We start from the raw sequence: 113,365 nt of genomic DNA, 5'->3' as shown, positions 1-113,365 counted from the left end.
CGGGCCAGCAGGCCCTCCGCGAGGCTATCGCGCGTTTCCTGGATGTCGAGGCGGAGAACGTCGTCGCCGGGACCGGCGCGGATGACCTGCTGGATATCCTCATTCGCCTCGTGATGCCGAAGGCTATCGCCATCCCGACGCCTACCTTCGGCATGTACCGGTTCCTCGCGAAGATCTCGCGGGCAAAGCCGATTGAAGTACCCCGGCGGCCCAACTTCGACCTCGATGTCGTCGCCCTGAAGCACGCCGTCCAGGCTGGCGCAGGGATCGTCTTCCTGACTTCGCCGAACAACCCGACCGGGAACCCCGTCAACCGTGCGGAACTGGAGGCGATCTGCGCGCTCGACACCCTGGTCGTGGTGGACGAGGCGTACATCGAGTTCGGAGGGGAGTCCGTCGTTTCGATGATCGCGAGCCACCCGAATCTCGTGGTGCTGCGGACGTTCAGTAAGTGGGCTGGCCTCGCGGGCCTGCGTGTCGGCTATTCCGTGAGCGACCCCGAGCTCGCCAGCCATATGATGTCGCTGAAGCAGCCGTACAACGTCAACGTGGCCGCCGATGCTGGAGCCCGCGCGGCGCTGGCGCACTTCGCGGAGATCAAAGAGACCATCGCCAGCATCGTGGCAGAGCGCGACCGGATGGCGCGGCTCTGCGCGGAACTCGGCTGGCTGACGCCACTGCCTTCACAGGCCAACTTCGTCCTCTTCGCAGTTGGGGGACGCAGGGCGGTCGATGTCGCGGCTGCGTTGCGCTCAAAGGGTGTACTGGTGCGCTACTACGAGCGGCCGGACCTCGTGAACTACATCCGCATCAGCGCGGGACGCCCTGAAGACACCGACCGCCTGTTGGCGGTGCTGCGCGAAATCTAGCGCACGGGGTCTGCCACCGCGTCTCCGCCGCGCCCCTCGGCGTGTCCCGCATCCTCCAGCGCGTTTCGGATCGTTCCCACGATCAGTTCCGCCGAATGGGCATGCCAGCGTGCGTTGGCATGGAGGCCATCGCCAACCCGATTCCGGGCGAGTTCAGGATCGGTCGCCCAAGCCGGCGTTTCGGAGTTTTCGTACCAGATGTGCTGGGCCGCGCAGAAGTCCCGCATCGCCCTCTGCACTTCGAGTCTGCGCTCCTCGTCTTTTCGCCGCCCACGTTTCGACCTGGAGTAGGCCGTCCGGCCGTCCGCACCCTGGATCGCCAGGACTACGCCCTCGTGCCGGGCCGCCCGGCGGATGACCTCGGAGAGGCGTTCCACGACCTGCCCCGTGGTGAAGTGCGGGTCGCCCCCGATGGTGGCCTGCAGGCCCGACCGCGCCGTCCGGAAGACCGGGTTGTAAGCCCACTTCGGGCTTTCGGCGATGCGAAAGCCGGCGTTGCCTGCGCCCTCGCCGAAGCGCCCAAACAGCCGCTTTGCCCGCAAAGGTACCGAACGGTACTGGAACCAGTAGGCGAGCATGGTGAGATAGATGACGTCAGGATCGTAGCGCGCGATCCATCCGTCGACGGTGTCCGCGAGGTCGGCTCGCGGCCAGATGCTCCTGGCGATGACTTCCACGTCCTCGTCGTAGATCTCACTCAGTCGGTCCTGCACGATCTCGTGGCGCTTCTTGCCGCCTTCGAACCACTCGCCGGAATCGTTGCTGTTGCCGAGGAGAAGAACACGCATCGCCGCAGTTTACACCTGCCTCTGGGGCGCATCATTCGACACAAAGGCCCAACATCCCCGATAACTGCCATATGACCGCACGCACCGCCACTGTTTCGCGCCGCACTGCCGAGACCAGCATTGACATCACGCTGGACCTCGATGGCTCCGGCAAGTTCGTCACCGACACTGGAGTGGGCTTCCTCGACCACATGCTCAGCCACATCGCGAAGCACGGCGTCTTCGACCTGGACGTGCGTTGCAAGGGCGACCTCTGGATCGACCAGCACCACACCGTTGAGGACATCGGTATCGCGCTCGGCGAGGCTTTGGCCCAGGCGCTCGGCGACAAAGCCGGGCTGGTGCGCGCCGGTTCAGCCTACATGCCGCTCGATGAGACGCTCGCCTTCTGTGCGATAGACCTGAGCGGGCGCCCCTTTGCGAAACTCGATCTGAAGCTGCTTGGCCGCGAGATCGGTGGATTGCCGCCGGACCTCTTCAACCACTTCCTCGAATCGTTCGCTTTCGCGGCGAAACTGAACTTGCACGTCCGGGTTCTCGAAGGTGTGAACGACCACCACAAGATCGAAGCCGCCTTCAAGGCCATGGCCCGCGCGCTGGACGCGGCCGTGCGTGTGGACCCGCGGCGAGGCGGGGATATCCCGAGCACCAAGGGCACGATCTAGATTTTGGATTCCGGATTTTGGATTCCGGACTTAAAGCGAGCGCCGCGGGCGGGAATGTCTGCGAGCGTGGTTCGCAACGAGTCGATGTCCATCGCGAGCATGTGCGGGGTCAGCGCGGCGAGCGCCCGCTCGGTATGGACCTCCCCGGTGCCGAGCAAGGAAGAAATTTCAGCCTCGTACACAGCGGCGCGCGAGTTCTCGCCCTGGCGATAGAGCGAGGGGAGGGCGAACAGCTTCAGAATGAGGAGCCCCTGTGCGGTCGCACAGGGCGTGGGGCGCCCATCAATCTCAACGACGCGCGTCTGGTGCCTCCGGAGCGCCACTGTGACCGCGAGTGCCACGACGAACTCGTAGCTCCCGAAAACGTTGAAGGGTGTCGTTTCAGCGCCCAGGACGATGCCCTCCCCGAGCCAATCTCACGGGAGTTGACGCCGGACGCGGGCCATTAGTTCCCCGCGAGTGCCAACTCAGCGACAGGCGCCCGGGTCACCATCCCACTGTCCAGGTCGCGGCATGCTCCAGCGCGGCAGCGCTTGTCGATGATGTGCTCCCGCCATTCATCGGCGAACGCCTTCATTGCCGTCTTGATCGTCGTCATCGCGAACTGGCCGTGGAAGCAATTGGACCAGACGAGCGTGCCAACGAGTTTCTGCAGATTCTGCAGATCGACTTCGCGTCCGCCGCCAGCCTGTATCCGCCGGATGATCTCGACGGCACGCTGGGTGCCGCCGTGGCAGGTGGTGCAGCGCCCGCAGCTCTCATCCTCGCAGAAGCCCAGGAAGAACGAGCACATGTCTACCGTGCAGGTGTGCTGGTCGAAGAAAACGATCCCGCCGCCGCCGAGGAACATACCGAGCTCACGGTAGGGATCGAGTGTTAGCGTCAGGCTGCGGTTCGCGGTGGCGAGGCCAGAGAGCGGCCCCCCGGGCTGGAAGCCCTTGAGCGTCCGGCCTTCGCGCATGCCGCCGCACCATTGATCGATGACATGACCGATGGTGGCGCCGAAGGGGACTTCGACGCAGCCGGCCCAATTCACCGAACCGGAAAAGGTGAACATCTTGGTCCCCTTTTCCTTGGCGTCGGAAACCGAACTCCACCAGTGCGCGCCATTGCGCATGATCATCGGTGCGTTGGCATAGGACTCGACGTTGTTCACGTTCGTCGGCTTGTTCCAGAGCCCTGCCTGCGCCGGGAACGGCGGCTTGATGCGAGGCATGCCGCGATAACCGTCGATGGAGTTGATCAGCCCCGTTTCCTCGCCGCAGACGTACGCGCCGGCGCCGAGGAAGACGATGAGCTCGAAGTCTTTCCCCGTGCCGAGGATATTCTTGCCGAGGAGTCCCCGGGCGTAGGCCTGTTCGACGGCCTTCTGCATGCGCGCGAAGGCGAGCGGGTATTCATAGCGGACGTAGATGTAGCCCTCATCTGCATGACCGGCGAGCGCGGCGATGAGCATGCCTTCCACGATGAGGTGGGGGTCACCTTCCATGACGATGCGGTTCACCCATGCCCCGGGGTCGCCCTCGTCGGCGTTGCAGACGAGGTAGCGAGGCGATGTGGTGGCGCTGCGAAGAAAGTCCCATTTCCGCCCCGCCGGGAACCCACCGCCTGCCCGCCCGCCGAGGCCACTGTCCAGCACTTCTTTGACGATGCCCTCAGCATCAAGTTCGATCGCCTTGCCGAATCCTGCGTAACCATCGTTGGCGAGGTAGTGATCGATGTTCTCGGGGTCGATCTTGCCGATGTTCGCCATGACTCGGCGGACCTGGCCCTGCATGAACGGGTGGTCGCTCAACAGCGGAATGTCGGTAGTCGGGTTGCCCTCTACGACGCCAAGGGCAAGTTCCGGCATGTCCTTGCCCGCCGCGATGGTCTCGATGAACTCGTCGACACGGTCCGGTGTCACGTTTCCGTAGAGGATGGTGTGCGTGCCGGCGGCCGAGCGCACAGTGACACAGGGCTCCATCCAGCAGAAGCCCCACGACCCGGTGATCCCGACATCGGCGACAAGCTTCTTCGAAGCCACGGCCGCGTTGAGCTTCGCGATCGTCTCGTCCGCCCCGCGGGCGAGCGATGACGTGTCGCGGGTGACCATGAATCGGATGCGGCCGGATGCCTGCTCCGCCGCCCAACTCGACTTCGCCGCGGAGATAATGGATTCGAGCTTCGTGTTCATTCAGCGTCGCCTTTGAGGCCGCGCGCCAGCGCCCTGGCCGATTCCGGCGTGAGGTTGCCTTCCACCTTGCCATTTACCCAGATCTGGGGCGCTTCGTGGCAGGTGCCGACGCACTGGCCCACGTGGAGGCCAATCTTGTGGTCGTCCGTTTGCTCGTGGAACCCGATGCCGAGTTCTTCCTGGAGTGCTTCCCGGATGCGGTCACCGCCAAGGACGCGGCAGGCGGGTCCACAGCACCACGCGACTTCGGTCTCAGCTGGCGGGTGCAGCCGGAAATCTGAATAGAACGTCGCCGCGCCGTAGATCAGCGCGGCCGTGCTGTTCAACTGCCGGGCGATGACCTCGAAAGCGGGCCTCGGCACGTAGCCGTACGTGTTTTGCACCTTGTGCAGGGCGGGCAAGACATGCCCGCGGTTGGGCTCAAATTCGGCCACCAATTCGCGCAATTCGCGCAGGTCAGGATCAACGGTCATCGACCGAGCCTCGCTTGTGAAATCGAGCACACTATAGCGGAAGGGTTCGCTATCGGCGCGGGGACTACGGCCGGTCGACGGACGGAGTCAGTCCCGTCAGGGCATAACAGGCATTGAGACGCCCGGTCAGATCCCCGCTCCCCGGGCCCCCGCCACGTGCCTTGCGTCCGCGTCCATCATCTCCGCCACCCGTTCGCCCAGGAGCAGGCTGTAATTCTGTCCACGGTCTTCCGGGTACACCTGAGTGGTGTTCGAGAGGTACAACCCCTGAATGCCCGTCCGCATCTCTGGAATCGAGCGGGAGTAATACGTCGTGATGACTGGTTGTCCGCCCGGGTCCTTAAAGAACCACTTGTCCTTCACCCACGACGGGTCGAACTTCGGGTTCAGCGCCTTGATGCCTTCGAGGTACGACTGGAAGACCTCGTCCGCGCTCATCTCAAGCACCGGGTGGCCCGGCGCCGTGTAGTTCGAAAGGTATACGACGTGGTTGCCGCCATACCGCTCTTTCGGGAGGAAGTTCGTGTGTTCGATGCAGGCAACGAACGGGAGGTCATCGCCGATGGAGAGCCAGTAGTACGGCGTCAGCGGGCGGTCCAGGGCCAGGATGAGGCATGTCGCCCACTGGTATCGCACGCGCTCCAGGATCGCCCGGTAATCGTCCGGGAGGTCCGCGCAGATGCGGCTGGTGATGATGTTCGGCGTCGTCATCAGGACCTGGTCGAACTGGTAGGACACCCCCCCTGCGCGGATCCCGGTGACGGTGCCCTCACTGACTTCGACCTTCTCGACGTCGGTGTTGAGCCGGATTTCGACTCCACGGCGCGTGAGCTCGTCGGCCAAAGCCATGTAATAGCGCCGGAACGAACCGTGTAGATAGCCCAGCGATTCACTGTTGCCCGAGCCCTTCCTGCTGGCGAACCGGAGGTAGATCTTGTTCCAGAGCCAGACCATGCCGACGTTGTCCGCCTGGTCGGCGAATTTACCCTTGAGCAGGGGGCCCCAGAATGCGGCGAACGCCCTCTTGCCCACGGCGCGTTCCATCCACGCGCGTGCCGTGACGCCTTCGTACCGGTCCACGCCATCCTTCTGGCGCCGAAGCCAGACAGCCGCCAGGCCGAGGCGGACGCGGCTCGTGAACGGGATCGCGGTGAACTTCAGCAAGTCCAGCGGCGTGACGAACGGGTACATGTGCCGTTTCACAAAGTGGGCGTTCTTCGGCTTGATCCACTCGAGGTGTTCGCTGAGGCCCAGGTCTTCGATGTAGCGGACGACGGTCGTGTCGTTCGTATAGATGTGGTGGTAGAAGCATTCAAGTGGTTCTCCGCCCACCGGGAACGTGACAACCTGGCCGCCGACTTCGTGCCGGCCCTCGAAAATAGTTACCTGGTGGCCGCGCTCGCTCAGGACTTTCGCGGCTGCCAATCCAGCCACGCCGGCACCCACAATTCCGACGTTCATCGTTGCGTCACCCGTTCTGTTTCAACGTGAGTGATGCGCCGGAAGGAAACACCGAAGCTCCACAGGAGGATGAGACCGAGGATGGTCGTCGGGATCAGGATGACCGCGTGGGCGACGATGGAGTAGGCGCCGGCCACGTTGTCGGAAACATCGGCGCCCACGAGGACCAGCTTCGCAGCCCACTCGAACGGGCCTGTGCCACCGAAGAACGTCGGGATGATGATCGCGAGGTTGGCCGCCGAAAGCAGCAGGCAGTAGTGAGCGAATGTCACGTTCAGGTCGAATCCCTGGCCGATGACGGCGTAGGCGCCGGCTTCGATTGTCCATGCGAGGCCGCTGAACAGTGCGACGAGAAAGAGCGAACGCGGGTCATGGACCGAGCGCAGGCTCGACACCAGGTTGTCGGCAAGGTCAGTGGCGATGTGCTCGAAACGGTCTGGAAGAATGCGGAGAAAGTAGTGAGTCACCCGCTTCGCGCGCTCTTCATCCAGCGTGAGCACATAGAACGCGACGAGCGCGGCGACAAAGAACGCCGTCGATACCCAGGCGATTGCCCGGAGGCGGCTGTCTTCGAAGCCGACCACCGAGCCCGCGATGAGGAGCATGAGCACGAGCGTGCAACCATCGAATAGGCGCTCGACCGCGATGGTGCCGAAGGTGCCCATTCTGGAGACATTCTCGCGGTCACCGAGCACAAAGGCCCGGACTACTTCTCCCGCGCGGGCCGGCAACAGATTGTTTGCCATGTAGCCAATGATTGCGTACGGGAAGAGCCGCTGCGGGCTCATCGGCGCTACCGGGCGCATCAGCACCGACCACCGCACGCACCGGGCGCAGATAGCCACGAACAGGACGGCAGTCCCTGGAATGAGCCAGCGGTAGTCGGCTTCTCCGAAGGCGTCCGCGAGCTCGCTCGGGTGCGTCGCCCGCAGAAAGAGCGCGATGAGCACCGCGCTGATCGCGAAACTCGCCCAGAATCGGACAGAACGAAGCAAGAGGTTGCCGCCTGACGTTAGGGGATCGGGAACTGCCGGACGCGGGCGCTGCCACCCTCGACGATCCAGAGCTTAGCATCGGCCGATTGCACGATCCCATATGGCCGGGACAGCGGTTCGGCCCCCGCTACGACGGACACCGACTGTCCGCCGCTGGAGCTGTACACCCGCACCGCGTTTTGGCCCGGCAGCGAAACCGCGATTCGGCCATCCGTCAGGACGTTGATGTACGGCTTGTCGTTGACTTCCTGGCCGCCCCACCCGTCGACCGTGAACTGGGAGCGGAACGTGCCGTCGGCATTCAGCACCTGGACGCGCCGGTTGTACATATCGGCTACGTAAACCGTCCCGTCTTTGGCGATGTCGATGCCTACGGGCTCATCGAACTGGCCCTCGCCCTTCCCGCTGGATCCGACTGTCCTGACGAACTCGCCCGCGAGCGTGAAGACCTGGATTCGGTCGTTTCCGGTGTCCGTCACCCAGATGTTGCCGTCGCGGTCGATCGCGGCATCGCGCGGCCCGAAGAGGTCGAAAGGTCCCGCCGGTTTGGTCGTATCGGGCGCCGTGCCGAACGTAGCCAGCGACTTCAGGTCCCTGTCAAAAACCCGGATCCGCCAGCCGAATGTGTCTGCAACCACAACCTGACCTGTGGGCGCCACCGCAAGTCCCCATGGCTGCGATTGCTCGTTCACATTGGTCGACTCGAGCCGAATATCGACTGAAGCGAGGAAGTTCCCACCCGGGTCGAACTTCTGGAGCCGCTTGGTCGCCGAGTCGATGACATAGAGGTTCCCCTCGGCGTCTGCCTCGACATCCACCGGCGCGAAGAACTGGCCTGGCAAAGATCCGGCGCCGCCGAAGGTGAGGCGGCCGTCGTTGTCGGTTCCCGGCTTGGGCGGCTCGATGGGCGTGGCTGATAGCTTTCCCGTGGACCGGTTGAAGTTGGCTGGGAAGAAGGCGAAAGCGTCGACGCTTCCATTTGCACGACGCGGGTCGTGGTCTCGCCAGTACTCGAGCCAGGTCGTCGCCCAGCCCTGGTGGGCGAAACCATCCCAGATGTGGCTCCAGGTCTCCGCCCGCAGCGGTCCGCAGTTCCCTTGCAGACCCGTGCAGATGCCCTCAGGCGGGATGGCCATCGCGTACTTGTAGTACTCGTCGAACCACCATCGGTGGGGATATTGTTCGTATGGGCCGTAAGCGATCGGCGAACTGGCGGCATAGTCCTGCACGCGGAAAAGGTTCGACTGGTTCACGAGGATGACCTGGTACTCGCCCGTCGGCATCCCGCTTCCGAAGTCGACGTAGCTGACCGCCTTGAAGTCCCTGAGGTACCACGCCCACGGCCAAGCGAACGAGTCCGTTGAATCGACGGCGATGGGGAGGTCGTAGCCGCGGCCGGAAGCTTCGGCCAGCGCCTCGATTTCCCTCGCGATGCTGGCCAATTCGCCCGAGCTCTGAGTGTAGATGAGCAGGTCTCGTGGGTCGTCGCCGCGGGCGAACGAGGCCATCACCATGCTCCTCACCGAGAAGAATGCGAACGCGCCGATGACGGCCGTTACTGCGATCAGCCCGATCGCCCGCCGCCCGGAAGGTGCGGCAGCGAACCAGATCGAGGTGACCACCCCCAGGGCCACCGCGGCGCGGATGAGGTGGTAAATGGCGCCGCTCGGCATGAACGCGATCACCGCGAGGCCGCCCGCCGAGACCATCGCGACGCTGAACAGCGTGGGGACAAGCTTCCGGAAAGCGGGACGGTCCTTCCACGCTTCCCACGCCTGTTGCACCGAATAGGCGGCCAGCACGCAGGCTGGAAGCGCGAGATGCGAGTTCAGCCAGGGCATCTTCTCGGCGCCCCACGCCAGCGCCGCGAACATCCCGACCAGCCAGAAGGCCAGGAAACGAGAGAACGCGGTGCCCCGCACCACCGTCCACCACGCGCCCCCGATACACAGCGCAAGGGGGAGGAACTCGTAAGCCGGCATCAGCATGTAGTAGTAGAACCACGGTTGGTCGCCGCGGGAGACGTGCTGCTGCGTCTGCCAGTAGTCCAGCGAGCCCCACGGCCCCGAAATCAGCCCGTTCAGGTTCGTCCAGAACGAAGTCATCAGCGTCAGGTACGCCAGGCCGCAGCTGAAGAAGGCGATGCTCCACAGCTTCGGACGCCACTGCAGCCCGGCGAACGCCGCAATACTGGTCGTGACTGAGAACAGGCCGAGGATGGCCACCTGGTCCTGTCGGGGGATCGTGCCTTGCAGCCGCAGCTCCCAGCTGAGGCGGTCTTTTTCGATGATCCCGAAAGGTTCGAGGATGTACGCCCGGCTCACCGGCGTGAGCAACGGCAGCGTAAACGTCCCGAGGAGGATCAACAGGTCGCCCGGGCGCGGGACTTCCTCGCCCCAGTCGAACCGGTCCTTCAAGGCGCCGAGGAACGGCCAGAGCGCGGCCACAATCCACGCGAACGGCGCCAGCCCGAGGGTGAGCGCTGCGCGCCGCCACGGCACGTCCAGGTTCGTCAACTTGCGCCCTTCTGCTTCGAGCGTGGGGTCGCCATCCTCCAATCCGCGAGTAGCCATAATGGCGGTCAGCTCTCGCCGGTATGCGCGTGCCGACCAGTTCTGGAGCGTCCGTCCGGCCAGTTGGGCGGCCAGGTGCAGGTCGAGATAGACGAGAAACACCGCGATCGCAAGGAAGGCCCCTTCCTTCGTAAGCACGTTGCCGGTAAACCCGGCGGCCAGAAGGTAGAGCCAGCGGTCGCGCCCCTCTTCGTTGTAGCGCCACATCGCGGCCACCATCAACATCGTGAAGAACGCCATGTAGATGTCTTCGCGGAAGAATCGGCTGTAGTAGACGAGTGTCGGCGACAACGCGATGAACGCGACGGCGGCGAGGGTTCCCGCGGGTCCCAGCTTTCGTCGCAGGAGCAGAGGCAAGGCGACGAGGGCCGAACCAAAGACCGCCGCCGAGACGCGGCTCGTGTAGTCGTTCGCGCCGAAAAGGAAGAAAACCAGGCCCTGGACGTGGTAGTAGAACGGTCCGTGGAAGACCGGGCTGTGGCGGTAGCTGCCCTGAAGGAGGCTCCACGACCATTGCGCGTGAATGCTTTCGTCGTGGTGGAGCGCGCGCGTCCCAAGGTCGAAGAAGCGAAGGCCGAAGGCAATCCCGAAGATCGCCGCGTACGCAGCGAACTCCCACCGCAACGCGATCCGTCTCGCCAGCAGGCGCTGGACTACTCCCGTGTCGCCCGGCAGAGCTACCTGGCGTGCCGTCATTCCGTCGTCCTCAGGTACACAGCGACAGGCTCGAAGCCGGTCTTCAGGATGTTGCGGTTGCTCAACCATCGCAGGTAGTCGAGAAAGTCGCCGTCAGGACCGTGCCGCGTCACTTCCCACGACCACTGGCCTTCGATGACCGCGAAGCCCTCCGGAGCGGCCTCGGTCACCGGCCAGATGACGACCGTGGCTTCCGCCGGGATCCGCGATGCGTAGATAACCGATCCGGAGTCGCGCATCGGCCAGGTGCTCGCGCGTTCGAACCCGGAGTGGATGACGATCTGTCCCCCGTGCTGTTCGCGCGCGAGGAGGGCGATCTCCCTGATCTCCGCGCCCTGCACGCTGCTCATCGGAGACGGCAACGGTTCGTTCGGGCCGCCGAAAGCCACGCCCGAGGCGCCGGAGAGCAGCAGCATGAACGCTGTCCCGGCCGGGGCGAGCAGAAGGGCGGGAGCGGTTCGCCGGTTGCTGGCGAGCAGCCCGATACAGGCAACGGCGGCGATGACGAGTCCGGTGACGATCAGCTTGTCGCGCCCGTCGCCGATCCGGTCGATGCGGGCCCAGTCGACGACCCACGCTTCAACCACAAGCGCAGCCAACATGGTTGCCGCCAGGGGCACGATGGCGTGCGGCCACGAGATGCGCGAGATGGCCTCGCCCGCCGCCGGCGTGATCTTTCCGATGAGGAGCGCCAATATGACAGCAGCCGCTGCCAGGGGCACCGGATCCGTCGAGCCCGTCGACGCGACGACCCAGGTGAACGCAATCGCTGAAGCCACCAGCAGCCCGAGCGAGTCATCCGGCCACGTTTCGGCGTTCCAGCACTGGTAGGCGTGGTAGAGAGCGGCTGCTCCTCCCAACCCGAGCACGGGGAACCCGTAGAACCCGGCCAGGGCGCCCGTTGAGTCAGTCGACCACGTCGCCTCGAATCCGCGAGCCAGGGCGGCGATCGGCGGCAGGACCGGGTCCTGGAGGCCGAAACCGAAGCTTGTAGCTGCAAGCGCGCCCCCCATGACCGCTCCGCCGGCGGCCCAGCTTGCGCGGCTCCGGGTTGGATATTGTTGTCGCAGGAGCCGCACCGCTGCGAAAGCGAGCACGACCGGGAGCACCACCGCGCCTGACGTCGCGACCAGGAATCCGGCCGCGCCGCACGCCCAGTCCGCGAGTTCCTCCTCGCGCAGCAGGACGAGCAGCCAGAACGTCAGCGCGATGTCCAGGCCGCCATGCCAGGCGGTCGCTCCGAGGAGGATGCTGACCGGGTCGAGCGCAACGACGACCAACGCCGCCAGTGCGCCCGACTCGCCGAGGGAAGGCCGCAGGCGGTAGAGAGCGAAGGGCACGGAACAGGACGCAAGCAACGCGAGGAGACGGGCAGGCACTTCAGAGGTCGTGAAGGCAAAGCTGTATGCGCTGATCGCCTGGAACAGTGTGGGGATGAATCGTTCGTCCGGGGTTCCTGCATGTGCCTGCCACGCCCCTGCCAGGCTGTCCAGTTCGACTCCGCCGACGGGCGCGCTGAGGAACGCGGCGAGGCGGTAGGCGAAGAACGCGGTGCCGGCCACGATCCAGGCCAGCTGCGCCACGGAGACTTCGACCGTTCGTTGGCGCGTGGGCCCGCCCGCCAGCAAGTCGCTCATGAGGTTTGGACCACCGTGTGCTGCGGCAGGCGGTAGATGGTGTAATTCGCGGTTCGGTAAGCGACGTCGAGGAACGTCGAGAAGTCGGGCAGAAGCCCCGGGTAACGGGAGAGTTCGATTCGTCCTACCACAAGGTATTCAGCACCGAACTCCTGCATCACATCCAGCACCGTGTCAGGATCGCCTGAGATGTAGACAGAGTCGACCAGCTGCTGCCGCCGCTGATACTCGGCATGGTTGTCCGCGTTGTTGCCCCGCCATTGGATCTCGTGGAAGTACCAGCCGATCGGCGTTGAACGGCCCGTGCGTGCCGAGATGCGCCCGGCGTCTGAGTAGTCTGAACCACCGTCGACGACTGCGGGGCCGTCCGCACCGGGCGACCACCGACGGCCGGTCGCCTCGATGACGACGGCGTCTCGCGGCGTGTTCTCAGCGATCCATTCGACGAGCGCGTACTCACCCGGATCCGACGCCCTTACCGCCGCGAGGCCATCGATGTGTGTGTCCTGTGTGAACGCCTCGGTGCGGTTGAACGAAGCGAGCAACGGGAATGCCAGCCCAAGCCACACCAGCACGAGGGCGGGTCCCGCCAGCGCCAACACGACCGGCCGCCGCCGGGCTTCGGCGACCACAGCGACGGTGGCCGCGCCGCCACCCAGTGCAAGCAGCATCCACGCCTGATATGAGAGTTTGAAGATCGTGTTCAATCGTGGAGCGCCGCCCGCGAACACGTCTTTCACGTAGAACAGTTCAGAACCGTAGAGCAGGAGGATGCCGAGGGCGGCAAAGGCGGCGGGCGCTGCCCCTGCTCTACGGGCAGACAACATCAGCACCGCCGCGAGCGAAACTGCCCACAGAGCGAAGGCGTAGATCACCAGCGTCCACCAGCCCCCGGCAGTGCGCGATTCGACCGCTGTCGTGAGGTCACCCTTGAGCCACGCGAACACGACCCAGCTAATGAACGGCAGGACCGGCAGCCATGCCGTGCCCAGCGCGGCGTTGACCGCGCCGGCCCGCCGCAGACCGCGGGTCGCCGAAGCGGAAGCGACAATCCCGGCGGCGACGATGGGGCCGAACTGGAGCAACACATGTGCCGGCCGCGTTCCCGCGCCGACATAGGGCTGGATACCTTCGGCCTGCGATGAGAACGTCAGCACCCAGGGCAGGTACAGCACGATCGCCGCGCCGCCCAAAGGCGCGACATAACCGACGGAGGTCACGAGCGCGGTCAACGGCGGCGCCCGGCGCAGGTTGCGCGCGAACACCGCCAGCGAGAAGACGAGGGTGAATGTGAGAACATCCCAGGCGTTCTGAAACGCCAGTGCGCCCAACAGGATCGCGACCGCCAGCCCATGAATTGGGAGCCGCCGATGCACGCGAAAGTCGAGCACCGACCTTCCCCGCCAGGTCGCTAGCGAAAGCGCCAGCACCAGCAGGACCACCGGGATGGAGGTCACATGGGGGTGCAGGTCGCCCAGGAGGAAGCTAAAGAACGGCGACTCCGTGATGGTGTCCGGGATGATGCGCGTGTCGCGGAACCAAAACCAGAACTCGGTCGGGTACCACGCGGTCGTGCGCTGATCCGCCACTCCCGAATAGCAGTAGTCGGTGACCTTCGGGACGGAACAGGCGGCTATCTCTTCCGCGCCGAAGAACGCGTAGATTCCCCGGTCGATGTGGCCATGGGCAGCGGTCCATTCGAAGACGGCGGCCAGCGATCCGACGAAAAGCAGGACAACGATTGCATGTGCGCCGGCAGCGGTCGCCCATGCCCTGCCGCGCGCGCCAAGCATCCACCGTGCCAGTGCGAACCCCAGGGACCCGATGGCCGCGGCAGAGGCCGCGAAAGTGTAGGCGAGCGAGAGGTTGTAACCGGTCGATGCGGGCACGCCGGAGACGGCGGTCAGGACCCCCGACTGAAGATATCCAAAGTAGTAGTAGCTGGCCTTTTCCCCGGCGAGCCACGGGTCTTTGGGCGGAAACTCCTCGGCATTCAGCGTGGCGTTCAGGTACATCAAGTCCATCGGCTGTTCGGTTCCGCCGATTTCGGCGTTGTACGAGCGGAAAGCGACATAACCGAAGAATGCGACCGTGAAAATCCCGAATGCGATGCCCAGACCAGGGATCCCTCGGCGCAAGGTGACCACACTCCAGCGGTCCCGGCCCATAGCGGCTGCCCCCGCGAGCCCAAGCAGGGCGATGGCCCCGAGGTAACCGCCGCGCCCCGGCGGCAGCAGGTCGAGCACGCGGAGGATGAAGTACCCGTAGCTCGCAAGCACCAGCCCCAGCGGGAGGGCGACTCCCGCCCCGCCATCCGGAAGGCGACGAAGAAGCACAGCGCCGATCGGGTATCCGAAGGCGGCGACGACCAGTGCGGCGGCCCAGAAGGCCAGGACATCCGCCATGGAACCTCCTAGGCCAGGAGCGAGTCCACGAAGTCCTCGGCGTCGAAGGGCGCCAGGTCGTGCATCTTCTCACCCGTCCCGATGAAACGGACCGGTATGCCGAGTTCATGGGCAATCGCGAAGGCGATCCCGCCCTTGGCCGTTCCATCGAGCTTCGCGAGGATGATGCCGCTCACTCCGACCGCCGAGGCAAACGTCTTCGCCTGCATCAGTCCGTTCTGGCCCGTGGTCGCGTCGAGGACAAGGAACGTCTCGTGCGGTCCGTCCGGGTGGTTTCGCTGGATGATGCGGTGCATCTTCTTCAGCTCTTCCATCAGGTTCGCCTTCGTGTGTAGCCGCCCGGCCGTATCGACAATGACGAAGTCGGCCTTCGCGCTCTCGCCCGCCGAAAGCGTGTCGAAGACGACTGCGCCGGGGTCGGCCCCCGGCTGGTGAGCGATGACGCGGACGCCGATCCGCTCGCCCCACACCTTGAGTTGGTCGGTGGCCGCGGCGCGGAAGGTGTCGGCAGCTCCAAGGATGACCGTCGCCCCGTCCTTCTTGAGTGCGTGGGAGAGTTTGGCTATCGAGGTCGTCTTGCCGGCCCCGTTCACGCCCACAACAAGGACGATCGTCATTTCCGGTGCGTCCTCGGCCAGCCATGCCAGGGGTTCCGCTGCCGGTTCGACCAGGATCTCGACCAGCTCGTCGCGGAGGAACTCACGCACCCGGGCGCTTTGCTTCACACCCTCGTCCTTCGCTCGTTTCCTGACGGCGGTGATGATCGCCTCGGTGGTTTCGAGGCCCGCGTCTGCGCCGATGAGGATCTCCTCGAGTTCGTCCCACAGGTCGTCGCTAAAGTCCGCGCGTTCGAAGAGCCCGCCGAGCCGCCCGAAAAACCCGCGCCGGGTTCGCTCGACGGCACGTTCGGTCTGTTCGCGGACTTCCGCACGCTCCTCGGGGGTCGGTTCGAGGGGCAGCTCTTCCTCAGCGATCGCGATGGCTTCGCCGCTCTCCTCCGGGACCTCGTGCGAGGGTTTCCTGCGCCAAAATCTCACGCGGCAATCCTGTTCTTGGTCGGCCCATGCTAACCGCGGCCACCTTAAGGGTCAGTTCTGGGGGATGTCCGCCAGCCGCAGTGACAGCACCTTTGAGACACCGTCCCTGCCCATCGATACCCCGTAGATCGCATCGGCGACCTCGATGGTTCGCCGGTTATGCGTGACGACAAGGAACTGCGTCTTCTCGGCCAACTGGCGGAGCGCAGTCGTGAATCGGCCGACGTTCGCTTCATCGAGTGCGGCGTCGACTTCATCGAGAACGCAGAACGGCGCCGGGTTCGCCGCAAGCAGCGCGAAGAGCAGCGCTACCGCCGTCAAAGAGCGTTCGCCTCCCGAGAGAAGACTGAGACTCTTGATCCGTTTGCCGGGTGGTTGCGCCTCGATTTCGACCCCGGCGTCAGCGAGGTTGTGTGGATCGGTCAGCGAGAGGCTCGCGACGCCGCCGCCAAAGAATGCGGCAAAGTACTCCGCGAATTTCGTGTTGACCGTGTGGAACGTCGCCGTGAACCGCGTCCGGATCTCTTCGTTGAGGTCGGCGATCGCCGTCCGAAGCTGATCCGAGGAATCCGTCAGGTCGGCGAGCTGGGTCGTCAGGAATTCGTGGCGCTCCTTGAACTCGCGGAAGTCTTCGGGGGCCTCGGCGTTGATCGTGCCGAGCCGGCGGATCTGGCGGCGCAGTTCCTCGATGCGGGCACGCATTGTCTCGACATCGATTTCCGCCCCGCCCTGCACGCGCGGCGCCTCCAACTCTTCCGCCGAAAACATCGGATCGGTGGCCATCGCATCTTCGAATGGGACGATCTGTCCGGCGCGGTCCGGCGCGAGCCCCTCGCGCTCCATCTCCAGGCGCAGGTGTTCGAGGTGCTCAGTCGTGCGTGCCAGCTCCGACTCCTGGTCCAGCCGCCTCCGTTCGATCGTAAGCAGTGTGGTCTGCGCTTCGTTGAACTCGTCCTGGATGGTCCGTTCGTGGTTCTCAAGGCGGTGGAGTTCGTCTCGGTCCGGGGCGGCGTCCTCGGCGTAGCGTGCCTGTTCCGCTCGAGCGTTTTCGAGTTCGAGTGCGAGCTTACCCAGCCGTTCGTCGATGATGCCGCCTTCGAGCTCGAGGTTCCGGGCCTGCAAACGCTTCGCCTGGATCTGCGAATCCAACCGGTCGATGGACTTCTCGTGCTGTTCTCGAAGGGCGGTCAGTGTCCGGCGCTCGCCCTCCACGGTGGCGAGCCGGGCACTCGCTTCGGACACGGAGCGCAGCGCCGCTTCGCGCCGTTCGGTCGCAAGTTGCAAGTCGGCCTGAAGTGCTTCCATCGCCGCGCGCCGTTCGTCACGACGTTGCTGCAGCTGGATCGCGGCGGTTCGCGCCTGGAGGATTTGGGACTCGCGACCGGCGCGTTCCCGTTCGATGTCGGCGCGCTTGGAGTAGACGGTGTCCATGTCCCGGCGCAGGCGGTGAAGCCGCTCCCGCTCGCGTTCGAGGTCGAAGCGGGCGCCTTCGAGTGACCGACGGGTCATTTCGTATTCCGCTTCGGTTTCGTGCGATCGCTTCGCCACCTGTTCGATGGCCGCGCGGGCGTCGGCGACGCGTTCCGCGCTCACCTCGGTCCTCTTGCGCAGTTCCTCGATCCGTTCCGGCAGCTCTTCGAGCTCTCGCTGGCGGATGAATTCGCCCTCATCGGCCCCGGTCGAGCCGCCGGCCATCACTCCGGTCTGCTCGATGTAGACGCCATCCAGCGTGACCACCGAGCCGAGCGCCCGCTTCACCATGCGCAGCCCCGACTGGACGTCCTCAACGATGATGACGCGGCCTAGCAGCGTATCGACCAACTGCTTCACGCGGTTCTCACACCGGATGAGCTTCGATGCGACGCCGACGACCCCGCGCTCCTTTTGCAGGTTCAACGGGTACACATGGCGGACCGAATCGAGAGGCATGAACTGGGCGCGTCCCTGCTTCCGCCGCTGGAGTGCGCCAATCGCTTCGAGTGCGACCGTCTCGTTTTCGACAACCACCGCGTGGAGGCGTTGTTCCAGAGCTGCGTTGATCGCTACCTCAAGGCCGGCCGGGACCTTGATCTGCCGGGAGAGCAGCCCCACGACGCCCGGTACTTCCGGTGGTTCGCCCATGCTGCCGGGGGCGAACTCGTCCATCAGCGCCTGTCCCATGATCAGCACATTGCGCGTGCCCGCGGCGACTCCGTCGTGTTCGGCCTGCACCCTGCTCAGGGCGTCCAGCCGGCCTTCCAGGTGGTCGAGTTCGCGCAGATCCTGGTTGCCGGAGGATTCGAACTCCCGCACCTCTTCCTGTACCCGCACGAGCTGCTCCCGGGCGGAATCAGCTTCCCTTCGCGCGGCTTCGAGGTTGATCTCCCCTTCAGCCACCGACGCTCGAGCTTCGCAGTAGCGCCGGCCATAGCCGATGAGTTCGACGATGATCTGCTTGCGGCGAGCGACCAGCTGCTCGAGTTCACGTTCCAGGTCGGCGATTCGGCGCTGGGCGGACTCGATGTCCGAGTCCATCGCGTTCGCCCTGCGGTCGTCGCCATCGGCGCCGTCATGCAACTCCTGGCTTCGGCTGCGCAGCGTGGAGTACTCGCGTTCGGCGGCATCCAACTCTTGCCGTGTGCGCTGCATGCCTTCGCGCGCCGTTTCAGCTTCCCCCACGACCTCGATGCCACGCCGTCCGTCATCGACATCGGTTGAGGCGAGCGAGAGCCGCTCGGCCTCGATCGCTTCGAGTTCCATGCGGACCTCTTCGCGCCGCGAGGACACCATGTTGTGGCGTTCCCGGTCGAGCACCAGCGCCTGTTCGGCAGTCGCCAGCCGCTGGTCGATCTCGGAGTTTCGCGTGTCGCGCCGGCCGATCGCTTCACGGCGCTTCCGAATCTCATCGGAAAGCGCGCGCAGCTGTTCGCGCAGCTGGGTAACACGCTGAGCCGCCGCCGTGTTCTCCGCCGTACCCTGGTCGAGTTCAGCTCGTACGCGCACGAGTGCGTTCTGGGCTTCGTTCCATTGGTGTCCGTAGTAGGTCTTCAGGAGGTCAAGGAGTTCAGCCGAAAGCCTCTTGTGTTCGGCTGCCCGTTCCGCCTGGCGGCTGAGGTGGGCGAGTCGCGGCTCTATCTCATCGATGATCAGCGAAACCCGGTCGATGTTGTCTCGCGTCGCCGAGAGTCGATCCTGGGCCTCGCGGATCTTGAGCCGGAACCGTTTCACGTCGGCAGCTTCATCCAGGAAGGATCGCCGCTCGTCGGGCGACATGCTCAGCACCTCGTCGACGAGGCCCTGGCCCATGATCGAGTAGCTGTTCTGTCCGACATCCCCCTTCATCAAGAGGTCGATCACGTCGCGAAGCCGCACGCGCGAACCGTTCAGCAGGTACTCCGAATCGCCGTTTCGGTAGACCCGCCGCGCAATCTCCACCTCTGCGAAGTCAACCGGGAGCCAGCGGCCCTCGTTGTCCAGCGTCAGGGCAACCTCGGCCATGCCCACGGCGGCGCGGTCCTTTGTCCCGGAGAAAATGACGTCTTCCTGCTTCTTCGCTCGGAGCAGCTTCGAACTCTGTTCCCCGAGGACCCATCGGATCGCGTCGGAAACGTTGCTCTTTCCCGAACCGTTTGGGCCGACAACCGCTGTGATCCCACGCCCGTACTCGAACTGCGTCCGATTGGCGAAGCTCTTGAACCCCTGGACGGAGAGGCGTTTCAGGTACACGGGGTCAGCCCTCCATCTTCGGTTGTGAAGTCAACGCCAGCACGGCTTCCTGCGCGGCGGCCTGCTGGGCTTCGCGTTTGCTTCTTCCCTCGCCCCGTCCGAGGGTGGTCCCCGCGACGCGGACTTCCACGATGAACCGGTGCTCCGCACCGGAGGCTTCCTGCACCGTGACATATCCCGGTGGTTCATGCCAGCGCGCCTGGACGAGGTGCTGCAGAGAGCTTTTCGCATCGACGCGGGCGCCTTCGCGATGGATCTGTTCCAGTTCCGGCTTGAGCAGCCGCCGGGTGAGGGCCTTGGCCGCGCGATACCCGTGCGCCTGGTACACCGCCCCGATCACGGCCTCCAGCGCACCGGCAAGATTCCGGTCCCGCGTCCGGCCACCGGCGGTTTCCTCACCCCGTCCGAGGATGATGTGTTCGCCCAGCCCGAGGCGTTCCGCGACGCGTGCGAGGCTGGTGCCCCGCACGATCTCGGCGCGCATTTTCGTCAGGTCGCCCTCGCCCGCATCCGGGAATTGGTCGAAGAGGACGGACGCGAACACCATCCCCAGCACCGAATCGCCGAGGAACTCCAGGCGCTCGTTCGAGGCGGCCGTCGAATCGGCTTCGTTGAGGTAGGACGCGTGGGTCAGGGCTTGCCCGAGCAAACCTTCCGGCAGCGGCTTCACGCCAAGCCGTTCGACTAAACGGTCATAGTCGGTCGAAGTGGCCAGGGCCACGCACCCTCCTGTCCCTCATCTGAGGGACTGGCGGCCACCAGGTTATGGGGCGGCCAAGGAATTGCTAAAGCGCTATGATCATAGGGACGGCTTTCCCTGCGAGTCAAGGTTCCTGTAGTCTCAACACAGGTTCAAAACATGGCTTCCGCTCCAGGTACCTCCGTTTGTGTCGTCTGTTTACTCGTCGTCGAACCCCACATGGAGGCGTTCTGTGGGGTCTGCGGCGCGCTTTACCATCTCAACTCCCGGGCCGACCTTCCCGGTGACGACTGTGGCCAGGTCTGGATCAACGAGGAACACCTCGGTCTCGAGTTCGGCTGCAACACCTGCCTCAACCCGCCCGCGGAACCGCCTGGCGGTAGCCTCGACGACGTCCTCGATCTGGACGAAGCGGCGGCAGCATCCGGTCTGGCAGGCCCAGTCATCGAGCGCGCCGCCCAACTGGGACACGTGAAGCACCGCAAGACTGCGTCCGGCGTACTGCTGTTCACGCGGGCGGATGTACTGGCTTTCGCTGCTACCCACTGAGCCGCATCGACATTCGCCCTTCGAGTCTCGACAATTGCGCCGTGCCCGCCACCTGCTGCGTGGAGTGCAAGGAAGACATCGGCCGCCGGAGCGCGCTCATTTGCGCCGATTGCGGAGGCCTGTTTCATTACCCCGACTCGCGAATTGACGAAGTGGGCCGGGCCTGTGGAGTTCATGTGATCGGATTTCGGAGTCTCCTCGGACGCGATGCTGTCCCGCTCTGCCTGCGCTGCGACATGGCCTTCCGCCTGCGCTTCGGTGTGCCATCGTGAGCGCCCGTACGCGGCGCAAGAAAACGTCATCGCCGGTGCAGGCACCGGGCGGCATGCAGCCCGTCTCCAGACCGGCGTGGGAGTGGCGGACGTTCCCGGTCTACTTCGCCTTCGCGGCCGGCGGTTTCATCGGGCTGTATATGGGCCTCATCGCCGGCCTCGCAGGCGATACGCCTTTCACCTACGTCGCCTTCACGTTCTGGGCGATCCTGCTCGGCTTCGGCTTCTCGCGGATCACCTCTCGCTGGATGATGAACCGTGGATGGGGCCGCCGGATCCAGCGGACCGGCAAGCGCTGACGCGTCTCTGAGGAGAAACGCGGAAGGCCGCCCTGGTGGGACGACCTTCCTGGTGAAAGAGATGCGTGTCAGCCGGGCGGTGGCGCGCGTCCTTCGTCCAGCAGCGTCCCCACGCTTCCTCTGAGGAAACGAAGAAATTCTCCGGGGCGCCTCCGGGCACTTCGTGTCAGGTTGACACGAACTACCAAGGCGTGGCACTGTTAACGCGGACTTAGTGTAGGAGTGACACTAACCAGGAGGTCCCGCATGGCTATTCTGACGCCGAAGGCGCTCGACTATGCCGAGAGGCTGGTGATGTACACCGATCCGGACACCTGTCCGACGGATGCGCTCATCCCGGTCCCCCTTTCCGAGGAACCGGCATTCGTGAGCTGGCAGCAGGACATCCCGCGTGAATACCTCGCGATGACACCCGAGGAGTTGGACCGGCGGATAGCCTACGCAAAGGCCAAACTTGGTACGCGGCTGACGGTGCTCGGACACCACTACCAGCGCGATCAGGTCATCAAGTTCGCTGACTTCACCGGCGATAGCTTCAAGCTGGCCCGCCACGCCGCCGAGAAAGAGGGGCTCGAATACGTCCTCTTTTGCGGCGTCCACTTCATGGCGGAATCGGCCGATATCCTCACGGCCGAAAAGGTGAAGGTCATCCTGCCGAACATGGCCGCCGGCTGCTCGATGGCCGACATGGCCGATCCCGACGACGTGTACCAGGCATGGGACGAAATCCACGAGATGCTCGGTGAGGGTGCCAGCGTCGTGCCCGTCACCTATATGAATAGTGCCGCCACCCTCAAAGCGTTCGTCGGCGAACGCGAAGGCCTCGTCTGCACCTCCAGCAATGCCGCCCGCGCGCTCACGTGGGCGTTTGAACGCGGCGAAAAGGTACTCTTCTTCCCAGACCAGCATCTCGGCCGCAACACCGGCTACGCGATGGGTATCCCGCTCGATGAGATGGTCCTCTGGAACTGGCGAATGCCGCACGGGGGGGTCACCGCCGAGCAGCTCAAGAAGGCGAAGATCATCCTCTGGCAAGGGCACTGCAGCACCCACCAGCGCTTCACTGCCGCGCAGATCGAGAAGGCTCGCAAGGAGCACCCCGGCGTCCGCGTCATCGTCCATCCCGAGTGCCCGTGGGACGTGGTCCAGGCCGCCGATGACAACGGCTCAACCGAAAAGATCGTGAAGGCGATCAGCGAAGCCCCCGCCGGCACGACCTGGGCTGTGGGGACGGAGATCAATCTCGTGAACCGGCTTGCCGCGCAGAACCCGGACAAGACAGTCTTCTGCCTCGACCCCGTGGTCTGCCCTTGCAGCACGATGTACCGAATTCACCCGGCCTACATCGCCTGGGTGCTTGAAGCGCTGCTCCAGGGCGTGGTCGTCAACGAAGTGAAGGTCGACGCCGAGACCCGGAAGTGGTCGCTCGTCGCTCTCGAACGAATGCTCGCACTGCCGTAGTCGCAGGCACGACGGCAACAGCACGAGGAGGGTCCGCGTTCCGCGGATCCTCTTTCATTTCCCTCCGGCCCTTCAATTGCCGGACCCGATCGCCCGGTACTTCGTGCGCCGATGGTCTTCGACTTCCTCTCTCGTGCGGAGCAGCAGGTCGTCCAGCACTTCGGCAAGGTGGGCAACCCGGTCCTGGGCGGCTTCCAGCTCGAGCAGTCGCTGCTTCGGCTCCTCCTCGAGCTGGAGCCACGGGCCGATGAAGTCAACCAGTTCGTGCGGTCGCACGGGTAACTTCAGAGCCTGTGCCCACTGATCCGAAAGCGACAGCGCCAGCCGGAAATAGAGCGGGAAAGTGGTTCGCACTGTTTCCATCGCATGTTGGAGTTGCGGCGTGTTCGCCGGCGATGGTTCATCGATGATCTCGATCTCGCCGTACGGATAGGGTCGCGGCCGCAGCATCCGCTGCAGGCGGAATCGGCGCGTGCCCCGGGTGTCGATGGCGAACCGGCCGCCCGGGAGTTCGGTGGCATCTTCAATGCGAGCCAACGTCCCGACGCGATGAGGCCTTGCCCCACCACCAACCTCTTGCCCCTCACGGATGAGGATGACCCCGAACTCCCGGCCGCTTCTCAGGAGTTCCCGGACCATGGTCTTGTAGCGGTCCTCGAAAATGCGCAGCGGCAACGGCATCCCCGGGAAAAGGACGGTGCGCAGTGGGAACAGCGGCATTTCCACCAGCGTCTCTTACTTCCTGCGCGACTCGATCCAGGCCGTCAGTTCCGCCTGGTGTTCCTCGAAGTGGCCTGTGCCGGCGCCCTGGAGGAGACGGTTCCCAATCAGTGGGCGCCCTCCCTCGGCGGCCAGCCCGAACAACTCCTCGGGCAGCCCTCGGGCTGCCGCGAGATACCCGGCGTAGGCGGCATCGAAGTCCGCAAGTGCCGAGCGTCCCGCCTCCGCCTTTGTCGCGAAGGTGGCATTCCAGGCATCGGCGTCGCTGTAGTCGACCCCGGCCGGTGTCGGGCGCTCTCCACGACTGGTGCGTGCGATGGCAGCCGTCATTTCGCGGTACCAGCCCGCCATGTGGGCGAGGAGCTGGGAGAGGTTCCACTCTCCCAGCCACGTTTCGCCGTAGGCCCCGTCGTCCAGCGCTTCGAGCGGGGCGCGGAACTGCTCGTATCCGCGCATCAGGTCGTGTATCGCCGTCGACTTATCCGCCATTCAGCTACTCCTGGATACCGGCCAGCTTCTTCGCATAGGCGAGTGTTCTGCGGGAATCATAGGCGCGCGAGATCATCAGCTTCTCGGCCTCCAGCGAACCTTCCGCGTGGATCGCGAGGACAGCGTGGTAGCCGCCGAAGTCCCCCGTCGTCAGGTCGCTGACCATATTCATGGCTCGCGTGCGTACCTCCCCGTCGATGCCCGCGCGGCCGCCGAGGTACTTCCTCAGGAGGTCGCCGGTCTCCGGGTTGGCGAAGTCCTCCACGCCAGGTCCCGTGACGAGCATGCCGCCGGCGATGTCCTGGACGTGCTGAAGTGCCTCGTGGTAGTGGTGCGCGAAGTGGTACTTCGCCATGTTGGTGGTCAATGCGTCTGGCGCGAAAATGCCGTCCGCATCGCCGGTGCCGCGGATCGCAGCCATCTCCGTCAGGGCGCGCAGCGTTTCGGCGTAGCTGATGAGCCAGATCATCTTGTCGCGCACGTGGGCGGCCTTCGCAATGCCGTTCATGTCAGCCATCAGGAGGGCGGACCCAATCAACGCGTCGACGAGCGGAAGCTTGTAGCTGACGGCGGTGAACCGGTGGTACTCGACGAAGCCAAGCGCGATCGCAGCCGCGAAATCGTGCTCGCCGGCCATGAACACGCGGTCCCATGGTACGAACACGTCATCGAAGATGGTGATCGTCTCCATCATCTTCCGGTCGGCGCTCAGGGGGGCGTCAAACTCGCTCTTCGGGCTGCCGCCGTACGGGCTCGCGACGAGTTTCACCCCCGGCGTATTCACCGGGATAGCGAACGCCAGCGCGTAATCCTTGTCGGCCTCCGACATCGCCCGGGTCGGGAGCACGATGAGTTCGTTGACGTTGGTCGTGCAGCTCGTGTGGATCTTCGCGCCCCTGACCACAATTCCATCGGCCCGGCGCTCGACGATCCGTGTGTAGTAGTCGGGATGCGGTTGGTTCTGGGGCCCTGCACTCCGGTCGCCCTTAACGTCGGTCTGGGCGACCGAAAGTGCGAGGTCGTTGTCCCGGCAGTGTTTGTAGAAAGCCTGGACTCGCCGCAGGTAGTCGGTCTCGTACTTCTGGTCGACCTGGCGGGAGACGCGATGAAGTGCGAAGAGGGCATCGGTGCCGATCTCCTTCACGAGGACGACCAGAGTCTTGCCAAGGGCGGTCGCAGCTTCGATGAGCTGGCTGCGCTTGAGGAGGTCGTCTGTGCTCGCGGGGATCTTGAAGTAGCGGCTGTACCCGTCGCCGCCCTCCTTCACGACGGCGAGGTCCCGGTACTCGGGGTCCTCCGTCATTTCGAAGTCGAGCGCGGCGTGATGGACTGCCTTCTTGATGATCGGGTGCGTCGTAACGTCGGCGACCTGTTCGCCGCGGTAGAAGACGGTTCGGTCGTCGCGGATGGAGTCGATGTACTGCTGCGGAGTTCGGAGACCCATGTGGCTGAGGTTGTCCTCGCTGGTGGATTGCCGCGGGCCAATACCGTTGGCCGGGATAGTCTAGCTGCCTCTGGAACAGGGTGCCGGGAACAAAGAAACAGGCCTCGCTGGTCACGAGGCCTGTTGTGTGTTTGCTCCGCCCTTCAATCCCGGGTCCGTTCTGAGCATTTCCTCCCGAGGGGAGCGCCGCGGGCACCTTCCGTCAGGGGCAACCGCTAAGCGTTTGCGTAGCTACCTGGTGCTGCCGGGACTGGGGCGCTGTGCCTGGCCCTTGCGAGCCTTATTGCGGACCGAACCACCAGCGATTCTTCGCATGGACTCTGAGTTTCATCTGGACGAACCTCCCATCCTGGTGGGCTACCGGCTGTCTCGCCTTTATCTCTGCACGATCCAGACTCGGTAGAGGGCGTGGAAGCGGAGACCGGTTGTCCTGGTCATTTCCTGTTCCTCCTTTTCCCTCGACCCCCGTCCTGGGTGGTCTTTGTTCCATATAGAGAATAGACCCCCCGCACCGCCGCACCATGGGCCGAAAGACCCAATTGGACTGGGCCTAATGGGCCGAAACGCTGCGTCATACGGCGGTCGCGAAGGGGGATGGTGCGCGCCCGGGACCTGCGCTACATGCTTCGTAGCAGCCGGATGCGCTCTTCCGTCGGTGGATGCGTGCTGAACAGGTTGTTCAGGAAGCTCTGGTGTTCTTTCAGCGGGTTGGAGATGTAGAGGTGAGCGGTCGCTTTGTTCGCGGCCTCAAGCGGTTCCGGGTCGAGCGCAATCTTCTCCAACGCCCGGGCCAGTGCCTCCGGATGCCGGCAGAGGAGCGCGCCGCTCGCATCGGCCAGGTATTCGCGTTGGCGGCTGACCGCGAATTTGATCGCCTGGGCGATGATCGGCGCAAGGATGGCCGCGACGACAGCCAGGATAATGATGATGATTCCCAGCCCGCCGCCACCTTTGTCTTTGCCGCTCTTCCGGCCGCCGGCGCCCATGAAGCTCCACCGGAGGAAGAAGTCGCTCACGAGGGCGATGAGCCCGGCGAGCACGACCGCCAGGGTCATCACGCGGATGTCATAGTTGCCGATGTGGGACAGCTCATGGGCGAGCACGCCTTCGAGTTCGATTGGCTCCAGTTTGTCCAGCAGGCCTCGGGTTACAACCACATGTGAATGGTTCGGGTCCCGGCCCGTCGCGAACGCGTTCGGGGCGGAGTCCTCGATCACCCAGGTGCGCGGCATGGGTAGCCCGGAGCCGATCGATAGGTTCTCCACCCGCCGGACGAATTCCCACTCTTCTTCCTTGGTAACTTCATGCGCCCCCGAAATGGAAAGCACGATGCTGCTCGATGCCCAGTACGAAAACAGCGCGTAAACGATGAGCGCGATCCCGACGAAACCCATCACGCCCAGTCCCAGGCCGAGCGCGTAAGCAGCGAGCCCAATCAACGCCGTCAGGATGACGACGAATCCGATCATCATCAGCCACGTCGTCCGTTTGTTCGCCGAGATCCGGTCGTACACGAGGGTGGAGCCGGGGATGGGAGCGGAGGGCAAGGTCATGGCGAGGCATGCGCCGCGGGACTGGTCGCGTCGATTGCTCGACCGATCGGCGCCGACCCGGCCAGGACGGCGATGTCCCGCTCAAACCGCATCTCAATTCGCTTCGATTCTTCGGCATTCATGGTCGATCGTCGGTCCTGGTGCCAGCGCAAACGGTCGATCTGCGCCGTCACGAAGTTAGTTCGTGCCGAACGAAACCTTGACGTCTTCTCTCGCGGCTTCTTCCGCTTCGTAGAACTCAGCCGGTTCGAAGTGGAACATCCCGGCGATGATCGACGAAGGGACGGTAGCAGTCTTTTCGTTGTAGACGCGGACGTTGCCGTTATAGAACTGGCGCGAATACGCGATCTTATCTTCGGTGTCGGTCAGTTCGCGCTGGAGTTCGAGGAAGTTCGTGTTCGCCTTGAGGTCCGGATAGGCCTCGGCGACGGCGAACAGCGACCGGAGCGCACCGGTCAGCATGTTGTCGGCCTGGGCGGCCTGGCCCGGTGTTGCTGCGCGGTCCAGCATGGCGCGAGCCCGCGTCACATTCTCGAGCACTTCCTTCTCGTGCGCGGCATAGCCCTTCACCGTCTCCACGAGGTTCGGGATCAGGCTGCTGCGGCGCTTCAGCTGGACGTCGATGCCCGACCAGGCTTCCTTGACGCGGATGCGGGCGCGGGCGAGGCCGTTATAGATGCCAATCACCCATGCGACGATGGCGACGACAACAACGGCGATGACGATGAGCGCGATGACGAGGGACACGGTGTCGCTCCTTGGCGGGTTCGCCGCAATCTTAACACAGCGAAAGGCAGGCTCCGGGAACGGTCGTCGGGGGAGCGTCCCGCGGGGCCATCCGGAGGCGCCTACACCAGCACGCCTTCGGCAAGCAGGTCGGCGATCTCATCCATCGTCAGGCCGATGATCCGCTCGCAAACGTCCATTGTGTGTTCGCCCATCAGTGGAGCCGGCCCGGGCACCCAGCCGGGTGTCTCCGAGAGCCTCGCCGCCGGGCTGTCGTGCGCCTCGCGCCCGGCTTCCGCGTGCTCGACGTACTGGTAGTACTCCCGAGCCTTCAGGTGTGGGTCCCGATCCAGCATGTCCTGGGCGTTTTGCACCACGCCTGCGGGTACTCCGGCCGCCTGCAGCGCCGCGCAGAGTTCTTCCGCCTTCCAGCCCGCCGTCCAGGAGTTGATCAGTCCTTCGAGTTCGTCCTCGTTGTCCTTGCGTGCGACAAGCGAGTTGAACCTGCCGTCTTGGGCGATGTCACCGTGCCCCAGCACGCCAGCCACCCGCATCCACTCAGCGTCGTCGCGGCAGGCCACCACCACCCAGCGGTCCGGCGAATTCACCGAACCCGGGTCGTCGGCGCAGCGAAAAGCGCCGTGCGGCGAATACGCCGGGTGGCGATTGCCCGTCCGCGTCGGGTTCGTGCCGTTCGCGAGCCGCTCCGCCACAGCCGTCCCGAGGGCGTTTACGACCGATTCGAGTTGCGGGAGCTCGACGCATTGGCCTTTTCCGGTCTTTAGCCTGTAGCGGTGCGCAGCCAGCATCGCGGTCACCGTGTGTCCGGGGTTGATGACATAATCCGGGTAGTTCGTCCCGATGCCGAAAGGTGGGCGGTTCGGGAAGCCCGACATCTCGCTGATGCCGGTAACAGGAGTCAGCACCGCCCCGAAGCCAAGGAAATCGCGGTGTGGTCCTTCGAGCCCCTGCATCGGCGCGTACGCGGCGATGATGCTCGGGTTCACCTTCGTGATCTGGTCGTACCGGAGGTTCCACTTGTCCACGACTCGAGGCGTGAAGTTCGTGAGGAAGAAGTCGCTCTTCTCGATGATCCGGTAACCGATCTCCTGGCCCTTTTCGGTGTTCAGGTTGAGCGACATCGAAAGCTTGCCGGTGTTGTAGTTGTTGAAGTACCCCGAGACGTTGTAGCCGGACTTGAACGTGCCGTCCGGGTTCATCGCGAAGGGATGGACCATGCGGATGCCATCGACTTTGGTTTCGGATTCGATACGCACGACTTCTGCGCCGAAGTGGCAGAGTGTGTTGGCCGCGATCGGGCCGGCCCCGAACCACGAGAAGTCGGCGACGCGGAGACCTTCGAGGGGTCGCTTGGACATGGTGTGGCTCCTTCTTACAAAGCCGCCAGGACGGCTTCGGTGTGTTCTCCCAGCCGCGGCGGACGGGCGATCAGCGCGGGTGTCTCCGAGAGCCGGTAGGGCGGGCCTGGAAACTCTACAGCTGGCCCGGCGGGTGCTTCCGGGAACGTTACGTACCAGTCGCGGGCCCGCAACTGCGTGTTTTCGGCCAGGTCTTTCGGCGTCGAAACGATTCCGACAAGCAACTGCCGGTTTTGCCCTTCTTCATACGCTTCCTTCGCGGTCTTCGAGGCGAAGAAATTGGCGATTTCCTGGTTCATCGCGCCCAGGTGTTGGAGGACCGTCACCGCCTCCGCGGGGTTGCCCATCAATTGCGTCAGGAACGCCATGTTGAACTTCGCGAGCAATGAAGCATAAGGCTCTTCGTCTAGCTTCCCCGCCTTGCCCTCCTCGCGCATCCACGCGACAAGGTCCGGGAGATCCTTTCCGGCCGGTGCGATGATCAACAGGAGGACGTATCCGTCTTTGGTCTTCAGCGTACCGGAACCCGGGAGTCGTATCGGAAGGGCGCCTAGTTCGCCCGTCCGCGTCCGGTTCTTCTTGTGAAAGTCCCAGGTCTGCATCGCGGTTTCCTGGGAGATAGAGACAGCTTCCTGCGCCGACACGTCGACCAGTTGGCCCTGGCCGGTCGCTTCGGCGTGGAGGAGGGCGATCATGGTGCCCTGGGCCGCGTGGATGCTTGCCGAGACGTCCGCCTGCCGGCCATAGATGAGGTTCGGCGGGTCGCTTTGTTCGCCGGCCAGAGTCATGAGCCCGCCCATCGCCTGGCCGACGATGTCGGCATATGCCCAGCCGGCGTGCGGTCCCGTCTGGCCAAACCCGGTCACGGAGGTGTAGACCAGCGACGGCTTCTGCGAGCGCAACTGTTCATATCCCAGCCCGCGTGCAGAGAGATACCCGACAGGGTAGTCCTCGAGCACGATGTCGGCGCTCAGGGCGAGCTTGCGCGCCGTTTCCTGCGCTCCGGGGAGGTCGAGGTCCAGGACGACCGACTTCTTCGAGGTGTTGTGCACCCAGAAGGCAAGGCTCGCATCCGGCTCGCCTTCGAAGCCTGTGATGAACGGGCCGACGTGGCGTTCGCGGCCGCCGCCAGGCGGTTCCACCTTGATCACCTCAGCACCGAGGTCGCCGAGGAGCCGGCCGCAGTAAGAGCCGATTTCGTCGGTGAATTCGATGACTCGGACTCCTTCGAGGGCGCGGTCCGTCATGCTTCCGGGACCGCGGTGACCCGTGCCGGGAGCGTACGTCCAAGGATCTCGGCGGCTCCGGCAACCATGTCGTGCAGGATGTCGGCAGCGGGCCGGATCCTTGTCAGCATGCCCGAGGCCTGGCCGGCCGCATTCATGAGCAGGTCTTCCCTGCCTGACTGGCGTACCGAGTAGACGAGGTCCTGGATGAGTAATCCCTGGAGCCCCATCGGGAGCGCCTGCAGCCCCGAAGACTCCCAGGCCTCGATGAGCGGGTTGGTGATGTTGCGCATCGTCTTGCCGCTGTAGAGACGGGTGATCTTCGTGTCTTCATCGCCCGCGTCGAGGACGCGTTGTTTCTGCGTCGTTGGCTGGTTCGCTTCTTCGGCCACCAGGAAGGCCGTGCCACACCAGGCGCCCACGGCGCCCAGCGCGAGGGCGGCGGCGAGGCCGCGCCCATCGGCGATTCCGCCCGCCGCGATTACCGGTGTTGGTGCCACTGCATCGATGACCTGCGGGACGAGCGCGAAGGTCGCAATGCGCCCGGTGTGTCCTCCTGCCTCGGTCCCCTGCGCAACCACCGCATCTGCACCGATGCCGGCCACGCGCTTCGCGTTCTTCACGTTACCAACCAGGCAAAGGATCTTCGTCCCGTTCGCCTTAAGCCGGTCGATCCAGGGCGCCGGGCTGCCGAGGCCAGAGGCGAATACCGCGATCTTCTCCTCGATTACGACTTCCATCTGTGCGTCGGACATGCCGCCGCCGCTTGGCCTTGGCGCGGTGGCAGCCGGCCGCGGGGCCTCTTGCCACTGGACGCCGAGGTTCGAGGCGATCGACTTCAATCCCGCGGTTGTCTCCTTAGGGATGAGGTCGCGGGGGTCGCGCGGCATTTCGCCGGCGGCGGCGCCACCCATGAAGTTCGAAGGCAGCAACAGGTCCACGCCGAATGGCTTGTCGGTCATGGTTCGGACCTTGTTGATCTCGGCGCGCAGGCGCTCGGCGCTGAACCCGGCGCCGCCGAGGACGCCAAGGCCACCGGCGTTCGAGACTGCGGCAACGAGGGCAGAGGTCGCAACCGGGCCATCGATTCCGCCGGCAACCGGTCCCATGCCGGCCAGGATGACCGGGTATTCAATTCCGAGCGTGTCGCAAAGCTCAGTGCGCAGGACAGGGCGGGCCATAACACACCTCCAGGGGGCAATCGGCCCGAGTATACGTGAGCCGCCGCAATATTGAAGCGCCGTTCAGCTTCGTCTAGACCCCCGGCCGGTCACCGGCGAAGATTGAACGGTGAACAGCGCCGTAACGCCATGGGTGCTCGCCGGGCGCATTCTCTCCATCATCGGGATGGCGTTCTTCGCGGCCGTCGCCATCCTGCTCTTCATCATCCCGGAGTGGACCCTGGGTTTCGTTTCATTGCTGTTGTTTTTCCCTTTCTTTGGTCTCATCGTGCTGGTGGAGCGCTACCAGGCGAAACACGGGATGATCGGGCCAGAAGCTGACTCGGAACGTGCCGGTTAGGCGCAGTTTCGTCGTATCACTCGTCGTCGCTGCAGCGTCGTTCTCGGCTTGCTCGACTGGCGAGCCCGCCGCCGATGACCTCGATCGGCGCCTCTGCTCCTCCGCTGACCTGCAAGGCGACTACATCGAACTCGCTCGAGGTGAGTTCACCCCCCGGGATCTGGCCGACCTGAGTGACGACGCCGACTTCCGCGAACGCCAGTTCGAAGAAGCCGGCTTGCTCCGAGGAAGGTTCGTATTCTTCAATCAGGTGCTGCCGAAGCCCCCGTTCGATCCACCGTTGAGCGTGGTTTGCCAGGCCGTCGAGTTCGCGACGCCGGAGCAGGCGGCCGCCTATGCAGCTGGCCTCGACACCGACCACCCTGCCCTGCAAGTTTCGGGAATCGCCTGGCTACCGGAAGGAAACAGGACGGTAGAGGACGTGGCGCCCGGCGTGCACCGCATCACTGTCGAGCCATCTGGCCGCCGCATCGCCGTGCTGGTCGCCCACGTGGCGCAGGGAAAATTCTTCACTTCAGTCTACTTCGGCTCGGAGGGATCGCTGCCGGAGATTGACTCGTTGCGGGAGCTCATCGCCCGCGTTGTGGCCCGAGTCGAAGAGGAAAGCCCTCACCGGTGACCGGTGAGGGCTCAGTGCCTTCGATTTGCCGCCCGGGAGTCGCTACTTTTCTTCGATGGTGACGGTCGTGATCGTGATCGGCGGGTTGGGCTTGCTGCCGGCCAGGGTGGCATTGCCGATTGCGTCCACCACATCCATCCCGCTGGTGACTTCGCCAAACGGGTAAAACTTGTCGCCGCTCGTGTTGTTGTAGTCCAGGGCCGCGTTGTCCTTCAGGTTGATGAAGAACTGGCTGCCGAACACGCCGGAACCTGCGACTTTCGCCATCGTGATCGTGCCGCGCTTGTTCGGAATTTCGTTCGGTTCGTCCTTCGTGGTGTAACCAGGGCCGCCGCTTCCGGTGCCCGTCGGGTCACCGGCCTGGATGACGAAGTCCTTCACCACGCGATGAAACGTGATCCCATCGAAATAGCCTTGCTTCGCCAGGAAGACAAAGCTGTTGACCGTGTTCGGGGCTTTGTCTGCGTATAGCTTGATGACGATGTCGCCCTTCGATGTCTTCATCGTGGCGGTGTACTGCTTCGCCGGATCAACCACCTGCTCAGCGGCCGCGAAGGTCTTGGCCGTGACCGATGCGGACGGGCTCGCCGTCGCGGAAGCGTCCACGGTTGCCGTCGGAGTGACGGTCCGCAGGTCGTCGGCTTCCGCATCGCTGTCGTTGCCACGATTGGTCAGTACGGCTGCGATGATCATCGATGCGATCACGGCGACGCCAAACAGGGCGAACAGCTTCACGTTTCCGAGGAGGTTCATCGGGAAGCCCGGCTTGTAAATGTCCTTCGGGCTGGTATTCCCCAGCTGGTACGAACGTCGGCGCGCCGGTTCCTGCCGCAGGTGCTGCAACTCCCGCTTTCGCTTCTTGGCCAAGTGGTCAACCTCTTCTTTGGGGACGGCGGCGTCGGCCGCACAACGGTCATCTCAGTATACGAACGGGGTTCATAGGGGCCATGCACCCTCGAAAGCCAGCGGCTGCGGACCGCGTTTCCGGCTCGTCACTTCACCCGCGTGCCTGCGAAGATGAGCGACACAGTCCCCTTCGGGAAGCCGTCGAGGTTCAGCGCGTCCGGGTCGTCCGCCTCGACGATGGTCCGGATCGTCGCCCGGCCGCTAACCGTGTCGCCCGAAAGGCTCCCATCGCAGATGCGGTCCTGGCCGATGTCGACCGTGTAGATCCCGAAGAACCGGTCATTCTGGAACTGGAGCCAGCGCTGCCCTTCGGGGGCGTCGGCGTCCAACTGAGTTGCGATGATGATGCCGTTCTCGGGCTTCCGGTCGGGGCCCGTGAGGGCAGCCTCGAGCGTGCCCGTCGGTGCGCCCGGGGGCGTGTAGAAGATCAGGTAGCACGACGAAGGGTTCGTCTCACACGCGGTGATCGACTCCGGTGCGAGCGTCCCGTCTCGCCACGCCTGCAGGACGCTCTTCGCACCGTCCGGCCAGGTCGTGACCTCGAACTTGTTGAGCCGGTAGATGTTGCTCCGTGCTCCTGGCGTCGCATCGAAAAGGTGGATCCTTTGTGATTCCGGGTCCTCTTTGTCGCCGATGATGATTCGCCAGGGCGCCGCGGAAAAGTCGACTTCGAACGTGAGGCGCGGCTTCTCGTCGCTGTGTGCCGAAATGCTGCCGGCCAGGCGGGTGCGAAGCACGCCGCCATCGACGGTCTGCCCATCGCCTCGGTACACCTCTGGGAGGCCCTCGCCCGGGTCTTCCGCCGGGTTTACTCCGTTGCGCGCGAGCCGGACTGCGACAAACGCCGTGTCCTTGTCATCTGACTTGAGCCGTGCGCCTTCTTTCTCGAGGACGAAGCTGTTGCGTTTGCCGTCCGGTGTTTCGAGGCGGAGGACCAGCCCGTAATCCTCGAATTCCGGGCTCGGCCCTAACTCGTAGTCGATTGCGATGGAATTCAAGACGTCCTTCGGGATCGCGATGCGGATCGCCTGGCCGTGCGGCTGGGTGGCGACAATGCCGTCGGGCCACTTGTCCTGGACATACTCCTCCCACCCCAGGTCGCGCATGCTCGTCTTCCCCGCCGTCAACCCGGCCTCGGGGGCCCGCCCGTCCACGAAGTCCCGGTGCAGGTTCGGCGCGCCGGCGTAGGTCATGAACTGCTGGAGGTTCCAGACCATGATCCGGCTTCGGGTCGCGGGATATGCCGCGTCGACCTGCTTCGCCGGGCCGCGTACAGCGGCGACGACCTGCAGCGGCGGGATCTGCTGGGCGTAGAACCAGTTGCACGAACCGCGGACGCAGTAAGCCTGGCTCCCCGCCGTCACCTGGCGGACATCTTTCAACATGTACCAGTCCGTATTGGCGACGGCGTAGGAGAGGGCCGCGCTATACACGAACTGCGCGATGCCAAACGCCTGGTTCTTGATGTTGAACTCGCCCACGAAGGTGGTGCGGACGGCTTCTTCCGTCGCATCCAGGTAGAGCTGGGTCGCTTCGAGCCCCGTCCCGGCGTACTCGATGCCGGCATAGACGTACGGGTCGCCGGCTGTTTCCTCGGCGTTCTGATACCAGTCCAGCACCTGGTCGGCGATCGTCGCCGCGATCAGCAGCGGTCCGCCCGAGGTCACTCCGGCCGCCCAGAGTGCGGCGGGAAGGTAGCGCAAGAAGGCTTCCGTCTTCCAGTCCTTCAAGTAGTCGATGAGCGACCAGTCCTCGATCGCCCGCGTGGAGTAGAGCCGAAGCGCCCGCATTTCGGTCTTCTCGCCGGCGCCCATCTGCACCTTGTCGATGGCCTGATCCACAAAAGTGAGCGTCTTTCGTTCGAATGGTATGTCCGTGAAGTAGGCCTCGCCGTAGGGGGCGAGCACTCGCAGGTCCATGCCGTCCAGGTTCCCGCCCTTGAGTAGCCCGAGGGTGAGGTCGATCCCCCACGGCGTGTAGAGCGCACATGCCGTCTCGATCGCCTGGTCCATGGTCATGTCGTCGCTGAAGGTCATCCAGGACCAGTCCCCGGGCGTCCCGGCCGCTTCCGCCCACCTTGCCCGGTAGGTCACCCACTCCTTGCGGACGGCCGCCAGCCGGGAGACGGCCGCGCGGTACTGCTCGAAGGCGACGGCGCCGGATGCGCCGCCCGGGAGGAGTGCCCCGCCCGCTTCGAGCGTGGCGCGGGCGCCCAGGAGGATGCGCAGCGCCCAGTCCAGGTCTTTCTGCGTGTCGAGCCAGGACCTTGCGGGCGCCAGAGTCGGATCGAGAGAGACGGTCAGGCGCGCCGTTGGATCGGCTGCCGATTCGGTCACCGTGAGGTCCTGCATCGCCAGCCAGGCGAGCTCCTGTTCTCGCCAGGCGTCGCGGTCGTTCCAGTACAGCGCGTCCGCTTGGGATGCTTCGGAGGGAGGCTGGTCGGAGTTGGGAGTGACCGCCACTGGGCGAGCGACGGCGATCAGCCACGGCGCCGGCACGTTCGTCATCGCGACGCTGAGTGTCTCGCCGCTGCGCTCGGCAGGGACTGCGACCCACCGTCCCGTGGCGGAAAGCGCGATCACACGGGCATCTTCACCCGCGCCTGCGGCCGGAAGCCGGATCGACACGGTGTCTTCGATCACCATGCCGGCGCTGGAGGTGAACTGCCAGGCTTTGCCGTCCCCTTGCCAACCTGGCCCGTAATCCGGGACGGAGACCCGTCGCAAGTCAACATAATCGCTGAATACGACTTCGCCACCGGGCACGTCGGCCGTGGCTCCCGCAGGGTGAGCGAGGTGAAGCCCGGGCCGCTGGGGCAGGCCATTCGGACCCGGCTCAGAGACCTGGTCGGTCACGGTCAGCACGCTCTCCCGGGCTGCTCCCCCGGGGCCGTTATCGGCCCCGTCACCGTCGCTGCCCCCACGTAACAGCAAGAACGCTCCCGCGCCGACGGCAAGCGTGATCGCCGCGACCGCCCCCGCGAGCATCGGCCCGCGCGACCGCCCCGGTCGCACGGATGCCCTCCGCACGTCCGGCGTCGACCCTGCCTTCAGTCCACATCGGCGGCAAAAGCGAGCGCTGGACGGGAGTGGTGCGCCGCAGGCACCGCAGATGAGCGCAGGCGGAGGCGCTGTGGACGCGCCGCAGGCGGCGCAGAACTTGGCCGTTGCGCTCACTCCCGCCCCACACTGTGCGCACCGTACGCCCTGGTTCCTTCCCGGCATCACCACCTCCGCTGGTCGATCAGCCTCGCCGCCGGCGGCCTTGTGCCGAAGTGACGAGTGGGCGGAATGCGCGGTCCGTCAGGGCCGATTTAGGCTGCTAACCCGCGTGCCCGAGCCGTCCCAACTCTTCGCGGGTTACATCCCGGTCATCCCAGGGGACCGATTGAAGGCCGTAGATCATCGATTTCTCATGCCCCTTGCCGAGAATCACCACGATGTCTCCTGCTCGGGCACGCTCGAGGGCGGCTGCAATGGCTTCGCGCCGGTCCTCGACTTCGATGAAGTCGCTCCCACGCGTCTTGCCGGCCCCTTCTGCGTGCCGGCCGATTTCGCGCACGATGGCGGTGGGGTCCTCCGAGCGAGGATCCTCATTGGTAAAGACCGAGAAATCCGCCCCTTCGGCGGCCGCCCGGCCAACTCCGAAGCGGCGCCCGGGGTCACGTTCACCGGCCGCGCCGACGACCACGATCAGCTGACCCTTGCACACGGCACGCAGCACCTCAAGTACCTTCCGGACGGCGTCGCCGGTGTGCGCATAGTCGACGATGACCTCGAAGGGCTGCCCGGCGACGATCCGCTCCATTCGCCCCGGCACGCCCGGTGCCTCGGTAAGTCCGCGGGCGATCTCCTGGACGGACGCGCCACAGGCGACTCCGGCCCCGGCCGCTGCCAGCGCGTTCATCACGTTGAACAGAGCGGGCAGGGCAATCGATGCGTCCGCTCGCCCCTGCGGCGTTTCGAGGCGGAAGTCGCTCCCATCCGCGCGCAGGACGATGTTCCGCGCCGTGACCTCAGCCTCCCGCGATTCGAGCCCGAAGCGAATCGGCAAGGCCGATGTACGCCAGAGCATGGCGTTGGCCGATGGGTCGTCGGCATTCACCACTGCCGCCTTCGCCACGCCCTTATCCGTCGCCGAATCAAGCGCAGCGAAGAGCAGGCCTTTGGCTTCGCGATAGGCGTCAAACGTCTTATGGAAGTCCAGGTGGTCGCCCGTGATGTTCGTAAAGACGGCGACGTCGTACTCGACATGGTCCATCCGGTGGAGCGCCAGCCCGTGGCTCGTGCTTTCGACGATCGCGAACTCGCAGCCTGCGTCGGCAAACCGGCGAAGGAGGCGCTGGACTTCGGGCGCCTCCGGACTCGTCATCCGGTCCGTGACTTTGCCGGACTCGCCCGGGAAGTAGGTATCGACTGTCCCGAGACGCCCGACCCGCCCCCCCGCAGCTTCAAGGACCGAGGTCAGGAGGTGCGAGGTGGTGGTCTTGCCGTCGGTTCCGGTCACCCCGATGACGACCATCTCCCGTCCGGGATGGCCGTAGAACCATGCGGCCGCACTCGCCTGCGCCGGCCGCGTCGCCGGCACTGAAACGAGAGCCAGCGTCTCAGGCAGCACGAGGAGGGAGTCGACATGGTCCGCTTGCACGATGGCCGCAGCGGCCCCGGCAGCGGCCACCTGAGGCAGGTAGGTATGCCCGTCCGTGACAAAGCCAGGGACGGCGATGAACAGTGATCCTTGCTTCGCCTGCCGCGAGTCGTATTCGAGCGCCTGGACGACCGTATCCGGGGATCCGCGCACGAGGCGCGCCCCCGGGACCTCGGCTACCAGAGAGCCCAGCGTTCGATCGGCGGGTTTGGTCATGGCCAAATCGTAAACGTCCGCCGTTTCAGTGTCAGAGCCCCTGGAGGATATCGAGGAAGTTGCCGAGCATCCGCGCCGTGGCGCCCCAAATCAGGTCTTCGCCGAACTGGTAGCTCTGGAACTCGTATTCGCGGCCGTTGATTACCCGGCGATCCGGGATGAGGTTCCTGGGATCGCGGAGGTGATCGAGTGGCACCTCGAGCAGGTAGGCGACTTCGTGGTGGCTGAATTGCCAGTCATATGGGTAACGGTCCAACCACGCGACGTAAGGCGTGACCTTGAAGTTCGAGACGGTCACCATGTCGTCGAGTTGGCCGAGGACTTCGACGTGCTCCGGTTCCACGCCGATCTCCTCGTGGGTCTCCCGCAGAGCTGTGTGCAACACCGAACCGTCTTCGGGGTCGGTCGCCCCGCCGGGAAAGCTTATCTGGCCCTTGTGATCGCGCACCGAGTCGGTCCGCTTCTGAAAGATGATATGGGGCCCCGTCGGCCGTTCGTGGAGGATCAGCAACACTCCCGCGGGTGGCAGCGGAGGATCGGGTTCCTGCGTAATCGGCTCGTATCCAGCGAGCAATCTGCGGATGTCTTCTCTCATCCAATCCTTGCCTGGAACTGGCGGCGGCGCGTGGACTCGATCAGTTCGGCCCAGATGCGCTCGTTCATCGATTGTGCATCGGCCGAGGGGTTGCTTTCCACCGCCGCGTGCAGGGCGATGAGTCCCCTGCGCAGGCTGTCGTTTTCGCTCTGAAGCGAAGAGATCCTGAAGTTCGGCGCGGCTGGCGTTGCGGCGGCGGCTTCAACCGCCGCGCGTGCCGTTCCTGCGAGTGCCAGGCCATCAGCCAGGATCTCCCGCGTCACCCCGTTTTCCACGACGAGGCGGTCAGCTCCCCGCTCCGTCTCCTCGGCGATCCACATCGCCAAACTGGCGGCAATTCCCACCGTCTGCTGGCCGAATGGGGTCTTCACTTCGGCGATCACATTCGTCAGCAGGTTGATCGCGATCCCCTGGAGCGTGCGCGATGTATCCGGCCTCATGCGATCCTCCCCAGCGTGCGCAGGAGCGCCTGGTCCTGCGCGTTTATCAGACTGTAGGCCACCATCGGCAGGATGAGTTCGTTCGTCCGTCCCTCCTGGAACGAACGTGCCCCCGTAATCCAGATGCCCTGGCATTTCACGTGGCTGAAGACTTCCCACCACAGGACCGCCGCCGGATCGGCCCGCAGGCCGCTGGCCCGTTCCCAGAGGGTGATCGCCGTCTCGCGGTCCACGATTCCCCCGGGACGCCCGTCTTTCGCCCATTGCCACGATTCGTTCAGTGACCAGGCAAGGTCTTCCACCGGGTCACCGAGGTGCGCCATCTCCCAGTCGACGATTCCGTGGATCGAGCCGTCTTCCCGGTAGAGGAAGTTGCCAACCCGGTAGTCGCCGTGGACGACACCGACGCGCTGGGCGGGCGGCGGCGGGTTGGCCCGAAGCCAGCGTATGGCCGCCCGCATCAACGGTTGGGGGCTCAACTCCTGGACGTTGATGATCCCCTCCCAATGAGCGAGTTCCTTCTCCCACGCCGTTTCCGCTGCCGGCGGCTCCGCCACTCTCTCGATGGCCGTGCCACGCCACTCGAAGTTCGCGATGATGCCAAGGATGTCGTACATATTCCGCGCAATCTCGGGCTGGACCGCGAGATAGGGAGGCGCCTGTGGGGCCCGGGTGTTCGATTCGCACCCCAGGATCCGGTCCATGATGAAGAACGGTCCGCCGATGATGCTGGCGTCGGGTTCGAGCCAGCGCATGCGCGGGACCGGTACGCCCGAGTTCCAGAACGCCGAATAGAATCCGTATTCGGCTTCCCGGTCCGTTTCGAGGAGGCTGGCAGGAGGATCCTTCCGGACGACGAAGGCCTGCGAGTGCTCCTCGCCGTCCCCACTCCAGGTGGCGTCAAACATCCAGGTCTCGCGGGATGCGCCGCCCGGGATGCGGAAGAGGTTCGTGACCCGGACGTTTTCGGCCGGGAGTTTGGCTTCTAGGTACCTTGCGAGTGGGGCTTCCATTGCGGCCGAATCGTGGAGTCGTGTTATCGCGACTGTCAATCGCCGCCGTCATACCACCCGCGAGAAATGCAGAGCCCCGTTCGAGCGTCAGAGGGAGCTCTGGCGGATCGGGCCTGAAGTTCCGGCGGCGCGCCGCTGCGGCTCCCGCGGGCCGGCGTCTTGGTCGTCAGGCCGGACGATTCACCGGTTCTCGTACGCCAGCACGCGCGCGAACGCCGCGGCCGCCCGTTCGAAGCTCTGGAAGAGCGGAATGTTCGCCGCATGAAACTTCGGCTGGATGCTCGCGACGTACTCTGCTTCATGGGCCGGGTGAAGGATGACCAGGAATGGCTTCTTCGAGCGTTCCTTGTGCAGCGCAATCTCCTCGATGGTCTTGTCCAGCGTCTCTGGCTTCCCCTTCCACTGGCGCGCCGCGAACATCGCGGAGAGTTCCATCGCCATGGCGTCTACGTTGGGGTCCGCATCGAGGATCCGGAGGATGCGGTCGAGCGTGTCCATCGAGCCCTGGATCGTCCCCGCCATGTCGAGCGGGTTCTGGAAACTGCCGCCCACGATGTTGAAGAACTCGCCGAGCTCTGTGTACGTCCCGTCGCTAAAACGCGGGACCCGGAGGCCGGCTTTGGAGAAGGCGTCGGTGATCGAAACCGACTGGCCGCCCGTCTGGGCGAGCAGCGCCATGCCGGTGCCGGTCGGCCGCTTCGCGTTGAGCAGCAGCTTCATCACGTCGATGGTTTCATCGAGGTTGTTCGTCGTAATGGCGCCGCACTGGCGCATCATCCCGTCCCAGACCGCCTGGGGCGCCGCCAGCGAGCCGGTGTGCGACATCGTCGCTCGCGCTCCTGCCTCGGTTTGCCCCCCTTTCCAGACGATCACCGGCTTCCGCTTGCATGCCTCGCGCAGTGTTTCGAAGAAGCGCCGGCCGTTCTTCACGCCCTCGACGTACATGCCGATGACCTCGGTTTCGTCGTCGAGCATGAGGTACTCGAGATAATCAGAAACATCGAGGACGACGGCGTTGCCGAAGCTGGCACAGCGGCTAACGTGCATGCCGTTCGCCGCGGAAACGAGACTGAACATAATACCGTGCGTACCCGACTGGGATAGGAAGCCGATCTTCCCGTCATCCGCCACCGGGGCGTCGGCATTGAAGCGCACACCGACCTTCGGCAGGTAGAGGCCCATGCAGTTAGGGCCAACAAGGTTGAAGCTCGCCTCGCGCGCCATCTCTGTGAGCTGCGTCTGCAACTTCACGCCGAGTTCCTCGCCGGTCTCGGCGAATCCGCTTGTGAAGAACCCCGCGCCGTTCGCCTTGTTCGCGATGAGGTCTTTCAAAACGTATGGCGAGACCTGCCGTGGCACCGCAACCAGCGCGTAGTCGATCGGCTCGGGGATATCCGCCATCGACTTGAAATTCTGGATACCGAGCGCTTCGATGCCCGGGATCTCCTTCTCATCGAGCTGGACGGAGTAGAGCCGGCCGCCCTTCTCCTTAAACGGCAAGTTGTTGCGAAGCCACATATAGCCGGGGCCCTTGTCGCCGACGACCGCGACGACCTCGGGGTTGAACATGCGGTCGAGCTTGTGACCGGGGACTGCCATGGGAGCACCTTCTTCTACGAACGGGCGAAACGCGGAGACGCGGACCGTCAGACGAGGATGTCAGCCTTCCGAGACGACGATCCGGGCATCAACTGCCAGGGCCCCATCCGGATAGGCGAAGACCGGGTTCAGGTCGAGTTCGCGCACTTCCGGGTGCTTCTGGACGAACTCAGAGACCTTGAGAATCGTGGTCCTCAATGCCTTGAGGTCGGCGGCTGGCTGGCCACGCACGCCCTCGAGGACCGGGCGGCCCTTGATCTCGTTGATCATCTGGTCCGCGTCCTTCTCCGCCAGCGGCACGAGGCGGAACGAAACGTCCTTCAGCACTTCGACCATGATGCCGCCCAGGCCGAACATCATCACCGGGCCGAACTGTGCGTCGGTGGTCATCCCGACGATGACCTCGGTGCCCTGGGGCGCCATGTGCTGGACCGCGACACCCGCGATGCGGGCATTTGCCACGGCCTTCTTCGAATTGGCGACGATCTCGTCGAATGCGGCGCCGACGGCATCCTTGTCCTTCAGGTTCAGCTTCACCCCGCCCACGTCGCTCTTGTGCGCGATGTCCGGGGAGACCACTTTGAGGACGACGGGGTACCCGGCCGATTCGGCCTGGGCCTGGGCCTCGGCGCGCGTGGCGGCAAGGGTGGTTGTGGCCACCGGCACGCCGGCGTCCTTCAAGAGCGACTTGGCTTCGACTTCATTGAGCAGCGTTCGCCCTTCGGCGCGCGCCTGGGCGAGGACGGATTCGAACGACATAGGGGCCTCGATTGGGGCGAGAGTGTTGTGGCGCGATTGTACGGGAGGCGCGGGGGAGTGTCTCAGGGACGCGGGCAGCCATGTGGCAAACGGCTTCCCAGACCGGCGGTTGCCTCGCGCGCTTCCTGCCTTCCGAGGTTCCAGGTGCGCCAGCCATCATCGTCCGGTGCCGAATCGAGGAGCGCGTTCCCCACTACGCAGGCGTCGGCCTCTGCCAGCCGGGGAAGCGCTGCGACCAGTGTCGGCGTGGCGTCCGGGCTCAGGCTGGCGGCGTAGGCTGCATCGAAGTTGCGGCTCGCCGCCCGATCGACATTGGTGCGGACGATGAACGCGTCCGGGTTGATTGCGTTCAGCGCGAACACCCCTACTGTCCCCGCAGCAAGCGCAGCGAAGCCAAACTGCCGTCGCCGCTCCCGCAACAGGGTGATGCCGAGCAGCAGGCAAACAGCGGCGAGCCAGAACATGAATGCGGTGCTGTAGAACCGGAGCTGCGTCAGTCCGAACTCGTCGACGTACACCCGCATCCGCTGCAGTGCCGAGGCGATGATGACGAAGAGCAGCGCAAGCAGCGCGGCTGATGCCAGGCGGAACGCCGTTCTCAGGACTGGCGAGGAATCCCGCAAGAGCCAGTGCACGCCAAGCAGCAGGGGGATCACGAGTGCCGCAACGGCCACCAGTTCGAAGAACCCTTCGCGCGCGTACTCGGCGTACGTCAACCCCGCGGTGACCTCAACGTGCCCGGCCCCGCCGAACAGGTACCGGATCTGGAACACCACGAACGCAAGGAAGAGCAGGTCGACAGCACCCAGGACGGTGGCAACCTCGATCGGGCCCAGGCGGACGCCCTCGGGAGGCGCCACCTCCGGGAGTGGTTTCGGTTCCTGCACCAGCACCGAATAGAGGAAGCCCGCCGCGACCCAGGTCCACCAGGCGACCCTCACCACGTGCAGTACCCCGCCTGACAGGTCGAAGTAGACGGCAGATCCGAGACTGTCTGCGAAAATTGCATCTGCCGATGCGAGCAGTAGACCGAACACCACCACGAGAGGAAGGGCCAAGGCCACGGCACGGGCCGCGAGCAGAAGCCTTCCGCCCCCGAACTTCGATCCAAGAATGCCCCAGTTCATACGGCGAAATGCCAGGTCGGCCACGCCAATCACGCCGGAAATCAGCGCCAGGGCGGCCAACCAGAGGTACTCGCTGACCGCCCCGACGCGCACAACCCCGCTGCGCATGCGGAACGCCGCCACGGCGAGGAGCCCGAGGACTGCTGCCGTGTCGATGGCCTGGAGGAAAGGGGAGGACCTCCACGCGACGCAGGCGGCGAACAGGAGGGCCGGCGCGATAACCCAGCGTCCCTCGCCGCGAAGGGGCTTGCCGCTGAATCGCGAGAGCGCCAGGAGAGCGGCTACCACGGAGGCCGTCCAAAGGAAAAGGTTGGCGCCCAGGATCCCCGGCAGGAACAGGATTTCGCCCAGGACGCCCAGCCCCGCTGCGGCCAGGAGGATGGCCGGCGCCAGCGCGTTCGGCGTGTCGGGAGTTTGCTTGTCCATCCTTTTCAGGACGCCTCTTGCCGCGTTTTGGTTCCCCCGGAGCACGCGGGAGGCGTAAATTCCCCGCCACGGAGGTGGTGACTGTGGAAGGCGAGTTTGATGTTCTTGTGGTCGGCGCCGGTTCGGCCGGTGCGGTTATCGCCGCCCGGGCGAGCGAGGATCCGCGCCGCTCGGTCCTCCTCCTGGAAGCCGGCCCGGACTACCCGGATACCGCCGGCACGCCCTTCGACCTGGTAAACAGCCACAACAACTCCTACGCCGACCACGACTGGGGATTCAGTTACCAGGCTACCGCCGCCGGGCGTTCGGCGCCGTTCCCCCGTGGACGTGTGACGGGAGGTTCGAGCGCGGTGAACACCACCATCGCGTTGCGAGGCATGCCTGAGGATTACGACGCGTGGGCTGCCGCCGGCAATCCTGAGTGGGCCTGGGAGCGCGTCCTCCCCGCGTTCAAGCGCCTCGAGCGCGACCTTGATTTCGGTGATCGCCCCTACCACGGCGATGCCGGGCCGATCACCATCCAACGCTACCGTACCGCCGAGCTGACCCAGGTGCACCAGGCCTGGCTCGAAGCCAGCGATGCCCTCGGCTACCCGCGCTGCGAAGACGCGAACGATCCCGCTGGTTGGGGTTCCGGCCCCCATCCGATGAACAAGATCGGCCGGCTCAGGATTTCAACGGCCATCGGTTACCTTTCGGCCGCCCGTGCCCGTCCCAACCTCCGTATTCGGCCGAACACGCTCACCCGGCGCGTCGTCTTCGAAGGGACCCGTGCGGTGGGTGTCGAGGTAGAGACGGACGGCAACATCGAAGTCCTCCGCGCGCGCACGATCATCCTGAGCGCCGGAGCGCTTCAGTCCCCGGCAATCCTCATGCGCTCCGGCATCGGCCCCCGCGACGAACTCGAGCGCCACGGCATCGAGCTTCTGCGCGATATCCAGGGTGTGGGCACGAGGCTCTCGGACCACCCCGCCCTCGCCGTGGTCTGCCGTGCGAAAGACCCCAGCCTGCTGGATGCCGACCAGCCCATCGTCCAGACGATCCTTCGCTACACCGCGCCGGGGAGCGCGTTTCGAAACGATCTCCAGATCGAAGCGTTCTCCTTCTCGCCTCGCGGCGGCCCGCTCACCAACTTCGCCATCGCCGCCGTCCTCGAGCAGGTGCATGGGACCGGTACGCTGCGCCTCGCATCGGCCGACCCGCACGCCCCGCCAGTCGTCGAACAGCGCTTCTGCGAAGACGAGCGGGACCGCAGCCGTCTCGTGGCCTGCCTGCGGGACACGGTCGCGTTCGTGAAGACGAAGCCGCTCTCCGACATGGTGGTGGAACAGACTTTCCCGGACCCCCGCCGCGCTCTCTCAGATGAATCGCTGGGCGACCTCTGCCTGCGTCTCTCTGCAAGCGGCTTCCACCCCTGCGCGACGGTTCCCATGGGTCCCGCTTCCGACCAGGGAGCGGTGGTCGACCAGTATGGACGCTGCCATTCGGTCGAAGGCCTCGTCGTCGCCGATGCGAGCATCATGCCCACCGTCACCCGCGCAAACACGAACCTGACGTCGATCATGATCGGTGAAATGGTCGGCGAATGGGTGCGGACCCGTGGCGCGGAGTTATACGGGCTGTAAGTCGAGGTTGTCAGCGCCTCCTGTCATGTCTAGCATGCTGCGCGCCAAACTGGGCCCCACGGAGGCGAGACCATGGACACTATTACAAAAGAAGAGGTTGCGGGAGCTTTTTCGGAGTGGGTGGAGGCGAACTCCAACTGGGACTTCGAGAGACTCTGGCGATTTGAAGCATCCGGGATCGGCTTCGGATATCGGACTGCGGCTGCCCGCCGCATGGGCTCCGTAACCGAAGACGACTTCCGCCGGGTTGGGGAGGAAGCCAAGGGCCGGATGATCCGCTACCGGATGGAGACGGAGACACTTCGGACCGCCGTCGACGGCGACCTGGGATTGGCGTGGGGATGGTATGTCGAGGACTTCCAGGAGAAAGGGCTCCCGCCGGAGCGAGCCCGCGTCCGTTTCACACAGGCCATGCGGAAGGAAGCGGACGGCTGGAGAGTAGTCATCTTCCACCGCGACATTCAGCCGTACGCCGAAGATGGTCAGTATCCCCGCAGCCTGACTGCGGTTGAGGAAGTTCCGTAGCGAGCCCGCGCCCTGAACACAGCCCCGCTCCGACGAGTGGCGGCGCTTTCGCCGCGGCACTTACGTTTCATCCCGAGGACGTCGAGGACCTGCAAGTAACTTCGGTCCCCGCCCGGGCGTTTCCACCTGCGATGAGGCTCTTCCACTTCTCGGAGGACCCGGCTATCCGCGAGTTCGTCCCGCGCACGCCGTTGCACCGGCCTGAGGTCGAACCACTCGTCTGGACGGTCGACGAAGCCCGCGCCTGGACCTACCTCTTCCCGCGGGATTGCCCGCGTATCCTCCTCTGGCCGACTCCCCAGACGACGCCGGCCGACCTCGACCGCTGGTTTGCCGGTCGTCCCGATGCGCGCATCGCCTGCATCGAGTGGGCATGGCTGGAACGGATGCGGATAACGCAGCTCTACCGTTACGAGCTGGACCCCGCTCGTTTTCGCCCGCTTGAAGACGACCCGTGGATGCTTGTCAGCCGCGAGGTCGAAGTTCCGCTGGCCGTCGAACCGGTGGGCGAACTCATCGGCGCCCTTGGACGCCAAGGCGTTGAGCTGCGCCTCATGCCATCGCTCACGCCCCTCTTCGGCGCGTGGGACAAGAGCTTCCACTTCTCGGGGATTCGCCTCCGAAACGCGACCGGTTGGCCTCCCGAGGCTGCTGGGACGCGTTGATAGGGCCCCGCCGTCGTTCGAATCTGGTACGCTCCGGCCGCTTTCGCCAGGCTTGAACGAGGAGGCACCGAAAATGGCTGACTACACCGACATCGAAGTCGAGATCGAAGACCCCGTCGGGGTGCTCCGCATCAACCGGCCCGAAAAGCTGAATGCATTCACCTACCACACGCTCGCCGAGATTCAGCGCGGGGTAGATGAGCTGGTAGCCGACCGGCGTGTTGTGGGTATCGTCATCACCGGCACCGGTCGCGCATTTTCGGCGGGCCTGGACTCGCAGGCACTGGTGGACGTTACTGCGGCCGAGGCGAGCCAGCCGGGTTCGCGCTCCGCGGCGCCGGGCCCCCAGATCCCGGGCCTGTTCACGAACCTCCTGGCAGTGCCGAAGCCGGTTGTCGCGGCCGTCAACGGCGTGGCCGCTGGCGGTGGGTTTGTCCTCGCTGCGAAGTGCGATGTCCGTATCGCCGCCGCCGGCGCGAGCTTTACCACGGTGTTCATGAAACGAGGACTCATCGGCGAGCACGGGATGACCTGGCTGCTCCCGCGGCTCGTGGGCCCCGGCCGGGCGATGGACTTGATGATGACGAGCAAGCGCATCGATGCAGCCGAAGCCCAGCGGATCGGCCTCGTCGAATACGTGTGCGAAGAAGGCGAAGACGTCGTCGAGCGCGCAAAAGCCTACATTCGCGACATCTCGGGAAGTATCGCTCCGCTCGCCTTCGCCGAGACGAAGTCACTCATGTATGCCCACATGGGCGCCGACTACGAGCGCGCCTTCCGCGAAGCTGATGTCGTCCAGTGGAAAGCCGTGGGTCGTCCGGATGCGACCGAGGGCGCCCGCTCACTCATCGAGAAGCGCGCGCCGAACTTCGAGCGGCTGGGGTGAATTCCTCCTCTGGCCGGCCGTCAGATGTCGAGCTTTGAAACCCAGTCCTTCACCACCGCCGCAAGGCTGCGTCGGGGTTCCGAGGTCCGACCCGCATGGTCGACAATCCTGCTTTTCGAAACCGGACTGTAAGAGCCTCAAACACCCCGGAAATACGGCATCGCAGCTTCATCCCCCACGTCCTGCCACACGACCTCCACCGGCATGTCGCAACGGACCTGGTCGTGCGGGGTGTCCACCAGGAGGCTGGTCATGCGCGGGCCTTCTGCCAGGGCGATAGCGGCGACGACGTACGGTACGTCCGGTTCGAAGTCCGCGGACTGGGCGCGTTCGCAGATAGTGAAGCTGTAAAGCGTGCCCCGGCCGCTGGCCTCGAACCATTCGAGTTCGCGCGAAAGGCATTGCGGGCAGTGCGTCCGCGCGTAGTAAAAGACGTGACCCCGCGGGCAGCGTTGGAGCATGAGCTTGTGCTCTTTCGTGCCCGCCCAGAACGGTGCAGAGGTAGGGATGGGGTTCGGGATCGGCGAAGGATTCGGCCGGTAGGTCGTCATGGTCACGCCCCCCTCAGGATGATCGAGACCTGCTCGCTCATGATTCCGCCATTGCCGTTGACGAACGCTGTGTCGCATTTGCGCAGTTGGCGGTCTCCGGCCCGGCCCTGCAGCTGGAGGACGGCCTCGGTGACGTGCGACATGCCTCCGGCGATGCCGGCCTGGCCGAACGACAGCTGGCCGCCGTGGGTGTTCATCGGGAAGTCGCCTTTGTACGTCAGGTCGTGTTCCATCACGAACCGCCCGGCCTCGCCCTTGGCGCAGAAACCTGTGTCCTCGAGTGTGAGCAGCACCGTGATCGTGTAGCAGTCGTAAAGGGAAGCCAGGTCGATGTCCTTCGGCTTCAGCCCCGACATCGCCCACGCCCGGTCGGATGCTGCCTTGATCGGCGAGTGCGTGAAGTCGGGTTCGTACGTCACCGAGCGGTGAGTCGTGTTCTCGCCGCCGCCAACCACGTACACCGGCCGGTTCTTTGTCTTCGCCGCCTTCTCCTTCGAGGTCACGACGACCGCGGCCCCGCCCATGCACGGCATCACGATCTCCAGAATGTGGAGTGGGCTGCAGATCATCGGCGAGTTGAGCACGTCCTCGGTCGTGATCGGCGTGTTTCGGAAGACCGCGTGCGGATGGGCAAGCGCGTTCGTGCGCTGGTCGACCGCGACTTTCGCGCGCTGTTCGTCGGTGAGGCCGAACTCGTGAGCGTAGCGGTTCGCGATCATCGCGTAGCCGTAGGTGCCCTGTACGGCCCCGAAGGGTATCTCGAATTCCGCCTGGGGCGATCCCCAGACACCGCCACCCCAGTCTCGTGCGTAATTCACCGGCGGCGCCTTCGGGTTCCGATGGTGCGCCTGTGTGTACAGCATGCAGAGTGCCGTCTCGCAGAGCCCCATTTCGATCGCCATTGCCGCGCGAAGCACCAGGGCGGCCCCGGAAGCGCCACCGAGGTCGACAACCTCCGAGAAGTGAGACTCGACCCCGAGGTACTCGATGATCGTCGCAGGGACGAACATCTGCGCTTCCTGCAGGTTGTTCCCGGTCAGCACGGCATCGACGTCGCTGATGGAGAGGCCTGCGTCATCCAGGGCCATCCGGGCGAGTTCGGAATAGGCCTCGAGCCCCATCCAGAGCTTCTCGGGCTTTCGTGTGGGGGCGAATTCAGCAACGCCGGCAATGGCGGCTTCGCCTCGTAGACCACGCATGGGCGTGCTCCTGTGGCTGGTGGAGTGTGCCGCGGATGCTACGCCTGAGAGGGGACGATGGAGAAGTCTCGCGAGGGCAGGCTCCTTCCCGCTACGATGGTTACGGGCCTTCCAGCCGCGGCCCCGGAGTGACCACCATGCAGCTCTTTCAACGCCGCCACGTCCAGTTCCCGCCCCCGGAACACGTCCTTCGCGGGCGCGATCAACGGATGCCGGTACCCGACCGCCACCTTGTGCTCGGGACACCGCTCGTAGGACCGTGGCCCGAGGGTTGCAGGCTTGCATCGTTCGGCATGGGCTGCTTCTGGGGCGCCGAAAAGTTCCTCTGGAACGTTCCCGGCGTCTACTCCACGTTCGTCGGCTATCAGGGCGGCATCACCCCCAACCCGACCTACGACGAGGTCTGCTCTGGCCGTACCGCCCACGCCGAGGTCGCAGTCGCGGTATACCACCCCGCCGCCGTCGCTTACGACAGCCTGTTGAAAGTCTTCTGGGAGAACCACGACCCGACCCAATGGATGCGCCAGGGAGGCGACATCGGCACGCAGTACCGGTCCGCGATCTACTTCGCCGACGCGGAACAGGAGGCCCAGGCGCGGGCATCGAAGGCACGCTATCAGCAGTCACTAACTGCCGCCGGGTTCGGTGAGATCGTCACCGAGATTGTCCCGGCCGGGCCGTTCTATTACGCCGAGCCGAACCACCAACAGTACCTGGAGGCGAACCCTTACGGCTATTGCAACCACGGATTCTGCCAGGTCGGCTATCCCGGGTCTGGCCGGGATGCACCCACAAGCTAGTTGTCCCCGGTTGGGCCGGGCATGCGTCCGCGGAAGGCACGCCCCCATGCCAAACCTCCGGAAATCAAGAAGGGCTCCCTTGCGGGAGCCCTTGGAGTGTCTTGGAGGCGCCAGTCGGATTCGAACCGGCGGTGGAGCTTTTGCAGAGCTCTGCCTTACCACTTGGCCATGGCGCCGTGTGAAAAGTAATGGTGCCCAGGGTGAGATTTGAACTCACACGCCCAAAAGGACACTGCCCCCTCAAGACAGCGTGTCTGCCGTTCCACCACCTGGGCCCGGATACGCATGGTACGAATTGCCCCGGCCCAGCGGCAAGCCGCGTGAGGGAAGGCCGAAGCGAAAGGTCTGGCAGGGGCGGCAGGATTCGAACCCGCGACCGGTGGATTTGGAGGCCACTGCTCTACCAGCTGAGCTACACCCCTGCGCGAATATCTACATTAGCAGGGAACGCCGAACAGGAAACAGCGCCTACGCCGCCCGGCGATGCGAGGCCATGCTCCCACACGCCGGGCAACGCGGGATGCGCGTCGCGCGCGGGCTCTGTGAGAAGTTAAACGGCGCCCGGCAGCGGTCGCACTCCATCCGTTCGAACATCTTGCCTTCGGCGAATTTTCGTTCCCAGCGCGGTTTGATGATGGTGTGGTCGGCCACGGGTGTGTCTCCTGCTGAGAATTACGGCAGGGAATGGCTCGAACTTCATAGGTATTTGTTCACACACTGCGAGAGCCTGCCAAATTGGTGGCGGACTCGGACGTTCAGCATTAACCCGGCAAGGCCGTACACTCCTTGGATGCAACCGAACCCACGGCATCTCCTCTCATCGGCGGATATCACCGCCGGCGAGACTCGCTTCTTGCTGGACCTCGCGATCACGTTGAAGAAGCGTCCGCAGCCGGTTCTTGCCGGCCGTCAACTGGCATTGTTGTTCGAGAAGCCGTCGTTGCGTACGCGTGTGAGTTTCCAGGTGGCAATGCGCCACCTCGGAGGCGAGACGATTTACCTGGCCCCACAGGAAGTCGGGCTCGGCGAACGCGAAGCGATCAAGGACGTCTCGCGCGTCCTCAGCCGCTACGTCGACATCGTCGCCGTCCGGACTTTCGGCCAGGAGATCGTCCAGGAGTACGCCGAGTACTCCGGCATCCCCGTCATCAACGCCCTGACGAACGAGGAACACCCCTGCCAGGCGCTCGCCGATCTGCTCACCCTGAAGGAGAAAGTGGGTGACCTCAAAGGCTTCTCCATCGCCTACATCGGTGATGGAAACAACGTCGCCACCAGCCTCGCTCTGACCGCTACCGCTCTCGGCATGGACGTGCGAATCGCCGCGCCGAAGGGCTACAGCCTCCCGGAAGAGGTGGTCTCCGAGTCCACCGCCCGCGCGCAGGCAAGCGGCGGCAGGCTGACCCTCGTAAACGACCCTGCACAGGCTGCGACCGGCGCCCAGTCGGTCTACACCGATGTCTGGACTTCCATGGGCCAGGAGCGCGAAGCCGAACGCCGGCGAATCGCCTTCACCGGCTACCAGCTGAACATGGAGTTGATGAGCAAGGCAGCGCCCGGCGCGTTCGTCATGCACGACCTCCCCGCCCACCGTGGAGACGAAATCACCGACGAAGCGATGGAAAGCCAGGAATCAATCATCTTCGACCAGGCCGAGAACCGCGTTTGGGCCCAGGCCGCTGTCGCGACCTTCCTGCTTGGCGCGGCCGGCGAGGTGGGATGATCACGGCGACCCGCTCCGGGGGCCTACAATGCCGCTCGGCGCCCCGGCCGACCTGATTCGCTATGCCCGACACGCAGCACTTCCGAGAAGTCCTTTCCCAGTTCGACTGGACGAGCGCGGTCGACATCCTGTTGATCGCCGCGGTGATCTTTACCCTCCTCCGGATCATGAGTGGCACGCGCGTAATGACGCAGCTCCGCGGGATGCTCGCACTCTTCCTTGTCTTCGTGGTCCTCGGCAGGGCGCTCGATCTCACGGTCATCAACTACCTGGTCGAGAACTCGGTGACCGCACTGTTGATAGGCGCCGCGATCATCTTCCAGCCGGAGTTCCGGCGAGGGCTAGATCGCCTGGGCCGCACCGGTGTGAGCGGATGGTTCACGCCCGCGAGGTATGAAGATGTCATCGATTCAGTCGTGAAGGCTGCCGGCCGAATGTCCGCTGAGAAGCATGGAGGCCTCTTCGTGCTCGAACGCGAGACCGGCCTCCAGGACGTCATCGAAACAGGCATCCCGGTTGATGCGAGGGTTTCACCCGAACTCCTCGCCGGCATCTTCTATCCGAATTCGCCCCTGCACGACATGGCAGTCGTCCTGCGGGACGAGCGCGTCGTCGCTGCCGGCTGCGTGCTCCCGCTCGCGAACGAGCTCCCGGCTTTCGACCGAAACCTCGGGACCAGGCATCGGGCGGCCATCGGTATCACCGAGGCTACCGACGCGCTGACCGTGGTGGTCAGCGAAGAGACCGGCGACATCAGCGTCGCGCTCCACGGCCGGCTCACGCACGTGCCGGATGAGCGCGGCTTGAAAGCGGTCCTCGAATGGGTGTTGGAACCTGGCACCGCGGCCAACGCCCGTGCCGGAGAGCCGCCCGTATGAGCACCGCCAGTCGCAAGGCCAACACCAGGGCATCGCTCCCGGGTGCCGTCGCGAGCGTCGCCCGTGGATCATTCCTGAACCTGTACCGGCACTGGGTGTTGGCGCTCTTCAGCCTCGTTGCGGCTTTCGGCACATGGTTCGTCATCCAGGATGTCGAGAATCCACGTGTCACCGCCTCCTACCCGCTCGAAGGCGCGCCGCCCTCCATCCTCGTTCAGGCGGTCAACACGGATCACCTCGTCCCGAACAGCGAATCCCGAGTCTCTGTCGAGGTCGAAGGCCGCGAGGGCGACCTGGTGAACCTATCCGATGATGATTTCGAGGCGACCATCGACGTCAAGGGCATCCCCGCGAACACGCCGACGGAAGTCCAGGTGCGGGTAGTCTCCAGGCGCGATGGAGTGAAGGTCCTTGCAGTGAGCCCGGCCACTATCTCGGTCACGATGGAACCTCTTGTCGAAGCCGAGTTCGAAGTCCGCCTGAGCCCCAGCGGGCAGCTCGCAACGGGATTCGAAGTGACCGACCAGAAGATCGAGCCGCTCACCGTCAAGGTCAGCGGGCTGCAGGACAGGATCGACAACGTCGTGTCGGTCGAGCTCGATGTGAACCTGAGTGCCCTGCGCGAAGGTTCCAATGTCTTCGAAGGCGAGCTCCGCGCGCGCTCCCTGACTGGCGGCGAGGTGGCCGTGACGAATCTCTCCCCCGAACGCGGGAAAGTTACGTACACGGTTCGGCAGGCGTTCGTTCAGCGCTCCATACCGGTGGCGGTGACGACGACGGGCCAGGTCGCACCCGGTTACCACGTCACAAGCGTCATCATCGAACCGCCCGTGATTTCGGTTTCGGGCCCGGCCGACAAGATGGCGAGCCTCAACGAGTTGCGTACGGAGCCCATCCCTCTCACGAATGCCACCAGTGAGATCCGGCTGACTCGCAACATCGATGTCCAGCAGGAGAACCTCTCGCTGGAGAGACGGCAGGTGTCGGTCCGGATAGAAGTGAAGCCGATCGAGTGCCCAGGTGGCGCGGCAGCGAGTCCCTGCGGGGCCGTCCTTCTTCAGTTGGCGCCGGTCCCGACCGACCAGCCGAGCGGCCTCGTCATCACTAGTGTCGTGCGTGTGTCGGTCCAGCTCACTGGCCCCCTCCCCGAACTCGATAAGCTCACGCCAAAGTCGATCACCGCCACGGTCTCGCTCGCCGGAGGTCTCGCCGGCCCCGGGCTCTACCCGGTGACGGTCAGCGTGCCTCCCAACCTGCAGGGCCTCGGCATCCGCGCCGAGCAGCCAGCGCCAATCCCTGTAACACTGGGAACAGGACCATGACTGCAGTAACCGATGTCCTTTCTCGCGTTGTCATCGTTGGCCGGCCGAACGTCGGCAAGTCTTCCTTGTTCAACCGCGTCTACGGAGAGCGCCGGGCCATCGTGGAAGACGAACCCGGCACCACGCGCGACCGCGTCGAGGCTGATGTCGAGTGGCAGGATGTCCGCTTCCGCCTTATCGACACCGGGGGCTACGAAACCGATGCCGAGAACGTCTATGCGCCGCTCATCGTCGAGCAGATCAAGACGGCCATGGACGGCGCTGCCGTTGTGCTCTTTTGCGTCGATGCCCGCGACGGCCTCACCGCCAGCGACTACGACATGGCAGAGGTTGTTCGGCGGGCAAACCGGCCAACCCTCGTCGTCGCGACGAAGGCGGACAACGAACGCCGCGAGCTGACGGGGATCGCCGAGGCATCCTCGCTTGGCCTGGGCGAACCGATGCCGGTCAGCGCTATGCACGACATAAACGTTGGCCTCCTGCTCGATGAAGTGATCAAGCTCCTCCCCGCCGACACAACGCTGGTCGAAAGCGATCGCGTTCGAGTCGCGATCATCGGGCGGCCGAACGTCGGCAAGTCGATGCTCGTCAACTCGATCCTGGGCCAACAGCGCGTGATCGTCAGCGATGTCGCCGGGACCACGCGGGACGCGATCGACTCGGAAGTGGACACCCCGGAGGGTTCATTTCTCTTGATCGACACCGCCGGGATCCGCCGGCCAGGCAAGCTCGGCAAGGGCGTTGAGTTGCATTCTGTCATGCGTACCACCACCGCCGTTGAGCGCTGCGATGTGGCAGTCCTTGTCGTCGACGGGACCGATGGTGTGACGTCGCAAGACATGCATATTGCCGGAATCGCGATGGAGCACCTCCGCGGCCTGATCATCGCGGTCAACAAGACGGACCTCTGGGAAGACCCGGAGGAGCGGCGAGCGTGGGCTGAATCTCAGATGCGGGGGCGTGTCACATTCGCGCCCTGGGCGATGGTCACCTTCATCTCAGCGCTGACTGGCCAGGGGACCCGCGACCTGTTGAAGCTCGCACTGGTCGCCCGCGACGCCCGGCGCCGCCGGCTTACGACCGCGGAACTCAATAGTGCCCTGAACAAGGCGATCCGCGACCACGTCCCTCCCCTGGTGCAAAACAAGCGCTTCAAGCTGCTCTATGCGACGCAGGCCGGCATCGACCCCCCTACCTTCATCCTCTTCGTCAACGACCCCAAGCTCGTCCACTTCAGCTACCGGCGTTACCTGGAGCGCAGTATTCGCGAAGCCGCTGACTTCGATGGCACAGCCATCAAGCTGGTGTTCAGGGCAAGAAGCGCGGATGATGCCCGGTCGTGACCGACTACGCGGTAACCATCGTCCTTGGCTATGTCATGGGCTCTCTACCGTGGGGCCTCATCGTCGGGTACCTCTGGTTACGGCGTGACATCCGGGATTCAGGGAGCGGCAAGACCGGCACGACGAATGTCCTGCGCACTGCCGGGAAAATCCCCGCCGGCCTCGTGATGATCCTTGATGTCGCGAAGGGCGCCGTCCCCGCCCTGGTCGGTCGCCTCGTCTTCGATAACGATGGAGCGGCGGTGGCCGGCGCGTGCGCCTCCGTAGTCGGGCATATCTGGCCGGTCTTCGCCGGGTTCCGCGGGGGCCGGGGAGTTGCCAGTACCTATGGCGGCGTGCTGGGGCTCGCCCCTCTGGTCTCACTCGGCTTCCCGGTGATCGGCGCCGTCCTGGTGATCGCTACTCGCTACGTGTCCGTCATGTCTGTTGTGGGCGTGCCGCTATGTGCCGCGCTAATGGCCGTCGCAGCAGCTTTCGGCTGGACTGAGTGGGTGTACGTCGTGTTCGCCGTCTTCGCCACAGCCCTTGTCGAATACAAGCACATCCCGAACATCAAGCGGCTGCTGGACGGCACCGAGCCGAAAATCGGACAGGGTGGCGGCAGTCCCGCCACAGGCTGAGATGAGCCGCTTCGCTGTCCTCGGCGCGACATCCTGGGGCGTGACACTCGCATGGCTGCTCCACGCCAACCACAACGATGTCGTCCTTCTCACTCGCACGAGTGCGGAGGCGGACTCCGTACGCGAGGAGCATGGACTGGCCCGTCTGCCCGAGCTCCATTTGCCCCGGGATGTTCACGTGCAGCCGGTCCCTGCCCCGCCGGGCCTCGATGGCGCCATCATCGCCGTTCCCGCCCAGGCGCTGCGCGCTTCGGTGGCTACGTCAGGCCTCGCCCGCGACATCCCCGTGCTTTCGGCGGCGAAAGGCATCGACCATACCGGCGGGCTCCGCATGAGCCAGGTTCTCGGGGAACTCGGATGGCCCCCGGGTTTGGTCGCGGCAATCTCCGGGCCAAACCTTGCCCACGAGATCGCGCGCGGACTTCCGGCCGCGGCCGTCGTGGCCTCAGCTTCGAAGGAAACCGCCGAAGTCTGGCAGCGTGCGCTCGCGGGACCGGCGTTTCGCATCTACACCAGCTTCGATCTCACCGGCGTCGAACTCGCCGGAGCCTACAAGAACGTCATCGCGATTGCGGCTGGCGCCGCCTGGGGGCTCGACTTCGGCGCCAATACGGTTTCGACAATCATGACCCGCGGGCTGGCAGAAATGGCCCGGCTCGGCGTCGCCTTCGGCTGCGATCCGCTCACGTTCCAGGGGCTCGCCGGCGTCGGAGACCTCGCCACGACCTGCTTTTCCCCGCTCAGCCGCAACCGCCGCTTCGGTGAATTGCTCGCGGGCGGAAGGACCGTGGACCAGGCCCGGACCGAAATCGGCGAAGCGATCGAGGGAATAGCCACTTCCGGTGTCGCCCTCGAACTCGCCCGCGAAGCGGGTGTTGAGCTCCCCATCTGCGCGGAAGTGGCGGCCGTCGTTGCAGGAGAAAAGACGGTGGCGGAGGCCATGCTCAGCCTCCTCGCGCGGCCGCTTCGCCCGGAGGCCGGTTCGGCCTCCTGATGGTACGATCGGTCGATGCGCGAATCGTTGGCCCGGCTCCTGGAGATGCTCGCCGATGGCCACGAACTTACCGTGCCGGAGTTCGGAGCCTTCTCCGATCTCGACCGGCCCGCAGCCGCACTCGTTCGCGAACACTGGCAGGGACTGCCCGTTGCTACACGTGCGCTGCTGCTCGAACGGGCCGGAGAACTGGCCGATGTACACCTGGATCGGAACTTCGAAGCGCTCGGCAAGCTCGCTCTCGATGACCCCGAGCCCGAGGTTCGCGAACGCGCTGTGGCGGTGTTCTGGGAGTCGCGAGATTCCTCCGTCGCCCGCCGTCTGGCCGTGCTCGCAGTGGACGACATCGGGTCAGGCGTCCGGGCCGCCGCTGCCCTGACGCTCGAGGGCTTCGTCGAGGCCGTCGAGACCGCGGAACTGGACAGCGTGACCGCGGCGGCGGTGACGTCGGCCCTTCGCACCGCCGCTGATGACCCGGTGGTCGGCGTCAGGGCCGCTGCCCTCGAAGCGGCCGGCGCGCTCACCCAGGACTGGGTCGCCGAGCGTATCCTCGATGCCTACGAAAGCGACGAGCGAGAGCTACGCGTCGCCGCCATCCGGGCGATGGGGGCGTCGGCACAGGAACGCTGGACTGAATACCTTGCCGACCAGCTCTACTCCGGGGAGGTTGAGATGCGTCTCGAAGCGGTGTTGGCGGCGGGAGCGCTCGGCTCCGAAACCCTCGTCGCTCCCCTGGGAGAGGCCCTTGCCGATGACGACCCGGAAGTCGTCCTTGCCGTCATCGAGGCTCTCGGCGAGATTGGCGGGGAAGCTGCAGTGGACCTGCTCAACGAGTTCGCACCCGATGCTCCGGAAGGCATGGAAGAGGCTCTCGAAAGCGCTCTCGGCCTTGCCGCCGATATGCAGATGTTCCGGCGTTTTGGCGAGCCCGTTGCCGACGATGAGGACGACGAATGAGCCGGAGACTCCCCATCCACGAGGCGGTTTCCGCGGGCGGCGTCGTCTGGCGCCGCGGGCCCGGCGACCGGATTGAGGTCGTCGTCTGTGGTCGCCGTGCGGACCGCATCTGGGGTCTGCCCAAGGGGACGCCTGACTCCGGCGAGGTGATCGAACAAACCGCCCTTCGCGAGGTCCAGGAGGAGACCGGCCTGGAAGTCCGGCTCGGCGAGCGGCTTGGTTCGATCGAGTACTGGTTCACCGCCGGAGGTGTCCGCTACCACAAGCAGGTCCACCACTGGATGATGGAACCCGTGGGTGGCGATGTCTCGCACCATGACCATGAGTTCGACGAGGTTCGCTGGCTCCCCGCGGCGGAGGCGTACGAGAAGCTCACCTACGAGGGCGAACGCGGCCTCATCGCCGAGGCCGCGCGCAAGCTGGGTGAACCGATCGACCTATGACCGCGCCGCCGCTCGGCCCACTTATCCTTGCCGCCGGGCCGAATGTCCGCATCCGGCTTCGTGTGCCGGCGGATGGCCCCGACGAGTTCCGCTGGCGAAGCGACCCGGAGACGGCTCGATTCGACGGCCGGGCACCGAACAAAGAGCCCCTCGAACGGTTCCTCGATGCCTTCGCCTACGAGCTTGCTTACGGCCGCAACGACCGCGAACAGTTCGCCTTGGATGCGGCCGACGGGCGCCACATCGGCACCCTCATGCTCTACAACTTCGCCGCTGGCGGTGATTCGGCGGAGCTGGGCATCTCGCTCGGCGAAGAGCAAGAACGCGGACACGGCTTCGGCCGCGAAGCGCTGATCCTCCTCTTGCGCTGGGTCTGGCACAATCGCCCGCTGCGTAGCGTTTCCCTGCACGCGCTGGAATGGAACGAGCGCGCCATCCGTGCCTTCCGGGCTGTGGGGTTTCACGAGTCGGCGCGCGTGATTCGCGATGGGCAGGTCCTCTTGCGCATGGAAGTTCGGCGCGAGTGGTGGCTCCTCTGGGAGATGGAGGGCAGGTTCAGCCTGGCCGGTGCGAAAGAACCGCACCACACCCCCGCGACTGGCTCGCAAGACCCCTGACACCGCCTGTCCACCCCGCTGTCACTCCCCGGTCCGGCGCCATGCACCGGTGCGGTCTGGGCAGACGCCCCCGAATGCCGACATTCCTTGTAGAGCAACGCACTCCGGCCCGTGTTTGGGGGTCGTGCTGCGAGAAGGTGTTATGGAGCAGACGTACCCAAGCACGTCCGGGAACCTCGCAATGCAGCAAGAGTTCGAAGAAGAGCCCCGTAACGCGCCCCGGCCGGCGCCCGCGCACCTCCGGGCTCTGCCCTCGCTCCCTGGTGCGCCAGACCATGTCCACGAACTCGGTCTGCCCGACCGATTCATCGAGGACCTCGCCCTCAAGACGCTGTACCGAATCACCGTCCCAAGTCCGGTCGGCGTCGCCAATTCGATGCGTGTAAGCCCCGGCGTCGCCCGCGAAGCGCTCGATGAACTCAGGCGTCAGCGGCTCGTTGAAACGACATCCGCATCAGGCCGCCTCGAGACCGAATGGCAGTACCGCCTCACCGAGTTGGGCATGCACGAAGCCGAAAACGCTTTCGGCCGAAGTAAGTATGTCGGCCCGGTCCCTGTCCCCATCCAGGACTACTTCCGCATCCTCGAACGTGACACGGAAATCGGAGCACCCGATCCCGTCAGGCTTGCTCGCGCATTGCAGCAGCTCGTCCTCGCACGCGACGTGGTCGCAAAGGTCTGTCTCGCGCTCACGTCCGGCCGTCCGGCGATGCTCTGGGGAGCTCCGGGAAACGGGAAGACCACGATTCTCGAACTGACGAGTGAGGCAATCCAGGGCGTGACCCTCATGCCAATGGCCGTCTACGTGAGTGGCCACATCATCCGGCTCTACGATGATCTCGTTCACCAGCTCGTCGAGGGAGACGATACCGCCGACGCTACCTCCCAGTTCGACCGCCGCTGGCTTCGGATCCGCCGTCCGTTCGTGTTTGTCGGCGGCGAACTCCGCCACGAGGACCTCGATCTCTCGTACGACCCCGCCCTCGGCTACCACCAGGCGCCGCCTCATGTGAAAGCGCACGGCGGATTGCTCGCAATCGACGACTTTGGGCGGCAGCAGGTCTCGCCCCACGCCCTCCTCAACCGTTGGATCGCGGCGCTCGAACGTGGCGAGGACACCATGGCGCTCGTGACGGGCGAACGTATCACCTTCCCGTTTCGCTCGACGATCTGTTTCAGCACCAACCTCGAACCAAAGACCATGCTTGAAGAGGCCCACCTCCGCCGGATCCCGTACAAGATCCGCATCCCTGAACCGACGCCTGAGCAGATGGCGGAGATCTTCCGCCGCTTCGCCGATGCGATGGGTGTCGAGACAACGCCACCCGGCATAGAAGTCGCCGTCGAGATGGTCCGCCGTGCGAGCAACGGCAACTTCCGGAGCTGTCACCCGCGAGACGTGCTCCAGCTCATCATCGAAGAGTCGCGCTTCGTGAAGCGTCCGGCGGTCCTCGAACCCGGCGCCGCCCGCCGCGCTTGCGAGGTCTACTTCGCCGTCGATCCGGGACCGGTTACGCGGTAGGGAATCGCTCCAGCTATCACCTTCCCGCAAGCCTTCGCCAGGATCCCGACAGCGGACCCTATGCCCTCACGACTTCGAACGAGTAGGTCTCGATGACGGGGTTGGCAAGCAGGCGGCTGCACATCTGGTCCACCTGGGAGACAGCCGTCTTTGGATCGGCCGCAGTGAGGGTCACCTGGAAGAACCGCCCCGAACGCACGCCGGTGACCGAATCAAACCCCAGTGAACCGAGCGCGCCGCCGATCGTGATGCCTTCCGGATCGTTCACTGTCGGCTTGAGTGAGACGTACACCCTGGCGAGGAAAGCGCCTGCCTTCGCGGGAGCCTTCACCTTCTCCGCCTTGCTGGCGGTCTTCTTCTTGTTGTCTTTCTTCTTGCTCATTCGGGTAGCTCCTGGCCAGTCAGCATCTTGTACGCGGTGCGGTAGCGTTCGGTCGTCGCGGCGACCACTTCGGCGGGCACGGGTGGTGGTGGGTCGCCGTCCTTCCAGCCGCTCCTCGAAAGCCAATCGCGAACTGGCTGCTTGTCAAAGCTCGGTTGCGGCCCACCCGGACGGTACTCGTTTGCCGGCCAAAATCGGCTGCTGTCAGGTGTGAGTACTTCATCGATGAGGATGACCTCTTCGTTCCAGTACCCGAACTCGAGCTTGGTGTCGGCGATGATGATTCCGCGTTCCAGGGCCACTGTGTGGGCGTAACCGTACACGGCGAGTGTCCGCAGCTTCATCGCGTTCGCGGCCTCTTCACCCACGATGGTCTCCAGTTGGTCGTAGGAGATGTTCTCGTCGTGGCCAACCTCGGGCTTTGTGCTTGGCGTGAAAATGGGCTCGGGTAACCGGTCCGACTCGCGCAGGCCCTCAGGCAGTGGGATGCCGCAGATGGCACCCGTCCGCTGGTAGTCCTTCCACCCGGAGCCGGAGATGTAACCCCGCGCGATGCACTCGGCGTTCAGGCGCTTCGCCTTCTTCACCAGCATCGAACGCCCGTAGTACTCCGGCCCGAGTTCGAAAGGCACCATGTGCTTGTTCTGCGGCCCGATGACCGCGATGAAGTGGTTCGGTACCACCTCCTTGATGCGGTCGAACCACCACGCTGAGAGCTGTGTGAGGATGCGGCCCTTCTCTGGGATGCCTGCGGGCAGCACCATGTCCGCCGCCGAAATCCGGTCGGTGGCAACGATGAGCATCTTGTCGCCGAGATCGTACGTGTCCCGCACCTTGCCCCGGTAGGTCCGCCCGGGCAGCTGCGACTCAAGGAGGACATCAGGCACGGGATTGCTCCTTCGCTGAGATGTAGAAAATCGTCGTGGCCGCCGCGAGGTAGGCCCCCGTCGGGACAGACACGAAGCCGAACAGGATGACGCCCATCGACTGGGCGACCAGCGAAGTAGTTCGGCTCGGGTCGGCACTGAACGGTGCGAGGAATGTGGCGAAGACAATTGTCCCCACCGTGAAGACCAGGATCGCAACGAGTACGCCCGTCAGCAGGACGCCGATGAACCGCAGCATTCTCCCTTTCAGCGTTCGCCAGCTGACCTTCAGGGAGCCACCCAGTCCCGTCCCGTCGAGCACGAGGGCGTGGATCGCCAGCCCCCAACGGATGATGAAGTAAAGCACGACGACGATTCCGGCAGCCGTCGCGAGCAAGAGCAGGTAGAACATCGCCCCGAGGACGAGCAGTCCCCCCATCCTCGTGAATGCGGGGTCCAATGATTCGGCCAACCTCACCGGCCGGCCCTCCAGGAGGTTCCGCACAGCGACGATCGTCGCTCCAGCGCCAACGAGACTGAACAACATCGAGACTGCCATCAGGAGCAACAGGGCGAGGATCAAGCCCGATGGCGACGAATCCAGCCGGCTGAACGATTCGAAGTCGGCGGCCGGGTAGAGGTCGTGGTACAGGTAGAAGTAGAACGCCGCCCCGAGAATGCTCAGCGGAAGCTCGATCACCGCCAGCGGGAGCATCGTCGCCTTCAGGTTCGACCGGACGAGACGAAGCGCCTGGCGCCATGTCGGCTGTGCCCTGGGTGCGCTGGGCGGAGTGACCACGAGTACCGGTGGCGCGCCCTCCGGGTTCACAGGCCCAGGCGCTCGAAAGTTGCGCCGATATTCGTCAGGTAGAAGCCGTAGTCAAAGATGCCGCGCAGATGCTCCTCCGAGATCCGGCCCGTGACTTCGGGATCTTCCAGCAGGAGGTCGAAGAACGAAGTGCGCGACTTCCATGCTTGCATCGCGTTGCGCTGGACGATGCCGTAGGCATCCTGGCGGCTGAGTCCCGTCTCGATCAGCGCAAGCAGTACCCGCTGCGAGAACACGAGGCCGTACGAGCGTTCCAGGTTTTCGCGCATGTGCTCGGGGAACACCGTTAGCCGCTCCATCACCCCGGTGAAGATCGTCAGCATGTAGTCCAGCACCAGCGTCGCATCGGGGAAGACGATCCGTTCCGTCGAAGAGTGTGAGATGTCCCGTTCGTGCCAGAGCGCAACGTTCTCCATCGAGGTCACCGCGTAGCCGCGAAGGATGCGCGCAAGCCCGGTGACGCGTTCACAGAGTTCCGGGTTGCGCTTGTGGGGCATGGCGCTGGAGCCCGTCTGGCCCTCATCGAACGGTTCTTCCGCCTCGCGCACCTCAGTCTTTTGAAGTGCGCGGATTTCCGTCGCGAACTTCTCCAGCGAGGCGCCGATAAGCGCAAGCGTCGTCACGAACTGCGCGTGGCGGTCGCGCTGGATGACCTGTGTTGAGGCGGCCTCGATCCCCAGTCCGAGGTGCTTGCAGACGATCTCCTCGAGTTCAGGGGGGCACGAAGCGTGCGTCCCCACGGTCCCGGAAATGGCGCCGACTGCCACCGCTTCACGGGCGGATTCGAGGCGCTTGCGGTTGCGCCGCATCTCGTCGACCCAGACCGCCAGCTTCAATCCGAAGGTTGTCGGTTCGGCGTGGACGCCGTGAGTGCGGCCGGTGCAGAGGGTGTCGCGATGGGCCACAGCCTGCTTCTCCAGGACCGCGGAAAGCGCATCAATGTCTTTCAGCAGGATGTCGCAGGCGTCGCGGAGCTGGAGCCCCGTCGCCGTATCCCACACATCAGAGGAGGTGAGGCCGAAATGCACGTAACGGCCTTCTTCCCCCAGCGTCTCGGCGACGGAGCGAAGGAATGCCGTCACATCGTGGTGCGTAATGCGGATGTACTCGTCGATCTTCCCGACGTCGAATCCAGCGTCCCGCCGGATCTTCGCGGCTGCTTCCTTCGGCACCTGGCCGAGCTCCGCCCAACCTTCCACAGCGGCGACTTCGACATCGAGCCATCGCTGGAACTTATTCTGGTCGCTCCAGACGGCGGCCATTTCGGGGCGCGAGTAGCGGGGGATCACGCTCACATGGTACCGGGAACGGATGCCACGGAACAGGGAACGGCTAGACTCCGACGATGGCAGAACCGTTCTATTCGCGTCCCAGCCTGCACGTGGAAATCTACGCCACGCGCTCGGCGAGCATGCCCGTCGTAGAAGGCGATATCGACTTCTACCTGGAGCTCGCCCGCAACGCGCCGGGGCCTGCGCTGGAGCTGGGTTGCGGGACTGCGCGCGTCGCCCTGCCACTGGCGCTGGAGGGCATCCATGTCACCGGGCTGGACCTGTCCCAGCCGATGCTCGATGTAGCGAAGGCAGAGGCAGCGGCAACGGGGGCCGGGACAACGCTCGCACTCGTGCATGGGGACATGTCGAACTTCAGTCTGGGACGACAGTTCGGCCTCGTGTACATCGCTTTCCGTTCGTTCATGCTGCTGACGACACCGGACCAACAGCGCGGCTGCCTCAATTGCGTCCGTGAGCACCTGGTGCCCGGCGGGATCCTCGCGATCGACATCTTCGACCCTCAACTCGATCGAATGGCCGAGGGCCCGATGCCCGATGCCTGGCGGGACCTGGGCCAGGTCCTTCACCCGGAGACGTGGAACCCCGTCCGCATCGAAGCAACCGACCGAACGGCGGACATCGTCGCGCAGGTGTTCGAAGAGACCTGGCGGTTCACGGAACTGGATGGCGATGGCGGCGCCATCCGCGTCGAAGAAGAAGTGCTCCGAATGCGGTGGACCTACCGGAACGAGATGCGGTACTTGCTCGAACTCTGCGGCTTCGAGGTCGAAGCGGAGTACTCAGACTATTTCGGAAGCCCGCCGGCGTACGGCAAGGAGCAGGTCTGGGTGGCGCGGAAGAAGTGAGCGCCGGCCCTCGGATTTACCCCTGCGACTGCTTGTCCCGGAACGCCTTGTACGCCTCGCGGATGTCCGGGTGCTTCAATGCAAGGATGGAAGCGGCGAGATATGCTGCGTTGCGGGCACCCCACGAGCCCACCGCCACGCCCGCGACAGGCACGCCGGGCGGCATCTGGAGGACGCCGTAAATCGCGTCCAGCCCCCCTGCCACTTCGCTCGAGGCGAGGGGGATGCCAATTACCGGGAGCGTGCAGTTCGCGGCGACCGCCCCGGGCAGGTGCGCCGCCCCGCCGGCCGCGCAGATCAACACCTCCAGGCCGTCGCTCTCGGCTCGCTTCGCAAACTCCCGCACCCTGTCCGGCGTGCGGTGCGCCGACATGGCACGCACGACGTACGGGACACCGAGCTCGTCGAGCACCTTCTTCGTCGGCTCCAGCAGCGGCTCATCGTTCGCGGAACCCATGAGGATTGCGACCAGGGGGTTAGCCATCAGACAGCCTCCAGGGCGATGTCGGTTCGGTAGTAGGCGTTCTCGAAAGTAATCCGGCGGGCGTTGTCGTAGGCGATGGCCCTGGCTTCCTCCATGGTGTCGCCCATCGCCACCACCGTGCAGACGCGCCCGCCGGAGGTCACGAAGCCGCCGCCCGCCGATTTCATACCAGCGTGGAAGACCAGCACATCCCGGTCTACGGCGTCCAGTCCCCTGATGGCCAGGCCCGTCTCGAACGACTCCGGGTAGCCTCGGCTCGCGATGACGATGCCGACGGACGGCCTCGACGACCATCGCACCTCCATCGACGCCAGTCCGCCGCGGGCGGCAGCGCGGGTGACCTCGTACAGGTCGCTTTTGAGCCGGGGAAGGAGCACCTGGGATTCCGGGTCTCCCTGGCGGGCGTTGTATTCGACGATCTTCGGGCCCTCGGCAGTGACCATGATCCCGGGGTACAGGGTGCCGTTGTAGGGATGGCCTTCCGCGGCCATGCCAGCTATAACCGGGTCGACGACGAGACGGCGGATGTCTTCGATCAACTCGTCGGAGATGCCGGCACTGGGGCTATACGCGCCCATCCCGCCGGTGTTCAGGCCCTCGCCGCCATCGAGCGAGCGTTTGTAATCGGTGGAGAAGGGCCAGAGCACGGCGGTCTTGCCATCGCAGAAGGCGTGACAACTGGTTTCCCAGCCCGGCATGTCCCGCTCAATGACGATGGTGTCGCTGGACGTCCCGAATTGGTGGTCGACGAGCATTTCTTTGATCGCCGAGAGGGCTTCGGATCGAGTTTCGCAGCCGACGGCACCCTTGCCCGCAGCCAGACCAGAGGCTTTCACCCAGAGCTTCCCCGGAGGGAGTGATTCGAGGTAGGTGCACGCCGCAGCATAGTCATCGAAGGCGCGTCCGTCGGCAGTGGGGATCCTGTGGCGCGACATAAAGCCCTTCGCCCAGGATTTATTGGCCTCGATACGTGCGGCCGCCGCCGACGGCCCGTAGCAGAGGATCCCTTCGGCCTGCAGGCGATCGACGAGCCCGAGCGGTTGCGGGTCGTCGCTGCAGGCGAGGTAGAAGTCGATGCGGTGCTGTTTCGCGGCGGCGACGATACCCTCGATATCAGTCGTCCTCGGCGGGAGGTTCGTCGCGATCAACCCCGTGCCGCTGTTTCCGGGCGCCACGAAGACGTGCTCCACCCTCGGGGATTGCAGCAGCTTCCAGGCGGTCGCGTGTTCCCGCCCGCCCTGGCCTACCAACAAGACTCGCGCGCCCACTAGCCGGCTACTCCCATTCGATCGTCCCCGGCGGCTTCGGTGTGATGTCGTAAACGACGCGGTTGATGCCGTGCACCTCGTTCACGATCCGGTTCGACATTCGGGCAAGAAGTTCGTGCGGGAGGCGTGCCCAGTCTGCCGTCATCGCGTCGTCCGCCACTACCGCGCGGATGGCGACGGCGTAGCCGTAAGTCCGGTAGTCGCCCTGGACTCCGACGGTCTTCGTGTCAGTGAGGACGGCGAAAGTCTGCCAGATGTCACGGTAGAGGCCGGCTTCGCGGATCTCATCCATCACGATGAGGTCTGCCCGTCGGAGGATGTCCAGCCGCTCCTTCGTAACCTCGCCGATGCACCGGATGGCGAGGCCGGGACCGGGGAACGGGTGCCGCCAGACCATCTCCTCAGGCAGTCCAAGAGCCTCGCCGATACGCCGAACTTCATCTTTGAACAGGTAGCGCAGGGGCTCCACCAGGCCGAGTTTCATGTCCGCCGGCAGCCCGCCGACGTTGTGGTGCGTCTTGATGACCTTCGCCCCCTTGCCATGGGAGCCGCTCTCGATGACGTCCGGGTAGAGCGTGCCCTGGCAAAGGAACCGCGCATCTTCGATAGCGCGCGACTCGCGTTCGAAGATGCGGACGAACGTGTTGCCGATTCGGATCCGTTTCGTCTCCGGGTTGGTCACCTCGGCAAGCTGGGTGAGGAACTGGTCTTCGGCTTCAACGTGGATGAGGTTGATCTGCATGTTGCGGCGGAAAGTCGTCACCACCTCCTCCGCTTCGCCCGATCGAAGCAGCCCGTTGTCGACAAAAATGCAGATGAGCTGGTCGCCGATCGCCTTGTGCACGAGGGCTGCCGCAACGGCGCTATCGACGCCGCCCGAAAGGCCGCAGATCACCTTGCCGTTTCCGACCTGTTTGCGGATCGCCTCCACCGTCTCGTCGATGAAGTTCCCGGATGTCCATGTGCCTTCGGAGTGACAGATGTCTCGCACGAAGTTGCGCAGCATGTCCTTCCCGCGCGGGGTGTGGACGACCTCCGGGTGGAACTGGAGGCCGTAGTAGCCGCGCGCCGGGTCGGCCATCACTGCATATGGCGAGTTGCCGGAGTGAGCGATGGAAACGAAGCCCGGCGGGAGCGCTTCCAGGCGGTCGCCGTGGCTCATCCAAACCTCGACCGAATCGGGCAGGCCTTCGAGCAGCGGTGTGGCGACTGAGCGCGTGATCGATGCCGGTCCGAACTCCCGTTCGCTGCCGGGGCCAACCTTGCCACCAAGCTGATGCGCCAGCAACTGCATTCCGTAGCAAATACCCAGGATGGGCTTGCCCGAGTCGTACACCCATTGTGGTGCGACCGGGGCGTCCTCGTCGTACACAGAAGACGGCCCGCCGGAGAGGATGTAGCCGCGGACATCGAGGCCTGCGACGCGTTCGGCCGGAGAATCCCACGGGATGAGTTCACAGTACGTGTTCAGTTCCCGCACGCGGCGGGCGATCAGCATCGAGTACTGGGCGCCAAAGTCGAGCACGACGATCGTCTCGTGGCCTCTGGCGGGGTCGTTGGCGGCTGAATTTTGTGCTTCGGCGAGGGTCTCGGTCATTGAATGCGCAATACCCATACGGCAGGGTAGCCAAATTGTAGACTCTGATCTACGAAATCGCTTTCGCCGCCGCGCGCGCGGGGGCGAGCCTCGGGAGCCAGCTTGCCGACCTTGCAACCATCAGCGGAAGCGGTGTCCGTTGCCAGCGACGCCCTCGCTCGAGGCGGACTGGTCATCGTGCCGACCGACACCGTTTACGGCATCGCCGCGGACGTTCGGGACGACGCGGCGGTGCTCGCGGTCTACGCCGCAAAGCGCCGGTCGGCGGACTTCCCCCTACAGCTGCTCTTCGGGAGAGATCCGTCATGGCTTGAGCGGCACGCGGTAGTCACGCCAGCTGCCCGGACGCTCGTCGATGCGCTGGGTCCCGGCGGATGGACCATCATCGTTCCTGCGCGGGAAGGGTGGTCCAGCCCGGCCCTCAGCGGCGGCGCCACCGTCGGCTTCCGCATGGTCCCCGTCGAAATCACGCTCGACGTGATCGACGCGTTGGGCGGCCCGGTGGCGGCATCGAGTGCCAACATTTCTGGAGGGACAAGCCCTCTGACCTGCGCGGAGGCTGTAGCCCAGGTGGGCGCGGCGTGCGCGGCGGCCATAGACAACGGACCGACGCCGCAGGGCATCGACTCGACCGTGATCGACGCGTCTGGTGCCGATGTGCGCATCCTTCGGGAAGGCGCGATAGACCGCGCTACGGTCGCCCGTATACTTGGTTTGGCCCAGATACCCGTTGCAAGGAGCATCCGCTCGTGAAGGTCGGTTTCGGCGCAGATCATGCCGGTTTCGAGTTAAAGCAACACTTGATGGAAACGGCGAAATCGCTCGGCCACGAGGCCGTGGACTACGGCACTTACTCGGCGGACAGCGTCGATTACCCTGACTTCGCCGAGCCCGTCGCCCGGGATACGGTCGCAGGCGAGGTCGACCTCGGAGTGGTCGTCTGCAGCAACGGGGTTGGCGTGAGCATCGTCGCGAACAAGGTGCCCGGCGCCCGTGCCGCGCTCTGTCACACGGGCTGGGGCGCCTCGCGCGCCCGCCAGCACACCGATGCGAATGTGCTCGCCCTCGGCGCCTGGGAGATCGGCCGCGCGATCGCGGATGAGTGCCTCATGGCGTTCCTTGCCAGCACTCCCGAAGAGGGGAACCATGCCCGCCGGCGCGACAAGCTGGCGAAGGTCGAACGTCGCGGAATCGGCGCGGCGGCGAACCCGTCATGAGCGACGGCATTGGGAAGAAGACCGTCCGCGACATCGACGTCTCGGGCAAACGTGTGCTCGTGCGCGCCGACCTCAATGTCCCGCTCGAAGGCGGCGCGATCACCGATGACACACGCATCAGGGAGTCGCTGCCAACCATCAAGTACCTCGTCGAACAGGGCGCCCGGGTAATCGTTTGCTCGCACCTTGGCCGCCCGAAAGGTGTCGATCCGGAACTCTCCCTCGCGCCGGTGGCGGGCCGGATGTCGAACCTTTTGGGTGCGGATGTGCTCTTCGCCGAAGACTGCGTCGGGCCAGTCGCGGAAGCGGCCGTCGCCGCTATGGGACACCACGTCCTCCTGCTCGAGAACTTGCGGTTCCACGCGGAAGAGGAGAAGAACCAGCCGCTCTTCGCCGAGCAGCTCGCCTCGCTGGCTGAGGTCTTCGTCAACGACGCCTTCGGCGCCGCCCACCGCGCCCACGCCTCCACTGAAGGCGTGACGCACCACCTGCCCTCGGTGGCGGGCTTCCTGATGGAGAAGGAGGTTCGCTATCTGAGCGCCCTGGTCGCGCATCCGCCGAAACCGTTCGCCGCCGTCGTCGGTGGGGCCAAGGTAAGCACGAAAATCCCCGCGATAGACCACTTGCTCCCGAAAATCGACATGCTCTTCCTTGGTGGAGGCATGGCCAACACGTTCCTGAAGGCAACCGGCATCGATGTGCAGATGTCGCTCGTCGAAGACGGACAGGTGGAAGCGGCCAAGGCCATCCTCGAACGTGCGAAGGCGGCTGGTGTCGCTGTCCACCTCCCGGTCGATGTCATCGCAGCGAGCAAATTCGCTGAGGATGCCGAGGCCCTGACCCGTCCTATCGCCGAGATCCCTCCGGGTTACATGGTGCTGGATATCGGGCCTGCCACGGTGAAGGCCTACGCCTCCGCGCTGAAGCGGGCGAAGGCGGTGGTCTGGAACGGCCCGATGGGCGTCTTCGAAATGGAGAAGTTCTCGCACGGTTCGTTCGACCTGGCCCGGGCCGTCGCCAATCTCGATGCCACGACTGTCGTCGGCGGCGGCGAAACTGCGGCCGTCGTCGCCCTTGCCGGTCTGCAATCCCGCTTCACCCATGTGTCCACAGGCGGCGGCGCCTCGCTCGAAATGCTTGAAGGGCGCGAACTCCCGGGTGTCGCCGCGCTCCTGGACGCCTGACGATGACGAATCCGGGCCATGTCCCGCTGCTCTTCAGTTTTCGCGGCATTCGCCTCCTGCAGGTAATCGTTGCCATCGGGGCCGGCGCGATCGCCATCGGTGGAGTCGTGGTCCTCAAGGCATACCTCGATGAGGGCGGGGTCCCCCTGCTCCTGATGGGCGTCCTCTTTGGAATCCTCTTCATCTGGATGTTCGGTATGGCCCTGCGCCTCCCGACTTCCTTCGTAGCCATTTCCGAGGACCGGATGCGGATCCGATACGGCGGTTTCGTCGATGCCATCGTCGAGACGCGCGATGTTGCAGGGGCACAACTCGTGACGTGGAAGTGGTGGCGAGGCCTGGGCGTACGGACCGGTTTCGGCGGCGGAGTCGCACTCGTCGCTGCCTGGGGTCCGGCGGCGGAGGTCACCCTCAAGAGCCCGATTCGCGTCTGGCTCATCCCCCGTCTCTGGCGCGTGAGCGCGACGCGCGTGGTGCTCAGCGTGAGGAATCCGCACAAGTTCGTTGAGCGCTTCGGGCCGGTGAAGGCCGAACCACAGAAGTCTGCGGCTGCATCGAAACGGAAGCGCCGCTAGGAGGGCTATCGCATGAGGAAGCCATTCGTCGCAGGCAATTGGAAGATGAACACGACGGAGGCCGAGGCCGTCGCGCTCGCCCGGGGCGTGGCCGAAGCGACCAGCGGCGCCGCCTGCGACGTTGCCGTCGGTGTGCCATTCCCCCATCTCGGAGCGGTCCGCGACGCTTTGCGAGGCACGCCCGTGGGCGTCGGCGCGCAGGACGTCCATTGGGAACCGAAGGGCGCCTTCACCGGGGAAGTGAGCGTCGCCATGCTCGAGGACTACTGCCGGTACGTCATCATCGGCCATAGCGAGCGCCGCCAATTCTTCGGCGAAACCGACGACTCGGTGAACCGGAAGCTCGCCGCTGTCCTCGCTTCGAAGCTCGACCCCATCGTCTGTGTCGGCGAGCTCCTGGAGGAACGCCGGGGGGGTCTCACGGAGAAGGTGCTCTACCGCCAACTCCGTGCGGGGCTCACCGGGCTCACGCTCTCCGAGCGCGTCACGATTGCCTATGAGCCGGTCTGGGCCATCGGCACCGGCGAAACCGCCACGCCGGAAGTCGCGCAGCAAGCATGCGCCTACATCCGCGGTGTGCTCCGCGAGATTGCACCGGCCGCTGCGGACGCCATGCGTATCCAGTACGGTGGCAGTGTGAATGCCGAAAACGCCCTGTCGCTGCTCTCCCTTCCCGATATTGATGGCGCTCTTGTGGGCGGCGCTTCGTTGAAGGCTGATCAGTTCGGGGCGATTTGCGCCTCGGCGAGAGCCTGAGGTGCTGCGCCGTCTCGTGGCTATCGTCGGCGCGACGGGCGCGGGAAAGTCCGCCATCGCGCTCGATCTGGCCCAACGCCTCGGCGGCGAAATCGTCAACGCCGACAGCCGCCAGGTCTACCGGGGAATGGATGTCGGCACAGCGAAACCGTCCGTGGAGGATCGCCGGCGGGTGCGCCACCACCTCTACGACGTCGCCGATCCCAACGATGGATACAACCTCGCGCTCTACCAGCAGCAGGCCAGGGAGACGCTGGAGGCGATCTGGGCACACGGCGCCTTCGCCTGGCTCGTCGGCGGCACGGGACAGTACGTCTGGGGGCTGCTCGAAGCCTGGCAGGTGCCGGACGTCGAGCCTGACGAAGAGCTCCGGGCAAGGCTGGCTGCTTTCGCCGCCCTTGAAGGTCACGACGCGCTCCATCGTCGGCTCGCAGAAGTGGACCCGGACACGGCCGACAGGATCGACGGACGCAACGTGCGGCGCGTCATCCGCGCGTTGGAAGTGTTCGAAAAAAGCGGCCGGACCATGAGCGAGTGGCAGAAGAAGAAGGACCCGGACTTCGAATTCCTCCTCTTTGGCGTCGACGTGCCGCGGAATGTGCTCTATCCCCGTGTCGACAAACGAGTCGAGGCAATGTTTGAAGGCGGGCTCATCGAAGAAGTGCAGGGCTTGCTGGCTGCCGGCGTGCCGGCCGATTGTCCGGCGATGTCGTCCATTGGTTACGGCGAGACCGTGCGCTATCTCGAAGGCCAGGAGACCCTCGACGAGGCGAAGGAACGCACGAAGATAGCGACCCACCGGCTCATCCGTGCCCAGGACCAATGGTTCCGCCGCGATGACCGGCGTATCACCTGGGTCCGCGACGCCGACGGCATCGACCTGCAGGCCAACATCTTCACCGGCGCCTGTACCAATGCGATCCGGGGCGAGGGCAGGCCCTAATTGAGACCAGGTACCATTGAACGGGGCGACCGGTCGCGGATACACTCTTCCCATGCGCGTTACCAAGATGCACGGCGCCGGAAACGACTACGTCTACACGCTTCCTCGCCACGACCGCGATGATTGGGATGAGGTCGCCCGAAAGATTAGCGACCGGCACTTCGGCATCGGCTCAGACGGTCTCATCCTTGGCCTGAAGTCGGACAAGGCGGACATGCGGATGCGCATGTTCAATGCCGATGGGTCCGAAGCCGAGATGTGCGGCAACGGTATCCGCTGCCTCGCGAAGTTCGCCGTCGAAGAGGGGTTCCTGCCGCGCGATGCCGAGACCGTTTCGGTTGAGACCCTCGGCGGCATCAAGGTCCTGCAACTCTTCCGTGAAGGCGGCGAGATTACCTCCGCCCGCGTCGATATGGGCCCGCCGAACTTTTCGCCGGCCTCCCTGCCCGCGAGCGTGGAGGGCAGTGGCCCCATCGTCGACCTCCCGATCGTCGTCGATGGGATGGACCTGAAGCTCACGCTCGTGAGCATGGGCAACCCGCACGCGATTCATTACATCGACTATGACCCGGCCGCTTTCCCGCTGGAACGCGTCGGACCGCTGGTGGAGAACCACCACCTTTTCCCACGCCGGACGAACTTCCAGGTAGTCCAGGTGCTCGGCAAGGGAGAGGTGAAGCACCGGGTCTGGGAACGCGGAACTGGTATCACCCTGGCTTCCGGGACGAGCGCGAGTGCCGTCTGCGCCGCATCGCGGATGCGTGGCTTCACCGGGGACCGCGTCATCGACCACATGCCCGGCGGCGACCTTGTCCTCGAATGGGATGGCGAAGGCTCAGTATTCATGACTGGCCCCGCTGTCCGAGTCTTCGATACGGACTGGCCAGGTTAAGCCGAGGCTGGCACCCCTGATCTCGGTTTCCCGGATCTTCTCTCGTGATCGCTCTGGAACGACCTTGCGCCGTGCGAGAATGATCCCGGGAGGCGCTCCATGAAGCTGTCCGCAGTTCTTGCCGCCAAGGGCAACCGGGTCTTCACGATCGGCCCCGGTTCCTCGATTCGAGACGCAATTGACACGCTTGCCGGGAACAATATCGGCGCGCTGGTGGTGCTTGGCCGCGCCGGGGAGCCGGTTGGGCTGCTGTCAGAACGCGACATAATCCGTGCGATGGCCAGCAGCCCCGGGGCGATTCAGCAGACGGTGGCGGACCTGATGACCTCCCCGGTCCTGACGGCCGCGCCCGACGACGACGCGGACAGCGTCCTGCGCACGATGACGAGCCGCCGCTTCCGCCACATGCCCGTCGTTGAAGGCGACTCGCTCGTCGGGATGGTAACAATCGGCGACCTCGTAAAGGCCCAGCTCACCGAGTTCCGCGGCACGGTCGAATCGCTCGAAACACGGTTGTTGGAATCCTGATGGCGGCATCTGCACTCGCAGGCACCCCTGAAAACCCGCTTCGTGTCGCAATCGTCGGAGCAGGGCCGGCCGGGTTCTACGCCGCCGACCATCTCCTGAAGCAAGAAGACGTTGTCGTTTCCGTCGACATGTTCGACCGGTTGCTCTCCCCATACGGGCTCGTCCGCCATGGCGTCGCCCCGGATCACCTCAAGATCAAGACCGTCACGAAGGGCTTCTCCCAGACGGCGATGCACCCGCGCTTCCGCTTCTTCGGCAACGTCGACTTCGGCCGCGACCTGACGATCGATGACCTCAAGGGGCTCTACCACCAGGCGGTCTTCTGCACCGGCGCCCAAACGGACCGCCGCATGGGCATACCAGGCGAGGACCTCGAAGGCAGCCATCCGGCTACCTCCTTCGTCGCCTGGTACAACGGGCACCCCGACTACCGCGATTGCCGGTTCGACCTCTCGCAGGAGAGTGTCGCGATCGTCGGAGTTGGCAACGTGGCGATCGACGTTGCGCGGATTCTCTGCCTTTCACCGGAGGAGCTCCGAGCGACGGATATGCCCGACTACGCCGTGAAAGCGCTCAGTAAAAGCCGGGTCCGCGACGTGTACCTTCTCGGCCGCCGGGGTCCGGCCCAGGCCGCCTTCACGAACCCGGAGTTGAAGGAACTCGGTGAACTGGCCGATGCCGACGTCGACATCCCCCACTCGGAAGCAGAACTGGATCCTCTCAGCCGCGAGGAACTTGAGGCCAGCGGCGACCGTATGCTCGCCCGCAAGGTCGAGATGATTCGCGAATACGCGTCGCGGCCGCCCGGCGGAAAGCCTCGACGGCTGCACCTTCGGTTTCTGGTCTCGCCGGTTGAGCTGCAAGATACCGGCCAGGGGCGCGTCGGTGGTCTTCGCCTGGTCCACAACGTCCTCGTAAGGACGGCATCCGGCGCGCTGTCGGCTGAAGCCACGGGAGAATCCGAGACCATCCCGGCCGGTCTCGTCTTTCGCTCGGTCGGTTATCGCGGCGTCTCGCTCGCCGGGGTGCCATTCAACGAACGTTGGGGAGTGATTGCAAATGCCGGCGGCCGCGTGCTCGACGCGGAGAGCGAATCGCCAGTTGTCGGTGAATACGCAGCTGGCTGGATAAAGCGCGGTCCCTCCGGGGTCATCGGTACGAACAAGCCGGACGCATTGGAGACGGTGACGGCGATGCTCGAAGACGCGCGCGCCGGCCTGACATGGCAGCCCTCGTCCGCCTCGCCCGAGGCAGTCACGTCGGTGTTTGCGGACCGCTGCGTGGATTTCACCACGTTCCAGGACTGGTGCGCGATCGATGCCCTCGAGTTGGCGGAGGGGGAACGGTGTGGCCGCCCGCGCGTGAAGTGTGGCTCGCGCGATGAGATGTGGCGGGCGCTCGGGCGGGTGGATGGCCGTGCCGCGCGTTGATGGTAGGATCGGTGGCGTGCAACCGGCGCGCGATTGACGCGGCAGGCACCACCCGAACCACAGGATATTCATGATGAAACTCGCGAAGCGCGTCGAGGCGCTGCCTCCTTACCTGTTTGCTGAGATCTCCAAGAGGATCGCCGCCAAGCGCGCCGAAGGTGTCGACATCGTCACCTTCGGGATCGGCGACCCGGATCTCCCGACTCCCCGTCACATCCTCGACGCGCTTCATCAGGCGGCCGAAGAGCCGGTCAACCACCGGTATCCGGAATCCGAGGGCCTGCCCGAACTGCGGCAGTCGATCTCCGATTGGTATGAACGCCGCTTCGAAGTGAAGTTCGACCCGCAGAAGGAAACCCTTCCGCTCATCGGCTCAAAAGAGGGCATCGGCCACATCGCTCTCTGCTTCATCGATCCGGGCGATATCGCCCTTGTTCCCGACCCCGGCTACCCGGTTTACGAGGTCGGCACGATGTTCGCCGGCGGGACCAGCTACAAGCTCGACTGCACGCGCGAAAGCGGTTGGAAGCCTGACTTCGAGAGGATCCCGGCCGATGTTGCCGAGAAGGCGAAGCTCATCTGGCTGAACTACCCGAACAATCCCACAGGCGCTGTCGCGGACTTCGACTTTTTCGAACGCGCTATCCACTGGGCGAAGAAGTACGACGTCGCCATCCTCCACGACAACCCTTACTGTGACGTCGCCTACGACGGGTACAACCCGATCAGCATCTTCCAGGTGCCTGGCGCGCGCGATGTCGCCGTCGAGTTCAACTCTTGGTCGAAGATCTACAACATGACTGGCTGGCGGATTGGTATGGTCGTCGGCAACCCCGAGATGATCGACGCCCTGATGCGGGTGAAGTCGAATATTGACAGCGGCATCCCCCAGGCCATCCAGAAGATGGCTATCGAAGCCGTGTACGGCCCGCAGGACTGCATCGACGAACACAACGCCATCTACCAGCGCCGCCGCGACCGCATGGTCGAGGTGCTGCGCAAGGCTGGTCTCGATGTTGACACTCCGAAGGCATCCCTCTACGTCTGGGCGAAGCTTCCCGCTGGTATCACCAGCGCCGAATACGCCGCCAGGCTCATCGATGAAACCGGCGTGGTCGTCACCCCGGGCCGTGGCTATGGCCTGAACGGCGAAGGCTACATCCGCCTGAGCGTGACAACACCCGATGACCGGATGGAAGAAGGGCTCCGCCGGATTGAGGCCTGGGCCGCGAAGTAGACGCGCGGAGACGCCGCCCCGGCCGCTGCCTCTGGTATGATCTGGACGTGACGAACGAATTCACGGCGATTGTTGAACCGGCCGAAGAAGGTGGCTTCTGGGCGTTCTGCCTCGAGGTTCCCGGTGCCAATGGCCAGGGCGACACAATCGAGGAGACGGTCGAAAACCTTCGCGAAGGCATAGAATTGATGCTGGCCTACCTCCGTGAGGAGCGCTCCGCTGAGGTGTCCCCTGCGGCGGAGCGGAGAGTTGTGACCATTCCAGGTTGAAACGCGTCAACCTCGTCCGTCACCTGACCCAACACGGATGCATACTCTTGCGCGAAGGGGCGAGCCACTCGATCTGGTGGAATCCCGACACCGGTCAGCGGGAACAGATCCCGCGCCACAACGAAGTGAAGGATCGGCTCGCTCAGAAAATCTGCCGCGGCCTCTCCGTACCGCCACCCACTGGATAGCTATGCCCTCGAAGTTTCACTCCACCGCACCGATCGCCGACCGAGCATTCCTCGTCGCCGCTGACCTCCCGAAGGCGCTGCTTCCGGCCGAGGAGTCCTTGGGCGAACTTGCAGAACTGGCGAAGACCGCGGGCGCCGCCGTCGCCGGGTCGACCACCCAGAAGCTCGAACACCCGAACGTGGCGACCTATGTCGGCAGCGGCAAGGTGGAGGAGATCAACGAAGCCCACAAGAGGCTGGACTGCAACGTCGTCATCTTCGACGACGAGCTCTCACCATCGCAGCAGCGCAACCTCGAACGAGCGCTCGGCGTGAAGGTCATCGACCGGACAGCGCTCATCCTCGACATCTTTGCGACTCGCGCCCAGACGCGGGAGGGCCGCCTCCAGGTAGAGCTCGCACAGATGCAATACCTGCTCCCCAGGCTTGCCGGACAGTGGTCTCACCTTGAACGAATGGAAGGCGCGATCGGCACCCGCGGTCCGGGTGAAACACAGATCGAAACCGACCGCCGGCTCATCAACGCCCGCATCGCGAAGCTGCGGCGCGACCTCAAGGAAGTGAGCACGCAGCGCGAACTCTACCGCCGCCGCCGGGCACGAAATAACGTTCCAGTCGTGGCTCTGGTCGGCTACACCAACGCGGGAAAGTCCACGCTCATGCGCGCACTCTCCGGGGCGGACGTCCTCGCCGAGGACAGGCTCTTCGCCACCCTCGACCCCGTGACCCGCCGCCTCGGACTCCCCTCGGGCGAGGTCATCCTCCTCACGGACACCGTAGGGTTCATCCAGAAACTGCCGACGCAGCTGGTCGCAGCGTTCCGAGCGACCCTCGAGGAGCTCGAAGAAGCCGACTTGTTGCTTCATGTCATCGATATCTCTCACCAGAACGCCTTCGAACACGCCGAAACCGTCGATTCGACGCTCCGCGAACTCGGTGTTGGTGAGAAACCGACACTTCTTGCCCTGAACAAGGTCGACTTGCTGACCAACGAAGACGGCGAGCAAGTAGCCGACTTCGATGAGGCGCGCGCCATTATCCTTGGGGCCGGAGCTCCTCCGGGGAATGTCGTCATCATTTCGGCCGCCAGCCGTTGGGGGCTCGACAATCTCCGCCGCCGCATCGAGGCGGCTCTCGATGGCGATATCGAGACGGGCGAGGCCGGGATCGGCGAACTCGTCGGTCGCGCCGTTTGAACGGCGCCGGACGAACCGGTACAACACCCCTATGACGCAAGAAAGCCCGCCCGTCCCGCTCGAGCACGGAGACGGACCACTTACGGGTTACCGTGTGCTCGATTTGGCCGACGAGAAGGGACAACTATGTGCCCGGTTACTCGCTGAACTTGGCGCCGACGTCATCAAGATAGAACCGCCGCGGGAGGGCGACCCAACCCGTGCGAACGGGCCGTTTTTCAAAGGCGAGCAGGGCCCGAACACCAGCCTCTACTGGTGGGCGATGAACGCCGGAAAACGTTCGATCACCCTCCAGCTCAGGCTCGAAGCCGGGCGCGAGATCCTCCGGAAGCTCATCGCCTCGGCTGACATCATCGTCGAGACGCGCGCCCCCGGGGAGTCGGCGGCACTGGGACTGGATTACGCCAGTGTGTCCGCCGCGAACCCGGCCGCGATCCTCGTGAGCATCACCAATTTCGGCCAGACAGGCCCCTACGCGAACTGGGCGGCGACCGACATCGTCGCTTCCGCGATGGGCGGCCACATGCACCTGAACGGCGACGACGAGCACGGACCTGTCCGGACGACCGCTCCCCAGGCATTCGCCCAGGTGAATGCCCAGGCGGCAACCGGCGCGATGGTCGCTCTGTATGCTCGCGCCGTGAACGCGGGCGTCGGACAGCACGTGGACGTTTCCATGCAGGAGGCCATGGCCAACGCCATGGATCACGCCCAACAGACCTGGGACATCCGCCATGTCAACACCTACGGTCCCGGCGTCGGCCGCCAGACAGCTGGCGTCCGCAGCGGCAGGTATCTCTTCGAAACCGCGGACGGTTGGATCACCGCCCTGGCTGTCGGCGGGCTCATCGGGCTGCGGGCGGATGCCGCTATCGATTGGCTCGCCGAGTCTGGCGAAGCCCGGGACCTTGCCCTGCCGGCCTGGCGCAAGAAACTCACGGCAACGGAGCCCCTCGCCGCCGAGGAGCGTGCCTACGTCGAAGAGACGCTGTCGGCCTTCTGCAAACCGAGGAAGAAAGAGGCGCTCGTCGCCGAAGCCCAGAACCGTGGTTTCGGCTGGGCGCCTGTCTTCAGTCCCGGCGAAATCGTGGAAAGCAGGCAACTCGCCGACCGCGAATACTGGGTGCGTGTCGCCCACGACGACATCGGTGAATCCTTCATCTATCCCGGTGCGCCCTACAGGCTGAGTGAAACACCGTGGCGGCAACGCGGCCGCGCTCCTCACATCGGCGAACATAACGAACAGGTCTACTCCGGCCTGCTCGGTATCGACGCTGCGGAGCTTCGCCGATTGAAGCTAAAGATGGTGGTGTAGCGATGGCCCAGCAAGCACGAAAGAAGCCTTTTGAAGGCCTGCGCGTCGCCGATTTCGCATGGGTGGGCGTTGGCCCAACCGTCTCGAAGTACCTGGCCGACCACGGCGCCGAAGTCATTCGAATTGAGTCGAGCACCTACCCCGAGGCGCTTCGCCGCGTGGGTCCCTTCGTGAACGACACGCCGAACATCGATGGCTCCGGTTACTACGCCAACTTCAATTCCTCCAAGCTCTGCATGTCGGTGAATTTCAAGCACCCGCGCGGCCCGGAACTCGTCAGGCGGCTGGTGGCGAAGTGCGATGTCGTGACCGAGTCTTACACGCCGGGGACGATGGCCCGGTTCGGGTTCGACTACGAGAGCCTCAGCGCGGGCCGGGACGACCTGTTGATGGTCTCGATGCCGCTCTATGGCCAGACCGGGCCGTGGGCGAACTACATGGGCTACGGCCATGTGCTTCAGGCGGCGTCCGGCTTCAACCACCTCACCGGATGGGAAGACGGCCCTCCGATTGGCACCGGAATCGCCTACACAGATTTCCTCGTGCCGCACTTCGCGGCCGTCGCCGTGATCGCCGCGTTGGACTACCGGCGCCGGACCGGAAAGGGTCAGTTCATCGACTTCAGCCAGCTCGAAGCCGGTGTCCACGGGCTCGGCACGGCGATCCTGGATTGGACCGCAAACGGGCACGAACAGATTCGCCTCGGTAACCACGACATGGAAGCTGCCCCCCACAACGCCTACCGCTGCCGCGATGGTCGCTGGGTGGCTGTCGCCTGTGCAACAGAAAAGCACTGGGAGGGCCTCAAGGCCGCTCTCGGCCGCCCCGAGTGGTGCGACATGGATCGCATGCGCCGCCGCTGGCAACGCCTCAACGAACAGAAGGAAATCGACCGGCACCTCGGCTACTGGTTCGAGGACTACACCAGGGCGGAGACGGAAGAAGAATTCCAGACTGAGGAAGGCGTGGAAGGCCCACCGGTGCGCAAGTTCACGACGAAACAGGTGGTGGAACTGTTCCAGTCTTTCGGCGTCCCCTGCGGCATCGTCCAATCAGCCGAAGAGATGCACGCCGACCCCCAGCTCGCGCACCGTCACCACTATTGGAAGCTCGAACACCCGTACATGGGATTGCGCACCTACGACGCACCGGCATTCCGGCTTTCGGAGACACCGGGCGAGCTCACGAAGGCCGCCCCGATGCTCGGCGAAGACAACGAGTACGTCTACAAGGACCTCATCGGCGTTTCAGACGACGAGTTCGTCGAGCTCATGGCGAGCGGAGTGATGGAGTAACGCGACACCCCCACCGGGGTGAGACAACGAGCGAGCCCCGGCAGGATTGTCCTGCCGGGGCTCTCGACGTTGCTCTGACGGCGGCGAACGACCTTACGGTGCTGCTGCCGCTGCCGGGGCTGCCGCGCCGGGGACCGGCGCACCTTCCTGGATCACGAGCTTACCGATCATCTGCGTCGGGTGTGCCAGGCAGTTGAAGGCGTACTCGCCCGCCGCCGGCGTTGTGAACGTGAAAGTATCGATGCGGATTCCGCCCTTGAGTTCCGTGGTCACGTCATCGCTCGCGCAACCCGCAGTGCAACCCTTGAGCAGTGGGCCAGAGGTCTGACCCCCTGCGAAGATCTGCACGTTGTGCGGCGGCGTCTCGTCCCGGTCATCGAACTTCAAGGTGATCGCCGTGTTCGGGGGAGCGACGATCGTCGTTCCCGTGGTGAACTTCGTGTTCTTCGCAACGATCGTGTCAGACGGGGGAGCCGCGGTTGGCACCCCGCCGCCTCCCGAGCCGCCGTCAGAGAAGAGACCAACTCCCGCGCCGATCATGAACCCGCCCAGGATCACCGCGCCGAACGTGCTCACAATCGCTGCCGTGCCGAAGCGGACTGCGACTTCCTTCGTGTCGCGGACGACTTCCATGTCGAAAACCTGCACCGACCCCGGGACAACCTGCTGTTCGCTCTTCGCCAGCAAGTCGAGCAGGGTTGCGCGGGTCTCCTCATAGGTCGCCAGGCCTTCGCGGTCGGCCCACGTTGTCTCCACGAGTGCCTGGGACGGGCCAGTGCCCGAAGCCGAGACGATGACCCGGAGATCCTGGAACCCCTTAAGCCCGCGAAGCTGGTTATTCGTGTCTTCAAGCTGGCTCACGATTCCGTCCGTGGCCCGGGATGCCTCGTATTGGTCCTCCGCGATCGCGAAAGTGACTACCTGCGTGTAGCGGGCCTCACCCAGTGCCGCCCCGGAAGCAGCTCGCTGCTTTGTCCGCCGATCGTCCCAGACCCAGCCAACCATCGCGAACAGCGCAACGACGATCGCCGCGCCGAGCAGTGGCGCCGCGAAGGCCGCGTCCTGGTCCCGCGTGTAGAACAGCAAGGCTGCACCGAGCAGCAGTGCCCCGATGCCCGCCGCGACCGGCCAGAGCGTGGAGTCGGCTTGGGAGCTGTCGCCGTGGGTGGCGTGTCCGTTATCTGAATGATCCATCGGGTCGCGTGTCTCCTCGAAGGCCCAATTTGACGGTGTATTAGCGTAGTAAACAACGCCAGCCCGGCAGCGTCGACGAAGCACCGGTGAGACGCCCGCGCGCCGATGGGCGGCTCAATCCCGATTGTGAACGGCGTCGCAATCGGAGTTATAGGACGGGGTATAAACCCTGTCAAGAAACCGTCCACTCGGCCCGCGGCCTCTCGCCAGTCTGGTGTGGCAAGGTCCCTACGCGAGCACGGCCGCGTCTACGCCCATCGCCACGAACAACAATGCCAGGTAGAGCAGCGAATACTTGTACAGGTCGATGGGTCGCGTGCTTGCGGGCTTTCGCCAGAGCCTGGCGGCCATCGCCACGAAGGCTGCGCCGGTCGCAAGGGCCGTCGCGTAGTAGATGAAGCTCAGGTCGCCCGCCGGGCCAAGCAGGAGCGAGACAACGACAAGCACAACGCTGTATCGCAGGATCTGCGTGCGCGTGTAGCCTGCGCCGTTGGTCACCGGCAGCATCGGCACCCCTGCTTCTGCGTAGTCGCCTTCGAGCCGCAGCGCGAGTGCCCAGAAGTGCGGCGGCGTCCAGAAGAAGATGATGGCGAACATCATCCATGCGGCCACCGACATCTCACCGGTGACGGCCGCCCAACCGACCATCGGCGGGAAAGCGCCGGCGGCGCCGCCGATGACGATGTTCTGGGGCGTCCGGCGCTTCAGCCAAACGGTGTAAATAAAAACATAGAAAAGCAGTGCGGCCAGGGCGAGTGCCGCCGCCATGAGCGTCGTGGTAACCCAGAGAAAGCCGAATGCGAACGCCCCGAGGGCGATCCCAAAGATGAGGCCGTGAAGCGGTTCGATTTCACCGGTAACCAGCGGGCGAGATTGCGTGCGGCGCATCACGCCGTCGATATCCCGGTCGTACCAGCAGTTGATCGCGTTCGCCCCGCCCGCGGAGAGCGAACCTCCGATCAGTGTTGCCAGCACCAGCCAGGACGACGGCCAACCTCGCTCGGCCACGACCATCGCCGGCACGGTCGTGATCAACAGCAGGGCGATGATCATGGGCTTCGTGAGCGAGATGTAGTTGCGGATAGTCGTGCCGATGTCGGGCCGGGCAATGGCCATGGCTTCAGCGGTCATGCGGGCGCTCCGGCTTTCGTTAGGGGCGTGGGGACGCGGGCGACAGCCGGCGAGTAATACGCCAGCGCAACCGCGCCTGAGAGCGTAAACCAGATCGATGCCGCGATCACCGTGTGCGAAATCGTCAGCGGGTCCGGGAAGGTGTACCAGACGTTCAGGGCGCCGACGATCACCTGCGCCGTGTAAAGCACGCCTGCGAGAGCCGCGACCGCTCCAGCCCACCGGACTTCCTCCCGCCTGCGCCAGGCGGTGACCACCAGCGGCACGATCAAGAACGCAAACGCTCCGGCGAGGTACCGGTGTGCCATGTGGACGACCTCGTGGTCATCGGAGGCGGGAAGGATGGAGCCATTGCAGAGCGGCCAGCCCTCGCAAGAAGTGGCCGCGCCACTCTCCGTCATGTATCCGCCAATCCAGAGCACGAACGCCATCCAAACGATGGAAACGAGCGCAAGCTTTCCGATGGCGCTCGCTCCGGGCCGACTGCCGAGACTGGCGCCCTGCGTCGCTGGATCCTCCACGTACATGGCGATCGCCACAGCGATCTCGCAACTCAGCACGATCATGGCGGTGAGCAGGTGCGTCGCGACGATTTCTGGCGGGAGTTCGCGGACGACCGTGATCGCGCCCAGGAGGCCCTGCAGCCCAACAAGCGGGACCGTCAGCGTGGCGACCCAGACGATGAATGGCACATGGCGGTAGTACTTCCATGCGCAAATCGCTACCCCGATGACCAGGAAACCCACCAGCATCGCGACGAAGCGGTGCGAGAACTCGATCCATGATTCCTGGTGGCTGGGTGGCACGGCCCCGCCGTGGCAGAGTGGCCAATCGGGACAACCGAGGCCCGAACCGGTCGCGCGCACCAGCACGCCAACGCCCACGAGGACGAGTGTCGAAAGGGCGGTAACGACCGCCAGCCGTCGTGCGAAAACCATCGGGGGAGTGCTGTGCCTTTCCGGCGGAGGCGCCAGTACGTGCTCGAACGGAGAGGCGGTCCCACGCCTGTCCTAACTTCCAGAGGAAAGGTTGCCATTGCCGCGTTGGGAGGGCAAGGCGAACGGCTGGGAAGGAAAGAAGCGGCGTGCCGATCCGCTCCGCCTAAAAGCCCTGTGTCCCGTCCAGCCAGCGCAGCCCATCCACGAGCACGCCGCCCACCGCCATCTCCCAGTGCAGGTGCGGTCCGCTCGAAAGGCCGGTGGAACCTACCAGCCCGACAACATCTCCCCGCTCCACCGTGTCACCGACCGTTACGCGTAGCGCCGACTGATGGCCGTAACTGCTGAGAACCCCCGCGCCATGGTCGATGACCACGAGGTTTCCGCGATAGAGCCCTTCTTCCGCGAAGACGACGATGCCACGGTTTGTCGCGCGAATTGGCGTGCCTGCGGGCGCCGCGATATCCGTCCCGCCATGATGCCCGCCGCGGGGACCCCCATTGAACGACCGTTCTTCCCCGAAGTAGCCGCTTACCCAGACGTCCCCGCCGAGTTCGAGGGGGATCTGCCAAGAACCCTCCCACTGGCGCGTGGTGACGATCGCATAGAGATCCTTCAACCGCTGCGTCTCGTCGGGAGGCGGCGGCGGAGGTGGTGGGGCGTTCGGGTCGGGCGGTGGGGCTGGGGGCAGGTAGATATCGTCGAACGTCCACTGGGTCTTGCGCACGGTGAGGTCGTACGAGTAGTCGAGCTGTTCCTCCAACGTGCCGACGACATGGACCGAAAGCCTCGCCGGTCCGGCCGGGTCTTCCGTCCCGAAGCCGACAAACCCGGAAAGCCCTTCCGGTCCCATCGCAAGCGTGTACTGCCGTCCGAACACATGGGCGCTCCCAGCGACTGCGTTGATGGCACTCACGAGGATCGCTCCACCCTGGTACGGGCTGAACTGCGAGACCGAAATCGTTGGAAAGAGCCCGTCGTTGCTGATGTTCGGCGCGAGCAGGCGATACGGGAGTCCCGATTCAGCCGCCCTCACCGGCGTGCCCGCCGGCGAACCGCCTTCGCCGAGGGCGAGGCGAACCCGGCTGCGCCCGAGGGTCCCCAGGACCACAACTCCGGATGCTCCGGCGATGAAACGCCGCCGCGTCAGCATTGGGTCACGGTAGCCCGTCGCAGACTCCCGGTCATGCAAGATTGTGTAAAAACCGTTAGATGGGGTCCCGCAAGGCGCGCCGGGCAGCGTCGCGGGCGGCATCGACCACCGCCAGCACCCTTTTCGGGTCGGGTATGCCATCCAGCACGAAGTTGGGGACCTCCCCGGCCGTCTGGCAGCGCACGTCGCCGAAGTTGAGCATTGTGTGGAGGATGCCTTCGCGGACGACGCGCATGTCCTGGACATCGACCAGGTCGGCCGAGGCCATCTCATGGTGGAACCAGTGCCGCTTGATCGAGTCCACCAGCCGCTGGTTCGTTACCGCCCAGATGTCGTTCTGGTAGCGATACCAGTGGAAGTAACCCCTCACGCCCCAGTAGCCGGCCCAGGCAATCAGCGCCGCCGCGATACCCTTCCCCGCGAGTCCGTCGAAGCCGACGGTTGAGAGCACAAGGAGCACGAGCCCGATGGTGCCCACGATGCCCGAGAGGATGACGACGGCGAGGTATCCGTAGAAGAACAGCCAATGGCGCCGGGCGAAGAGCAGCACGACCTCATCCGACTGAAGCTCGAAGGGAAGCTTCGGCGTCGGCCGCCCGGCTGGCGACGGAGGCGGGATGTCGGGCTGCTCCGTCACGGCTGGCCCGTCACCGCGCGTGGCGACACATTCGCCTCGGCGAACAGGGCTGGCTCAGCCACCGAATCCCGCGCCTTCAAGTGGCGATCGCGCCTCGGTGCGCATCCGCTTAAGGAGCCGGTTCGACACCGGCCGCGCGTCGGGATGCGTGCCGCCGTTGCGCTCGGTGGCTTCCCGCCAGGCGGCCGCCCGCCGGTTCGCCTCGGCCGGGTCGTCCAGCTCCTTGCAGTCGATCCGGTCCTGGTTGATGTCGATGGTTATCGTGTCGCCATCCTGCAGGAGCGCGATCGGCCCGCCCTGGATTGCCTCGGGCGAAACGTGTCCGATGACGAGCCCGACCGAGCCGCCGGAGAACCGGCCGTCGGTCATTAGCGCGATCGTGATGCCCTGCTGCCGGCACAGCGTCGTGATCCGGGAGGTGGGGTCGAGCATTTCGGGCATCCCCGGGGCGCCGCGAGGCCCTTCATAGCGCACCACCACCATGTCGCGGTCGAGGAAGGTCTCGGGAGCCGCGCCCAATGTCTCGAGGAGGGCCGCTTCGCTGTTGAAAACGCGCGCGCGGCCAACGAACTTCCCGTCTTCGAGCCCGCCTTCGACGCCCGCGACCTTGATGACGGCGCCGCCGCCCGGTGCGATGTTGCCGTGGAGCAAACGAAGGCCGCCCGTCGGCTTGTACGGAGTCTTCACCGAATGCAGCACGTCCTCGTCGGGCGCATCCGGCGCGAGCCGCGCGACCTGCTCTGCGAGCGTCTCGCCCGTGCACGTCAGGCAGCTTCCCTCGAGGAACCCGGCCTCGAGCAGGTCTTTCACGACGACCTGGAGCCCGCCCCGGTCTTCGACGTCCTCCATATAGAAGCGGCCGAACGGCTTGACATCGGCCACAACCGGGACTCGCCGCGAGAGATCGTTGAACTCGGCCTCGGTGATCACCTCGCGCCAGAGGTCGATGCCGGCTGCACGCGCGACTTCGACGCTGTGCAGCACGACGTTCGTCGACCCGCCGAGCGCAATCGCGACGGTCAGGGCGTTCCGCAACGAGGCTGCCGTCACGATGTCGCGGGGCCGGATGCCCCGTTCGGTCATCGTCGTCAGACAGTCGACCAGCTGCTGCGGGAATTCCTGCACGCGCCGCGGGTCCTCGGCGGTAGGCGCCACCATGCTCAGCGGTTCCATCCCGAGGACGGCGATGAACGACTGCATCGTGTTGTAGGTGTACATCGCCGCACAGCTGCCATACCCGGGGCACCCGTGCATGGCATAGCGAGTCCGCTTCTCGTCGCTAGGGTCGGCGGCCACCTGGAACGCCGAAACGAGGTCGATCCGTTCGCCGGTCTCGGGATCGTGTCCCGGCATGATCGACCCATCCGAGAGCAGCACGGCCGGCTCGTTGTGCTCCAGCACCGCCGCCAGCGTCCCGACCGGCGGCTTGTCGCAGGCGACGACCGCGATCACGCCCTTCACGGCGTTGGCGCTCAGATGCAACGTGACCGAGTCGTGCACCACTTCGCGCCCGATGAGCGAATAGGGCATGCGGTCCGTGCCGTTCAGCTGGCCATCGGAGACGCCGATCGTGTATGCAGGCGCGATCAGCCGCACGGCCAGGTCGTCTTTCGCAATCCGATCGGACATTGCCTGGTGGACCGCTTCGACCTTGGCGTTGACGCCGATGTAGCACTGGCTGTCGCCCAGGTTGCCAATGACGCCCCATACGGGATCGTAGATCTTCGTCGGGTCCTGTCCGAGGACGCGCGCGGTCCCGACGCGCTGCACGTCACGCCCCGGATTCCGGGAGACGAAAGGCTGTTTGGAGGAGTTGCTCATGGAAAGAGCATGTTCGGCCATGCGGCCCGCCGTATCAAATGCCCGGCCCGAGGTTTCGCCTCGGAGTCCCGCTTCGCGGGGTGGGTTGTTGAGAGAAACTCGCACGGCGTATCCTCTTTCGAGGAGCTGCCAATGCGACGCACCAGTTTTGCCGACATGCCATGCTCGGTCGCCCGCACCCTCGAGGTCGTGGGGGAGTGGTGGACGATGCTCGTCATCCGCGAGGCGTTCAGCGGCGTCCGCCGCTTCGATGACTTCCAGGGCAACCTGGGAATTGCGCGGAACGTGCTGGCCGCCAGGCTCCAGAGCCTTGTCGACAACGAGGTGCTCGAGCGTCGCCAGTACCAGGATCGACCGCCCCGCTGCGAATACCGGCTCACCCAAAAGGGCCGGGACCTCTACCCGGTGCTCATCGCCATGCTCACCTGGGGCGACAAGTGGATGGCTGGCGAGTCCGGGCCACCGTTGAAGCTCACCCACGAGTGTGGTCACGCGCCTGAGGCCGAATTGGTCTGCGCCCACTGCCGGGAAACCCTCGATGCCCGTCAGGTCAAAGCGGAGTACGTCGTCCCCCGGCGCTAAACGTCCCCTACACCATCGGCCACGGATAGTGACGCGCTTGCCCGGGCACCGGGTAACGCTTGTCCCGGAGCAAGCGTTCGATGCGGTGAAGCATGGCCGTGCTTTCGTGCTCGTGGAGGAGCGCCAGCAGCGGCGCCGCTTCGTCGCTCTCGGCCGCGATGGCCAGCCCGGCCGTTTCGATGTCTGCCAGCAACGGCGCCGGGATCTCGTCGCCCGCCCATTCCCAGATGACCGACCGGAGCTTGTGCGCGGGGTGGAAGCAAAGCCCATGGTCAATGCCCCAGATGTGGCCATTCGCATCCAGCAGGCAATGGCCACCTTTGCGGTCGGCGTTGTTGGCCACGGCGTCGAAGGCGCACATGCGCATTAACTGCGGGAGCAACTCCTCCCGCTCCCGCTGGACGAAGAAATGCTCTTCCGGGTCATGTGGCATGAACATCTGGAGCGACCCGACGCCGTGCGGTCCGTCGCGTACTACCGTCGGCGGTACGAAGTCCCAGCGGAGCAGCTTTGCCAGTTCGTACGCGGCCGCTTCGTGCTTGTAGAGGTGACCATCGGGGAAGTCCCACAGTGCGGACTCACCCTTGTGCGGCTTGTAGATCGCCGCGAACTGCTGATCATCCGCACAGACCTGGGCCAGGTAGACGTAGTTGGAGGAGTACCAGACCGGCCGGCAATCGAGGAACGTTGCTTCGCGGAGAAGCCGTTCGGCGCCGGCGAAATCGACCTCGGTGCCCATTCCTCTGAGCTTACCAGAGGGAACCTCGCCGGTTCTGGCACCGCTCACGGTAGAATCTCCGCCATGTACCCACTTGAACACGATGAACTTGCGGCCGAACTCGGCGAACTGCTCGTTGCCCGAGGCGAAAAGGTCGGCGTCTCGGAGACCACCGCGGGCGGCCTCATCAGCGCGCGCATGTTGAGCGTCCCGGGCGCTTCGCGCTGGTTCGATGGCGGGATCGTTCCCTACGCCGGCGCCCAGCGCTGGGAACAACTCGGCCTGGACCGCGAGATTGCCCGCGAACACGGCGCTGTCAGCCCTCAATGGGTGGCCGCCACCGCCGAAGGGTTGAAGCGCGCGATGGGGCCGGCATGGACGGTCGCCGAAAGTGGCATCGCCGGGCCCCAGGGCAGCCGAAGGTCGCCCAAGCCTGTCGGCTCCGTCGCCATCGCCTGCGCAGGTCCGCACGGGACCGTCACGGAAGAGCATGTCTTCCCCGGAACCCGGGCCGAAGTGATGGTGCACATCAGCCAGCGAGTGCTCCAGCTGCTCATCGAGCAGGTAGGGGCGGCGGGGTAGTGCCAGGCCACGAGGACTTCGCGAACCTCATCCCCGATGTCGTCGGCCGTTTCGGCCTCTGGCCGCTCGGCGAGCCGATCCCGGTGACCAGCGGTACGCTCAATTGGAACTTCGCCGTCGAAACCGATGGCGGGCGCAAGTTCGTCCGGCGCTATCGCGACGACCTGCTCCTCGACAGGATCCGCGGCGAACACGCACTCGTCGTTTGGCTCGCCGATCGAGGCGTCCCCGTACCGGTTCCCGCACAGACGCCGGCCGATGAGTCGATTATCCAGATGGTCGGGCGGTGGGCGGTCTTCGATTGGGTTGAAGGCGAGGTGCTGCCCCGCGGCAGTCTCACCCCCTCGCAAGCGCGGACCCTTGGCATGGCCCACGGGCGCATCCAGTCGCTGCTCGCGGGACACCCGTTGAGCGCCGGCGCGACGATGCAGATGCATTGGGACAAGGCGGAGTCTCTCGCCCTGCTCCAGCAGGTGCGGACGGTCGCCCCGCGTTCCGGCGCGGAAACCTGGGTGCTGGGGGCCCTGGCGACGCAGCAAGCGCTGTTGGAAGCCATGGACGTCGCTCCGCCCAAGTCGTTTCAGTCTCTGCCGGCCCAGGTGCTTCACGGTGATTTCCATGATCACCAGGTGCTCTGGGAAGGAGATGCCATCGCCGCCGTTGCCGACTGGGAACTCTGGCACACAGACCCGCGCGTCTGGGAGGTCATCCGCTCGCTGTCGTTCTCGCAGCTCCTGGACACGCCCCTGCTGGAGGAGTACCTCGCCGGCTATCGTGAACACGTCAGCCTCTCGGAAGGCGAATGCCGGCTCGGGCTCAGGCTCTGGTGGCAGAGCCGGGTCGTAGGACTGTGGGCGTGGTCCGCCTATTTCCTGCAGGGGAACACGCGGGTCGCGAAGTTCCTCCCGGCCATGGCCGAGGAGTTGGGACGCGTTGCGGATGAGGCGTGGAAAGCCAGGATCGAGGAGCGGTTCGTGCGAGCGGCGACAGGATAGGCCGGGCTGCCGGGCAACCTTTCGCGCGCCGGAAAGCTGCTGGCGTGTCGAATTCCGGTCCGAGCGTTCGTCCACATCGCGAAGAAGGGGCCACCGGCCTGACCCAAAGACCGCCACAGGAGAAGACATGACGCAGTACCTGGTTTCCATCCACCGTCCTGACGATTACGACCCGTCCGTCGCAGAGGACGAGGCGATGTCCCGCGATATCGACGCGCTCAACGCCGAGATGAAGGTCGCCGGAGTCAGGGTTTTCGTTGGCGGCTTGCAACCTGCCAGCAGCGCGAAGTCGCTCCGGGCCACGGCAAACGGTACGGTGCTCGTTACCGACGGGCCGTACCTGGAGACCATGGAACACGTTGGCGGGTTGTGGTTGCTGGAGGCTGCTGACCTTGAGGAGGCGCTGGCGTGGGCCCGCAAGGCCGCTGTCGCCTGCAGAGCGCCAGTCGAGGTGCGCCGATTCAACTGACGAAGGCCCCGAAGGCACCAACCGAGCGGCCTATCCGCCAGGCTGGGGTGCACGCACCATACGTCTGACTGCGCCTCTGAGAGCCGTTTCCGAGAACCGGCCCGGCGCTTTGCGTTGGGGGCGAGACAGTGAAGCACAAGTTGCCGCGGGGCCCCGGTATCAGTCGTTCCGGACCCACCTGTCAGTTGTCGGCACTGGGGCTACTCGATTCGCGCCCGGTATTGGATCGCCTCCGCCATATGCGGCGTTTCGATGCCGTCGCTGTCCGCCAGGTCCGCGATCGTCCGCGCCACCTTTAGCAGCCGGTGAAACGCCCGCGCCGAGAGGTTCAGCCGCTCGACTGCCAGCTTCAGCACGTCGCCGGCCCCGTCTGCGAGTTGCCGTTGGGCGAAGTCGCGCACCTGCGGCGGCGTCATCTCTGCGTTGGTGTGTCCCGGCGAACCGTCGAACCTTCCCGACTGCACCTGCCGTGCTCGAGCGACACGCTCCCGCACCGCCTCCGACTTCTCGCCGCCTGATAGCCCACTGAGTTTCTCGAACGGCACGCGAGGCACATCGACGAACAGGTCGATGCGGTCCATCAGCGGACCGGAAAGCCGCCGCTGATACCGGGAGATCAGTTGGGGCGGACAGACGCACTCGCGTTCCGGGTCTCCCGCGTAGCCGCACGGACATGGGTTGAAGCTCCCGCAGAGGATGAAACTCGCCGGGAACGTGACGGCCTGTCGTGCCCGGCTGATCGTCACCGTCTTGTCTTCGATAGGCTGCCGGAGCATCTCCAGGACGCGCGGGTCGAACTCCAGCAACTCGTCCAGGAAGAGGACTCCCCGGTGGGCCAGCGTGATCTCGCCCGGGCGCGGGATCGACCCGCCTCCCACCAGCCCTGCGTTCGAAATGGTGTGGTGCGGCGCCCGGAAGGGACGGTTCGTGATCAGGCCCGTGTTCGAGGGCAGGAGCCCGGCGACGCTGTAGATGCGCGTCACCTCCATCGCCTCCGCCGTAGTCAGCGGCGGCAGTATCGAAGGCACGGCGCGCGCGAGCAGCGTCTTGCCACTCCCAGGAGGGCCCTTCAGCACGATGTTGTGTCCTCCGGCTGCCGCCACTTCGAGGGCCCGCTTCACATGCTCCTGCCCGACGATGTCCGCGAAGTCCGTGACGTTCGCCGGCGGCTCTGGCTGGCCCGCGCTGGGCTCGCGATGGTAAGCATCGATCGGCACCGCCGCGAGCAAATGCGAAGCCAGCGAGGCCAGGCTCGTGACCGGGTAGATGGCCATCGCGTCGACCAGCGCGGCTTCGGGCGCATTCTGCTCGGGCACGAAGGCGCGCTTCATCCCCCGAGCGGCGGCGAGCATCACCATCGGGAGCAGCCCACGCACCGGCCGGACCTCCCCCGTGAGCCCCAGCTCCCCGATGAACACCGCGTCCTCGACATCGGCGACGACCTGGCCCGAGGCAAGGAGAATGCCCGTGGCGATCGGGAGGTCGTAGGCCGGGCCTTCCTTGCGCAGGTCGGCCGGGGCAAGAGAAATCGTGACCTTGCTCCCGTTCGGCCAGCTCAGGCCACTGTTGCGGATGGCGGAGCGGACCCGTTCGCGTGACTCCTGGACCGCGGTATCCGGCAGACCGACCACCGTCGTCGCCGGCAGCTGCGAACGCGTGATATCGACTTCGACGTCGACCAGTTCGCCATCGAGGCCCACGACCGCACAGCTCAGGACCTTTGCGAGCACGCCGCGATTCTGGGGCGCGGCGGCAGGGGGGTCAACGTGAGGGGAACTGAGCAGCGACGGCAGCAAGGCCCACAAGGGACGGCAGCCGCCTCACATCTGTCACTGACTGGAACTCGAGCGCGACGGCCTACGCGTACGATGATGCAGACAGGATGACGACTACCACGCTTCCCTCCCGCACCGGCATTGTCTCGACCAACTCGTACGACAACGCCAACCGCCTGATTGGCATAACCCATGTCAAGAACGGCTCGACGACGGTGGCCTCCCCCTTGAAGGCCATCGCTGGAAGCTCCAGGCCACGATGTGCAAGCGAGCACGGGCCGGTTAGTTCCGAACTGGGCCCAGGTGTCGGCTACTCAGCTTGGCCGCTTGTTGATGACCCAACGATGCCGAGCGCGACCGCTAGGCTTGCCGCAGTTCCGGGGATTGTCGCGGCCATCAACACGGCGACAATTGACGCCCAAGGCATCGGACCCGGAGGGTGAGCCTGGGACACAAGCAACCAGCAGGAGGTAATACCGGCGGTGACACCAACGCCAATAACCGCAGCGAAAGGAATACCGAATAGCAACGCCTCGAGGAACCTTAACCGTCGCTCGGTCACACCAATCTTCAGCAGGTGCCGGCGCTGCGCGCGAGTTGAGGTCAATCGATCCATGATGGGCAGGATGGTCCCAAGGGTCAGGACGGCGGCGGCCATCGCCAAGCCGGCAACGGTCCAACTCCATGATGGTGGATAGTATCGCCTGAAGCGCGAAACCCCGAGCACGCTCGATCCGGGCAGGGCTGTTGTGGTCAAGGTTCCCACGGATTGTTCCAAGTCGGCCGGGCTGGTCGTGCTGTCTATGACGAGCAGGCCATCATGGAAGTGCGATGTCTGACTTAGGTCGGACGGAGCGTGTTCGTGCGTTGCAGACTCACTTCCGGTGTGCTCGTGCCACTCGGTCCCCAGGCGCAGGTCTGGCGCTAGCACCAAGTCGAGCTGCGACGGGAGCCCGAGAGCTTGCGACATGCGAAGTTCTCCGGTCGAATCGAAGTCAGCTGGACTGTTCTGGTCGCACCCCATCCCGGCGATGTGCCTAGAAATCTCTTGGCAGTTGGCGCCAACAATCCACCGATTTGCGTCCTCGCGGAAGACCGCCACCACTGCTGGCCGCAACTCACTTGCAAGTTGTCCGATCTCGTCCGCCGTGGCGACGTTGATGTTCACCGTTACCAAGGCGACCGGCGGAGCGTGTCCCGAACGGATTTCAGCGTTCGTCAACTTTTGGTAACCTAGGACAGTCAACGTCAGCGCGACAAGTGTCGCGGCCGCTATGTGGGGCCTCGCGTTTCTGATTGGATCCCAGCCCAAGCGGCTTCCGGCCAATAAGGTCGGCACCGTGTGGATGTGCGCGAGATGGACTCCAACCTGACGCACGACCAAGGGCGCGACCAGCGGCACTCCAACTAACATGAGCACCATTGCTGCCACGAGAAGACCATCCGCCCTTGCTTCCGAAACCCACGGACGTGCCAACAGAATCAACGCGGCGATGCCGAGTGGATAGAGGCGGTAATCCTGCAATCGCGCGCGGCCTAAACTGGGGCGCGGCCGGAGGTCTGGTCGACGCCCGATCGCCAACGGGCCGGCGGCGGCAAGCGTGCTCGTGATTGCGAGGATGGCAACGCTGTCAAGTAGGGCGACCCACCAAGGTAGGACAAGGTCGCCTTTAAGGGGATCCATCCAGACGAACGGCATTGGACCAACCTTAGGAGCCAGCGCGAGCCAGGTTACCAAACCGAGCGCGACACCCGGCGCCGCCAAACTTAGCACCTCGGCCACCGCGACTTTGACCAGAGTCCCTCGAGGAGCCCCTAGCCAGGTCAATATTTGGAATCGATGGTCCCTCAAGACGGAGTTCGCGCTTGCCCCGAGATAGAGCAGGATTAGTCCCGGCAGAAACGCGAAGATGACCACACCGGTAACCATTTGGCTCGACCTCGGCAGGTCGCTCAAGCCGAGTACGAGCCCACGTTGAGACCCTGAGGGCCGGCCGAAAGCGACGATGTGATGAGTTCGTTCGTTTACGCGATCGCGCGGCAACCCAACGTAGGCGATCAGCTCATCAGAGGCTACGAGTCCGTCGGAGCCAATTTGTGTCCAGAGCGGGTACCGTCGTGCGAAGTCGACGTCCTCGGCCAAGACTTGCGCCAAGCGTGGGGAGACGAAGGCCTCGCCAGGAGTCGGCAAGCGCGGCAGGCCTGGTGGTACCGGCGGATTGCCTTCCAGCGGTGCTGCCAGCCAAATCGTCAGATATTGGTCACCGTTGACCACGTCGGCACGCGGCTGCAACAACACATCGGCGTCACTGGGAACTTCCGCGAGAATCGGTGTGCGTTCGAGCAAACGCTCCTCTTGTCGTCGATTGGCCGCCAAAAGGCCCGACCCGAACAAGACTAGAATGACCGAGATGGAGCTTGCTAGCGGGACAGCGAGCTGCCGCCATCGATGCTCCGGCGAACGGCTAGTGGCGAGCCGAAACGCCAAGCGAACGATCACGACGGTAATCCTATCCGGGCTCGCGCATCGATTCTCCCATCTCGAAGAATCACCGACCGGTGAGCTCGGCTCGCAACCTCGGGATTGTGGGTTCCCACCACGACGGCTGCCCCGAAGGTCGTCGCTAGCGAGAAGATAAGATCGCAAACTCGAGATGAGTTCTCCTCGTCCAACGCACCAGTCGGCTCGTCCGCCAAAATCAACGCCGGCTCGGTCACCATGGCGCGCGACACCGCGACACGCTGGACCTCGCCGCCTGAGAGGACATCGGGACTGTCCCGGCCACGGTTCGCGAGCCCGACAGTCTCGAGCTGGTGAGCGGCCCGACGTTCAGCATCATCCCACGGAACACCTCGGAGTTTGAGCGGGAGCGCGACGTTTTCCAAAACGCTAATTTCAGGTAGGAGTTCCCCGAACTGAAACACATACCCTACATTCGCGAGCCTGCTGGCAGCCCGCTTTGACGCCGTCTGCAAAGTCACCTCGCTGTCGACCAGCCAAATGCGGCCGGAGGTCGGTTTGACAATGCCGCAGACGCAGTTAATAAGTGATGTTTTGCCTGCGCCGGAAGGCCCCATGATCGCTATGCTTTCGCCTCGTTCTAGGTCAAACGAGATGTTGTCCAGAAGGCGACGTCCAGGGATTTCCAAGGTGAGATTTTCAACTCGTAGAACAGCCATTGGACGCCGCCTTCATTCTTGCTCCAAGAGGCCGCACTGACTGAGTAGCACGGTCTCTAGGCGAAACTACTCGTAGTCGTAGCCGCTGCAAGGATCAGGTGCGAACTGATGGTCCTCGCACGTGCGGTGCCTGTAGAGGTAGAACAGTGACGAAGCGGTGCCTTCGCCGCTGGAGCAACCGTCTGGGTCGTCGACTCGGCGCTGGGTCCCCTGGTCAGTGGTGGTGTAGTAGTGTGAGTACGCTCCATCGCCGTCGCACTCGCCGTCGTGGATTCGCACAGATTGGTCGTCGAAGTTGACATCCCAGGAGTAGTTGTCTCCCGGGTCTGAGCCGTCGTACCACGCGGTCCCGCCGAAAGCGAGTGCCGGAGTGATAGCGACAGCAAAGGCAAGTATCGCCGAGGCGAACTTAAGTCCCATTTCGTGCTCCTCACTGATTCGAAATTCGACAACGCGCTTTGTCGTCGAACATAGTTCTGCCGCGATCGCCGCACGTCTACGCAACCTCGCTCTTGAATCTGCCATCGTTTTTCAGCAGTAAGAATGCTGGAGCGCTGCAGCAGTCTTTGTGGAGGACTATCCAAATGCCGGTCAGGACATCGTCGTGGCGGGGCAGGCCGAGAGGGACGAGGATGAGTTCTTTGACCTCATCCCAGCGGCGCTGCGTCTGCGAACGCGAGTAATTGACTTTGCCGGAAGCCTTCTCGCAGTTCCCGGAGCTCACGCGCCCTGCGACAACCAAGTGATGGTCGTCTCTCAGGCCGCGGACACAGTGATCCGTGAGGAGAGCGATGATGTCGGCTAAGGCTTCAAAAGATTCAATCGCCACGCTCCACCCCGGCGCGCCGTCCGTCTCTGGGGCTGCCGTCCGAGGGTTGAAGCTTCCAACTAAGCCAAACGCTCAGGCGGCGACAGAACACGCTTGGCGACACCTTAGTCAGTGCGACCCAGGATTACAACACGGCATGTGTAAATTCCTAGCAGGTTCTTAGACGATGGGCAGCGTGTGGCTACGGGATCGTCGCCCTCCAATGGTGGGACGGCGAAGGCGAAGAGACGGCAGATTACCTGACACCCACCGAGGTGCAGCGCGAGCTCTCCCTGACCTTCGAACATGAAGGCGTCGCGCCCGGGACGGTGATGTTCCATGGCTTCAGCCGTGGTGCGGCCAACAGCTACGCGGTCGTCGCCCGCGATGCCACCGAAGGCCCGGGCTACTACCTGCTGGCGGTCGCGAATTCCGGGAAACCCAGCCAGAACTACCCTCCGAACGTAGAAATACAGGCTGGTCTCCTCGGCCAACAGCCGCTCGAAGGCACCAACTGGGTGACGTTCTGCGGCGAACGCGATGCCAACCCTGCGCGCGATGGCTGCCCTGGGATGCGCGAAGCGGCGGCCTGGATCGAGCGCTTCGGCGGCGCTGTCCTCAAGGCGATCGAGGATCCCACGGCCGACCACGGCGGGTTCCACAAGTCCGCGGCCAACGTCAACGCCGCTCTCGATGTCTTCGCGGGTCTGTTAGCCCGGTGAGGCGGCCCGCCACCGTGACCCACCGCTCGCCGCCGGCTTGCTGAACCGCACGCCTGTGTGGGATACCATGCGAACGACAATGACCGCTGTTCCCGGCTATACCACCGTCCCCGGCCTTCCGCGTTCTCCCCGGCAAGTGACCGACTGAGATGCGACTCATCCTTGTTCGTCACGGCGAATCGGTTGGCAATGCCGCGGGTGTGCTCCAGGGCCGCCTGGACTACGGGCTGAGCGACCTCGGGCTCCGGCAGGCACACCTCACGGGTGGCCACCTCGCCGATTTGGGAGCCGACCGTGTCGTCTCCAGTCCACTCCTGCGGGCCGCCACAACCGCGGCGGTGATCGCTGATGCGATGCGCCTCGAAATTGGACTCGAAGCGGACCTTGCCGAGTACGACATCGGCGAAGGGGCTGGCCTTACCGCTTCGCAACTGCGCGAAAGGTTCCCGGAACTGCTGAAATCCCGGGCCCGTGGCGAGCGGTTTCTCTTCCCTGGCGAGGAGGGCCGCGACGCCTTCCATGGACGGCTCGCGGACGCCCTGGAGCGACTCCGCCAACTCGAAGGGACCACGGTCGCAGTGGCCCACGGCGGAGTGATCGGTGCGATTTGCCACATGGTCGTGGGTCTGGACCTGGACCGGCCGGGCGCCTTCATGGTCGGCAACTGCTCGCTCACCGAGATCACTCGGGACCGTGCCGGGCGCCTGGTGATCGCGAGACACAACGACATGTGCCACCTCAGTGGCATCGAGACGACCGTCGACCGGGGATAGGCCGCGGCAGAACGGCCGCTACTTCTTCGCCCGGGCCTGCATTTCCAGGATCGTGTTGGCGATCAGGCGAGCGTGGGGATACGGCTTCCAGCCTTCGGGCGTGTTGTAGTAGCGCGTCCCGGCCTGGTATTCGTCGGGCTCGCGGTCGCCGTACTCCACGTCGACGCCGTCGACACGGATCGAAGGCGAACCAAGGAACTTCTTGTCGCGCGCGTCTTCGGAGTCGATGACCTCCGTGTAGTTGACCTCGATCGTGGGGTCGGTCGATTCGATGGCGAGGCGCAGCGCCTCTTCTGCCGCGGCGCTGCGGCCTGTGCTCTTGGAGTACAGAAATTCGATCTTCATTTGGCTTCTCGTTCCGGTAGTGTGGTTGGCTCGCCCGCCCGAAGCTCCGACCACCGTGCGACGGCGCGGGCTTCGAATCCGAGTTCGCCTGGTACGTAATACTGTGGCGAGCCGAGTTCTTCGGGCAAATACCGCATTTCCCTGGCGACATGGCCCTGTTCTTCGTGGGCCGATCGATACCCCTGGCCGTAGCCGAACTGGCGCATGAGGCCCGTCACCGCGTTGCGGAGCTGCATCGGCACGGGCAGGTGCGCTGTCCTCGCGGCGTCGGTCATCGCCCGGGCGTACCCGGACCCTGCGCTGTTGCTCTTGGGTGCGAGAGCGAGGTAGAGCGCGCATTCCGCCATCGCGTAGAAACCCTCGGGCATGCCGATGAAATGGACCGCTTGCTGGCAGGCGGTCGCCACCACGAGTGCCTGCGGGTCGGCAAGGCCAACGTCCTCGGATGCGAGGATCACCATCCGGCGGACGATGAAGAGCGGGTCCTCGCCGGCCTCGATCATTCGGGCGAGCCAGTACAGCGCAGCGTCCGGGTCGCTTCCGCGGATCGTCTTGATGAACGCCGAGATCGTGTCGTAGTGATAGTCGCTCTGGCGGTCGTAGTACGGGCGGCGGTCCTGTAGCGCCTGCGCCACATCCTGCGCGGTGATCGTCGGTCGGCCGGCCGCCTCCGCCACGTCGGCAGCGATCTCCAGGGCCGTGAGGGCAGCCCGGCCATCACCGTTGGCGCCTTCGGCCAGGGCAAGACGCCCTCCCTCGTCGATCGCGAGCTCGCGAGTGCCGAGGCCGCGTTCCCGGTCGGCCAGCGCGCGGTCCACCAGCCCGGAGAGTTCGGCCGGGCCCAGTTGCTTCAGCCGGACAACACGCGCCCGGCTCAGCAGGGGAGCGATCACCTCGAACGATGGGTTCTCCGTCGTCGCACCGATAAGGGTGACGGTGCCGTCTTCCACGTAGGGCAGGATGACGTCCTGCTGCGCCTTGTTGAAGCGGTGGATCTCGTCGATGAAGAGGACAGTCCGTCTCCCGGATGCGCGACGTGCCTGTGCTTCGGCGACGACTCTTCGCAGGTCCGCTACGCCGGAAGAGACTGCCGAGACAGAGACAAATTCGGCCTCCACGCCTCTTGCCACGATGCGGGCGAGAGTCGTCTTTCCGCATCCCGGCGGACCCCAGAGGATGAACGAGGGCAGGCGTCCGCGTTCGAGCGAGCCGCGGAGCATCGAGCCGGGACCAACGGCCTCTTCCTGGCCGATGAACTCGTCGAGCGTCTGGGGGCGCATGCGTGCTGCGAGTGGCGCGTCCGGCGGGATCGGTTCGACACCGAAGGAGAGCTTCGGTTGCATCCCCTTAGCCTCCGCGTTCGTACTTGCTCATCTGGAGGACGCGGGAGACGGTGAGTTGACCCGAATACTGGCCCATGTGCCCGTAACCGCCTTCGGCACGCTTCTCAAGCGTACCGGCGAGCTTTGCGCGAACCGTGCCGTAGCCCGCCGTCCAGGCGGGATCGTAGCCTTGTTCTTTGAGCTTCTCCATCAACCGGGACTCGGGTGTCCACGCTACCCAGTAACGGGGCGAGGTCTTCGAACTGTCGCCCGGGACGAACGAGGATACTTCCCATCCGAACGAGAATGTGCCCTCGAAAATTGCGCCATCACGCCGGCGTCGGCGAAGGTACCACCACGCCGCGGCCGAGGCCCCAATGACGGCGAGTGCAGCGATGACAACGACGACGGAAGTGCTCACGCGGGCAGTCTAACCCGCAAGCAGCGCGATCGTTACACCATCGCCGCCGTCCTGGGGCGAGGCGGACTCGAAGCGTCGCACCAGCGGGTGATTCGCAAGCGCCTCCCGGATTGCCGCCCGCAGGGCGCCCGTGCCCTTTCCGTGGATGATCCGGACGAACGGAAGCCCGGCCCGGAACGCTCCATCGAGGTACGCCTCGAACTGCTCGAGGGCTGCCTCGGCGCGCTGGCCGCGCAGGTCGAGCTCCATGCTGACCGGCGGCCCCGTCGGCACGGCGACCTTCTCGCCCGAAGGGCCCGCCTGCTCGATGCGGTCGATGCGGTCCACCGAGACTTTCATTCGGAGCGACCCGAACTGGACTTCAACCCTGCCGTCGTCGCCCACAGGCGAAAGCGCCTCGCCCAGCTGGGGGATGTCCCGCACGTGGATGACGTCGCCCGGGAGCACCTCTCGCCGGAAACTCACCACTGCCGGCGTTGCACGCCTCGGTTTCGCTGCTGCCGTTAGCTTCTCAAGGTCGGCGCCCATCTGCTTCAGCGTGTCGTCCGCCGACCTGACGTCGAAATCCCGGGCCGCCGCCTTCCGTTTCAGCGTGTCGGCTTCGCGACGCATCCGGACAAGCGTGTCTTCGGCTTCGCGCTGCGCCGCCGCGAGGATGGCCGTCCGCTCGTGCTCGATGGTGTCGCGCCGTTCAGCGAGAGCGAGCCGGAGTGCTTCGGCCTCCTGGTGGGCAAGCTCTTCCCGGTGGCGGGCCTCCGTCGCCGCCGCCCGCTCGCTGCGGATCTCGCCGAGCAGGTTCTCGAATTCGAAGTGCTCTGGCGCAAGCTGGTCGCTCGCTCGCTGCAGCACATCGTCGGATAGTCCGAGCCGGCGAGCGATCGCGAGCGCGTTTGATTGCCCTGGCAGACCGATAGTCAGGTGATAGGTCGGGCTGAGCGTCTCGATGTTGAATTCGACCGAAGCGTTGCGGAGTCGAGGGTCGTTATGGGCGAAGACTTTGAGTTCGCCGTGGTGGGTGGTCGCTACCAGCGTGCATCCACGTTCGAGCAGTGTTTCGAGGATGGCCCTGGCGAGCGCGGCGCCTTCCGCGGGGTCCGTGCCCGCCCCTAGCTCGTCAAGCAGCACCAGCGTCCCGGGCTCCGCCTTTGCCAGGATTGTGATGATGTTGCGCATGTGCGACGAGAACGTCGAGAGGGACTGCTCGATGCTCTGCTCGTCCCCGATATCGGCGTACACGCGCGGGTAACAGGCGAAGCGGCTGCCATCGTCGCAGGGAATGGGGATGCCCGCCTGGGCCATCAATGTCAGCAGCCCGAGCGTCTTCAGCGCAACCGTTTTTCCGCCGGTGTTCGGTCCCGTGATGAGCACACCGGCGTATTCACCCCCGACTTCGATGGTCGTCGGCACCACTTCTCCGCGCAGCAGCGGGTGGCGACCGCGCTTGATTACCGTGGCCCCGCCGTCCTTGAACCAGGATGCGACCTCGCCCGGGGGCGGCAGCGCGGCCTTCATTCGCCGCCCGAGGCGGACCTTCGCCGTGATGACATCGAGCCTGGCCAGCGCCATCGTGCTTCGTAGTGCCTCCGCCTCCATGTCTCCGAGGATCGCTGACAACCGCTGCAACACGCGCCGGACTTCGCGCTGTTCGGCAAGCTGGAGTTCCCGCACCTGGTTCCCTGCGTCGACGACGCCCATCGGCTCGATGAAAACGGTCGCACCGCTCGAAGAGACATCGTGGACGATGCCCTGGACCTGGCCGCGGTAATCCGCCTTGATGGGGATGACCTTGCGCCCGTTCCGTTCGGTCAGCAGTCCTTCTTGCGCGACCCCGCGACGTATGGCGTCGGCGAGAGCTGCGTGGGCGCGCTGTTCGAGGCGCGACTCGGCAAGACGCAGTTCCCGGCGCGTGGTCCCGAGCTGCTCGCTCGCGTTATCAGCCACCTCGCCGCGCGGCGTGATCGCGCGGTCGACTTCATCCGTGAACCGGCGGAAGTCGCTGATCTCGTCCGCTATCAGAGCGAGCTGCGGGGCACGATCACGGAGTTTCTCGATGACGCGATGTGCACTCCAGGCAGTGCGCAATGTCTGCGCGGATTCGACGAGGTCGCCTGGCTCCAGGAGTTGTCCGATGCCGGCGGCGCGAATGGCACCGCGAATGTCGTGGGCGCCCGAGAACGGGACGTCGATGCCCATTTGGTCCAACGCGCGCATTTCGGCGCTTTGTGCCTGGAGTTCGAAGGCGCGGTCGTATTCGGTCTCCGGCCTGACGGCCATGGCCAGTTCGCGCCCTATGCTGAAAGCTGCCTCATCTGCGAGGAGCGCCAGCACCTTCTCGAACTCAAGCACACGGATCGTGTGTTCATCCACCTTCCAAGCGTAGAGCGCTGCTGGAAGGCGGGCCAGAGGATTCGCGCCAGTACAGGCCCGCTCGTATGCTTTGCCATCGACTCCAGCTAGAGAAGTACAGGGATCACGGATGTTTTCGAAGGTTCTCGTGGCCAATCGCGGCGAGATTGCGCTCCGCATCGTCCGGGGGCTGCGCGACCTCGACATCGCATCTGTAGCCGTCTACTCCGAGGTCGATCGTCTCTCCCAGCACGTCCGCTACGCCGATGAAGCCCACCTGATAGGCCCGGCGAATGCGCGTGAAAGCTACCTGAATGGTGATAAGATCATCGCCGTGGCCAAGGCTTGCGGGGCCGACGCCATTCACCCGGGCTACGGCTTCCTCGCTGAAAACGCCGACTTCGCCGAAGCGTGCCGCGATGCGGGACTCGAGTTCATCGGCCCTTCGCCCGAGTCGATCAGGCTGCTCGGAGACAAGATCGCCGCACGCCGCATCGCCGAGCAATGTGGCGTGCCGGTCCTGCCCGGTAGCGGCGAGGTGGAATCCATCGATGAAGCTCTCGCCTTTGCCGACCGCATAGGCTACCCCGTGATGGTCAAGGCCGCGGCTGGTGGTGGCGGGCGCGGGATTCGCCTCATCAATTCTCCTAGGGAGTTCCGCGAGGCTGCGGCGCGCGCGATGCAGGAGGCCCAGGCGGCTTTCGGTAACGCCGCCATCTACGTCGAGAAGAACCTTCAGCGGGTCCGGCACATCGAAGTCCAGGTCATCGGCGACAAATTCGGGAACGCCGTCCCTGTGGGCGAACGCGAGTGCTCCATCCAGCGCCGTCACCAGAAGCTCATCGAAGAGTGCCCCAGCATCGCGGTGTCTCCCCAGCTCCGGCGCAGTCTCACCCGCGCGGCCGTGCGCATCGCTCGTGCCGCGAACTACCATAATGTCGGTACGGTGGAATTCCTCCTGACCGAGGACGGCAGCTATTACTTCCTCGAGATGAACACGCGCCTCCAGGTCGAACATCCGGTCACGGAAATCGTGACCGGCACCGACCTGGTAAAGGATCAGATCATCGTCGCGGCGGGCGAGGAATTGCCCTACGAGGAGGCCGACCTCCTCACCCGCGGTTGGGGCATCGAGTGCCGGATCGTCGCGGAAGACCCGTTCAACAATTTCCTTCCGTCAGTGGGCAAAGTCGTGTTCGCTCGCGAACCTGCGGGCCCCGGCATCCGCGTTGAGAGCGCGCTTTACGACGGGGTCGAGGTGACCCCCTACTACGACTCGCTCCTGGCGAAAGTCACCGCGTGGGGTCGAAACCGGGAGGGCGCGCGCACCCGAATGAAGCGCGCCCTGGCGGAATTCCGGGTCGTTGGAGTTGCGACCAACATCCCCTACCTGCAGCAGATCCTTGACCACCCGGACTTCGTCAGCGGCAATGTCGATACCGGGTTCCTCGATCGGCACCAGGTGTTCGCCGCGGAGCCGCTCGCGGAACAGCGCGAACTCGCTGAAATGGCGGCACTCCTCCTGGTGACAGGTGGTGAAACGGAAGTGGCCGTTGATTCCACAGGCAACTCCGCAGCCACGAACGGTCACCGGAATGGCTCGTCGGCCTGGCGAGGGCGCATGGGCGGGCTAAGCGAAGCAAAGGCGATGGGACGATGGCCGAAAAGTATCTAGTACGAGATGTTGATTCCGAGGGTGAATACGAAATCGACCGCTCGGGCGACGGTATTCGCGTGCGCCGGGCCGGCACCGAGGAGTGGAAAGCCGTCGAGCTTCAGCCGATTGGTGACTCGCAGCTCTACCTCCTCATGGTCGACAGCCATCCGACAGAACTGTTCTTGCAGCGCCGCCGGGGCGGCGCCGTCGCCACGATTGGGCGCCACATCTTCGACTACGACGTAGAGCGCTGGCGTCCCCAGACGGCGGCCCGGGCCGGACGCCAGGAAGCATCCGGTCCCAGGCGCATCACCGCGCCGATGACCGGGTCGATCGTGGAGGTGCGCTGCGCCCCTGGCCAGGCCGTGCAAGCCGGTGACGTCCTCCTCGTCATCGAATCGATGAAGATGAACAACGAGATTCGCTCTCCAGCCGCCGGCACAGTCGAGCAGGTGCCGGTGAAACCGGCCCAACGCGTCAACGCCGGAGATCTCCTCGTCGCGCTCCATTTGAAGGGCGAGTAACGCCCCTGCGCTTGACCCCCGGCGCGGGCGGTGAGTACGGTTACGAGTGGCTGTGCTAGACGGGGAACTAGCGGTGCCCTGTACCCGCAATCCGCTCCAGCGGGGTTGAATTCCTGCTCGAGGGCCGATGCATCGGGGACTGCCCCTGCCAAAGAACGTTGACGACCTGGTCCTGCGCGGCGATGCACTTCGAACCTGGTCAGGTCCGGAAGGAAGCAGCCATAAGGAGCCCGCTTCGGGTGCCGCAGGTACACCGGGTCTGAGTTTGCTGGCAATGGGCAAGCCCGGTACCAGGTTCGACAGCAGGTGCACAGCCTAACTCCAAACATTCGGCCCGGGAGCCAACGTGCCACGCACCCGCCTTCCTGGCCCACGTCCTCGTAAGTCCCTCGGCCAACACTTCCTGCGCGATACGGGCATCCTCCAGGACATCGCCGCCGCCGTCCGCTGCCCGGAACGCGGCGTCGTCCTCGAGATCGGCCCCGGGACGGGGCAGCTCACCGAATACCTGCTCGCGAAGGGCTGTCACGTCGTTGCGCTGGAAATCGAAGACCGGATGATCGCCCACCTCGAGCGGCGCTTTGCCGGTGACGCCCGCCTCCGTGTCGTGCCGGGCGACGCGCGCTTGTTCGACCCTGCGGAAGTCATTCCGCCGGGCATGCCCTTCGCCGTCGCGGGGAACCTGCCCTACTTCGCGGCCAACCCGATCATCCGCCACCTCCTCGAGTCGTTCCCGAAGCCGGTGGAGATGGTCGTGATGGTTCAGCGCGAGGTGGCGAGAGAGATCGCCGCCGCCGAGGGCGACTGGTCCCTCCTCACGATCTCCGTGCGTGTCTACGCCGAAACTGAACTCCTCTTCGATGTCGCGCCGGAGGCGTTCGACCCACCTCCGTCCGTCGTTTCGTCGGTCATTCGAATCAATCTGCGCTCCGAGCCATTGGTGCCGCCCGAGCGGAATGCGGAGTTCTTCGAATTCGTCTCTCGTGTCTTCCGAAACCCCAGGAAACAGATTCACAACGGGTTGAGCAGGGGAGTCTGGCTTCCACCAGAAGGCGCGCGTGCGGCCCTGGAAATGGCGGGGATAGCTCCCAGCCGTCGCCCCGAAACGCTGACCATCCTGGAATGGCTCCGGCTCATGGATGCGTGCATTGAGGTGCGGGTCGATGGGTGACCTCTCCACGGGCCGTGCCGGCGCCAAGGTGAACCTCGTCCTGGAAGTGCTCGGGCTCCGCGGTGACGGCTACCACGAGGTCGACACGATCCTCCAGGAACTCGAACTCGCCGACGCCGTCGCGGTCGAACCTGCCGCCGAGTGGAGTATTTCGGTCGGCGGCCCAAGAGCCCCCGGCACACCTGCAGATGAGACGAACCTGGCCATGAAGGCCGCGCGACTGCTCGCCACCCGCGTTGGCGGTACGCCCGTGGCCATCACGCTGGAGAAGCACATCCCCGCCGCCGGGGGTCTTGGCGGCGGCGCCTCCGACGCGGCGGCCGTCCTCCGGCTCCTCTGCGAAGTGTGGCCCGGAGTGACTCCGGGAGACCTCAGGTTCACCGCCGAAGCAGTTGGCAGTGATGAGGTCTTCTTCCTGGCAGGGGGGACCGCACGCGCCCAGGGGCGTGGCGAACAGGTGACCCGGCTCACGCCGTTGCCTCAGCATGATGTCGTCCTCTTCATCCCTCTCCTGACCATCGGCCAGAAGACTCCGCGGATGTTCGCTGCACTGGACAGGTATCCGTTCGATTCTGGTTCCGTGGCCGAACAATTCGCCCGAGAGCGACCGCAACGGGTGTCGAACGAGGTCACCTTCAACGCGTTCGAACGAGTCGCGTTCGAGCTCTTCCCATGGCTGGCGGCGCTCTGGCGGGATCTGGAAGAACGGATCGGCGAGGCTGTCAGGCTCGCGGGCGCCGGACCGTGTCTGTTCTGGATCGGCAAGAGCGGCCGGGGCGAGACCGTTGCCGCAAAGGCTGCGGGGGCGGATTGCGAAGTGATCTCAACGCGAACGGTGAGTCCCCGGTGAATGCGATTCTCGGGGGCTGGATGGCAGGTTACGCGATGGCTGTGCTGTCGACGCTCGCGCTCACCTACCTCTGCATCCAGCCAGAGCCCCAACGTGCTATTCAGAAATACCTCGATGTTCCTGGAGTCTTGCTGGCAGTCCCGATCTCGATCGGCACCGGGGTCGTGTGGACCATGGCAGGAATGATGTTCGGCGCCGCTTACAAGATCGGGGAGTTCAAGGACACGCCGGGTGCCCTCGGCGCTCCGAGTTGGACGTTCCTGTTCATCATCGGGACGCTTTCGTTCCTTCCCGTGCCGATCCTCTTTCTCCTGTCCCGGCGGTTCTGGTGGATCTGGGTCGGGATGTCGCTAAGCTTCTTCGGACTCTTCGGGTGGTTGATGCCCGTCCTCGCAGAGCGGTGATATACTCCACTGGCTCGTGAAAATCGGCACAAAACACCAAATGGAGGCGCGGGTTGCCGGGCACCATCATTGACATGCACCTGCACACCACCAGGGGCGCCTCGGATTCCATGCTCGACCCGGACGACCTGATCGCCGAAGCACGGCGAGTGGGCCTCACTGGCGTCAACATCACCGAACACGACCGAATGTGGGAGAGCTGGGACCTCAGCCCCTTCCGAAAGAAGCACGAAGGCATCTTCGTCTCGAACGGTATGGAAGTCTCCACAGACATGGGTCACATCCTGGCCGTCGGCCTGAAGGGCTATGCCGGCGGCATCCGCCGTCTCGAAAAGCTGCGAGAAGTGGCGAACGAGCAGGGCGCCTTCCTCATCGTCGCCCACCCATTCCGGCACTTCTTCGACCCTGTGCACTTCAAGCGCGAAGGCAAAGAGCCGTTCAACCTCACTCCGGAACAGGCGGCGCAGCTTCCGGTGTTCCAACTGGTCGACGGGATCGAAGTGCTCAACGGCTGCAACACCCCCCGCGAGAACTACTTCGCTCTCCAGGTAGCCAAGACAATGGGCAAGCCGGGGACCGGCGGATCAGACGCGCATTCGACCCAGGGCATCGGCTACTTCGCGGCGGTCTTCGAAGAGGACATCGAAGGCCCCGAGCACATGCTTCAGATGATGCACGCCGGAAGGTTCTTCCCGGGCCGCGGGCTGGCCGAAGGGAAGCTCAACAACTTCTGGGAAACGGCCGAGCCGATCGCCTTCTACGAGTGAGCCGCGCGGCGGTGGACTCGATCCGGGGGCCGCTCTACGATTGGCAACGATCGAAGGGGAGTAGTCCCAACGTGCGCCATCGACATCCTCCCTCTCACAGGGCGGTGGCGCGGTCCTCTCCCGGGAGGATGGGCGAGACTTTCGGCCAGCATGCGATAGCCGCATGCCCGGGCCGAGGCTGGCCTCCCCGGTGCAGCGGCGAAGGATACCGATTGCCGACTTCCATCGAAGTTCTGCCCATATCTCCGCGTACTCGCGCCAGGAGACATCCGCTTTGAGCGCCCCCGCGATCGACGAACCGGTAGAGTCCAGGTACCAGAGAAGCTGGGTGCTCATCGGCTTCATCGCCCTGGTGTGCCTCCCCGGCATCGTCCTCCGCCTGGCTGGAATCCACCCGGATCCGGTGCCCGGAGCGATCGTCTTCGGCTTTGCGATCCTCGCTGCCGCGTTTCTCCTGAGCTGGGCCGCGGAGACTGCCGAGATGGACATCTCCCAGGGCCTCGCGCTCGCGATTATCGCGATCATCGCCGTGCTTCCCGAGTACGCGGTCGACGCTGTCCTCGCCTGGAAGGCCGGCGCGGACCCGGCAGAAGCTGAAAAGGGTCTCGCCATTGCCAACATGACCGGCGGAAACCGGCTCCTCATCGGTGTCGGATGGCCGATCGTCTTCTTGCTGTTCTTCTACCGCACGAAGCTTAAAGAACTCGTCGTCAACCGCCAGCGGAGCCTGGAGCTCGTGTTTCTCGCGGTGGCGACGCTGTACGTCATCTTCATACCGCTCCGCAGCCATGTGACCATCATCGACACCATCATCCTCGTCTCCCTCTTCATCATGTACATGTACTTCACCTCCAAGGTGGAGACCGAACACGTGGAGCTGGTTGGGCCTGCGAAGGCCATGGGCCAGCTTCGCGATGCGCCGCGGCGGTCACTGGTCATCGCCATGCTCGTCTTCGCGGCGGTGACGATCTTCTGCTCCGCCGAGCCTTTCGCCGAGTCGCTGGTGCACATCGGCGAGGACTTCGGCGTCTCGGAGTTCCTCCTCATCCAGTGGCTGGCGCCCCTGGCTTCAGAGTCGCCGGAAGTGCTGGTAGCCTGCCTCCTTGCCTGGCGGGGCCGTGCTGCCGCTGGCATGGGCGTCCTGATCTCCTCGAAGGTGAACCAGTGGACGCTCCTCATCGGGACACTGCCTATCGCCTTCTTGCTCTCGAGCGGGGACTTTGGGTTCACCCACGGACTTCCCCTCGACACGCGTCAGCGCGAGGAGATTTTCCTGACTGCGGCACAGTCCGCCTTCGCCATCGCGGTGTTCATGAATCTCCGGATGGGCAAGCTCGAGGCTATCGGACTGTTCGTGCTCTTCGCTACCCAGCTGTTCATCACGAACGAAGGCGTCCGGGCCATCTACGCGGTCTTGTACACGGTTCTCTGCGTCGTGCTCCTGTTCATCTCTCGGAAGGAGATCCCCCACACGGTTCGGGATGCGATCGCAGTCATGCGCGGCCGAGACCTCGATCCGTGGCCTCGCGACCCTGGTCCCGGCTGAATCCTGGTCTCTGGCACCACCAAAGACGCCGGACAAACGAAAGCCCCGCTTCTGCGGGGCTTTCGTTTCGTAGCTGGTACGCCCGGGTGGATTCGAACCACCGACCTTTAGGTCCGCAACCTAACACTCTATCCCCTGAGCTACGGGCGCGTTTGAGGGCTTTGGTGCCGAAGGTGAGATTTGAACTCACACGCCCGTACGGACACTACGCCCTGAACGTAGCGCGTCTGCCATTCCGCCACTTCGGCTCCAGGATCCATTATGGTCTCGCACCCTTCAGCGTTCAACCGCGAGACGCACATCGCTGGTGGGCGGTACTGGACTCGAACCAGTGACCTCGTCGGTGTGAACGACGCGCTCTAACCATCTGAGCTAACCGCCCAGCGAAGCTTCAGTCTAGGCTGAGACTCCGCCCGATTCAACATTTCGACGATTCGGCGCGTAGCCCGCATTCCAAAACGCTCACGAGTCGTCTCGCCCATCACGCGTCGAGCGGGTTGAACACGAGGCCCGTGCCGAGTTTCGGGTGGAAGAAGGTGGACTTCTGCGGCATCCGTTCCCCCTTGTCGGCGAGCGAAATGACCGACTCGATCGAGACGGGATTGAGCAGGAACGCCACCGCGTGTGGGTTGTCGTCCAGGAACTCCAGGACCTCATCGCAATCATGGCTGTAGACCACGGCGCCTGCGCGAAGGTCGTCGTCCGAGATGCCCCACAGAGGCTCCAGGACGCCGTAGCGCAGCACGTTGGGGGCGATCGCCGCCCACTCGTCGCTCATGCCCTGGGGGATGCTCCCGCGCAGCGGGCTGCCCGTGCGCCTCAGCCGGTGCACCTGCCCGGGATTGAGGTTGATGGCCACTGCGTCGGCGCCGTCGAGCAGCGAAATCAGTTCGTCGCTGCGCTCTGCTTCGCCCCTGACGAGCTTGACGTGGGCCACCGCGAAGGCGTCGCCGAGGCGGTCCATCCAGTCGGACGGAGCCTCTCGTGGGACCATCCGGTGGATCGGCCGGATCACGAGGCCGGGGTCCGATGCGACGACGATCGCGGACATCGCAAAGCGTGCGGGATGTGACGGACCGAGGACTTCGCTCGCCGCACGCCAGTCCCGGTAGTTCACTGCTGTCTCATAGCGATGGTGTCCGTCGGCGATATAGAAGCTTTCGGCGAGGAGTGGCGCCAGTTGCCGCATTTCGTACGTGCCGGACTCGATGGCCCAGAGCCGGTGACTGTCGCCGTCGATGCTCGTACCCAGGACGTCCGGCTCGCGCGAGGCAACGGTCGACTCGATGAAAGCCGTCAGCATGCCGGCCCGGTCTCGGGCGATCATGAACACGGGGCTAAGTTGGACTCCGGTCGCCTGCAGCAGCTTCAGCCGGTCTTCCTTCGGCCCCGACATGGTGTATTCGTGCGGTTTTACAGCGCCTTCTTCCCAGGGCTGAGCCTCGACCGCGGCGAGGACGGCCTTGCGCAGGTACTCCCGGCCGTCCTCCGTGAAACGCTGTTCGTAGACGTAGAGCATCGGCGTTGCGTCGCGCGCCAGGGCACCCTCGCTCTGCCATTGCTTGAGGAGTGCATCGACCCCTGCGTAGTGTCCTTCGCCGCCGCCCGCGTTTTCGAGCCGGACCGAGTTCCGAGGGTTCCGCTCTTCGAGCGCGCGTTGCTGCGCCGGGGTGATCACGTCGTACGGTGGCGCGAGCAACTCGCTCAGCGGACCGGCCGCGGCGGTGTAGCGGAGCCCGCGGAATGGCTGGAATTGCGACATCGGATGTCCTCTTGAGATTCCGTGAGTTTGTTCGAGGCCGGGCGCGAACCTATGATCGGCGGGCCGAATGCAACCATACTGCGTCTTTTGCAACATCGTAGCCGGGCGCGAGCCGGGCAATATCGTCTACCAGGATGATGAAATCATCGTCATCCAGAACATCCTCCGCTGGTTTCCGATCATGCTGCTGGCGATGACCAAGAAACACACGACTCAGGCCGAGCTCTGGGCGAACCACATCGGCCACGTTGGCCAGGTCGCCGCCGAAATTGGGCGTCAGCTCTGCCCCGGAGGCTACCGGCTCGTTTCCAACTTCGGGTACGACGGGATGCAGAGCCAGGAACACGGCCACGTCCACATCCTCGGTGGCACGTTTCTCGGGCACTACGCGGGCTAGGAAGCGGCGAGAGCGGCCTTCTGCAGTTCGAACAGCTGCCCGATGCCCAGCTTCGCCAGGTCCATCAGTTCGTCCATCCCCGAACGGCTGAACGGTTTGTGTTCTGCAGTGCCCTGGACCTCCACGAACTCATCGGCGCCGGTCATCACGACGTTGAAGTCGACTTCTGCAGTGGAGTCTTCCTCGTAGCAGAGGTCGAGCATCGGCACGCCCTTCACGATGCCGACGGAAACCGCCGCGACGGCCGACTGCACGGCTGCCGCAGGGACTGTCCCGGCGGCAGTCAGTTTCTTCATCGCCAGCTGCAGGGCGACGTATGCGCCGGTGATTGATGCGGTCCGGGTGCCGCCATCGGCCTGGAGGACGTCGCAGTCGACGGTGATCGTTCGCGGCCCAAGCATTTCGACGTTCACCACACCGCGGAGCGCGCGGCCCACCAGGCGCTGGATCTCCTGCGTCCGTCCCCCGGGGCGACCGCGCTCGACTTCTCGCTGGCTGCGGGTGTGAGTCGCACGGGGGAGCATCGAATACTCAGCCGTTACCCAACCGCTCTGGGTGTTACGGAGAAATGGAGGCTGGCGATCTTCAACGCTCGCGGCGACGAGCACGCGGGTCTTGCCGAACTCGACCATGCAGCTGCCTTCAGCGAAGTCGAGCACGTTGGTGTGGAGCTTCACCGGCCGCAGCTGGTTGGGTGAACGGCCGTCGATACGATTGGTCAAGAAAGGTCTCCAGTGACGCATCGGGCAAGTCGCCCGGCCCTTAACCGTATGCGGGCCGCGAGTCGCGCGCAAAGCGCTAGCGTTCGGTCCATACCCGGATGGTCGTCCCATCAGTCTGGAGGGTGACTCTCCCGTCAGTGTCGGTCCGGTACAAACTGGCGCCCTGGAGCGCAGCGACGGTGTCGACATGGGGGTGGCCGTAGATGTTTCCTTCGCCGACGGAAAT

The 113,365-nt window shown here is 64.8% G+C and carries 112 protein-coding genes, 6 tRNA genes, 1 other RNA gene and 1 pseudogene (2 of these 120 only partly in view); 53 read left to right on the top strand and 67 right to left on the bottom strand.

Features of this window, described 5'->3' with window-relative positions; all coding sequences use genetic code 11:
* Positions 1-869: the 3' portion of a histidinol-phosphate transaminase gene (gene hisC / locus IPG14_RS01175; RefSeq protein WP_343390650.1), read on the top strand. The gene continues 202 nt to the left of window position 1, outside the view; only the last 869 of its 1,071 coding nucleotides appear in the window; its start codon lies off the left edge, out of view; the stop codon is at positions 867-869.
* Here hisC and IPG14_RS01170 read toward each other — a convergent pair.
* Positions 866-1,657, bottom strand: coding sequence for a hypothetical protein (locus tag IPG14_RS01170; RefSeq protein WP_343390649.1), 792 nt, complete (start codon positions 1,655-1,657; stop codon positions 866-868). The genes hisC and IPG14_RS01170 overlap by 4 nt on opposite strands.
* Positions 1,658-1,728: 71 nt before the next feature.
* Here IPG14_RS01170 and hisB point away from each other — a divergent pair, with 71 nt between their 5' ends.
* Positions 1,729-2,322 (top strand): imidazoleglycerol-phosphate dehydratase HisB, encoded by a 594-nt coding sequence (gene hisB / locus IPG14_RS01165; RefSeq protein ID WP_343390648.1) that lies wholly within the window; start codon positions 1,729-1,731, stop codon positions 2,320-2,322.
* Here the strand turns inward: hisB and IPG14_RS01160 are convergent.
* The 12 genes from IPG14_RS01160 to IPG14_RS01105 form a co-directional block, all read right to left on the bottom strand.
* Positions 2,319-2,663: a hypothetical protein gene (locus IPG14_RS01160; protein ID WP_343390647.1), complete on the bottom strand. Its 345-nt coding sequence runs from the start codon at positions 2,661-2,663 to the stop codon at positions 2,319-2,321. The genes hisB and IPG14_RS01160 overlap by 4 nt on opposite strands.
* 104 nt (positions 2,664-2,767) lie before the next feature.
* The gene (locus IPG14_RS01155) at positions 2,768-4,498 is read right to left on the bottom strand and encodes an NADH-ubiquinone oxidoreductase-F iron-sulfur binding region domain-containing protein (protein WP_343384696.1); all 1,731 of its coding nucleotides are present in this window, start codon (positions 4,496-4,498) and stop codon (positions 2,768-2,770) included.
* The gene (locus IPG14_RS01150) at positions 4,495-4,971 is read right to left on the bottom strand and encodes an NAD(P)H-dependent oxidoreductase subunit E (protein WP_343390646.1); all 477 of its coding nucleotides are present in this window, start codon (positions 4,969-4,971) and stop codon (positions 4,495-4,497) included. The genes IPG14_RS01155 and IPG14_RS01150 overlap by 4 nt, the downstream gene beginning before the upstream one ends.
* Positions 4,972-5,097: 126 nt before the next feature.
* A complete protein-coding gene (locus tag IPG14_RS01145) occupies positions 5,098-6,432 on the bottom strand; it encodes an NAD(P)/FAD-dependent oxidoreductase (RefSeq protein ID WP_343390645.1) in 1,335 nt (444 codons plus the stop codon).
* Complete coding sequence (locus IPG14_RS01140; protein ID WP_343390644.1) at positions 6,429-7,427, bottom strand: lysylphosphatidylglycerol synthase transmembrane domain-containing protein; 999 nt, start codon at positions 7,425-7,427, stop codon at positions 6,429-6,431. Before IPG14_RS01140 ends, IPG14_RS01145 begins: the two co-directional genes overlap by 4 nt.
* A 17-nt stretch (positions 7,428-7,444) precedes the next feature.
* Positions 7,445-10,696, bottom strand: coding sequence for a flippase activity-associated protein Agl23 (locus tag IPG14_RS01135; protein WP_343390643.1), 3,252 nt, complete (start codon positions 10,694-10,696; stop codon positions 7,445-7,447).
* On the bottom strand, positions 10,693-12,333 hold the full coding sequence (locus tag IPG14_RS01130) for a hypothetical protein (RefSeq protein ID WP_343390642.1): 1,641 nt from the start codon (positions 12,331-12,333) through the stop codon (positions 10,693-10,695). The genes IPG14_RS01135 and IPG14_RS01130 overlap by 4 nt, the downstream gene beginning before the upstream one ends.
* The gene (locus tag IPG14_RS01125) at positions 12,330-14,738 is read right to left on the bottom strand and encodes a DUF2298 domain-containing protein (RefSeq protein ID WP_343390641.1); all 2,409 of its coding nucleotides are present in this window, start codon (positions 14,736-14,738) and stop codon (positions 12,330-12,332) included. The genes IPG14_RS01130 and IPG14_RS01125 overlap by 4 nt, the downstream gene beginning before the upstream one ends.
* Before the next feature lie 8 nt (positions 14,739-14,746).
* Complete coding sequence (ftsY, locus tag IPG14_RS01120) at positions 14,747-15,775, bottom strand: signal recognition particle-docking protein FtsY (protein WP_343390640.1); 1,029 nt, start codon at positions 15,773-15,775, stop codon at positions 14,747-14,749.
* 51 nt (positions 15,776-15,826) lie between these two features.
* The gene (smc, locus tag IPG14_RS01115; protein WP_343390639.1) at positions 15,827-19,480 is read right to left on the bottom strand and encodes a chromosome segregation protein SMC; all 3,654 of its coding nucleotides are present in this window, start codon (positions 19,478-19,480) and stop codon (positions 15,827-15,829) included.
* 4 nt (positions 19,481-19,484) lie between these two features.
* On the bottom strand, positions 19,485-20,201 hold the full coding sequence (gene rnc, locus IPG14_RS01110; RefSeq protein ID WP_343389999.1) for a ribonuclease III: 717 nt from the start codon (positions 20,199-20,201) through the stop codon (positions 19,485-19,487).
* Positions 20,202-20,378: 177 nt separating this feature from the next.
* The gene (locus IPG14_RS01105) at positions 20,379-20,726 is read right to left on the bottom strand and encodes a hypothetical protein (protein WP_343390638.1); all 348 of its coding nucleotides are present in this window, start codon (positions 20,724-20,726) and stop codon (positions 20,379-20,381) included.
* Between the two features lie 44 nt (positions 20,727-20,770).
* Here IPG14_RS01105 and IPG14_RS01100 point away from each other — a divergent pair, with 44 nt between their 5' ends.
* The 3 genes from IPG14_RS01100 (at position 20,771) to nadA (ending at position 22,761) form a co-directional block, all read left to right on the top strand.
* Positions 20,771-21,001, top strand: coding sequence for a hypothetical protein (locus tag IPG14_RS01100; RefSeq protein WP_343384686.1), 231 nt, complete (start codon positions 20,771-20,773; stop codon positions 20,999-21,001).
* Entirely contained in the window at positions 20,998-21,300 is a 303-nt protein-coding gene (locus IPG14_RS01095) for a hypothetical protein (protein ID WP_343384685.1), read from the top strand. The genes IPG14_RS01100 and IPG14_RS01095 overlap by 4 nt, the downstream gene beginning before the upstream one ends.
* Before the next feature lie 246 nt (positions 21,301-21,546).
* The gene (gene nadA, locus IPG14_RS01090; protein WP_343390637.1) at positions 21,547-22,761 is read left to right on the top strand and encodes a quinolinate synthase NadA; all 1,215 of its coding nucleotides are present in this window, start codon (positions 21,547-21,549) and stop codon (positions 22,759-22,761) included.
* Between the two features lie 72 nt (positions 22,762-22,833).
* Here the strand turns inward: nadA and IPG14_RS01085 are convergent, their stop codons facing one another.
* The 9 genes from IPG14_RS01085 to IPG14_RS01045 all read right to left on the bottom strand — a co-directional run bounded on the left by IPG14_RS01085 (position 22,834) and on the right by IPG14_RS01045 (position 31,479).
* Positions 22,834-23,481: an LON peptidase substrate-binding domain-containing protein gene (locus tag IPG14_RS01085; RefSeq protein WP_343390636.1), complete on the bottom strand. Its 648-nt coding sequence runs from the start codon at positions 23,479-23,481 to the stop codon at positions 22,834-22,836.
* Between the two features lie 15 nt (positions 23,482-23,496).
* Positions 23,497-23,970, bottom strand: coding sequence for a maleylpyruvate isomerase N-terminal domain-containing protein (locus tag IPG14_RS01080; RefSeq protein WP_343390635.1), 474 nt, complete (start codon positions 23,968-23,970; stop codon positions 23,497-23,499).
* Positions 23,971-23,974: 4 nt separating this feature from the next.
* On the bottom strand, positions 23,975-25,414 hold the full coding sequence (locus tag IPG14_RS01075; protein ID WP_343384681.1) for a 4-hydroxyphenylacetate 3-hydroxylase N-terminal domain-containing protein: 1,440 nt from the start codon (positions 25,412-25,414) through the stop codon (positions 23,975-23,977).
* Between the two features lie 617 nt (positions 25,415-26,031).
* The gene (locus tag IPG14_RS01070; RefSeq protein WP_343390634.1) at positions 26,032-26,967 is read right to left on the bottom strand and encodes a M48 family metallopeptidase; all 936 of its coding nucleotides are present in this window, start codon (positions 26,965-26,967) and stop codon (positions 26,032-26,034) included.
* Positions 26,964-27,089 (bottom strand): hypothetical protein, encoded by a 126-nt coding sequence (locus tag IPG14_RS01065; protein WP_343390633.1) that lies wholly within the window; start codon positions 27,087-27,089, stop codon positions 26,964-26,966. Before IPG14_RS01065 ends, IPG14_RS01070 begins: the two co-directional genes overlap by 4 nt.
* Positions 27,090-27,144: 55 nt before the next feature.
* Positions 27,145-27,714, bottom strand: coding sequence for a LemA family protein (locus tag IPG14_RS01060; protein WP_343384678.1), 570 nt, complete (start codon positions 27,712-27,714; stop codon positions 27,145-27,147).
* Positions 27,715-27,815: 101 nt separating this feature from the next.
* Complete coding sequence (locus IPG14_RS01055) at positions 27,816-29,072, bottom strand: CoA transferase (RefSeq protein WP_343390632.1); 1,257 nt, start codon at positions 29,070-29,072, stop codon at positions 27,816-27,818.
* A gap of 14 nt (positions 29,073-29,086) precedes the next feature.
* Entirely contained in the window at positions 29,087-30,319 is a 1,233-nt protein-coding gene (locus IPG14_RS01050; RefSeq protein ID WP_343390631.1) for a CoA transferase, read from the bottom strand.
* Positions 30,316-31,479, bottom strand: a complete 1,164-nt coding sequence (locus IPG14_RS01045; RefSeq protein ID WP_343390630.1) for a nitronate monooxygenase — start codon at positions 31,477-31,479, stop codon at positions 30,316-30,318. Before IPG14_RS01045 ends, IPG14_RS01050 begins: the two co-directional genes overlap by 4 nt.
* 109 nt (positions 31,480-31,588) lie before the next feature.
* Between IPG14_RS01045 and IPG14_RS01040 the strand changes: the two genes are divergently transcribed.
* On the top strand, positions 31,589-31,819 hold the full coding sequence (locus tag IPG14_RS01040) for a hypothetical protein (protein ID WP_343384675.1): 231 nt from the start codon (positions 31,589-31,591) through the stop codon (positions 31,817-31,819).
* Complete coding sequence (locus IPG14_RS01035; protein ID WP_343390629.1) at positions 31,809-32,438, top strand: hypothetical protein; 630 nt, start codon at positions 31,809-31,811, stop codon at positions 32,436-32,438. Before IPG14_RS01040 ends, IPG14_RS01035 begins: the two co-directional genes overlap by 11 nt.
* A 42-nt stretch (positions 32,439-32,480) precedes the next feature.
* On the opposite strand, the gene IPG14_RS01030 is transcribed toward IPG14_RS01035, so the two are convergent.
* The 10 genes and pseudogenes from IPG14_RS01030 to IPG14_RS00985 all read right to left on the bottom strand — a co-directional run bounded on the left by IPG14_RS01030 (position 32,481) and on the right by IPG14_RS00985 (position 44,166).
* Positions 32,481-33,305: a peptidylprolyl isomerase gene (locus IPG14_RS01030; protein ID WP_343384673.1), complete on the bottom strand. Its 825-nt coding sequence runs from the start codon at positions 33,303-33,305 to the stop codon at positions 32,481-32,483.
* 125 nt (positions 33,306-33,430) lie between these two features.
* Complete coding sequence (locus IPG14_RS01025; RefSeq protein WP_343391049.1) at positions 33,431-36,358, bottom strand: hypothetical protein; 2,928 nt, start codon at positions 36,356-36,358, stop codon at positions 33,431-33,433.
* A gap of 39 nt (positions 36,359-36,397) precedes the next feature.
* A pseudogene (locus IPG14_RS01020) lies at positions 36,398-36,541 on the bottom strand (zinc ribbon domain-containing protein); the annotation flags it as partial.
* Positions 36,542-36,665: 124 nt separating this feature from the next.
* The gene (locus IPG14_RS01015) at positions 36,666-38,207 is read right to left on the bottom strand and encodes a UDP-N-acetylmuramoyl-L-alanyl-D-glutamate--2,6-diaminopimelate ligase (protein ID WP_343384672.1); all 1,542 of its coding nucleotides are present in this window, start codon (positions 38,205-38,207) and stop codon (positions 36,666-36,668) included.
* Positions 38,208-38,238: 31 nt separating this feature from the next.
* Positions 38,239-38,802, bottom strand: a complete 564-nt coding sequence (locus IPG14_RS01010) for a CoA pyrophosphatase (RefSeq protein WP_343384671.1) — start codon at positions 38,800-38,802, stop codon at positions 38,239-38,241.
* Positions 38,799-39,242 (bottom strand): hypothetical protein, encoded by a 444-nt coding sequence (locus tag IPG14_RS01005; protein WP_343390628.1) that lies wholly within the window; start codon positions 39,240-39,242, stop codon positions 38,799-38,801. The genes IPG14_RS01010 and IPG14_RS01005 overlap by 4 nt, the downstream gene beginning before the upstream one ends.
* Positions 39,239-40,255, bottom strand: a complete 1,017-nt coding sequence (locus tag IPG14_RS01000) for a phosphotransferase family protein (protein ID WP_343390627.1) — start codon at positions 40,253-40,255, stop codon at positions 39,239-39,241. Before IPG14_RS01000 ends, IPG14_RS01005 begins: the two co-directional genes overlap by 4 nt.
* Positions 40,256-40,435: 180 nt before the next feature.
* The gene (locus IPG14_RS00995; RefSeq protein ID WP_343384668.1) at positions 40,436-41,854 is read right to left on the bottom strand and encodes a CoA-binding protein; all 1,419 of its coding nucleotides are present in this window, start codon (positions 41,852-41,854) and stop codon (positions 40,436-40,438) included.
* Positions 41,855-41,914: 60 nt separating this feature from the next.
* Complete coding sequence (locus IPG14_RS00990) at positions 41,915-42,613, bottom strand: acetate--CoA ligase family protein (protein WP_343390626.1); 699 nt, start codon at positions 42,611-42,613, stop codon at positions 41,915-41,917.
* Positions 42,614-42,675: 62 nt separating this feature from the next.
* A complete protein-coding gene (locus IPG14_RS00985) occupies positions 42,676-44,166 on the bottom strand; it encodes a DUF4173 domain-containing protein (RefSeq protein ID WP_343390625.1) in 1,491 nt (496 codons plus the stop codon).
* A gap of 83 nt (positions 44,167-44,249) precedes the next feature.
* Here IPG14_RS00985 and IPG14_RS00980 point away from each other — a divergent pair, with 83 nt between their 5' ends.
* From IPG14_RS00980 to IPG14_RS00965, 4 genes are all read left to right on the top strand, one after another.
* Positions 44,250-45,791, top strand: a complete 1,542-nt coding sequence (locus IPG14_RS00980) for a GMC family oxidoreductase N-terminal domain-containing protein (protein WP_343384665.1) — start codon at positions 44,250-44,252, stop codon at positions 45,789-45,791.
* Between the two features lie 72 nt (positions 45,792-45,863).
* Complete coding sequence (locus tag IPG14_RS00975) at positions 45,864-46,316, top strand: hypothetical protein (RefSeq protein WP_343384664.1); 453 nt, start codon at positions 45,864-45,866, stop codon at positions 46,314-46,316.
* Positions 46,317-46,447: 131 nt separating this feature from the next.
* Positions 46,448-46,981, top strand: a complete 534-nt coding sequence (locus tag IPG14_RS00970) for a DUF6886 family protein (RefSeq protein ID WP_343390624.1) — start codon at positions 46,448-46,450, stop codon at positions 46,979-46,981.
* A gap of 73 nt (positions 46,982-47,054) precedes the next feature.
* A complete protein-coding gene (locus IPG14_RS00965) occupies positions 47,055-47,867 on the top strand; it encodes an enoyl-CoA hydratase-related protein (RefSeq protein WP_343390623.1) in 813 nt (270 codons plus the stop codon).
* Between the two features lie 137 nt (positions 47,868-48,004).
* Here IPG14_RS00965 and IPG14_RS00960 read toward each other — a convergent pair whose 3' ends face one another.
* Together IPG14_RS00960 and IPG14_RS00955 are read right to left on the bottom strand one after the other, a co-directional pair.
* Positions 48,005-48,418, bottom strand: a complete 414-nt coding sequence (locus tag IPG14_RS00960; RefSeq protein ID WP_343390622.1) for a Zn-ribbon domain-containing OB-fold protein — start codon at positions 48,416-48,418, stop codon at positions 48,005-48,007.
* A gap of 2 nt (positions 48,419-48,420) precedes the next feature.
* Positions 48,421-49,617: a thiolase family protein gene (locus tag IPG14_RS00955; protein ID WP_343390621.1), complete on the bottom strand. Its 1,197-nt coding sequence runs from the start codon at positions 49,615-49,617 to the stop codon at positions 48,421-48,423.
* Between the two features lie 137 nt (positions 49,618-49,754).
* Here IPG14_RS00955 and msrA point away from each other — a divergent pair, with 137 nt between their 5' ends.
* On the top strand, positions 49,755-50,417 hold the full coding sequence (gene msrA, locus IPG14_RS00950) for a peptide-methionine (S)-S-oxide reductase MsrA (RefSeq protein ID WP_343391040.1): 663 nt from the start codon (positions 49,755-49,757) through the stop codon (positions 50,415-50,417).
* Positions 50,418-50,519: 102 nt separating this feature from the next.
* On the opposite strand, the gene IPG14_RS00945 is transcribed toward msrA, so the two are convergent.
* The 4 genes from IPG14_RS00945 to IPG14_RS00930 all read right to left on the bottom strand — a co-directional run bounded on the left by IPG14_RS00945 (position 50,520) and on the right by IPG14_RS00930 (position 51,068).
* Positions 50,520-50,593: transfer RNA gene (locus IPG14_RS00945), tRNA-Cys, on the bottom strand.
* A 13-nt stretch (positions 50,594-50,606) separates the two neighbouring features.
* A tRNA-Leu gene (locus tag IPG14_RS00940) sits at positions 50,607-50,692 on the bottom strand.
* Between the two features lie 71 nt (positions 50,693-50,763).
* A tRNA-Trp gene (locus tag IPG14_RS00935) sits at positions 50,764-50,839 on the bottom strand.
* A 46-nt stretch (positions 50,840-50,885) separates the two neighbouring features.
* Positions 50,886-51,068: a hypothetical protein gene (locus IPG14_RS00930; protein ID WP_343390620.1), complete on the bottom strand. Its 183-nt coding sequence runs from the start codon at positions 51,066-51,068 to the stop codon at positions 50,886-50,888.
* 139 nt (positions 51,069-51,207) lie between these two features.
* Here IPG14_RS00930 and argF point away from each other — a divergent pair, with 139 nt between their 5' ends.
* The 10 genes from argF to IPG14_RS00880 all read left to right on the top strand — a co-directional run bounded on the left by argF (position 51,208) and on the right by IPG14_RS00880 (position 60,836).
* Positions 51,208-52,140, top strand: coding sequence for an ornithine carbamoyltransferase (argF, locus tag IPG14_RS00925; protein WP_343390619.1), 933 nt, complete (start codon positions 51,208-51,210; stop codon positions 52,138-52,140).
* Between the two features lie 62 nt (positions 52,141-52,202).
* Positions 52,203-53,018 (top strand): diadenylate cyclase CdaA, encoded by an 816-nt coding sequence (gene cdaA, locus IPG14_RS00920; protein ID WP_343384656.1) that lies wholly within the window; start codon positions 52,203-52,205, stop codon positions 53,016-53,018.
* Positions 53,015-54,340 carry a CdaR family protein gene (locus tag IPG14_RS00915; RefSeq protein ID WP_343390618.1) on the top strand — a complete coding sequence of 442 codons (1,326 nt, stop codon included), beginning with the start codon at positions 53,015-53,017 and terminating at the stop codon, positions 54,338-54,340. Before cdaA ends, IPG14_RS00915 begins: the two co-directional genes overlap by 4 nt.
* Entirely contained in the window at positions 54,337-55,683 is a 1,347-nt protein-coding gene (gene der, locus IPG14_RS00910; protein ID WP_343384654.1) for a ribosome biogenesis GTPase Der, read from the top strand. The genes IPG14_RS00915 and der overlap by 4 nt, the downstream gene beginning before the upstream one ends.
* Complete coding sequence (plsY, locus tag IPG14_RS00905) at positions 55,680-56,303, top strand: glycerol-3-phosphate 1-O-acyltransferase PlsY (protein ID WP_343390617.1); 624 nt, start codon at positions 55,680-55,682, stop codon at positions 56,301-56,303. Before der ends, plsY begins: the two co-directional genes overlap by 4 nt.
* Complete coding sequence (locus IPG14_RS00900; RefSeq protein ID WP_343390616.1) at positions 56,278-57,297, top strand: NAD(P)H-dependent glycerol-3-phosphate dehydrogenase; 1,020 nt, start codon at positions 56,278-56,280, stop codon at positions 57,295-57,297. Before plsY ends, IPG14_RS00900 begins: the two co-directional genes overlap by 26 nt.
* A gap of 15 nt (positions 57,298-57,312) precedes the next feature.
* A complete protein-coding gene (locus tag IPG14_RS00895; protein ID WP_343390615.1) occupies positions 57,313-58,254 on the top strand; it encodes a HEAT repeat domain-containing protein in 942 nt (313 codons plus the stop codon).
* Positions 58,251-58,697: an NUDIX hydrolase gene (locus IPG14_RS00890; protein WP_343384650.1), complete on the top strand. Its 447-nt coding sequence runs from the start codon at positions 58,251-58,253 to the stop codon at positions 58,695-58,697. Before IPG14_RS00895 ends, IPG14_RS00890 begins: the two co-directional genes overlap by 4 nt.
* The gene (locus IPG14_RS00885) at positions 58,694-59,314 is read left to right on the top strand and encodes a GNAT family N-acetyltransferase (RefSeq protein WP_343389764.1); all 621 of its coding nucleotides are present in this window, start codon (positions 58,694-58,696) and stop codon (positions 59,312-59,314) included. Before IPG14_RS00890 ends, IPG14_RS00885 begins: the two co-directional genes overlap by 4 nt.
* A gap of 142 nt (positions 59,315-59,456) precedes the next feature.
* A complete protein-coding gene (locus IPG14_RS00880; RefSeq protein WP_343384648.1) occupies positions 59,457-60,836 on the top strand; it encodes a hypothetical protein in 1,380 nt (459 codons plus the stop codon).
* Between the two features lie 58 nt (positions 60,837-60,894).
* Here the strand turns inward: IPG14_RS00880 and purS are convergent, their stop codons facing one another.
* Genes purS through purB form a run of 4 tightly spaced genes read right to left on the bottom strand, consistent with a single transcriptional unit; the run spans position 60,895 to position 64,202 of the window.
* On the bottom strand, positions 60,895-61,218 hold the full coding sequence (purS, locus tag IPG14_RS00875; RefSeq protein ID WP_343384647.1) for a phosphoribosylformylglycinamidine synthase subunit PurS: 324 nt from the start codon (positions 61,216-61,218) through the stop codon (positions 60,895-60,897).
* Positions 61,215-62,105, bottom strand: coding sequence for a phosphoribosylaminoimidazolesuccinocarboxamide synthase (locus IPG14_RS00870; RefSeq protein WP_343384646.1), 891 nt, complete (start codon positions 62,103-62,105; stop codon positions 61,215-61,217). The genes purS and IPG14_RS00870 overlap by 4 nt, the downstream gene beginning before the upstream one ends.
* Positions 62,098-62,913, bottom strand: coding sequence for a glycerophosphoryl diester phosphodiesterase membrane domain-containing protein (locus tag IPG14_RS00865; RefSeq protein WP_343384645.1), 816 nt, complete (start codon positions 62,911-62,913; stop codon positions 62,098-62,100). The genes IPG14_RS00870 and IPG14_RS00865 overlap by 8 nt, the downstream gene beginning before the upstream one ends.
* Entirely contained in the window at positions 62,910-64,202 is a 1,293-nt protein-coding gene (purB, locus tag IPG14_RS00860) for an adenylosuccinate lyase (RefSeq protein WP_343384644.1), read from the bottom strand. The genes IPG14_RS00865 and purB overlap by 4 nt, the downstream gene beginning before the upstream one ends.
* Before the next feature lie 56 nt (positions 64,203-64,258).
* On the opposite strand from purB, the gene IPG14_RS00855 reads away from it, so the two are divergent.
* On the top strand, positions 64,259-65,053 hold the full coding sequence (locus IPG14_RS00855; RefSeq protein WP_343390614.1) for a class I SAM-dependent methyltransferase: 795 nt from the start codon (positions 64,259-64,261) through the stop codon (positions 65,051-65,053).
* A gap of 16 nt (positions 65,054-65,069) precedes the next feature.
* On the opposite strand, the gene purE is transcribed toward IPG14_RS00855, so the two are convergent.
* Genes purE through guaA form a run of 3 tightly spaced genes read right to left on the bottom strand, consistent with a single transcriptional unit; the run spans position 65,070 to position 68,402 of the window.
* Positions 65,070-65,537 carry a 5-(carboxyamino)imidazole ribonucleotide mutase gene (purE, locus tag IPG14_RS00850; protein WP_343384642.1) on the bottom strand — a complete coding sequence of 156 codons (468 nt, stop codon included), beginning with the start codon at positions 65,535-65,537 and terminating at the stop codon, positions 65,070-65,072.
* Positions 65,537-66,805, bottom strand: coding sequence for a phosphoribosylamine--glycine ligase (gene purD, locus IPG14_RS00845; RefSeq protein WP_343390613.1), 1,269 nt, complete (start codon positions 66,803-66,805; stop codon positions 65,537-65,539). Before purD ends, purE begins: the two co-directional genes overlap by 1 nt.
* A gap of 7 nt (positions 66,806-66,812) precedes the next feature.
* Positions 66,813-68,402 carry a glutamine-hydrolyzing GMP synthase gene (gene guaA, locus IPG14_RS00840; RefSeq protein WP_343390612.1) on the bottom strand — a complete coding sequence of 530 codons (1,590 nt, stop codon included), beginning with the start codon at positions 68,400-68,402 and terminating at the stop codon, positions 66,813-66,815.
* 111 nt (positions 68,403-68,513) lie between these two features.
* On the opposite strand from guaA, the gene IPG14_RS00835 reads away from it, so the two are divergent.
* From IPG14_RS00835 to IPG14_RS00765, 15 genes are all read left to right on the top strand, one after another.
* The gene (locus tag IPG14_RS00835) at positions 68,514-69,155 is read left to right on the top strand and encodes an L-threonylcarbamoyladenylate synthase (RefSeq protein ID WP_343390611.1); all 642 of its coding nucleotides are present in this window, start codon (positions 68,514-68,516) and stop codon (positions 69,153-69,155) included.
* Positions 69,152-69,619 (top strand): RpiB/LacA/LacB family sugar-phosphate isomerase, encoded by a 468-nt coding sequence (locus IPG14_RS00830; protein WP_343384638.1) that lies wholly within the window; start codon positions 69,152-69,154, stop codon positions 69,617-69,619. The genes IPG14_RS00835 and IPG14_RS00830 overlap by 4 nt, the downstream gene beginning before the upstream one ends.
* Before the next feature lie 8 nt (positions 69,620-69,627).
* Complete coding sequence (locus tag IPG14_RS00825; RefSeq protein ID WP_343391039.1) at positions 69,628-70,803, top strand: phosphoglycerate kinase; 1,176 nt, start codon at positions 69,628-69,630, stop codon at positions 70,801-70,803.
* 2 nt (positions 70,804-70,805) lie between these two features.
* Entirely contained in the window at positions 70,806-71,378 is a 573-nt protein-coding gene (locus IPG14_RS00820) for a hypothetical protein (RefSeq protein WP_343384637.1), read from the top strand.
* Positions 71,379-71,390: 12 nt separating this feature from the next.
* Positions 71,391-72,134: a triose-phosphate isomerase gene (tpiA, locus tag IPG14_RS00815; protein WP_343390610.1), complete on the top strand. Its 744-nt coding sequence runs from the start codon at positions 71,391-71,393 to the stop codon at positions 72,132-72,134.
* 1 nt (position 72,135) lies between these two features.
* The gene (gene miaA, locus IPG14_RS00810; RefSeq protein WP_343390609.1) at positions 72,136-73,077 is read left to right on the top strand and encodes a tRNA (adenosine(37)-N6)-dimethylallyltransferase MiaA; all 942 of its coding nucleotides are present in this window, start codon (positions 72,136-72,138) and stop codon (positions 73,075-73,077) included.
* A gap of 52 nt (positions 73,078-73,129) precedes the next feature.
* Positions 73,130-73,969, top strand: coding sequence for a diaminopimelate epimerase (dapF, locus tag IPG14_RS00805; protein ID WP_343390608.1), 840 nt, complete (start codon positions 73,130-73,132; stop codon positions 73,967-73,969).
* Positions 73,970-74,068: 99 nt separating this feature from the next.
* Positions 74,069-74,497 carry a CBS domain-containing protein gene (locus IPG14_RS00800; RefSeq protein WP_343384633.1) on the top strand — a complete coding sequence of 143 codons (429 nt, stop codon included), beginning with the start codon at positions 74,069-74,071 and terminating at the stop codon, positions 74,495-74,497.
* On the top strand, positions 74,497-75,927 hold the full coding sequence (locus IPG14_RS00795) for an FAD-dependent oxidoreductase (RefSeq protein WP_343390607.1): 1,431 nt from the start codon (positions 74,497-74,499) through the stop codon (positions 75,925-75,927). The genes IPG14_RS00800 and IPG14_RS00795 overlap by 1 nt, the downstream gene beginning before the upstream one ends.
* A 73-nt stretch (positions 75,928-76,000) precedes the next feature.
* Positions 76,001-77,164 (top strand): LL-diaminopimelate aminotransferase, encoded by a 1,164-nt coding sequence (locus tag IPG14_RS00790; protein ID WP_343389754.1) that lies wholly within the window; start codon positions 76,001-76,003, stop codon positions 77,162-77,164.
* A 47-nt stretch (positions 77,165-77,211) separates the two neighbouring features.
* Positions 77,212-77,433 carry a type II toxin-antitoxin system HicB family antitoxin gene (locus IPG14_RS00785; RefSeq protein ID WP_343390606.1) on the top strand — a complete coding sequence of 74 codons (222 nt, stop codon included), beginning with the start codon at positions 77,212-77,214 and terminating at the stop codon, positions 77,431-77,433.
* Positions 77,430-77,621, top strand: coding sequence for a type II toxin-antitoxin system HicA family toxin (locus IPG14_RS00780; protein WP_343390605.1), 192 nt, complete (start codon positions 77,430-77,432; stop codon positions 77,619-77,621). The genes IPG14_RS00785 and IPG14_RS00780 overlap by 4 nt, the downstream gene beginning before the upstream one ends.
* A 2-nt stretch (positions 77,622-77,623) precedes the next feature.
* A complete protein-coding gene (hflX, locus tag IPG14_RS00775) occupies positions 77,624-78,817 on the top strand; it encodes a GTPase HflX (protein ID WP_343384631.1) in 1,194 nt (397 codons plus the stop codon).
* 31 nt (positions 78,818-78,848) lie between these two features.
* Positions 78,849-80,132: a CoA transferase gene (locus tag IPG14_RS00770; protein WP_343390604.1), complete on the top strand. Its 1,284-nt coding sequence runs from the start codon at positions 78,849-78,851 to the stop codon at positions 80,130-80,132.
* A 2-nt stretch (positions 80,133-80,134) separates the two neighbouring features.
* Complete coding sequence (locus IPG14_RS00765) at positions 80,135-81,427, top strand: CoA transferase (RefSeq protein ID WP_343390603.1); 1,293 nt, start codon at positions 80,135-80,137, stop codon at positions 81,425-81,427.
* 93 nt (positions 81,428-81,520) lie between these two features.
* Here the strand turns inward: IPG14_RS00765 and IPG14_RS00760 are convergent, their stop codons facing one another.
* The 6 genes from IPG14_RS00760 to IPG14_RS00735 all read right to left on the bottom strand — a co-directional run bounded on the left by IPG14_RS00760 (position 81,521) and on the right by IPG14_RS00735 (position 88,301).
* Positions 81,521-82,621, bottom strand: a complete 1,101-nt coding sequence (locus IPG14_RS00760; RefSeq protein WP_343389749.1) for a plastocyanin/azurin family copper-binding protein — start codon at positions 82,619-82,621, stop codon at positions 81,521-81,523.
* A 228-nt stretch (positions 82,622-82,849) separates the two neighbouring features.
* Entirely contained in the window at positions 82,850-83,752 is a 903-nt protein-coding gene (locus IPG14_RS00755) for a heme o synthase (RefSeq protein ID WP_343384627.1), read from the bottom strand.
* The gene (locus IPG14_RS00750) at positions 83,749-84,690 is read right to left on the bottom strand and encodes a COX15/CtaA family protein (RefSeq protein ID WP_343390602.1); all 942 of its coding nucleotides are present in this window, start codon (positions 84,688-84,690) and stop codon (positions 83,749-83,751) included. Before IPG14_RS00750 ends, IPG14_RS00755 begins: the two co-directional genes overlap by 4 nt.
* A gap of 163 nt (positions 84,691-84,853) precedes the next feature.
* The gene (locus IPG14_RS00745; RefSeq protein ID WP_343384625.1) at positions 84,854-85,843 is read right to left on the bottom strand and encodes a M23 family metallopeptidase; all 990 of its coding nucleotides are present in this window, start codon (positions 85,841-85,843) and stop codon (positions 84,854-84,856) included.
* A gap of 55 nt (positions 85,844-85,898) precedes the next feature.
* Positions 85,899-86,480 carry a PH domain-containing protein gene (locus IPG14_RS00740; RefSeq protein ID WP_343390601.1) on the bottom strand — a complete coding sequence of 194 codons (582 nt, stop codon included), beginning with the start codon at positions 86,478-86,480 and terminating at the stop codon, positions 85,899-85,901.
* A 54-nt stretch (positions 86,481-86,534) separates the two neighbouring features.
* The gene (locus IPG14_RS00735) at positions 86,535-88,301 is read right to left on the bottom strand and encodes a dihydroxy-acid dehydratase (protein WP_343384623.1); all 1,767 of its coding nucleotides are present in this window, start codon (positions 88,299-88,301) and stop codon (positions 86,535-86,537) included.
* Between the two features lie 132 nt (positions 88,302-88,433).
* Here IPG14_RS00735 and IPG14_RS00730 point away from each other — a divergent pair, with 132 nt between their 5' ends.
* Complete coding sequence (locus tag IPG14_RS00730) at positions 88,434-88,883, top strand: helix-turn-helix domain-containing protein (RefSeq protein WP_343390600.1); 450 nt, start codon at positions 88,434-88,436, stop codon at positions 88,881-88,883.
* A gap of 7 nt (positions 88,884-88,890) precedes the next feature.
* On the opposite strand, the gene IPG14_RS00725 is transcribed toward IPG14_RS00730, so the two are convergent.
* Positions 88,891-89,622, bottom strand: a complete 732-nt coding sequence (locus IPG14_RS00725; RefSeq protein WP_343390599.1) for a hypothetical protein — start codon at positions 89,620-89,622, stop codon at positions 88,891-88,893.
* 63 nt (positions 89,623-89,685) lie between these two features.
* On the opposite strand from IPG14_RS00725, the gene IPG14_RS00720 reads away from it, so the two are divergent.
* The 3 genes from IPG14_RS00720 (at position 89,686) to IPG14_RS00710 (ending at position 91,647) form a co-directional block, all read left to right on the top strand.
* Positions 89,686-90,183: a CinA family protein gene (locus tag IPG14_RS00720; protein WP_343384620.1), complete on the top strand. Its 498-nt coding sequence runs from the start codon at positions 89,686-89,688 to the stop codon at positions 90,181-90,183.
* Positions 90,183-91,178: a phosphotransferase gene (locus tag IPG14_RS00715; RefSeq protein WP_343390598.1), complete on the top strand. Its 996-nt coding sequence runs from the start codon at positions 90,183-90,185 to the stop codon at positions 91,176-91,178. The genes IPG14_RS00720 and IPG14_RS00715 overlap by 1 nt, the downstream gene beginning before the upstream one ends.
* Before the next feature lie 127 nt (positions 91,179-91,305).
* A complete protein-coding gene (locus tag IPG14_RS00710) occupies positions 91,306-91,647 on the top strand; it encodes a YciI family protein (protein ID WP_343390597.1) in 342 nt (113 codons plus the stop codon).
* Between the two features lie 200 nt (positions 91,648-91,847).
* Here the strand turns inward: IPG14_RS00710 and IPG14_RS00705 are convergent, their stop codons facing one another.
* From IPG14_RS00705 to IPG14_RS00685, 5 genes are all read right to left on the bottom strand, one after another.
* Positions 91,848-93,377 (bottom strand): YifB family Mg chelatase-like AAA ATPase, encoded by a 1,530-nt coding sequence (locus tag IPG14_RS00705; protein WP_343390596.1) that lies wholly within the window; start codon positions 93,375-93,377, stop codon positions 91,848-91,850.
* A 355-nt stretch (positions 93,378-93,732) separates the two neighbouring features.
* Positions 93,733-95,922, bottom strand: coding sequence for a hypothetical protein (locus IPG14_RS00700; RefSeq protein WP_343389739.1), 2,190 nt, complete (start codon positions 95,920-95,922; stop codon positions 93,733-93,735).
* Positions 95,919-96,602 (bottom strand): ABC transporter ATP-binding protein, encoded by a 684-nt coding sequence (locus tag IPG14_RS00695; protein WP_343389738.1) that lies wholly within the window; start codon positions 96,600-96,602, stop codon positions 95,919-95,921. Before IPG14_RS00695 ends, IPG14_RS00700 begins: the two co-directional genes overlap by 4 nt.
* A gap of 66 nt (positions 96,603-96,668) precedes the next feature.
* Complete coding sequence (locus tag IPG14_RS00690; RefSeq protein ID WP_343389737.1) at positions 96,669-97,022, bottom strand: hypothetical protein; 354 nt, start codon at positions 97,020-97,022, stop codon at positions 96,669-96,671.
* A gap of 76 nt (positions 97,023-97,098) precedes the next feature.
* Positions 97,099-97,431, bottom strand: coding sequence for a hypothetical protein (locus IPG14_RS00685; RefSeq protein WP_343389736.1), 333 nt, complete (start codon positions 97,429-97,431; stop codon positions 97,099-97,101).
* 254 nt (positions 97,432-97,685) lie between these two features.
* Here IPG14_RS00685 and IPG14_RS00680 point away from each other — a divergent pair, with 254 nt between their 5' ends.
* Positions 97,686-98,132 (top strand): hypothetical protein, encoded by a 447-nt coding sequence (locus IPG14_RS00680; protein WP_343390595.1) that lies wholly within the window; start codon positions 97,686-97,688, stop codon positions 98,130-98,132.
* 149 nt (positions 98,133-98,281) lie between these two features.
* On the top strand, positions 98,282-98,905 hold the full coding sequence (locus IPG14_RS00675; protein ID WP_343390594.1) for a histidine phosphatase family protein: 624 nt from the start codon (positions 98,282-98,284) through the stop codon (positions 98,903-98,905).
* An 18-nt stretch (positions 98,906-98,923) separates the two neighbouring features.
* Here the strand turns inward: IPG14_RS00675 and IPG14_RS00670 are convergent, their stop codons facing one another.
* From IPG14_RS00670 to IPG14_RS00655, 4 genes are read right to left on the bottom strand one after another with little or no spacing between them, the layout of a single operon-like run.
* Complete coding sequence (locus tag IPG14_RS00670; RefSeq protein WP_343389733.1) at positions 98,924-99,250, bottom strand: hypothetical protein; 327 nt, start codon at positions 99,248-99,250, stop codon at positions 98,924-98,926.
* The gene (locus tag IPG14_RS00665; protein WP_343390593.1) at positions 99,247-100,593 is read right to left on the bottom strand and encodes a replication-associated recombination protein A; all 1,347 of its coding nucleotides are present in this window, start codon (positions 100,591-100,593) and stop codon (positions 99,247-99,249) included. Before IPG14_RS00665 ends, IPG14_RS00670 begins: the two co-directional genes overlap by 4 nt.
* Before the next feature lie 4 nt (positions 100,594-100,597).
* On the bottom strand, positions 100,598-100,993 hold the full coding sequence (locus tag IPG14_RS00660) for a hypothetical protein (protein ID WP_343390592.1): 396 nt from the start codon (positions 100,991-100,993) through the stop codon (positions 100,598-100,600).
* 9 nt (positions 100,994-101,002) lie between these two features.
* Positions 101,003-103,360 carry an endonuclease MutS2 gene (locus tag IPG14_RS00655; RefSeq protein ID WP_343390591.1) on the bottom strand — a complete coding sequence of 786 codons (2,358 nt, stop codon included), beginning with the start codon at positions 103,358-103,360 and terminating at the stop codon, positions 101,003-101,005.
* 109 nt (positions 103,361-103,469) lie between these two features.
* On the opposite strand from IPG14_RS00655, the gene IPG14_RS00650 reads away from it, so the two are divergent.
* The 8 genes from IPG14_RS00650 (at position 103,470) to IPG14_RS00615 (ending at position 110,258) form a co-directional block, all read left to right on the top strand.
* A complete protein-coding gene (locus tag IPG14_RS00650; protein ID WP_343390590.1) occupies positions 103,470-105,014 on the top strand; it encodes an acetyl-CoA carboxylase biotin carboxylase subunit in 1,545 nt (514 codons plus the stop codon).
* On the top strand, positions 104,996-105,520 hold the full coding sequence (locus IPG14_RS00645) for an acetyl-CoA carboxylase biotin carboxyl carrier protein subunit (RefSeq protein WP_343384605.1): 525 nt from the start codon (positions 104,996-104,998) through the stop codon (positions 105,518-105,520). Before IPG14_RS00650 ends, IPG14_RS00645 begins: the two co-directional genes overlap by 19 nt.
* Before the next feature lie 50 nt (positions 105,521-105,570).
* An RNA gene (ffs, locus tag IPG14_RS00640) (signal recognition particle sRNA large type) lies at positions 105,571-105,834 on the top strand.
* Between the two features lie 32 nt (positions 105,835-105,866).
* Positions 105,867-106,691, top strand: a complete 825-nt coding sequence (gene rsmA, locus IPG14_RS00635; protein WP_343390589.1) for a 16S rRNA (adenine(1518)-N(6)/adenine(1519)-N(6))-dimethyltransferase RsmA — start codon at positions 105,867-105,869, stop codon at positions 106,689-106,691.
* A complete protein-coding gene (ispE, locus tag IPG14_RS00630; RefSeq protein ID WP_343390588.1) occupies positions 106,684-107,541 on the top strand; it encodes a 4-(cytidine 5'-diphospho)-2-C-methyl-D-erythritol kinase in 858 nt (285 codons plus the stop codon). Before rsmA ends, ispE begins: the two co-directional genes overlap by 8 nt.
* Positions 107,538-107,945: a hypothetical protein gene (locus IPG14_RS00625; RefSeq protein ID WP_343384602.1), complete on the top strand. Its 408-nt coding sequence runs from the start codon at positions 107,538-107,540 to the stop codon at positions 107,943-107,945. The genes ispE and IPG14_RS00625 overlap by 4 nt, the downstream gene beginning before the upstream one ends.
* Positions 107,946-108,019: 74 nt before the next feature.
* Entirely contained in the window at positions 108,020-108,712 is a 693-nt protein-coding gene (locus tag IPG14_RS00620) for a PHP-associated domain-containing protein (RefSeq protein ID WP_343384601.1), read from the top strand.
* Positions 108,713-108,986: 274 nt separating this feature from the next.
* Positions 108,987-110,258, top strand: coding sequence for a sodium:calcium antiporter (locus tag IPG14_RS00615; RefSeq protein WP_343390587.1), 1,272 nt, complete (start codon positions 108,987-108,989; stop codon positions 110,256-110,258).
* Between the two features lie 74 nt (positions 110,259-110,332).
* Here IPG14_RS00615 and IPG14_RS00610 read toward each other — a convergent pair.
* From IPG14_RS00610 to IPG14_RS00595, 4 genes are all read right to left on the bottom strand, one after another.
* Positions 110,333-110,408, bottom strand: a tRNA-Arg gene (locus IPG14_RS00610).
* A gap of 12 nt (positions 110,409-110,420) precedes the next feature.
* Positions 110,421-110,506: transfer RNA gene (locus IPG14_RS00605), tRNA-Leu, on the bottom strand.
* A 57-nt stretch (positions 110,507-110,563) separates the two neighbouring features.
* A tRNA-Val gene (locus IPG14_RS00600) sits at positions 110,564-110,640 on the bottom strand.
* Positions 110,641-110,739: 99 nt separating this feature from the next.
* The gene (locus IPG14_RS00595) at positions 110,740-112,020 is read right to left on the bottom strand and encodes a DUF1015 domain-containing protein (protein ID WP_343390586.1); all 1,281 of its coding nucleotides are present in this window, start codon (positions 112,018-112,020) and stop codon (positions 110,740-110,742) included.
* A 67-nt stretch (positions 112,021-112,087) separates the two neighbouring features.
* On the opposite strand from IPG14_RS00595, the gene IPG14_RS00590 reads away from it, so the two are divergent.
* Entirely contained in the window at positions 112,088-112,417 is a 330-nt protein-coding gene (locus IPG14_RS00590) for an HIT domain-containing protein (protein ID WP_343390585.1), read from the top strand.
* Here IPG14_RS00590 and rph read toward each other — a convergent pair.
* Together rph and IPG14_RS00580 are read right to left on the bottom strand one after the other, a co-directional pair.
* A complete protein-coding gene (rph, locus tag IPG14_RS00585; protein ID WP_343384597.1) occupies positions 112,414-113,139 on the bottom strand; it encodes a ribonuclease PH in 726 nt (241 codons plus the stop codon). The two genes, IPG14_RS00590 and rph, sit on opposite strands and share 4 nt — an antisense overlap.
* A 76-nt stretch (positions 113,140-113,215) precedes the next feature.
* Positions 113,216-113,365: the end of a ComEC/Rec2 family competence protein gene (locus IPG14_RS00580; protein ID WP_343390584.1), read on the bottom strand. It continues 2,184 nt past the right edge of the window; the window shows 150 of its 2,334 coding nt (coding positions 2,185-2,334); its start codon lies off the right edge, out of view; it ends in the stop codon at positions 113,216-113,218.

It is taken from the genome of Candidatus Amarobacter glycogenicus (assembly GCF_016704105.1).
GTDB classification, from domain to species: domain Bacteria; phylum Chloroflexota; class Dehalococcoidia; order Tepidiformales; family Tepidiformaceae; genus Amarobacter; species Amarobacter glycogenicus.
Note: the sequence above shows the minus strand (reverse complement) of the source record. Positions and strands in the feature narration are given on the sequence as shown.

Coding starts and splice junctions, on each gene's coding strand:
- IPG14_RS01130 (WP_343390642.1), bottom strand. CDS start 12,333: ATGAGCGACTTGCTGGCGGGCGGGCCCACGCGCCAACGAACGGTCGAA.
- IPG14_RS00695 (WP_343389738.1), bottom strand. CDS start 96,602: ATGGCTGTTCTACGAGTTGAAAATCTCACCTTGGAAATCCCTGGACGT.
- tpiA (WP_343390610.1), top strand. CDS start 71,391: ATGAGGAAGCCATTCGTCGCAGGCAATTGGAAGATGAACACGACGGAG.
- IPG14_RS01150 (WP_343390646.1), bottom strand. CDS start 4,971: ATGACCGTTGATCCTGACCTGCGCGAATTGCGCGAATTGGTGGCCGAA.
- IPG14_RS00795 (WP_343390607.1), top strand. CDS start 74,497: ATGGCGGCATCTGCACTCGCAGGCACCCCTGAAAACCCGCTTCGTGTC.
- IPG14_RS01135 (WP_343390643.1), bottom strand. CDS start 10,696: ATGACGGCACGCCAGGTAGCTCTGCCGGGCGACACGGGAGTAGTCCAG.
- IPG14_RS00975 (WP_343384664.1), top strand. CDS start 45,864: ATGGACACTATTACAAAAGAAGAGGTTGCGGGAGCTTTTTCGGAGTGG.
- IPG14_RS01125 (WP_343390641.1), bottom strand. CDS start 14,738: ATGGCGGATGTCCTGGCCTTCTGGGCCGCCGCACTGGTCGTCGCCGCC.
- IPG14_RS00890 (WP_343384650.1), top strand. CDS start 58,251: ATGAGCCGGAGACTCCCCATCCACGAGGCGGTTTCCGCGGGCGGCGTC.
- IPG14_RS00725 (WP_343390599.1), bottom strand. CDS start 89,622: ATGGGCACCGAGGTCGATTTCGCCGGCGCCGAACGGCTTCTCCGCGAA.
- IPG14_RS00885 (WP_343389764.1), top strand. CDS start 58,694: ATGACCGCGCCGCCGCTCGGCCCACTTATCCTTGCCGCCGGGCCGAAT.
- IPG14_RS00670 (WP_343389733.1), bottom strand. CDS start 99,250: ATGAAGATCGAATTTCTGTACTCCAAGAGCACAGGCCGCAGCGCCGCG.
- IPG14_RS00690 (WP_343389737.1), bottom strand. CDS start 97,022: ATGGGACTTAAGTTCGCCTCGGCGATACTTGCCTTTGCTGTCGCTATC.
- hflX (WP_343384631.1), top strand. CDS start 77,624: ATGCCCTCGAAGTTTCACTCCACCGCACCGATCGCCGACCGAGCATTC.
- IPG14_RS01045 (WP_343390630.1), bottom strand. CDS start 31,479: ATGGCCCGCCCTGTCCTGCGCACTGAGCTTTGCGACACGCTCGGAATT.
- IPG14_RS01005 (WP_343390628.1), bottom strand. CDS start 39,242: ATGAGGCCGGATACATCGCGCACGCTCCAGGGGATCGCGATCAACCTG.
- IPG14_RS00595 (WP_343390586.1), bottom strand. CDS start 112,020: ATGTCGCAATTCCAGCCATTCCGCGGGCTCCGCTACACCGCCGCGGCC.
- cdaA (WP_343384656.1), top strand. CDS start 52,203: ATGCCCGACACGCAGCACTTCCGAGAAGTCCTTTCCCAGTTCGACTGG.
- IPG14_RS01010 (WP_343384671.1), bottom strand. CDS start 38,802: ATGAGAGAAGACATCCGCAGATTGCTCGCTGGATACGAGCCGATTACG.
- IPG14_RS01065 (WP_343390633.1), bottom strand. CDS start 27,089: ATGAATGCCGAAGAATCGAAGCGAATTGAGATGCGGTTTGAGCGGGAC.
- IPG14_RS00820 (WP_343384637.1), top strand. CDS start 70,806: ATGACGAATCCGGGCCATGTCCCGCTGCTCTTCAGTTTTCGCGGCATT.
- IPG14_RS00765 (WP_343390603.1), top strand. CDS start 80,135: ATGGCCCAGCAAGCACGAAAGAAGCCTTTTGAAGGCCTGCGCGTCGCC.
- IPG14_RS00745 (WP_343384625.1), bottom strand. CDS start 85,843: ATGCTGACGCGGCGGCGTTTCATCGCCGGAGCATCCGGAGTTGTGGTC.
- IPG14_RS00960 (WP_343390622.1), bottom strand. CDS start 48,418: ATGACGACCTACCGGCCGAATCCTTCGCCGATCCCGAACCCCATCCCT.
- IPG14_RS01170 (WP_343390649.1), bottom strand. CDS start 1,657: ATGCGTGTTCTTCTCCTCGGCAACAGCAACGATTCCGGCGAGTGGTTC.
- IPG14_RS00790 (WP_343389754.1), top strand. CDS start 76,001: ATGAAACTCGCGAAGCGCGTCGAGGCGCTGCCTCCTTACCTGTTTGCT.
- IPG14_RS00755 (WP_343384627.1), bottom strand. CDS start 83,752: ATGACCGCTGAAGCCATGGCCATTGCCCGGCCCGACATCGGCACGACT.
- IPG14_RS00650 (WP_343390590.1), top strand. CDS start 103,470: ATGTTTTCGAAGGTTCTCGTGGCCAATCGCGGCGAGATTGCGCTCCGC.
- IPG14_RS01080 (WP_343390635.1), bottom strand. CDS start 23,970: ATGGCGGATAAGTCGACGGCGATACACGACCTGATGCGCGGATACGAG.
- ispE (WP_343390588.1), top strand. CDS start 106,684: ATGGGTGACCTCTCCACGGGCCGTGCCGGCGCCAAGGTGAACCTCGTC.
- IPG14_RS00730 (WP_343390600.1), top strand. CDS start 88,434: ATGCGACGCACCAGTTTTGCCGACATGCCATGCTCGGTCGCCCGCACC.
- IPG14_RS01145 (WP_343390645.1), bottom strand. CDS start 6,432: ATGAACGTCGGAATTGTGGGTGCCGGCGTGGCTGGATTGGCAGCCGCG.
- IPG14_RS00645 (WP_343384605.1), top strand. CDS start 104,996: ATGGCCGAAAAGTATCTAGTACGAGATGTTGATTCCGAGGGTGAATAC.
- IPG14_RS00990 (WP_343390626.1), bottom strand. CDS start 42,613: ATGTCGTTCGAATCCGTCCTCGCCCAGGCGCGCGCCGAAGGGCGAACG.
- IPG14_RS00880 (WP_343384648.1), top strand. CDS start 59,457: ATGGAGCAGACGTACCCAAGCACGTCCGGGAACCTCGCAATGCAGCAA.
- IPG14_RS00800 (WP_343384633.1), top strand. CDS start 74,069: ATGAAGCTGTCCGCAGTTCTTGCCGCCAAGGGCAACCGGGTCTTCACG.
- IPG14_RS01050 (WP_343390631.1), bottom strand. CDS start 30,319: ATGACGGACCGCGCCCTCGAAGGAGTCCGAGTCATCGAATTCACCGAC.
- IPG14_RS00620 (WP_343384601.1), top strand. CDS start 108,020: ATGCACCTGCACACCACCAGGGGCGCCTCGGATTCCATGCTCGACCCG.
- IPG14_RS00735 (WP_343384623.1), bottom strand. CDS start 88,301: ATGAGCAACTCCTCCAAACAGCCTTTCGTCTCCCGGAATCCGGGGCGT.
- IPG14_RS00665 (WP_343390593.1), bottom strand. CDS start 100,593: ATGCAACCGAAGCTCTCCTTCGGTGTCGAACCGATCCCGCCGGACGCG.
- IPG14_RS01155 (WP_343384696.1), bottom strand. CDS start 4,498: ATGAACACGAAGCTCGAATCCATTATCTCCGCGGCGAAGTCGAGTTGG.
- hisB (WP_343390648.1), top strand. CDS start 1,729: ATGACCGCACGCACCGCCACTGTTTCGCGCCGCACTGCCGAGACCAGC.
- argF (WP_343390619.1), top strand. CDS start 51,208: ATGCAACCGAACCCACGGCATCTCCTCTCATCGGCGGATATCACCGCC.
- IPG14_RS01070 (WP_343390634.1), bottom strand. CDS start 26,967: ATGACCTTGCCCTCCGCTCCCATCCCCGGCTCCACCCTCGTGTACGAC.
- IPG14_RS00675 (WP_343390594.1), top strand. CDS start 98,282: ATGCGACTCATCCTTGTTCGTCACGGCGAATCGGTTGGCAATGCCGCG.
- IPG14_RS01000 (WP_343390627.1), bottom strand. CDS start 40,255: ATGGAAGCCCCACTCGCAAGGTACCTAGAAGCCAAACTCCCGGCCGAA.
- IPG14_RS00995 (WP_343384668.1), bottom strand. CDS start 41,854: ATGGCAGTCCCCGGTCACAAGCTCGACCGCATGTTCAACCCCGAGGTC.
- IPG14_RS00750 (WP_343390602.1), bottom strand. CDS start 84,690: ATGGTTTTCGCACGACGGCTGGCGGTCGTTACCGCCCTTTCGACACTC.
- IPG14_RS00955 (WP_343390621.1), bottom strand. CDS start 49,617: ATGCGTGGTCTACGAGGCGAAGCCGCCATTGCCGGCGTTGCTGAATTC.
- guaA (WP_343390612.1), bottom strand. CDS start 68,402: ATGACCGAGACCCTCGCCGAAGCACAAAATTCAGCCGCCAACGACCCC.
- dapF (WP_343390608.1), top strand. CDS start 73,130: ATGCGCGTTACCAAGATGCACGGCGCCGGAAACGACTACGTCTACACG.
- IPG14_RS00590 (WP_343390585.1), top strand. CDS start 112,088: ATGCAACCATACTGCGTCTTTTGCAACATCGTAGCCGGGCGCGAGCCG.
- purS (WP_343384647.1), bottom strand. CDS start 61,218: ATGAGCAAGAAGAAAGACAACAAGAAGAAGACCGCCAGCAAGGCGGAG.
- purE (WP_343384642.1), bottom strand. CDS start 65,537: ATGGCTAACCCCCTGGTCGCAATCCTCATGGGTTCCGCGAACGATGAG.
- IPG14_RS01055 (WP_343390632.1), bottom strand. CDS start 29,072: ATGTCCAAGCGACCCCTCGAAGGTCTCCGCGTCGCCGACTTCTCGTGG.
- der (WP_343384654.1), top strand. CDS start 54,337: ATGACTGCAGTAACCGATGTCCTTTCTCGCGTTGTCATCGTTGGCCGG.
- IPG14_RS00710 (WP_343390597.1), top strand. CDS start 91,306: ATGACGCAGTACCTGGTTTCCATCCACCGTCCTGACGATTACGACCCG.
- IPG14_RS00985 (WP_343390625.1), bottom strand. CDS start 44,166: ATGGACAAGCAAACTCCCGACACGCCGAACGCGCTGGCGCCGGCCATC.
- msrA (WP_343391040.1), top strand. CDS start 49,755: ATGCAGCTCTTTCAACGCCGCCACGTCCAGTTCCCGCCCCCGGAACAC.
- IPG14_RS01085 (WP_343390636.1), bottom strand. CDS start 23,481: ATGCCGCTGTTCCCACTGCGCACCGTCCTTTTCCCGGGGATGCCGTTG.
- IPG14_RS00895 (WP_343390615.1), top strand. CDS start 57,313: ATGCGCGAATCGTTGGCCCGGCTCCTGGAGATGCTCGCCGATGGCCAC.
- IPG14_RS00720 (WP_343384620.1), top strand. CDS start 89,686: ATGTACCCACTTGAACACGATGAACTTGCGGCCGAACTCGGCGAACTG.
- IPG14_RS00760 (WP_343389749.1), bottom strand. CDS start 82,621: ATGGATCATTCAGATAACGGACACGCCACCCACGGCGACAGCTCCCAA.
- IPG14_RS00770 (WP_343390604.1), top strand. CDS start 78,849: ATGACGCAAGAAAGCCCGCCCGTCCCGCTCGAGCACGGAGACGGACCA.
- IPG14_RS01075 (WP_343384681.1), bottom strand. CDS start 25,414: ATGGGTCTCCGAACTCCGCAGCAGTACATCGACTCCATCCGCGACGAC.
- IPG14_RS00915 (WP_343390618.1), top strand. CDS start 53,015: ATGAGCACCGCCAGTCGCAAGGCCAACACCAGGGCATCGCTCCCGGGT.
- IPG14_RS01015 (WP_343384672.1), bottom strand. CDS start 38,207: ATGACCAAACCCGCCGATCGAACGCTGGGCTCTCTGGTAGCCGAGGTC.
- IPG14_RS00970 (WP_343390624.1), top strand. CDS start 46,448: ATGAGGCTCTTCCACTTCTCGGAGGACCCGGCTATCCGCGAGTTCGTC.
- nadA (WP_343390637.1), top strand. CDS start 21,547: ATGGCTATTCTGACGCCGAAGGCGCTCGACTATGCCGAGAGGCTGGTG.
- IPG14_RS00965 (WP_343390623.1), top strand. CDS start 47,055: ATGGCTGACTACACCGACATCGAAGTCGAGATCGAAGACCCCGTCGGG.
- IPG14_RS00855 (WP_343390614.1), top strand. CDS start 64,259: ATGGCAGAACCGTTCTATTCGCGTCCCAGCCTGCACGTGGAAATCTAC.